The sequence below is a fragment of the Bacillus sp. FSL R5-0603 genome (assembly GCF_038050295.1).
Taxonomy (GTDB): domain Bacteria; phylum Bacillota; class Bacilli; order Bacillales; family Bacillaceae; genus Bacillus; species Bacillus subtilis.
On sequence record NZ_JBBOYP010000001.1, the window covers coordinates 1364195 to 1479537 of the forward strand.

General features: G+C 42.4%; 123 protein-coding genes (2 of these 123 running past the window's edge). 89 read left to right on the forward strand and 34 right to left on the reverse strand.

The window, feature by feature from the left end; translation table 11 throughout:
* Nucleotides 1–776: the 3' portion of a spore photoproduct lyase gene (gene splB, locus NYE56_RS07100; RefSeq protein ID WP_003232425.1), read on the forward strand. 253 nt of this gene lie to the left of the window's left edge; 776 of the gene's 1029 nt are visible here — the last part of the coding sequence; the start codon falls outside the window, past its left edge; it ends in the stop codon at nucleotides 774–776.
* Here the strand turns inward: splB and NYE56_RS07105 are convergent.
* Complete coding sequence (locus NYE56_RS07105) at nucleotides 769–1470, reverse strand: GNAT family N-acetyltransferase (RefSeq protein WP_341283662.1); 702 nt, start codon at nucleotides 1468–1470, stop codon at nucleotides 769–771. The two genes, splB and NYE56_RS07105, sit on opposite strands and share 8 nt — an antisense overlap.
* Before the next feature lie 134 nt (nucleotides 1471–1604).
* Between NYE56_RS07105 and mcpC the strand changes: the two genes are divergently transcribed.
* The 3 genes from mcpC (at nucleotide 1605) to NYE56_RS07120 (ending at nucleotide 5871) form a co-directional block, all read left to right on the forward strand.
* Complete coding sequence (gene mcpC / locus NYE56_RS07110; RefSeq protein WP_335449213.1) at nucleotides 1605–3572, forward strand: methyl-accepting chemotaxis protein McpC; 1968 nt, start codon at nucleotides 1605–1607, stop codon at nucleotides 3570–3572.
* A 148-nt stretch (nucleotides 3573–3720) separates the two neighbouring features.
* Entirely contained in the window at nucleotides 3721–4587 is an 867-nt protein-coding gene (locus NYE56_RS07115) for an NAD(P)-dependent oxidoreductase (RefSeq protein ID WP_341283663.1), read from the forward strand.
* 393 nt (nucleotides 4588–4980) lie between these two features.
* Nucleotides 4981–5871 (forward strand): Vgb family protein, encoded by an 891-nt coding sequence (locus NYE56_RS07120; protein ID WP_341283664.1) that lies wholly within the window; start codon nucleotides 4981–4983, stop codon nucleotides 5869–5871.
* Between the two features lie 331 nt (nucleotides 5872–6202).
* Here NYE56_RS07120 and NYE56_RS07125 read toward each other — a convergent pair whose 3' ends face one another.
* Nucleotides 6203–6976, reverse strand: coding sequence for a CAP domain-containing protein (locus NYE56_RS07125; RefSeq protein ID WP_003232419.1), 774 nt, complete (start codon nucleotides 6974–6976; stop codon nucleotides 6203–6205).
* A 336-nt stretch (nucleotides 6977–7312) separates the two neighbouring features.
* On the opposite strand from NYE56_RS07125, the gene NYE56_RS07130 reads away from it, so the two are divergent.
* Both NYE56_RS07130 and kinA read left to right on the forward strand, forming a co-directional pair.
* Entirely contained in the window at nucleotides 7313–9433 is a 2121-nt protein-coding gene (locus tag NYE56_RS07130; protein ID WP_341283665.1) for a peptidoglycan D,D-transpeptidase FtsI family protein, read from the forward strand.
* A gap of 163 nt (nucleotides 9434–9596) precedes the next feature.
* On the forward strand, nucleotides 9597–11417 hold the full coding sequence (gene kinA / locus NYE56_RS07135; RefSeq protein ID WP_015252197.1) for a sporulation histidine kinase KinA: 1821 nt from the start codon (nucleotides 9597–9599) through the stop codon (nucleotides 11415–11417).
* Between the two features lie 9 nt (nucleotides 11418–11426).
* Here kinA and NYE56_RS07140 read toward each other — a convergent pair whose 3' ends face one another.
* Nucleotides 11427–12608 carry an aminotransferase A gene (locus NYE56_RS07140; RefSeq protein WP_014476653.1) on the reverse strand — a complete coding sequence of 394 codons (1182 nt, stop codon included), beginning with the start codon at nucleotides 12606–12608 and terminating at the stop codon, nucleotides 11427–11429.
* 201 nt (nucleotides 12609–12809) lie between these two features.
* Nucleotides 12810–12971: a hypothetical protein gene (locus NYE56_RS07145; RefSeq protein WP_003245246.1), complete on the reverse strand. Its 162-nt coding sequence runs from the start codon at nucleotides 12969–12971 to the stop codon at nucleotides 12810–12812.
* Between the two features lie 203 nt (nucleotides 12972–13174).
* Here NYE56_RS07145 and cheV point away from each other — a divergent pair, with 203 nt between their 5' ends.
* Nucleotides 13175–14086, forward strand: a complete 912-nt coding sequence (gene cheV / locus NYE56_RS07150) for a chemotaxis protein CheV (RefSeq protein WP_014476655.1) — start codon at nucleotides 13175–13177, stop codon at nucleotides 14084–14086.
* Between the two features lie 43 nt (nucleotides 14087–14129).
* Here the strand turns inward: cheV and NYE56_RS07155 are convergent, their stop codons facing one another.
* The 4 genes from NYE56_RS07155 to NYE56_RS07170 form a co-directional block, all read right to left on the reverse strand.
* A complete protein-coding gene (locus NYE56_RS07155) occupies nucleotides 14130–14594 on the reverse strand; it encodes a YkyB family protein (protein WP_003232406.1) in 465 nt (154 codons plus the stop codon).
* 125 nt (nucleotides 14595–14719) lie between these two features.
* Nucleotides 14720–16012 (reverse strand): MFS transporter, encoded by a 1293-nt coding sequence (locus tag NYE56_RS07160; protein ID WP_014479656.1) that lies wholly within the window; start codon nucleotides 16010–16012, stop codon nucleotides 14720–14722.
* Between the two features lie 75 nt (nucleotides 16013–16087).
* Nucleotides 16088–16582 (reverse strand): L,D-transpeptidase family protein, encoded by a 495-nt coding sequence (locus NYE56_RS07165; protein WP_123373645.1) that lies wholly within the window; start codon nucleotides 16580–16582, stop codon nucleotides 16088–16090.
* A gap of 55 nt (nucleotides 16583–16637) precedes the next feature.
* Nucleotides 16638–17498, reverse strand: coding sequence for a metallophosphoesterase (locus NYE56_RS07170; RefSeq protein ID WP_003232400.1), 861 nt, complete (start codon nucleotides 17496–17498; stop codon nucleotides 16638–16640).
* A 142-nt stretch (nucleotides 17499–17640) separates the two neighbouring features.
* Between NYE56_RS07170 and fadH the strand changes: the two genes are divergently transcribed.
* The 13 genes from fadH to NYE56_RS07235 all read left to right on the forward strand — a co-directional run bounded on the left by fadH (nucleotide 17641) and on the right by NYE56_RS07235 (nucleotide 27405).
* Complete coding sequence (gene fadH / locus NYE56_RS07175) at nucleotides 17641–18405, forward strand: 2,4-dienoyl-CoA reductase (RefSeq protein WP_341283666.1); 765 nt, start codon at nucleotides 17641–17643, stop codon at nucleotides 18403–18405.
* 63 nt (nucleotides 18406–18468) lie between these two features.
* Nucleotides 18469–19692, forward strand: coding sequence for an EAL domain-containing protein (locus NYE56_RS07180; protein WP_021479390.1), 1224 nt, complete (start codon nucleotides 18469–18471; stop codon nucleotides 19690–19692).
* Nucleotides 19693–20337: 645 nt separating this feature from the next.
* Nucleotides 20338–20577 (forward strand): YkuJ family protein, encoded by a 240-nt coding sequence (locus NYE56_RS07185; RefSeq protein ID WP_003218671.1) that lies wholly within the window; start codon nucleotides 20338–20340, stop codon nucleotides 20575–20577.
* Nucleotides 20578–20687: 110 nt separating this feature from the next.
* Complete coding sequence (locus NYE56_RS07190; protein WP_003232389.1) at nucleotides 20688–21206, forward strand: ribonuclease H-like YkuK family protein; 519 nt, start codon at nucleotides 20688–20690, stop codon at nucleotides 21204–21206.
* A 133-nt stretch (nucleotides 21207–21339) separates the two neighbouring features.
* The gene (abbA, locus tag NYE56_RS07195; RefSeq protein WP_010886502.1) at nucleotides 21340–21537 is read left to right on the forward strand and encodes an AbrB antirepressor AbbA; all 198 of its coding nucleotides are present in this window, start codon (nucleotides 21340–21342) and stop codon (nucleotides 21535–21537) included.
* Between the two features lie 137 nt (nucleotides 21538–21674).
* A complete protein-coding gene (cbpB, locus tag NYE56_RS07200) occupies nucleotides 21675–22118 on the forward strand; it encodes a cyclic-di-AMP-binding protein CbpB (RefSeq protein ID WP_003218674.1) in 444 nt (147 codons plus the stop codon).
* Between the two features lie 147 nt (nucleotides 22119–22265).
* Nucleotides 22266–23147: a transcriptional regulator CcpC gene (gene ccpC / locus NYE56_RS07205; RefSeq protein WP_003232387.1), complete on the forward strand. Its 882-nt coding sequence runs from the start codon at nucleotides 22266–22268 to the stop codon at nucleotides 23145–23147.
* 111 nt (nucleotides 23148–23258) lie between these two features.
* On the forward strand, nucleotides 23259–23735 hold the full coding sequence (locus tag NYE56_RS07210) for a flavodoxin (protein WP_046160340.1): 477 nt from the start codon (nucleotides 23259–23261) through the stop codon (nucleotides 23733–23735).
* The gene (locus NYE56_RS07215) at nucleotides 23725–24618 is read left to right on the forward strand and encodes a WD40/YVTN/BNR-like repeat-containing protein (protein WP_088325781.1); all 894 of its coding nucleotides are present in this window, start codon (nucleotides 23725–23727) and stop codon (nucleotides 24616–24618) included. The genes NYE56_RS07210 and NYE56_RS07215 overlap by 11 nt, the downstream gene beginning before the upstream one ends.
* Nucleotides 24619–24633: 15 nt before the next feature.
* Nucleotides 24634–25089, forward strand: coding sequence for a flavodoxin (locus NYE56_RS07220; protein ID WP_032721472.1), 456 nt, complete (start codon nucleotides 24634–24636; stop codon nucleotides 25087–25089).
* 104 nt (nucleotides 25090–25193) lie between these two features.
* The gene (gene dapD, locus NYE56_RS07225; RefSeq protein ID WP_003218680.1) at nucleotides 25194–25904 is read left to right on the forward strand and encodes a 2,3,4,5-tetrahydropyridine-2,6-dicarboxylate N-acetyltransferase; all 711 of its coding nucleotides are present in this window, start codon (nucleotides 25194–25196) and stop codon (nucleotides 25902–25904) included.
* A 69-nt stretch (nucleotides 25905–25973) separates the two neighbouring features.
* Nucleotides 25974–27098: an N-acetyldiaminopimelate deacetylase gene (locus NYE56_RS07230; RefSeq protein WP_341283667.1), complete on the forward strand. Its 1125-nt coding sequence runs from the start codon at nucleotides 25974–25976 to the stop codon at nucleotides 27096–27098.
* Nucleotides 27099–27159: 61 nt separating this feature from the next.
* Nucleotides 27160–27405 carry a YkuS family protein gene (locus NYE56_RS07235; protein WP_003232382.1) on the forward strand — a complete coding sequence of 82 codons (246 nt, stop codon included), beginning with the start codon at nucleotides 27160–27162 and terminating at the stop codon, nucleotides 27403–27405.
* Nucleotides 27406–27441: 36 nt separating this feature from the next.
* Here the strand turns inward: NYE56_RS07235 and mscT are convergent, their stop codons facing one another.
* The gene (gene mscT / locus NYE56_RS07240) at nucleotides 27442–28245 is read right to left on the reverse strand and encodes a small-conductance mechanosensitive channel protein MscT (RefSeq protein WP_003244994.1); all 804 of its coding nucleotides are present in this window, start codon (nucleotides 28243–28245) and stop codon (nucleotides 27442–27444) included.
* Between the two features lie 233 nt (nucleotides 28246–28478).
* Here mscT and ahpA point away from each other — a divergent pair, with 233 nt between their 5' ends.
* From ahpA to rok, 3 genes are all read left to right on the forward strand, one after another.
* Complete coding sequence (gene ahpA, locus NYE56_RS07245; protein WP_003245371.1) at nucleotides 28479–29021, forward strand: biofilm-specific peroxidase AhpA; 543 nt, start codon at nucleotides 28479–28481, stop codon at nucleotides 29019–29021.
* Between the two features lie 71 nt (nucleotides 29022–29092).
* The gene (ykuV, locus tag NYE56_RS07250; RefSeq protein ID WP_015252187.1) at nucleotides 29093–29539 is read left to right on the forward strand and encodes a thiol-disulfide oxidoreductase YkuV; all 447 of its coding nucleotides are present in this window, start codon (nucleotides 29093–29095) and stop codon (nucleotides 29537–29539) included.
* A 465-nt stretch (nucleotides 29540–30004) separates the two neighbouring features.
* Complete coding sequence (rok, locus tag NYE56_RS07255) at nucleotides 30005–30589, forward strand: transcriptional regulator Rok (RefSeq protein WP_014113628.1); 585 nt, start codon at nucleotides 30005–30007, stop codon at nucleotides 30587–30589.
* Between the two features lie 40 nt (nucleotides 30590–30629).
* Here rok and cse15 read toward each other — a convergent pair whose 3' ends face one another.
* Nucleotides 30630–31595 (reverse strand): spore protein Cse15, encoded by a 966-nt coding sequence (gene cse15 / locus NYE56_RS07260; protein WP_160243960.1) that lies wholly within the window; start codon nucleotides 31593–31595, stop codon nucleotides 30630–30632.
* 136 nt (nucleotides 31596–31731) lie between these two features.
* Here cse15 and NYE56_RS07265 point away from each other — a divergent pair, with 136 nt between their 5' ends.
* From NYE56_RS07265 to sipT, 16 genes are all read left to right on the forward strand, one after another.
* On the forward strand, nucleotides 31732–32331 hold the full coding sequence (locus tag NYE56_RS07265) for a molybdenum cofactor guanylyltransferase (RefSeq protein WP_123373511.1): 600 nt from the start codon (nucleotides 31732–31734) through the stop codon (nucleotides 32329–32331).
* A 49-nt stretch (nucleotides 32332–32380) separates the two neighbouring features.
* The gene (locus tag NYE56_RS07270; RefSeq protein ID WP_341283668.1) at nucleotides 32381–33400 is read left to right on the forward strand and encodes a molybdopterin-synthase adenylyltransferase MoeB; all 1020 of its coding nucleotides are present in this window, start codon (nucleotides 32381–32383) and stop codon (nucleotides 33398–33400) included.
* 17 nt (nucleotides 33401–33417) lie between these two features.
* Nucleotides 33418–34710, forward strand: coding sequence for a molybdopterin molybdotransferase MoeA (locus NYE56_RS07275; protein WP_341283669.1), 1293 nt, complete (start codon nucleotides 33418–33420; stop codon nucleotides 34708–34710).
* A complete protein-coding gene (gene mobB / locus NYE56_RS07280) occupies nucleotides 34671–35192 on the forward strand; it encodes a molybdopterin-guanine dinucleotide biosynthesis protein B (RefSeq protein WP_003232370.1) in 522 nt (173 codons plus the stop codon). Before NYE56_RS07275 ends, mobB begins: the two co-directional genes overlap by 40 nt.
* The gene (locus tag NYE56_RS07285; RefSeq protein WP_015715811.1) at nucleotides 35192–35665 is read left to right on the forward strand and encodes a molybdenum cofactor biosynthesis protein MoaE; all 474 of its coding nucleotides are present in this window, start codon (nucleotides 35192–35194) and stop codon (nucleotides 35663–35665) included. Before mobB ends, NYE56_RS07285 begins: the two co-directional genes overlap by 1 nt.
* A complete protein-coding gene (moaD, locus tag NYE56_RS07290) occupies nucleotides 35658–35891 on the forward strand; it encodes a molybdopterin converting factor subunit 1 (RefSeq protein ID WP_341283670.1) in 234 nt (77 codons plus the stop codon). Before NYE56_RS07285 ends, moaD begins: the two co-directional genes overlap by 8 nt.
* Before the next feature lie 223 nt (nucleotides 35892–36114).
* Nucleotides 36115–37872, forward strand: a complete 1758-nt coding sequence (locus tag NYE56_RS07295; protein WP_341283671.1) for an ABC transporter ATP-binding protein — start codon at nucleotides 36115–36117, stop codon at nucleotides 37870–37872.
* An 11-nt stretch (nucleotides 37873–37883) separates the two neighbouring features.
* The gene (locus NYE56_RS07300) at nucleotides 37884–39698 is read left to right on the forward strand and encodes an ABC transporter ATP-binding protein (protein WP_341283672.1); all 1815 of its coding nucleotides are present in this window, start codon (nucleotides 37884–37886) and stop codon (nucleotides 39696–39698) included.
* A gap of 109 nt (nucleotides 39699–39807) precedes the next feature.
* Complete coding sequence (gene yknW / locus NYE56_RS07305; protein WP_014479677.1) at nucleotides 39808–40503, forward strand: toxin SDP protection protein YknW; 696 nt, start codon at nucleotides 39808–39810, stop codon at nucleotides 40501–40503.
* 4 nt (nucleotides 40504–40507) lie between these two features.
* Nucleotides 40508–41641, forward strand: a complete 1134-nt coding sequence (locus NYE56_RS07310) for an efflux RND transporter periplasmic adaptor subunit (protein ID WP_015715815.1) — start codon at nucleotides 40508–40510, stop codon at nucleotides 41639–41641.
* A complete protein-coding gene (gene yknY, locus NYE56_RS07315; RefSeq protein WP_160243952.1) occupies nucleotides 41642–42334 on the forward strand; it encodes an ABC transporter ATP-binding protein YknY in 693 nt (230 codons plus the stop codon).
* On the forward strand, nucleotides 42331–43524 hold the full coding sequence (gene skiZ / locus NYE56_RS07320) for a sporulation-delaying-protein transporter subunit SkiZ (protein ID WP_268555274.1): 1194 nt from the start codon (nucleotides 42331–42333) through the stop codon (nucleotides 43522–43524). Before yknY ends, skiZ begins: the two co-directional genes overlap by 4 nt.
* Before the next feature lie 279 nt (nucleotides 43525–43803).
* Nucleotides 43804–44559, forward strand: coding sequence for a DeoR/GlpR family DNA-binding transcription regulator (locus NYE56_RS07325; RefSeq protein WP_014476685.1), 756 nt, complete (start codon nucleotides 43804–43806; stop codon nucleotides 44557–44559).
* On the forward strand, nucleotides 44556–45467 hold the full coding sequence (gene pfkB / locus NYE56_RS07330) for a 1-phosphofructokinase (protein ID WP_032725621.1): 912 nt from the start codon (nucleotides 44556–44558) through the stop codon (nucleotides 45465–45467). Before NYE56_RS07325 ends, pfkB begins: the two co-directional genes overlap by 4 nt.
* 14 nt (nucleotides 45468–45481) lie before the next feature.
* Nucleotides 45482–47392, forward strand: coding sequence for a PTS fructose transporter subunit IIABC (locus NYE56_RS07335; protein ID WP_341283673.1), 1911 nt, complete (start codon nucleotides 45482–45484; stop codon nucleotides 47390–47392).
* A gap of 144 nt (nucleotides 47393–47536) precedes the next feature.
* The gene (gene sipT, locus NYE56_RS07340; RefSeq protein WP_003232348.1) at nucleotides 47537–48118 is read left to right on the forward strand and encodes a signal peptidase I sipT; all 582 of its coding nucleotides are present in this window, start codon (nucleotides 47537–47539) and stop codon (nucleotides 48116–48118) included.
* Between the two features lie 33 nt (nucleotides 48119–48151).
* Here sipT and NYE56_RS07345 read toward each other — a convergent pair whose 3' ends face one another.
* A complete protein-coding gene (locus tag NYE56_RS07345) occupies nucleotides 48152–48421 on the reverse strand; it encodes a hypothetical protein (protein ID WP_003232345.1) in 270 nt (89 codons plus the stop codon).
* Between the two features lie 180 nt (nucleotides 48422–48601).
* Between NYE56_RS07345 and NYE56_RS07350 the strand changes: the two genes are divergently transcribed.
* Nucleotides 48602–50224, forward strand: a complete 1623-nt coding sequence (locus tag NYE56_RS07350; protein WP_003232344.1) for an ABC-F family ATP-binding cassette domain-containing protein — start codon at nucleotides 48602–48604, stop codon at nucleotides 50222–50224.
* 55 nt (nucleotides 50225–50279) lie between these two features.
* A complete protein-coding gene (locus tag NYE56_RS07355; RefSeq protein WP_123373519.1) occupies nucleotides 50280–51191 on the forward strand; it encodes a ketopantoate reductase family protein in 912 nt (303 codons plus the stop codon).
* Nucleotides 51192–51224: 33 nt separating this feature from the next.
* Here the strand turns inward: NYE56_RS07355 and NYE56_RS07360 are convergent, their stop codons facing one another.
* From NYE56_RS07360 to mreBH, 3 genes are all read right to left on the reverse strand, one after another.
* Nucleotides 51225–52457, reverse strand: a complete 1233-nt coding sequence (locus NYE56_RS07360; protein ID WP_341283674.1) for an aminopeptidase — start codon at nucleotides 52455–52457, stop codon at nucleotides 51225–51227.
* 108 nt (nucleotides 52458–52565) lie between these two features.
* The gene (locus NYE56_RS07365) at nucleotides 52566–52700 is read right to left on the reverse strand and encodes a protein YkpC (RefSeq protein ID WP_003238865.1); all 135 of its coding nucleotides are present in this window, start codon (nucleotides 52698–52700) and stop codon (nucleotides 52566–52568) included.
* 100 nt (nucleotides 52701–52800) lie between these two features.
* Entirely contained in the window at nucleotides 52801–53808 is a 1008-nt protein-coding gene (gene mreBH / locus NYE56_RS07370) for a cell shape-determining protein MreBH (protein ID WP_003245743.1), read from the reverse strand.
* Between the two features lie 283 nt (nucleotides 53809–54091).
* Here mreBH and abhA point away from each other — a divergent pair, with 283 nt between their 5' ends.
* From abhA to ade, 5 genes are all read left to right on the forward strand, one after another.
* Complete coding sequence (gene abhA, locus NYE56_RS07375; RefSeq protein ID WP_003244728.1) at nucleotides 54092–54370, forward strand: transcriptional regulator AbhA; 279 nt, start codon at nucleotides 54092–54094, stop codon at nucleotides 54368–54370.
* Between the two features lie 189 nt (nucleotides 54371–54559).
* The gene (gene kinC, locus NYE56_RS07380) at nucleotides 54560–55846 is read left to right on the forward strand and encodes a two-component sensor histidine kinase KinC (protein WP_341283675.1); all 1287 of its coding nucleotides are present in this window, start codon (nucleotides 54560–54562) and stop codon (nucleotides 55844–55846) included.
* A gap of 15 nt (nucleotides 55847–55861) precedes the next feature.
* Entirely contained in the window at nucleotides 55862–56689 is an 828-nt protein-coding gene (locus NYE56_RS07385; RefSeq protein WP_268555272.1) for a gamma-glutamylcyclotransferase, read from the forward strand.
* Nucleotides 56690–56751: 62 nt separating this feature from the next.
* The gene (ktrC, locus tag NYE56_RS07390; protein ID WP_003222311.1) at nucleotides 56752–57417 is read left to right on the forward strand and encodes a Ktr system potassium transporter KtrC; all 666 of its coding nucleotides are present in this window, start codon (nucleotides 56752–56754) and stop codon (nucleotides 57415–57417) included.
* A gap of 155 nt (nucleotides 57418–57572) precedes the next feature.
* Nucleotides 57573–59306: an adenine deaminase gene (gene ade / locus NYE56_RS07395; protein ID WP_341283676.1), complete on the forward strand. Its 1734-nt coding sequence runs from the start codon at nucleotides 57573–57575 to the stop codon at nucleotides 59304–59306.
* Between the two features lie 33 nt (nucleotides 59307–59339).
* On the opposite strand, the gene rnjA is transcribed toward ade, so the two are convergent.
* Complete coding sequence (gene rnjA, locus NYE56_RS07400; protein ID WP_003245660.1) at nucleotides 59340–61007, reverse strand: ribonuclease J1; 1668 nt, start codon at nucleotides 61005–61007, stop codon at nucleotides 59340–59342.
* A 5-nt stretch (nucleotides 61008–61012) separates the two neighbouring features.
* A complete protein-coding gene (gene rnpZA / locus NYE56_RS07405; RefSeq protein ID WP_003222303.1) occupies nucleotides 61013–61222 on the reverse strand; it encodes an RNA polymerase subunit omega 1 in 210 nt (69 codons plus the stop codon).
* Nucleotides 61223–61607: 385 nt separating this feature from the next.
* Here rnpZA and NYE56_RS07410 point away from each other — a divergent pair, with 385 nt between their 5' ends.
* Entirely contained in the window at nucleotides 61608–62381 is a 774-nt protein-coding gene (locus tag NYE56_RS07410; RefSeq protein WP_341283677.1) for a Cof-type HAD-IIB family hydrolase, read from the forward strand.
* 35 nt (nucleotides 62382–62416) lie between these two features.
* Here the strand turns inward: NYE56_RS07410 and def are convergent, their stop codons facing one another.
* Together def and NYE56_RS07420 are read right to left on the reverse strand one after the other, a co-directional pair.
* Nucleotides 62417–62971, reverse strand: a complete 555-nt coding sequence (def, locus tag NYE56_RS07415; RefSeq protein ID WP_341283678.1) for a peptide deformylase — start codon at nucleotides 62969–62971, stop codon at nucleotides 62417–62419.
* A 109-nt stretch (nucleotides 62972–63080) separates the two neighbouring features.
* Nucleotides 63081–63239 (reverse strand): YjcZ family sporulation protein, encoded by a 159-nt coding sequence (locus NYE56_RS07420; protein ID WP_014476697.1) that lies wholly within the window; start codon nucleotides 63237–63239, stop codon nucleotides 63081–63083.
* Between the two features lie 213 nt (nucleotides 63240–63452).
* On the opposite strand from NYE56_RS07420, the gene NYE56_RS07425 reads away from it, so the two are divergent.
* The 5 genes from NYE56_RS07425 to lpdA all read left to right on the forward strand — a co-directional run bounded on the left by NYE56_RS07425 (nucleotide 63453) and on the right by lpdA (nucleotide 69504).
* Nucleotides 63453–64124 (forward strand): YkyA family protein, encoded by a 672-nt coding sequence (locus NYE56_RS07425; RefSeq protein WP_268555268.1) that lies wholly within the window; start codon nucleotides 63453–63455, stop codon nucleotides 64122–64124.
* A gap of 423 nt (nucleotides 64125–64547) precedes the next feature.
* Nucleotides 64548–65663, forward strand: coding sequence for a pyruvate dehydrogenase (acetyl-transferring) E1 component subunit alpha (gene pdhA, locus NYE56_RS07430; RefSeq protein ID WP_003222294.1), 1116 nt, complete (start codon nucleotides 64548–64550; stop codon nucleotides 65661–65663).
* Between the two features lie 3 nt (nucleotides 65664–65666).
* Entirely contained in the window at nucleotides 65667–66644 is a 978-nt protein-coding gene (gene pdhB / locus NYE56_RS07435; RefSeq protein ID WP_014113660.1) for a pyruvate dehydrogenase complex E1 component subunit beta, read from the forward strand.
* A 114-nt stretch (nucleotides 66645–66758) separates the two neighbouring features.
* Complete coding sequence (gene pdhC, locus NYE56_RS07440; protein ID WP_003232311.1) at nucleotides 66759–68087, forward strand: pyruvate dehydrogenase complex dihydrolipoyllysine-residue acetyltransferase; 1329 nt, start codon at nucleotides 66759–66761, stop codon at nucleotides 68085–68087.
* A 4-nt stretch (nucleotides 68088–68091) separates the two neighbouring features.
* On the forward strand, nucleotides 68092–69504 hold the full coding sequence (lpdA, locus tag NYE56_RS07445; RefSeq protein WP_003232309.1) for a dihydrolipoyl dehydrogenase: 1413 nt from the start codon (nucleotides 68092–68094) through the stop codon (nucleotides 69502–69504).
* A 44-nt stretch (nucleotides 69505–69548) separates the two neighbouring features.
* Here lpdA and slp read toward each other — a convergent pair whose 3' ends face one another.
* On the reverse strand, nucleotides 69549–69923 hold the full coding sequence (gene slp / locus NYE56_RS07450) for a peptidoglycan-associated lipoprotein Slp (protein ID WP_003245672.1): 375 nt from the start codon (nucleotides 69921–69923) through the stop codon (nucleotides 69549–69551).
* A 418-nt stretch (nucleotides 69924–70341) separates the two neighbouring features.
* Between slp and NYE56_RS07455 the strand changes: the two genes are divergently transcribed.
* The gene (locus tag NYE56_RS07455) at nucleotides 70342–70461 is read left to right on the forward strand and encodes a GapA-binding peptide SR1P (protein WP_003232305.1); all 120 of its coding nucleotides are present in this window, start codon (nucleotides 70342–70344) and stop codon (nucleotides 70459–70461) included.
* Nucleotides 70462–70499: 38 nt separating this feature from the next.
* Here NYE56_RS07455 and speA read toward each other — a convergent pair whose 3' ends face one another.
* Nucleotides 70500–71972, reverse strand: a complete 1473-nt coding sequence (speA, locus tag NYE56_RS07460; RefSeq protein ID WP_268555267.1) for an arginine decarboxylase — start codon at nucleotides 71970–71972, stop codon at nucleotides 70500–70502.
* A gap of 184 nt (nucleotides 71973–72156) precedes the next feature.
* Here speA and NYE56_RS07465 point away from each other — a divergent pair, with 184 nt between their 5' ends.
* A complete protein-coding gene (locus NYE56_RS07465) occupies nucleotides 72157–72423 on the forward strand; it encodes a UPF0223 family protein (protein WP_341283679.1) in 267 nt (88 codons plus the stop codon).
* A gap of 32 nt (nucleotides 72424–72455) precedes the next feature.
* Here the strand turns inward: NYE56_RS07465 and NYE56_RS07470 are convergent, their stop codons facing one another.
* Nucleotides 72456–73094, reverse strand: a complete 639-nt coding sequence (locus NYE56_RS07470; protein WP_015252167.1) for a YktB family protein — start codon at nucleotides 73092–73094, stop codon at nucleotides 72456–72458.
* Between the two features lie 239 nt (nucleotides 73095–73333).
* On the opposite strand from NYE56_RS07470, the gene NYE56_RS07475 reads away from it, so the two are divergent.
* The 3 genes from NYE56_RS07475 (at nucleotide 73334) to NYE56_RS07485 (ending at nucleotide 74913) form a co-directional block, all read left to right on the forward strand.
* Nucleotides 73334–73522: a hypothetical protein gene (locus NYE56_RS07475; protein ID WP_009967148.1), complete on the forward strand. Its 189-nt coding sequence runs from the start codon at nucleotides 73334–73336 to the stop codon at nucleotides 73520–73522.
* A 139-nt stretch (nucleotides 73523–73661) separates the two neighbouring features.
* On the forward strand, nucleotides 73662–74459 hold the full coding sequence (gene suhB / locus NYE56_RS07480) for an inositol-1-monophosphatase (RefSeq protein WP_014476703.1): 798 nt from the start codon (nucleotides 73662–73664) through the stop codon (nucleotides 74457–74459).
* Between the two features lie 25 nt (nucleotides 74460–74484).
* The gene (locus NYE56_RS07485) at nucleotides 74485–74913 is read left to right on the forward strand and encodes a GNAT family N-acetyltransferase (protein WP_076457950.1); all 429 of its coding nucleotides are present in this window, start codon (nucleotides 74485–74487) and stop codon (nucleotides 74911–74913) included.
* A gap of 77 nt (nucleotides 74914–74990) precedes the next feature.
* On the opposite strand, the gene NYE56_RS07490 is transcribed toward NYE56_RS07485, so the two are convergent.
* Both NYE56_RS07490 and nprE read right to left on the reverse strand, forming a co-directional pair.
* Complete coding sequence (locus NYE56_RS07490) at nucleotides 74991–75905, reverse strand: class I SAM-dependent methyltransferase (protein ID WP_268555266.1); 915 nt, start codon at nucleotides 75903–75905, stop codon at nucleotides 74991–74993.
* A gap of 351 nt (nucleotides 75906–76256) precedes the next feature.
* Nucleotides 76257–77822, reverse strand: coding sequence for a neutral metalloprotease NprE (gene nprE / locus NYE56_RS07495; protein ID WP_003245026.1), 1566 nt, complete (start codon nucleotides 77820–77822; stop codon nucleotides 76257–76259).
* A 284-nt stretch (nucleotides 77823–78106) separates the two neighbouring features.
* Between nprE and NYE56_RS07500 the strand changes: the two genes are divergently transcribed.
* Genes NYE56_RS07500 through sigQ form a run of 4 tightly spaced genes read left to right on the forward strand, consistent with a single transcriptional unit; the run spans nucleotide 78107 to nucleotide 81117 of the window.
* Complete coding sequence (locus tag NYE56_RS07500) at nucleotides 78107–80047, forward strand: hypothetical protein (protein ID WP_341283680.1); 1941 nt, start codon at nucleotides 78107–78109, stop codon at nucleotides 80045–80047.
* Complete coding sequence (locus NYE56_RS07505) at nucleotides 80037–80306, forward strand: hypothetical protein (RefSeq protein ID WP_123373530.1); 270 nt, start codon at nucleotides 80037–80039, stop codon at nucleotides 80304–80306. Before NYE56_RS07500 ends, NYE56_RS07505 begins: the two co-directional genes overlap by 11 nt.
* Nucleotides 80306–80827, forward strand: a complete 522-nt coding sequence (gene ylaC, locus NYE56_RS07510; protein ID WP_335449234.1) for an RNA polymerase sigma factor YlaC — start codon at nucleotides 80306–80308, stop codon at nucleotides 80825–80827. The genes NYE56_RS07505 and ylaC overlap by 1 nt, the downstream gene beginning before the upstream one ends.
* Nucleotides 80824–81117, forward strand: a complete 294-nt coding sequence (sigQ, locus tag NYE56_RS07515; protein WP_341283681.1) for an anti-SigP sigma factor SigQ — start codon at nucleotides 80824–80826, stop codon at nucleotides 81115–81117. Before ylaC ends, sigQ begins: the two co-directional genes overlap by 4 nt.
* 39 nt (nucleotides 81118–81156) lie before the next feature.
* On the opposite strand, the gene NYE56_RS07520 is transcribed toward sigQ, so the two are convergent.
* Both NYE56_RS07520 and NYE56_RS07525 read right to left on the reverse strand, forming a co-directional pair.
* The gene (locus NYE56_RS07520; RefSeq protein WP_021479358.1) at nucleotides 81157–81768 is read right to left on the reverse strand and encodes a hypothetical protein; all 612 of its coding nucleotides are present in this window, start codon (nucleotides 81766–81768) and stop codon (nucleotides 81157–81159) included.
* A 272-nt stretch (nucleotides 81769–82040) separates the two neighbouring features.
* Nucleotides 82041–82229 carry a YlaF family protein gene (locus tag NYE56_RS07525; protein WP_133954360.1) on the reverse strand — a complete coding sequence of 63 codons (189 nt, stop codon included), beginning with the start codon at nucleotides 82227–82229 and terminating at the stop codon, nucleotides 82041–82043.
* Between the two features lie 112 nt (nucleotides 82230–82341).
* Between NYE56_RS07525 and typA the strand changes: the two genes are divergently transcribed.
* Both typA and NYE56_RS07535 read left to right on the forward strand, forming a co-directional pair.
* Nucleotides 82342–84180, forward strand: a complete 1839-nt coding sequence (gene typA / locus NYE56_RS07530) for a translational GTPase TypA (RefSeq protein ID WP_003232278.1) — start codon at nucleotides 82342–82344, stop codon at nucleotides 84178–84180.
* 56 nt (nucleotides 84181–84236) lie between these two features.
* A complete protein-coding gene (locus tag NYE56_RS07535; protein ID WP_003232274.1) occupies nucleotides 84237–84554 on the forward strand; it encodes a YlaH-like family protein in 318 nt (105 codons plus the stop codon).
* A 55-nt stretch (nucleotides 84555–84609) separates the two neighbouring features.
* On the opposite strand, the gene NYE56_RS07540 is transcribed toward NYE56_RS07535, so the two are convergent.
* On the reverse strand, nucleotides 84610–84819 hold the full coding sequence (locus NYE56_RS07540) for a YlaI family protein (RefSeq protein WP_003232271.1): 210 nt from the start codon (nucleotides 84817–84819) through the stop codon (nucleotides 84610–84612).
* 82 nt (nucleotides 84820–84901) lie between these two features.
* Nucleotides 84902–85531, reverse strand: coding sequence for a YhcN/YlaJ family sporulation lipoprotein (locus NYE56_RS07545; RefSeq protein ID WP_003232269.1), 630 nt, complete (start codon nucleotides 85529–85531; stop codon nucleotides 84902–84904).
* Between the two features lie 154 nt (nucleotides 85532–85685).
* On the opposite strand from NYE56_RS07545, the gene NYE56_RS07550 reads away from it, so the two are divergent.
* On the forward strand, nucleotides 85686–87014 hold the full coding sequence (locus tag NYE56_RS07550) for a PhoH family protein (protein ID WP_003245272.1): 1329 nt from the start codon (nucleotides 85686–85688) through the stop codon (nucleotides 87012–87014).
* A gap of 2 nt (nucleotides 87015–87016) precedes the next feature.
* On the opposite strand, the gene NYE56_RS07555 is transcribed toward NYE56_RS07550, so the two are convergent.
* A complete protein-coding gene (locus NYE56_RS07555; protein WP_003245279.1) occupies nucleotides 87017–87502 on the reverse strand; it encodes a hypothetical protein in 486 nt (161 codons plus the stop codon).
* A gap of 102 nt (nucleotides 87503–87604) precedes the next feature.
* On the opposite strand from NYE56_RS07555, the gene glsA reads away from it, so the two are divergent.
* The 4 genes from glsA to pyc all read left to right on the forward strand — a co-directional run bounded on the left by glsA (nucleotide 87605) and on the right by pyc (nucleotide 93851).
* Nucleotides 87605–88534: a glutaminase A gene (glsA, locus tag NYE56_RS07560; protein ID WP_003232263.1), complete on the forward strand. Its 930-nt coding sequence runs from the start codon at nucleotides 87605–87607 to the stop codon at nucleotides 88532–88534.
* Nucleotides 88535–88631: 97 nt separating this feature from the next.
* The gene (locus NYE56_RS07565; RefSeq protein ID WP_003245286.1) at nucleotides 88632–88913 is read left to right on the forward strand and encodes a YlaN family protein; all 282 of its coding nucleotides are present in this window, start codon (nucleotides 88632–88634) and stop codon (nucleotides 88911–88913) included.
* Between the two features lie 205 nt (nucleotides 88914–89118).
* Nucleotides 89119–90330: a cell division protein FtsW gene (ftsW, locus tag NYE56_RS07570; RefSeq protein WP_024573207.1), complete on the forward strand. Its 1212-nt coding sequence runs from the start codon at nucleotides 89119–89121 to the stop codon at nucleotides 90328–90330.
* Nucleotides 90331–90404: 74 nt separating this feature from the next.
* A complete protein-coding gene (gene pyc / locus NYE56_RS07575) occupies nucleotides 90405–93851 on the forward strand; it encodes a pyruvate carboxylase (RefSeq protein WP_019712514.1) in 3447 nt (1148 codons plus the stop codon).
* Nucleotides 93852–94265: 414 nt separating this feature from the next.
* Here pyc and ctaA read toward each other — a convergent pair whose 3' ends face one another.
* On the reverse strand, nucleotides 94266–95186 hold the full coding sequence (ctaA, locus tag NYE56_RS07580) for a heme A synthase CtaA (protein WP_015483190.1): 921 nt from the start codon (nucleotides 95184–95186) through the stop codon (nucleotides 94266–94268).
* A gap of 354 nt (nucleotides 95187–95540) precedes the next feature.
* Between ctaA and cyoE the strand changes: the two genes are divergently transcribed.
* From cyoE to ctaG, 6 genes are all read left to right on the forward strand, one after another.
* Nucleotides 95541–96458 carry a heme o synthase gene (cyoE, locus tag NYE56_RS07585; protein WP_003232250.1) on the forward strand — a complete coding sequence of 306 codons (918 nt, stop codon included), beginning with the start codon at nucleotides 95541–95543 and terminating at the stop codon, nucleotides 96456–96458.
* A gap of 239 nt (nucleotides 96459–96697) precedes the next feature.
* The gene (gene coxB, locus NYE56_RS07590; protein ID WP_014663859.1) at nucleotides 96698–97768 is read left to right on the forward strand and encodes a cytochrome c oxidase subunit II; all 1071 of its coding nucleotides are present in this window, start codon (nucleotides 96698–96700) and stop codon (nucleotides 97766–97768) included.
* A 32-nt stretch (nucleotides 97769–97800) separates the two neighbouring features.
* A complete protein-coding gene (ctaD, locus tag NYE56_RS07595) occupies nucleotides 97801–99669 on the forward strand; it encodes a cytochrome c oxidase subunit I (RefSeq protein WP_341283682.1) in 1869 nt (622 codons plus the stop codon).
* A complete protein-coding gene (gene ctaE, locus NYE56_RS07600) occupies nucleotides 99669–100292 on the forward strand; it encodes a cytochrome c oxidase subunit III (RefSeq protein ID WP_003232244.1) in 624 nt (207 codons plus the stop codon). Before ctaD ends, ctaE begins: the two co-directional genes overlap by 1 nt.
* Before the next feature lie 2 nt (nucleotides 100293–100294).
* On the forward strand, nucleotides 100295–100627 hold the full coding sequence (gene ctaF, locus NYE56_RS07605) for a cytochrome c oxidase subunit IVB (protein WP_003232242.1): 333 nt from the start codon (nucleotides 100295–100297) through the stop codon (nucleotides 100625–100627).
* A 26-nt stretch (nucleotides 100628–100653) separates the two neighbouring features.
* Complete coding sequence (gene ctaG / locus NYE56_RS07610; RefSeq protein ID WP_046664162.1) at nucleotides 100654–101547, forward strand: cytochrome c oxidase assembly factor CtaG; 894 nt, start codon at nucleotides 100654–100656, stop codon at nucleotides 101545–101547.
* A 31-nt stretch (nucleotides 101548–101578) separates the two neighbouring features.
* Here the strand turns inward: ctaG and NYE56_RS07615 are convergent, their stop codons facing one another.
* On the reverse strand, nucleotides 101579–101941 hold the full coding sequence (locus NYE56_RS07615; protein ID WP_124059824.1) for a YugN family protein: 363 nt from the start codon (nucleotides 101939–101941) through the stop codon (nucleotides 101579–101581).
* A 139-nt stretch (nucleotides 101942–102080) separates the two neighbouring features.
* On the opposite strand from NYE56_RS07615, the gene NYE56_RS07620 reads away from it, so the two are divergent.
* The 8 genes from NYE56_RS07620 to coaD all read left to right on the forward strand — a co-directional run bounded on the left by NYE56_RS07620 (nucleotide 102081) and on the right by coaD (nucleotide 106795).
* Nucleotides 102081–102527, forward strand: coding sequence for a CBS domain-containing protein (locus tag NYE56_RS07620; protein ID WP_003221362.1), 447 nt, complete (start codon nucleotides 102081–102083; stop codon nucleotides 102525–102527).
* Nucleotides 102528–102610: 83 nt separating this feature from the next.
* Nucleotides 102611–103651, forward strand: a complete 1041-nt coding sequence (locus NYE56_RS07625; protein ID WP_014479713.1) for a CAP domain-containing protein — start codon at nucleotides 102611–102613, stop codon at nucleotides 103649–103651.
* Nucleotides 103652–103882: 231 nt separating this feature from the next.
* Nucleotides 103883–104281, forward strand: a complete 399-nt coding sequence (locus NYE56_RS07630) for a YlbD family protein (RefSeq protein WP_341283683.1) — start codon at nucleotides 103883–103885, stop codon at nucleotides 104279–104281.
* Between the two features lie 15 nt (nucleotides 104282–104296).
* Nucleotides 104297–104536: a YlbE-like family protein gene (locus NYE56_RS07635; RefSeq protein ID WP_003232231.1), complete on the forward strand. Its 240-nt coding sequence runs from the start codon at nucleotides 104297–104299 to the stop codon at nucleotides 104534–104536.
* Between the two features lie 115 nt (nucleotides 104537–104651).
* The gene (gene ricF / locus NYE56_RS07640) at nucleotides 104652–105101 is read left to right on the forward strand and encodes a regulatory iron-sulfur-containing complex subunit RicF (protein ID WP_003221370.1); all 450 of its coding nucleotides are present in this window, start codon (nucleotides 104652–104654) and stop codon (nucleotides 105099–105101) included.
* 54 nt (nucleotides 105102–105155) lie between these two features.
* Entirely contained in the window at nucleotides 105156–105428 is a 273-nt protein-coding gene (locus NYE56_RS07645) for a YlbG family protein (RefSeq protein WP_015715839.1), read from the forward strand.
* Nucleotides 105429–105750: 322 nt separating this feature from the next.
* Complete coding sequence (rsmD, locus tag NYE56_RS07650; RefSeq protein ID WP_015483196.1) at nucleotides 105751–106305, forward strand: 16S rRNA (guanine(966)-N(2))-methyltransferase RsmD; 555 nt, start codon at nucleotides 105751–105753, stop codon at nucleotides 106303–106305.
* Between the two features lie 4 nt (nucleotides 106306–106309).
* Nucleotides 106310–106795 (forward strand): pantetheine-phosphate adenylyltransferase, encoded by a 486-nt coding sequence (gene coaD, locus NYE56_RS07655; protein ID WP_003245283.1) that lies wholly within the window; start codon nucleotides 106310–106312, stop codon nucleotides 106793–106795.
* 10 nt (nucleotides 106796–106805) lie between these two features.
* Here the strand turns inward: coaD and spoVV are convergent, their stop codons facing one another.
* A complete protein-coding gene (gene spoVV / locus NYE56_RS07660; protein WP_003245492.1) occupies nucleotides 106806–108032 on the reverse strand; it encodes a dipicolinic acid transporter SpoVV in 1227 nt (408 codons plus the stop codon).
* A gap of 180 nt (nucleotides 108033–108212) precedes the next feature.
* Here spoVV and NYE56_RS07665 point away from each other — a divergent pair, with 180 nt between their 5' ends.
* Together NYE56_RS07665 and ddcP are read left to right on the forward strand one after the other, a co-directional pair.
* Complete coding sequence (locus NYE56_RS07665) at nucleotides 108213–108995, forward strand: patatin family protein (protein WP_003232221.1); 783 nt, start codon at nucleotides 108213–108215, stop codon at nucleotides 108993–108995.
* 1 nt (nucleotide 108996) lies between these two features.
* Nucleotides 108997–110022 (forward strand): protease DdcP, encoded by a 1026-nt coding sequence (gene ddcP / locus NYE56_RS07670; protein ID WP_014476730.1) that lies wholly within the window; start codon nucleotides 108997–108999, stop codon nucleotides 110020–110022.
* Between the two features lie 16 nt (nucleotides 110023–110038).
* On the opposite strand, the gene NYE56_RS07675 is transcribed toward ddcP, so the two are convergent.
* Nucleotides 110039–111286 (reverse strand): nucleotidyltransferase, encoded by a 1248-nt coding sequence (locus NYE56_RS07675; protein WP_268555254.1) that lies wholly within the window; start codon nucleotides 111284–111286, stop codon nucleotides 110039–110041.
* The gene (locus NYE56_RS07680; protein ID WP_003232215.1) at nucleotides 111283–111468 is read right to left on the reverse strand and encodes a hypothetical protein; all 186 of its coding nucleotides are present in this window, start codon (nucleotides 111466–111468) and stop codon (nucleotides 111283–111285) included. Before NYE56_RS07680 ends, NYE56_RS07675 begins: the two co-directional genes overlap by 4 nt.
* A 27-nt stretch (nucleotides 111469–111495) precedes the next feature.
* On the opposite strand from NYE56_RS07680, the gene NYE56_RS07685 reads away from it, so the two are divergent.
* The 3 genes from NYE56_RS07685 to gerR all read left to right on the forward strand — a co-directional run bounded on the left by NYE56_RS07685 (nucleotide 111496) and on the right by gerR (nucleotide 112942).
* Nucleotides 111496–112014 carry a YceD family protein gene (locus NYE56_RS07685; RefSeq protein ID WP_014479718.1) on the forward strand — a complete coding sequence of 173 codons (519 nt, stop codon included), beginning with the start codon at nucleotides 111496–111498 and terminating at the stop codon, nucleotides 112012–112014.
* 21 nt (nucleotides 112015–112035) lie between these two features.
* Nucleotides 112036–112215 carry a 50S ribosomal protein L32 gene (gene rpmF / locus NYE56_RS07690; RefSeq protein ID WP_003154457.1) on the forward strand — a complete coding sequence of 60 codons (180 nt, stop codon included), beginning with the start codon at nucleotides 112036–112038 and terminating at the stop codon, nucleotides 112213–112215.
* Between the two features lie 145 nt (nucleotides 112216–112360).
* On the forward strand, nucleotides 112361–112942 hold the full coding sequence (gerR, locus tag NYE56_RS07695) for a sporulation specific transcriptional regulator GerR (RefSeq protein WP_015383592.1): 582 nt from the start codon (nucleotides 112361–112363) through the stop codon (nucleotides 112940–112942).
* Between the two features lie 56 nt (nucleotides 112943–112998).
* Here gerR and NYE56_RS07700 read toward each other — a convergent pair whose 3' ends face one another.
* Entirely contained in the window at nucleotides 112999–113481 is a 483-nt protein-coding gene (locus NYE56_RS07700) for an N-acetyltransferase (protein ID WP_014476736.1), read from the reverse strand.
* Nucleotides 113482–113640: 159 nt separating this feature from the next.
* On the opposite strand from NYE56_RS07700, the gene NYE56_RS07705 reads away from it, so the two are divergent.
* Both NYE56_RS07705 and bshC read left to right on the forward strand, forming a co-directional pair.
* On the forward strand, nucleotides 113641–114537 hold the full coding sequence (locus NYE56_RS07705; protein ID WP_268555253.1) for a 2-dehydropantoate 2-reductase: 897 nt from the start codon (nucleotides 113641–113643) through the stop codon (nucleotides 114535–114537).
* Nucleotides 114538–114607: 70 nt separating this feature from the next.
* Nucleotides 114608–115343 carry the start of a bacillithiol biosynthesis cysteine-adding enzyme BshC gene (bshC, locus tag NYE56_RS07710; protein WP_268555252.1) on the forward strand. It continues 884 nt past the right edge of the window, so the window shows 736 of its 1620 coding nt (coding positions 1–736); it begins with the start codon at nucleotides 114608–114610; its stop codon lies off the right edge, out of view.

Sequence of the window (115343 nt, forward strand, 5' to 3'; positions counted from 1 at the left end):
TTCCGTTTGCAACAGGCTGCATGGGGCATTGTCATTACTGCTACCTGCAAACAACCATGGGATCAAAGCCGTATATCAGAACGTATGTAAACGTCGAAGAGATTTTGGATCAGGCAGATAAGTATATGAAGGAGCGCGCACCAGAGTTCACAAGGTTCGAAGCATCATGTACGTCAGACATTGTAGGAATTGATCATCTGACACACACGCTGAAGCGCGCCATTGAACATTTTGGCCAAAGTGATCTCGGAAAGCTCCGATTTGTAACGAAATTTCATCATGTCGATCACCTATTAGACGCAAAGCATAACGGGAAAACGAGATTCAGATTCAGTATTAATGCCGACTATGTGATTAAAAACTTTGAGCCGGGAACTTCACCTCTTGATAAGCGGATAGAAGCGGCAGTAAAAGTTGCAAAAGCAGGCTACCCGCTAGGCTTTATTGTTGCTCCGATTTATATTCATGAAGGCTGGGAAGAAGGATACAGACATCTGTTTGAAAAGCTTGATGCTGCTTTGCCGCAGGACGTTAGACATGACATAACGTTTGAATTAATTCAACACCGTTTTACAAAACCGGCCAAACGAGTGATAGAGAAAAATTATCCGAAGACGAAGCTCGAATTAGATGAAGAAAAGCGCCGTTATAAATGGGGCCGTTACGGGATCGGAAAATATATTTATCAGAAAGATGAAGAGCATGCACTTCGAGAAGCACTTGAATCCTATATTGATACCTTTTTCCCTAACGCGAAAATTGAATATTTCACTTAAACGGGCTGTTGTGATCAACAGCTCTCTTTTTATAAAAAGGATTTTTCCATTCCATCAAAACGCCGTAATTCAATGATTCTTTATCCTCTATATAATTGCTGACTACACGAATAGGTGAACGCCCGCAACGGAGGAGAAAGGACAGCACAGGGTCGTTTTTCCTGCCTTCCATCACATCTTCAACGTACTGAACAGCGCTGATCTCGTGTGCGTATTTATGATATAAAGGAATGCGGCCGCCGCCGAGAAGGCGCTCCAGTCTCTTATCAACAGTCAGCTCATACATCGTATTCATCAGCCATTTTCCAATTCCAAGCTTTCGATAATGAGGAGAAACAGAAATATCCACTACATATGAAGTATTTCCATGAGGTTCATGATTTTTAATCGATCCGTTGTCTGTTGCTTGCGCCCATGTATGGTCAGGAGATTCAGGCTCAAATTGTACAATAAGAGCAGTCATGGAACCGATAATTCTGCCATTGATGAGCGCGCATAAAGCGCCTTCCGGAAAGGTTTTGATATGGCTGACCAGCTGGTCCTCTGACCACAGCAATTCCTGGGGAAACGGAGGAGGGAAACATTCTCTTTGAAGAGAAATCAGCCTCTCGATGTCAGTCTCAGTGTAGTTTCTGATGGTCAGAGCCTCAAATTTTCTGCCGTCGTGCACATACATTTGTTTTAGTATGGTCATCACTCTCCTTATGTTGTTTCATTATAACGAAGATTGAATTTTCAGTAAATATATTCCGATTTTCTTATAATTTATTTTTTGATTATTCATTTTTCAAACGAAAAGGCCGATATAGAAATTAGGAGGGGATTGGTTTGTTTAAAAAACTTCACATGAAGATTGCTGTTTTTGTTTCGATTATGTTAATCGTCACAGTTGTTCTTTTAATGCTGTCTTCTTATTTGACGCTAAAACCGATGATTACAGAGGATGGGAAAAATACAACTCAAAACGTGACGCAGTCACTTGAACAAAATATTGAATTGCAATTAAAGAGTTATGCCATTTCGTTATCAAGATTGGCTAATGGGGAATTAACGCATACATTTGTAACGAAACCAAATAAAGAAGCTGCTCGGCTGTTTCACGATGACATTAAGCAAATCAAAGACAACGATGATTATGTTGCGATGGCTTACATAGGCACCGCAAAAAAAGAAATGTTTACATATCCAAAAGCGGATTTCGCTGAGGATTACGATCCAACATCAAGACCATGGTATAAGCTTGCAGCTGAAACCCCGGATCAAGTTGTTTGGACGGAACCTTATAAAGATGTCGTGACAGGAGACATGATTGTTACTGCATCGAAAGCGATCTTAGACGGGCAAAAAGTGATAGGGGTTGCCAGCTATGACTTGAAACTCTCTGCTATCCAGAGTATGGTCAATAAACAAAAGGTGCCTTACAAAGGATTTGCCTTTTTAGCTGATGCGAGCGGCAATCTTTTAGCCCATCCGTCAAATCAAGGAAAAAATATATCAAAGGATCAAACACTGCAAACCATCGAATCCGAGAAAAAAGGGATACAAGATGTGAATGGGAAAATGGTTGTGTACCAAACGATTGGCGAGACAGGCTGGAAGGTCGGAACGCAATTTGATACCGATCAATTAATGTGGATTTCAGATAAAATGAATCGGGCAAATCTTTGGATATCATTGATTGCGCTTATCATAACAATTATTCTCAGCTACTTCCTGGCCAAAACGATAACCGGTCCGATACAGCAGCTGATCGTAAAAACGAAAGCTGTTTCCGCAGGCGATTTAACAGTGCGCGCGGAATCAAAATCTAAGGATGAAGTCGGTATTTTAACAAGAGATTTCAATCTGATGGTTGAAAATATGAAGGAAATGGTTGAGCAAGTGAGACTCTCTTCAGGGAAAGTATCTGACACCTCTGAACAATTAACGGCTGTCTCTGCCGAAACAAATGAAACAAGCGGACAAATTGCAAAAGCGATTGAAGAAGTAGCCGCAGGGGCATCGGAACAGGCTTCTGAAGTTGAAACCATTAATGAAAAATCGGAAAGCCTGTCAACGAAAATCAGGCAAATCGCTGAGGAGGCAGGCGGAATTAAAGAACGCTCAAAATCGTCCGAGGATGCAAGCTATAAAGGACTTGACGCGCTCGGCCAGCTGCTGATGAAATCAAACGAAGCCAATATGGAAACGAAAAAGGTTGAAACGATGCTGCTGGATTTGGAAAATCAAACTAAGAATATTGAAGAAGTCGTTACAGCGATTTCAAACATATCTGATCAAACCAACTTGCTTGCCTTAAATGCCAGTATTGAGGCAGCCAGAGCCGGAGAAAGCGGGCGCGGTTTTGCCGTCGTAGCCGATGAAGTGCGGAAGTTAGCTGAGCAATCAGCCCTTTCTACAAAGCATATCAGCGAGACTGTGAAGCTTATCCAGCTTGAGACAAAAGAGGCCTCTCACGCAATGGTTGAGGCAAGCAGAATGAATGATGAACAAAACAGTGCCATTCACGAAACTGGAGAGGTATTAAATACGATAACTGCAGAAATGCAGTCACTGGTACAAGGTATTGATCACATTTACGCGGAAATTCAAAGAATGAGTGAAGAACAGCTTGCGATTTCTGAAGCTATTCAAAGCATTTCAGCCATATCACAGGAATCAGCTGCCGCAGCAGAGGAAGTGAACGCATCAACCGATGAACAGCTTGTCACCCTTGATAAGGTCAAACACTCAACGGAAACACTAAAACTTGCAAGCCAAGAGCTTATGAACACAATTGCAAAATTCACATTGTAATCCAATTACATCCCCAAACATCATTTGTTTTGGGGATTTTTTATTTTAAGAGTCTATTCTATGATGTATGGTTATGGTAGTCTAGAAAATGAAGGAAAAATGATAAATTTTAACTAAAATCAAAACGAAACATCTGGGAGGAATGACCTTGAAAAAAACAATTGGTTTTATCGGTCTTGGAGTGATGGGAAAGAGCATGGCATCACATATTCTGAATGACGGCCACCCTGTTTTGGTGTACACCCGGACAAAAGAAAAAGCAGAAAGCATACTTCAAAAAGGCGCGATCTGGAAAGATACGGTCAAAGATCTTTCGAAAGAAGCGGATGTCATCATTACAATGGTCGGCTATCCCAGTGATGTTGAAGAAGTGTATTTCGGAAGCAATGGAATTATTGAAAACGCAAAAGAAGGCGCATATCTTATTGATATGACGACATCTAAGCCTTCGCTTGCGAAGAAGATTGCTGAAGCGGCCAAAGAAAAAGCATTGTTCGCTTTAGACGCTCCTGTTTCCGGTGGAGACGTCGGTGCACAAAACGGAACACTCGCGATTATGGTCGGTGGAGAAAAAGAAGCTTTTGAAGTCTGCATGCCGATTTTCTCTTTAATGGGAGAGAATATTCAGTATCAAGGACCAGCTGGAAGCGGACAGCATACCAAGATGTGCAATCAGATTGCAATTGCAGCCGGTATGATCGGTGTTGCTGAAGCGATGGCTTATGCCCAAAAATCAGGCCTAAAGCCGGAAAATGTTCTGAAAAGCATCACAACGGGCGCAGCCGGAAGCTGGTCATTGTCAAATCTTGCTCCCCGTATGCTGCAAGGCAACTTTGAACCGGGATTTTATGTGAAGCATTTTATTAAGGATATGGGAATTGCACTAGAGGAAGCAGAATTAATGGGGGAAGAAATGCCAGGCTTGTCGCTCGCAAAATCCTTATATGACAAGCTAGCTGCTCAAGGTGAAGAAAACAGCGGAACACAGAGTATATATAAGCTTTGGGTGAAATAAAAGGACTGCTTGTATCCTGCAGGCAACCATCAGGCTGTCGTGAAAATCTCGACAGCCTTTTTTTGGACTATAAGTGCGTAAAAGAGAAAAATACCACTTGTTTTAATTAATTGACAAAACGGAAGGGTGAAAATAAGAACATGATTCTATAATTCTAGCTTTAAGAAAGAATCAATAGCTTAACCTATACATTCAACATCAGTGACTATTTTTCTGATGATCTAAATGCTTATTTGTTTTGTTTATTGATTTATTCTCTGAGATAGGATTATGGGGTAATGTTCTTATTACTAAAGCGGCTTTGGAGTGAAGTCGATTTAGCATTGCCTCCTATCTCAGAAAAGTGAGTATAGGAGGCTTTTTTTGTAGATTATTATTGATGGGGGTATTGATATGAGGCTTGAACAGCAAGAAATAAATATTTTACATTCTGATTCTGGTCCATACGGGATAGCCATTTCACCCGAAGGAAAGGTATGGTTTACTCAACATAAAGCTAACAAGATCAGCTGTCTTGATAAGACGGGCCAAATTCAAGAGTATATTGTTCCGACACCTGATGCTGGAGTCATGTGTTTAACAGTGTCTTCAGAAGGTGATATTTGGTTTACAGAAAATAGGGCTAATAAGATAGGGAAACTGACAGCAAAACGGCAATTTATAGAATATCCATTGCCGCATCAACATTCAGCCCCATATGGGATTACGGAAGGTCCAGACGGAGATATCTGGTTTACTGAGATGAATGGAAATCGTATAGGTAAATTGACATCAGAGGGCAAAATTCATGAATACGAACTGCCTAATGAAGGATCGTACCCTTCTTTTATTACGTTGGGTTCAGATCACTCACTTTGGTTCACTGAAAACCAGAATAATGCTATCGGCAAAATAACTGAATCAGGTGAGTTAACGGAGTTTCCAATTCCTACACCAGCAGCAGGACCAGTAGGCATTACAAAAGGGCATGATGATGCACTTTGGTTTGTAGAGATAATGGGTAATAAGATAGGTAAGATTACGGTTTCCGGTGACATAACTGAATATGATATCCCTACACCAAATGCACGGCCTCACGCTATCGCTGCAGGTGTAAAATCAGATTTATGGTTTACCGAATGGGGGGGAAATAAAATCGGAAGGCTGACAAGTGATCAAACAATTGAAGAATATACAATCAACACACCTCATGCTGAGCCTCATGGAATAGGATGCGATAATGATGGCACAGTTTGGTTTGCATTAGAATGTAACAAAATAGGGAAATTAAAATCAACTAAATAATGGGAAATTAGCCCCTTTGCACCTCATGCGAAACCTATGTTGCTCAACCTGAAGAACACTTGGTTTTTAAAAAAATTCTTCTTTATTATAAAAAGTTAAATCTATCAATGGCATAAATCTGTTGCAGCAGCTTTGCTATTGAAGGTGAAAGAAAAACGGATTTAGTGAACAAGTTCCCCTCGCAGCCGGGTGAAGAAGACTGCCGTAACTTAACCTTGCTTGGCTGGGGGTCTGGCAGCTTTTTTCTGTTTCTTTTAGATGAATACAAAAAAAGCTTGTAGAAAAAACATGGTTTTCTCTACAAGCTGAAGATTACCTGTATCGTACAGGATTATTTTCCGATGAATTGTTGTGTCCAGATGCTTCCAGACTCAACGTAGCCAACACCGATGTGAGTAAAGTTAGGGTTTAGAATGTTTTTTCTGTGTCCTTCACTGTTCATCCAAGCTTTTACTACTTCTTCTGGTGTCTTTTGGCCCTTCGCAATGTTTTCACCTGCTGTTTTGTAGCTGATTCCGAAAGATTTCATCATATCAAACGGTGAGCCGTATGTTGGGCTTTGGTGATCAAAGTAGTTTTTGTCTTTCATATCCTGAGATTTTGCGCGTGCGGATTTGCTTAACGTTTCATCAATTTGAAGCGGTTTTAAGCCTTGTTTTTGTCTTTCTGCATTTGTAAGTTCAACAACTTTTTTCTCATATGCACTTACAGATGAAGGTGCAGATGTTGTTGTGTTTGTTTTTTCAGCAGTTGCAGGTGCTTTAGAAGCAGTGTTTTGATCAGCAGCTGCTTTTTCAGTAGTCTTTTGTGCAGGTTTTGCCGTTTCTGTCTTTTGAACATCCTGAACTTTCACATTAGATTGCTTCGCATGTTTTTGAAGAAACTGCTTAATCTCTTTTTCGTTTGCAGCGTTTAACGTTTTGATATTTGTGTTAATATGCAGTTTTTTCACTGCATCGTTAAGTGACATGTTTTGTACTGTGTTCCCCGTTTTTACTGTAACCACAGGCTGGCAGGAGAGTTCTTTCGCTGATGCTTGCTGTACGCCCCCGAATGTGAATAATCCAACCGCAGCGGCAGCAGATAAAATAAATGCTTTCTTCATTAGTTCGTAACCTCCTAGAGTTGTTTGTTTCTACAGAAAAATCATAACATAGCTTTTTTGTCATAAAGATTCCAGCACTTTCCTTTGACAAATAGAGATTGTCATTTTCGTAAAGTAAATCCGTTGAATCACTAAGAATAAGGGAATCAGCGGTATATATGATTTTATCGTACCGTTACATAGCTTCCTTTTTTTTGAACCGTTAGTTATATTTTAATGTGTTTTTATATTGACAGCTTTTTTTACTCCTTTTCGCTGTAACAACTATTACAAAGGTGTTACAATTAATCTCAGTATATGTAAATATATTGAATGATTTGAGAGGGGTAACCAGAAGTGACTGAAATAGGACGTGAACCAAAGAAAAAGAGCAAAGGAAACAGAGCAATCAGAATGAACCTTTTTTTCCTAGCTGTCTTTGTTCTATTCACTGCATTAATTTTTAAGCTCGGGGTTGTTCAAATTGTTGAAGGCGAACAGCATGAAGAAGACGCTGAGAAATCAAATGCAAAAACAGCTTACTATCCTGCGCCTCGCGGGAAGATGTACGACAGAAATCAGAAAGTTGCTGTCGACAACCAGAGCGTTCCAGAAATTGTGTATGTATCAACATCTAGCACAAAAACAGAAGATAAAATCAAAACAGCGAAGCGGCTTGCTTCTTTCATTCATATTGATACCGAATTTTTGAAGGAAAGGGATCTTCGTGATTACTGGATCGCAGCTCATCCGAAAAAAGCCGCCGCTCTGCTTAAGGAATCAGAAAGCAATCTAAAAGGAGACCAGGCTTACAAGCTTCAAATAGAGCGTGTTCCGGATCAAGAATTAAAGGCTATTCAGCAAGATGACGAAGAAATGGAAACTGCTGCGATATATACAAGGTTTTCAAGCGGAAATGCTTACGAACCTCAAATCGTAAAGGCAATGAATCCAAATAAGAGCAATAGCAATGGAAAAAACGGAGCGCTGCTTGATGAGAAGAAAAACTCCTCGCAAAGACCAAAAAATGACTTAACATATGATGAAATTTCCATTGTTTCTGAGCATTTAGAAGAGCTTCCGGGAATCGATATCGTAAACGATTGGACACGAAAATATCCTTATGACAAAACCCTTTATTCTGTTTTCGGGGGCGTCACGACACCAGATCAGGGCCTGCTGAGCGACCGGAAAGATTTCTACTTAACAAGAGGCTATGCGAATAATGACAGGGTGGGAAAAAGTTATTTAGAGTATCAATATGAAGAATATTTAAATTCGCATAAAGAAAAAGTGGAATACGTAGAAGATAATAAAGGAAATGTCGTCAGCCAAAAAACCATTGATAAAGGCAGCAGGGGATACGATCTTCAGCTTTCTTTTGACATGGAGCTTCAGGCAAAGGTAGAAAAGATCATTGAAGAAGAAGTAAGAAACAGCCGTGCACGCGGAAATTACATGCTTGACAGAGCCTTTGTCGTGATGATGGACCCGAATAACGGCGATATTTTATCGATGGCAGGGAAAAAGATAGATTTAAAAACCAACAAAATTGAAGATTATGCGATAGGGGCATTTACCACCCAATATGAAATGGGATCAGCAGTAAAGGGGGCCACCGTGCTAGCCGGCTATCAGGACGGGATCCCGCATTATAAATATTTTGTTGATACACCTCTTTATTTAGCAGGATACGGTAACAAACCGAAGAAATCCTACATGAACATGGGAACCATCAATGAATTAACCGCTCTGCAAAAAAGTTCAAACGTATATATGTTTAATGTTGCCATGCACATTGCCGGTGTCACATACAAGCCGTATGGACCTCTTCCTGCTGACCAGAAGGATTTAAACAAAATGAGAAATTACTACAGCCAATTTGGCCTGGGAGTAAAGACAGGTATTGATCTTCCGCAGGAATCAGCCGGAATGCAAACTACACCTGATGCGGTAGGGGGGTTAATTTTAGACTTGGCCATTGGACAATACGATACATATACACCGCTTCAAATGGCACAGTACATCTCATCAATTGCCAATGGGGGCTACCGTGTTCAGCCAAGAATTGTTACAAGTATCCATGAGCCCAGCAAAAAAGAAGGCCTTGGGAAGACCATTGAACAAAGAAAGCCAAACATTCTCAACAAAATTAACAACTCAGAAAGTGACATTCAGCAGGTGAAGACCGGATTGAAGCTAGTTACCACTTCAGGGACAGCAAAAAATACGTTTACAGAAGATGTATCAGGGAAAACGGGAACAGCGGAAACATTTTACTACGGCACGAATCGCAACTGGTGGGGGAAAAAAACATACAATCTGACTTTTGTCGGCTATTACCCATCGAAAAATCCAAAAGTGGCTTTTAGTGTTGTTGTTCCATCAGTAAATGATGATGATAAGATCAATAAAATTATTGCCAAAAGAGCTATCCACGCCTACGCAGAGCTCGAAAAAAAACACAGTAAAAAATAAAAAACAGGGTGCACAACTAAAAGATTGTGTGCCCTTTCTTTTATTCAAAAATTGACGTTCACCATAAGAATAGAAGGAGAATACTCATTTTCTAGCGAATCATACTAGGTAAAAGTCAATCTGTATATATCGAAACACGATAATCATGCAAAGGAGGGATTCTGTGGAACAGGATACGCAGCATGTTAAACCACTTCAAACAAAAACCGATATTCATGCAGTCTTGGCCTCTAATGGACGCATCATTTATATATCTGCCAACTCCAAACTGCATTTGGGCTATCTCCAAGGAGAGATGATCGGATCATTCCTCAAAACGTTTCTGCATGAGGAAGATCAATTTTTGGTTGAAAGCTATTTTTATAATGAACATCATCTGATGCCGTGCACCTTTCGTTTTATTAAAAAAGATCATACGATTGTGTGGGTGGAGGCTGCGGTAGAAATTGTTACGACAAGAGCTGAGCGGACAGAACGGGAAATCATTTTGAAAATGAAGGTTCTTGAAGAAGAAACAGGCCATCAATCCCTAAACTGCGAAAAACATGAAATCGAACCTGCAAGCCCGGAATCGACTACATATATAACGGATGATTATGAACGGTTGGTTGAAAATCTCCCGAGTCCGCTATGCATCAGTGTCAAAGGCAAGATCGTCTATGTAAACAGCGCGATGCTTTCAATGCTGGGAGCAAAAAGCAAGGATGCTATTATTGGAAAATGGTCCTATGAATTTATTGAAGAAGAATATCATGATATCGTGAAAAACAGGATTATACGAATGCAAAAAGGAATGGAAGTCGGAATGATTGAACAGACGTGGAAAAGGCTTGATGGCACACCTGTTCATTTAGAAGTGAAAGCATCCCCGACCGTCTACAAAAACCAGCAGGCTGAGCTGCTGCTGCTGATCGATATCTCTTCAAGGAAAAAATTCCAAACCATCCTGCAAAAAAGCCGTGAACGATATCAGCTGCTGATTCAAAATTCCATTGATACCATTGCGGTGATTCACAATGGAAAATGGGTGTTTATGAATGAATCGGGAATTTCCCTGTTTGAAGCGGCTACCTATGAGGACTTAATTGGCAAAAACATATACGATCAGCTGCATCCTTGCGATCACGAGGATGTAAAAGAGAGAATCCAAAACATCGCCGAGCAAAAAACAGAATCTGAAATTGTCAAGCAATCCTGGTTCACCTTTCAGAACAGGGTCATTTATACGGAGATGGTCTGCATTCCGACGACCTTTTTTGGTGAAGCGGCCGTCCAGGTCATTCTTCGGGACATTTCAGAGAGAAAACAAACAGAAGAATTGATGCTGAAATCGGAAAAATTATCAATCGCAGGGCAGCTCGCGGCGGGAATCGCCCATGAGATCCGCAACCCTCTTACAGCGATCAAAGGATTTTTACAGCTGATGAAACCGACAATGGAAGGCAACGAACATTACTTTGATATTGTGTTTTCTGAACTCAGCCGTATCGAATTAATACTCAGTGAACTGCTCATGTTGGCGAAACCTCAGCAAAATGCTGTCAAAGAATATTTGAACTTGAAAAAATTAATTGGTGAGGTTTCAGCCCTGTTAGAAACGCAGGCGAATTTAAATGGCATTTTTATCAGAACAAGTTATGAAAAAGACAGCATTTATATAAACGGGGATCAAAACCAATTAAAGCAGGTATTCATTAATTTAATCAAAAATGCAGTTGAATCAATGCCTGATGGGGGAACAGTAGACATTATCATAACCGAAGATGAGCATTCTGTTCATGTTACTGTCAAAGACGAAGGGGAAGGTATACCTGAAAAGGTACTAAACCGGATTGGAGAGCCATTTTTAACAACAAAAGAAAAAGGTACGGGGCTTGGATTAATGGTGACATTTAATATCATTGAAAACCATCAGGGAGTTATACATGTGGACAGCCATCCTGAAAAAGGCACAGCGTTTAAAATTTCATTTCCAAAAAAATAAAACAACGGCTTAAACGCCGTTGTTTATCGTCTGCATTGCTTCACGTTTTTTTAATACAAATAATTCTAAACGGTCCAGGCCTTCTCTCAGTGTGTCCAGCGAGTACGCAAAAGACAATCTTACATATCCTTCACCATATGTTGAGAACGAGCTGCCCGGCACGAGTGCCACACCAGCGTCTTCCAAAAGAGCCATACTAAAATCAAATGAAGTCATTCCAAATGATTTAATAGAAGGGAAGATATAAAACGCACCGGACGGTTTAACTACGTCAAGTCCCATGGAAACAAGACGGTCATAAACATAGTCGAGACGTTTTTTGTATTGTTCTCTCATAATCAATGCGTCGTCAAAGCCGTTTGTGACAGCTTCAAGCGCGGCTTTTTGAGAAATGGATGAGGCGCACGACACATTGTATTGATGAACCTTTAAAATGTGCTTTGCAATGTCTTTCGGTGCGAATAAAAATCCAATTCTCCAACCGGTCATGCTGTGTGATTTTGACAACCCGTTAATGACAATTGTTTGATCCCGCAAATGGTTTGCGATGGAGTAATGCGGTCTGTCATATGTTAATTCACTGTATATTTCATCGGACAATACGAAGACATTTCTGCCTTTTAAAAGGGCTGCGATGCTTTTCAGTTCTTCTTCAGATAAAGTCACGCCGGTAGGATTTGACGGATAAGGAAGCACGACACACTTGGTGTTGGGTGTCAGAGCATCTTCAATCAGCCGGGCGGTAAGCTTAAAGCCGTGTGACGTAGTATCAACAATGACAGGCTTGGCCCCGCACAAATTGATAATAGGTTCATAGCCCGGATAAATAGGTCCTGGCATAATGACTTCATCACCGGGAGATAAAATCGTCCGGAATGCAGCATCAATGGCTTGGCTTGCGCCTGTTGTGATGATAATTTCAGATTCAGCATCATAGTTGAAATCCGCTTTTTTCTTCATATAAAGCTGCACAGCTTGTCTCAGCTCCAGGTAGCCGGCATTCGGAGTATATGACGTCACATTTTCATCAATGGCTTTTTTTGCGGCAGCTTTCACATGATGCGGTGTGAAAAAATCAGGCTGGCCGATTGTAAGTGAAATGACGTCTTCGTGTTGGGCTACAAGATTCGAGAATTTGCGTATTCCTGAAATTTCGATCTCTCTTGCTTTCGGATTCAGCAAATGTTCCATAATTCATCACCTTAACAAATATAATGAGTTTATCCTATTTTACCACTAGCTGATCATTTGTCACCTTTTTAACTGATATATTTCGATTGTATGCGCCTTTTTTCTAAACATACCTTTCTTTTCAGAAAAAAAGAAGACAACCAGCGATTTGATTGTCTTTATTGTATCATGTTCTATTATTGTTTATATGTGCCAATTTCATTAATAGCCATAATCAAAATGAAGGTCTTCGTGCCAAATCAGATACGGAGGATGCTCTTCTTGAAGGTCAGCTGATTCTTTCTTCATATTCAGGTAAGTTTCTTCACTGATATCCTCTAAAACAGTCATTTCGTTTTCTTTAAATATTACTAAGGTACCCATTATTTACACCCTTCTTTGGAAAAATCCTTGACTATTTTATCACTGTTAGTTGGAAAGTCAATGGTTATTAGGAAAAAAGTTTCTTTTTTGAGGAACGCGGCTTGTTGCCTTCGGAATTCGATTTTGAAGAGCTGCCATTCACTTTTTACAAATTACGCCGATATATACAGTACAATACTGAATGCGAATAGCGAGGGATTGAATTGTCGTTACAACAATACGAAATTTTATTGGATTCTGGTACAAATGAATTAGAAATTGTGAAGTTTGGCGTGGGTGAAAATGCTTTCGGAATTAACGTTATGAAGGTAAGAGAAATTATTCAGCCTGTCGAGGTGACATCAGTGCCTCACTCCCATCAGCATGTAGAAGGAATGATTAAACTCAGAGGAGAAATCCTCCCTGTGATCAGTCTCTTCTCATTTTTTGGAGTAGAGCCTGAAGGATCAAAAGATGAGAAATATATCGTGACTGAATTTAATAAACGGAAAATTGTTTTTCATGTCGGCTCTGTTTCTCAAATTCACAGAGTATCCTGGGAAGCGATTGAAAAGCCGACATCGTTAAATCAAGGAATGGAGCGGCACCTTACCGGGATTATTAAGCTCGAAGACCTGATGATTTTTTTGCCTGACTATGAAAAAATTATTTATGACATTGAATCAGATTCAGGTGTTGACACGTATAATATGCATACCGAGGGCTTCGATGAAAGAAGAACTGATAAAAAGCTTATCATTGTAGAGGACTCACCGCTTTTGATGCGCCTCTTGCAGGATGAATTAAAAGAAGCAGGGTACAACAATATCGCTTCGTTTGAAAATGGAAAAGAGGCATATGAATACATTATGAACCTTGCTGAAAACGAAACTGATTTATCAGAACAGATTGATATGATCATCACTGATATTGAAATGCCAAAAATGGACGGACACAGGCTCACAAAGCTGCTGAAGGAAAATCCGAAAAGCTCAGATGTGCCGGTTATGATTTTCTCATCGTTAATTACGGATGATCTGCGTCACCGCGGCGAAGTTGTAGGCGCAGATGAGCAAATCAGCAAGCCTGAGATCAGTGATTTGATTAAAAAAGTGGATACGTATGTTATTGAATAAATAAAAACAGCCGTTGCCAGAAAGAGGCACGGCTGTTTTTATTTTAAAAGTAACTCTCGCCAAGTTTTTTAAAGACCGGTTTATGGTAAGCTGGCTGCTGGCGATTTGGCACTAGCGGTTTTTCTTTCATGCCGACATATTCTTGCAATAGGTGTTTCGCTTTTGTTAAAGACATTTGAGCTTTAGGATTTCGGTACGATTGATTAAGTGTACCTAAATGCGGAAGATGTTCGAAGTCTTCTTTAGTTGGAGGCATGTGAAAATAGTAGTCTCCGATTGAGATAAGCACGTCCGATTGCTGTTGGCTGAACCTTGGATTTTTTGAAAAATGAAGCCCTATTTTCTTTCCTTTACCTTCTTTGACAAGCTTTTGCAAAGCCCGTTTTTTCAGCAGATATAGGTATTTAGGGTTGGGGGCGGTTTTTGCATGGCGGTTCACAGTGTAAACTGCTTTTGAAAGATTTTCTACGGTTGGCTGCAGATCTTTCGTATATGCATGGTCGTCCATTATTTCTCTCCTTTGCTCTTATCAATTTCTATATGTTTAGATTATACTTTTTTAAAGTTGAAATGCAAATATTGAATGTAAAAATGCGCTTTTTTCTAAGAAAAAAAGCGCATTTTTAACCTGCATTATACAGATCTTGCCTTCTTTTTCGGCTGTTCTTGAAATGCTTCCTGAACATTCACTTCCACAGCCTGAGCACTGTATTTTGGCAGTGCAATAAAATAAAAAATAAAAACGAGCAGGATAATAACACCCATGCCGTAATAAAGATAATCAATGTTTGAAACAAACTTAGGGAATAACAGTGCGACTAAGCCAAGTGTCAAAGACTGTGCAAACATCATAAAAGGGTCCTGCATGCCGCTTACACGTCCCATCAGTTTTGGATGAACAATTTTGGGCATCCACCCTCCGATTGCAATGTTGATCGGTCCGATGCACATTCCCAGTGCAAAAGCTGCCGCGTAATACACCCATAAAATATTGGTGTAGCCGAGAACGAAGATCAGCAAACCTGCAATGAAAATCGGTATCGACATTAAAAAGTGAGGCTTCACTTTTTTAGAGATGATCGTGCCGATTACGCTTCCTGCCAGAAGCCCAAACCCGAGTGCGATCGTAAATACAGACGTATGCCACTCATAACGGTCAGGCGCCAATCCATATTTCATTGTAAACATCGGCAATACGGCGAATCCTCCGTTGACAAATCCAAAAATGAAGAAGCCGAAAATAAGAGATGCCAGCAATTTGTTTTTTAAAATATAGAGGATGCCTTCTCTAAAGTCATTTATTGAATCCTTAACAGAAGTCTTTCTCCAGCTGAATGCACCGTTTGGCTGTCGGGCTTCTTTTGGAATCCGGCAGCTGCGGATCAGCAGCCCGGAAATGATAAAGCTGACAAAATCAAGAATAATGGCGCCTTCAATACCGATGGTGTTGTACATAAACGCGCCTATACCGACTCCAAACACCATAAAAATGCTAAAAAGCATCTGATTAAGCCCTGCCGCTTTCGCATAATGCTCCTTCGGCAGAATGGCTTGTACCAAACTGTTTTCTGCCGGAAAGAAAAACTTTGTTACAGCGCTTCTGATAAATAAGATACAAAAAACAAGAGGAATATTGCCGGTAAATAAAGTGAAAAAAAGAACGACAGTCAGGCCTGCTCTGATCCAATCACAATTTTCTGCCACCTTTTTTCTGTCAAACCGGTCAGCGACGACTCCCACGATCAGAAATACAAATATGGTCGGAAGAGAATACATCAGCTCCGCCAAGGTCGTGTATGAAGGCTGGCTGCTGAATCGATCCAGCAAAAAAAAAGCAAAGGCCATGTTGCCTACTGTCGTGCCCATTTGAGAAGCGAGTGCTGCGAAAAATAGACGAACAAAATTACGATTTTTAAATATATCCATAAAAACGCTCCTTACCCTAAAGGTCCCACTTTATCATATTATAAACCGCCTGTTTTTGAAACAAATAAGAAAACATTACCGGTTAATCGTGACTCTTGTTCCGTTTGGCACAATTGATGCAAGTTCAATCACGTCTTTGTTATGCATGCGAATGCAGCCTTTAGAAACAGCCTTACCAATCGAAGCGGGATTATTCGTCCCGTGTATTCCGTAGTGCTGCTTTGAAAGGCTCATCCAATAAGCGCCAAATGGGCCGCCGGGATTGCGCTGGCGGTTAATAATGTAAAACTCGCCAGTAGGCGTTTGCGTTAGTATTTTACCAACGGCGATGGGATAGGTTTTCATTACCCGATTATTTAGGAACAGCGTAAGGGTCTTCGCTCCGATTGAGACTGCGATATGATACGGAATTGTATAAGGGTCCGGCAGCCCGGGGATGACTATGGACTGTCCCGCTGTGAGCCCTGCCTGCAGTGACGGATTAGCCTGGAGTAATGCAGCCGTGCTGATTCTGAAATCAGCCGCGATGCTGTTCAGTGTATCACCTTGTTTCACCTGGTACGTAAGCAGTTTCCTCATCTCCTTTTTTACTTATAAGTATTGATGAGGAGCCCATCCTGCTACATTAATTTGTGCTTTTTAAGGTGAAGACAGTGATTTCAGGCTTGGCCAGAAACCGCAAAGGCAGCCTGGTCATCCCGAGGCCTCGGTTTACGTAAATATGAGTGCTGCCCGTTTGATACATTCCCTCTGTGTAGACTTTTCCATATGGAGGCGTAATAATCGGTCCGTAAAAAGGCAGCTGAATCTGACCGCCGTGTGTATGGCCGGAAAGCTGAAGGTTCACGGGATAGTCTGTTGTTTTCAAGGCCGCATCAGGTTCATGGACGAGAAGAATGGAAAAAAGTCTGTCGCTCAGCCTTGAAAGGGTGCCTTCATAATCTGGGTTTCCCAGCATTAAGTCATCAAGCGAAGCAATTTCGATTTTGCTGCCATCTGCCAGTGACAATGTTTGATAGCCATTGCGATATACCGTGAAACCGCCGGCCGTCATCAGGCTTTTGTAAACGGCAGTTCCATAGCCTCCGTGATCATGATTGCCGTAAATACAAAGCTTGCCGAAGGGAGCATTAAGCTTTCTCAATAATGGAATGACTGCCTGGTGGTGCTGGTACGTATCAGGATTATCGATAATATCACCTGTAAAAACAATGAGATCAGGTTTAGATTCATTAATTGTAAGAATGACAGTTTTTAAGTCTTCGAGAGTAAAGTAATCACTCAAGTGTGCATCGCTGAACTGCACGATTTTAAAACCGTCAAATCCGTGCGGGATGAGAGAGCTTTTTATTGTGTGTTCGGTTGTCTCGATCATATGCGGCTCGAGATACCTGGCATAGCCATATCCCCCGCCGGCCGTTAAAGCCCCGGCAGCAAGAGCGCCGAACATTCCTTTTAGAAATTGTCTTCTGGACATCTTTTTCATTTCAAACCAACCTTTAATAGAGTTTTTCTATTATATCATCTGTATCTGATAAAAATCTCATATGAGCATGTGCTGACAGAGGCAGGGATATAATGATAGAATATTATTGAATGAATACTCATTCACAATTGGAGGGATAAACATGGAAAAAAAGGCGGTAATTATTACCGGCGGGTCAAGCGGCATGGGAAAAGCGATGGCAAAAAAACAGGCTGAATTAGGGTGGCACGTTATGGTGACAGGGAGGAACCATGAAGCACTTGAGGAAACAAAAAAAGAAATTGAGACCTTTGAGGGACAGGTCGCTTGTTTTCAAATGGATGTCCGTTCCGATTCCGCCGCTTCAGACATGATTAAAGAAGCGATAAAAGCCTTTGGCCGGCTTGACGCGCTGATTAACAACGCGGCCGGAAACTTTATTTGTCCGGCAGAAAAGCTGACGCCCAATGGATGGAAAGCCGTTATTGAGATTGTTTTAAACGGCACATTTTTTTGCAGCCAAGCAGCGGCAAGGCATTGGATTGACCAGAAGCAGCAGGGTGTCATTTTAAATATGGCAGCCACGTACGCTTGGGGAGCGGGAGCGGGGGTCGTTCATTCCGCTGCAGCCAAAGCAGGGGTATTGTCATTGACAAGAACGCTGGCCGTTGAATGGGGGAGCAAATACGGCATTCGCACAAACGCTATAGCCCCCGGACCGATTGAACGAACAGGCGGTGCGGAGAAGCTATTTGAATCGGAAAAAGCGATGGCCCGTACGATGAACAGTGTGCCGCTCGGCCGATTGGGCACACCGGAGGAAATCGCCGCTTTGGCAGCGTTTTTGCTTTCTGATGAAGCATCCTATCTAAACGGGGATTGTATCACAATGGACGGAGGGCAATGGCTGAATCCTTATCCGTTTTAAAGAATATTAATCTTTGGATTCAATGTGGTATAATCAGACAAAGATAGAGAAGCAGGTGATAACATGTTGGATCCACTTGATATTTTAACGAACATTGATGATGTCCTTCCATATTACCAGGCGATTTTCAGTGCCGAGGAACAGAAGGTTGTCGGATATGAGGTGCTTGGACGAATTTTGGCAGATTCAGAAATCCAAAGTCTCGGGCCCTTCTTTTTAGATGCGGGGATACCCGAAGAATATAAATTAGAGGTTGATAACAGAATTATCCGCCAGGCTCTTGACCGCTTTTTAGAGGCGGATTCTGATCTGCTGATTTTTATGAATCAGGATGCTAATCTGCTGATGCTGGATCATGGTGAAAGCTTTCTGGAGCTTCTGAAAGAATATGAAGCGAAGGGAATCGAACTCCACCGTTTTGTGCTTGAAATTACAGAGCACAATTTTGAAGGGGATATTGAGCAGCTCTACCATATGCTTGCATACTATCGTACATACGGAATTAAAATCGCAGTTGACAACATCGGAAAAGAAAGCAGCAACTTGGACAGAATCGCGCTGCTCTCACCAGATCTGTTAAAAATCGATTTGCAGGCGCTGAAAGTGTCACAGCCGTCACCGTCATATGAGCATGTGCTGTACAGCATCTCTTTATTAGCAAGAAAAATCGGTGCGGCGCTGCTGTATGAAGACATTGAGGCGAACTTCCAGCTTCAGTACGCCTGGAGAAACGGAGGCCGCTATTTTCAGGGCTATTACTTGGTGTCTCCATCTGAAACGTTTCTAGAGAGAGATGTATTGAAACATAGACTAAAAACTGAATTTCACCAATTTATCACACATGAGAAAAAGAAACTGGAAACCGTCTATGAGCACTCTGAACAGTTTTACAAACGAGTGCATCAGGCTGTGACCTCTTTGAGAAAAAACAATCTGTCTTCTGATGATGACTTTATTAAAAAGCTGGCGGAAGAGCTGACAGATTGCAGCTTCAGGATTTACATGTGTGATGAAGAAGGCGATCAGCTGACGGGAAATGTGTTTAAGCAGGACGGAGAATGGATTTATCAGCCGGAATATGCGGAAAAGAACTGGAGCTGGCGCCCTTATTTTCTGGAGAACATTATGAGAATGAGAAATCTCAGAAAAGGTTTTTTCAGTGATCTGTACAGTGATTTGGAAACAGGTGAAATGATCAGAACGTTTTCGTATCCGATGGATGATCAGATGTATTTATTTATAGACTTGCCTTATTCTTATTTATATGAGCAGGACGGACTGATTTAACGGCTGAAAGGCCGTTTTTTTTATGAATTGAAAAAAATATCAAAAAAACGATTGACATTGATACTGAGAATCATTATCATTTAATTATAGAGAGAAGCTACTCTCTGTTCCCCAACCCCTCTATCAGATCAAGATCCGAAAAAACTTGGCGCTACCCCCGCCAAGTTTTTTATTTGTCAAAGCATAGGACAATCCAATGAAACAATAAACCTAACTAGTGGTAAACGTTTAACACGGGGAGAAACATTCAGTGCCGAACACCCCTGACACTGCTGCACGGGTGAGGAGGAAAATTCGTTCTAAATGTTTATTTCAGTTCCGTTGTGTACCTCTATCCAGCATGACTCCCATTGATTATGGCCACGCGGGACTTCACCAGAAAATTCAAAAGAAGGTTTTGACAAAGTTGCAAAAAGGCATTCTTAATGCTGCCAAAGATTCGAAAAAAATTATAATTGTGTGCATGACATTCAAAAAAAGCCTCAAACTAAAGAAAAATAGTTTTTTTCACTTTTTTTCTTTGCTTAAATTCAGCAGTGAAAATGCCATCCTGTCCGACTTTATGGTATGATGCTCAATAGAACTTGTATTATAATAAATACTTGTTGATTTGAAGTTGCTTTTTGAAAGGAGTCTTTTTTTAGAATGTCACAATTAATGGGTATCATCACACGGCTGCAAAGTCTGCAAGAAACAGCGGAAGCGGCTAACGAGCCAATGCAGCGCTATTTCGAAGTGAATGGTGAGAAAATATGCAGTGTTAAATATTTCGAAAAAAATCAAACGTTTGAACTGACGGTTTTCCAAAAAGGTGAAAAACCTAACACATATCCGTTTGATAATATCGACATGGTTTCCATCGAAATCTTTGAACTTCTTCAGTAAGATTCCTGAAATAGGGGGGAACAAGCTTCCGCCTTTGCAAAAGTAATCGAAATAAACGGTAAGGAACATACTTGTTTCATGGTTGTAAATCCTTGAAAAGGAGTGTCGTGATGGCTGATTCTTTTCTGTTTTATAATCTTTCAGAAGCACAGATGACCTTTCAAGATGTGATGGAACGGCTTAAAGCCTTTGTTCAAAAGGACCCCCGTTCTTCTTATGTGTTATCGATCGGAACCGATTCACAGGTTTACCGCGATTACACAAAGTTTATTACCGCATTGCATTTGCATCGTACAGGCAAGGGAGCTTGGGGCTGCTTGAAAAATCATACAGTCGACAGACCCATACATAGCCTTCGGGAGAAGATTTCGTTAGAAACGGCGTACAGCCAAGAAACGGCCGCTCATATTCTTGATGGACACTTAATGGATATTACCGATCTGCTCCTGCCCTTTACCGGTGAGGGGGCGGATCTTACCTTTGAAGTTCACTTGGATATTGGGAAAAAAGGGCTTACAAAAGATCTGATCCAAGAAATGACTGGACGTATTACCTCCATGGGGATTGAGGCCAAAATAAAGCCGGATTCATACACTGCCTTCAGCTATGCAAATCGTTTCACAAAATAATTTGGCTGAAAAAGCCAAGGTAAATGTCGAATTATGCGGTTGACGTTTGTTATCTGATTACTTATTCTAGCGGTAGAGCTGAAAGTAAGTTGTCTTGCTTTCAGAGGTATTCAGTATAAAACAGGGGGCCTGATTGCGAATGAGTCTTATCGGTGAACGATTTACAGAAGAAGAACAAAAACTTCTGCTGAATATCCTGATCAACCATGAGTATGCCATCGAGCTATTAAGCAGTGAGATCAACGATATAGAGACAGGGACCAAAAACGTTGACGGAACCACCTACAAAAAACTTGTAACGCTATACGACCGATTTCGATTTGAAAATTAATGGGACACCCTATAATTGATACTCCACAAAGAGTATCTTTTTTATTGAAAGGAAACTTTTCGACAAATACTGATAAAGTTTATATTATTGCAATATAGGGAATGTATTGATGATGAAAATGAAAAGGGGTCGAAAACATGATAAGCTTACAATCAGATCAACTTCTTGAGGCAACAGTCGGACAATTTATGATTGAGGCGGACAAAGTAGCGCACGTGCAAGTCGGAAATAACCTTGAGCACGCATTATTAGTATTGACAAAAACCGGATACACAGCCATCCCGGTTCTGGATCCTTCCTATCGTTTACATGGCTTAATCGGGACAAATATGATCATGAACAGTATTTTTGGACTTGAGCGAATTGAGTTTGAAAAGCTTGACCAAATCACTGTTGAGGAAGTCATGCTGACCGATATTCCGCGCCTTCATATCAATGACCCGATTATGAAGGGATTCGGCATGGTCATTAATAACGGATTTGTCTGTGTTGAAAATGACGAGCAGGTTTTTGAAGGGATTTTTACGAGAAGAGTCGTTTTAAAGGAATTGAATAAGCATATACGCTCATTGAATAAGTAGGCTGTACGGCCTATTTTTATTATATAGGCAGAGTGAAAAAAGAAAGCGCATACATAATTTAAACGAGAATAGGGCTTGAATAAGAAACTAAGATTTTATTAGAATGGGAGATAAGAAAAACTTATTGATAACAAAAAGGAGGACGACATGCAGCTTCAAGAGCTTCATATGCTCGTAGTTTTAGCTGAGGAATTAAATATGAGAAAGGCGGCAGAACGGCTTTTTGTATCTCAGCCGGCTTTATCTCAGCGCTTACAAACCATTGAAAAGGCGTGGGGAACAAAAATCTTTTTAAGATCCCAAAAAGGATTAACGGTAACGCCCGCCGGTGAGAAAATCATTCAGTTTGCGAATGATGTGACATTAGAGCAGGAAAGAATAAGAGAAAATATTGACGAGCTTGAAGGTGAAATTCACGGCACATTGAAGCTTGCCGTCGCCTCCATAATCGGTCAGCATTGGCTCCCTAAAGTCCTGAAGACGTATGTGGAAAAGTATCCGAATGCAAAGATCTCGCTCATAACCGGGTGGAGCAGCGAAATGCTGAAAAGCTTGTATGAGGATCAGGTTCATATCGGCATTATAAGAGGCAACCCTGAGTGGAAGGGGCGCAAAGATTACTTAATGACAGATCATCTGTATTTAGTAGATACTGAAATTTCCTGCATCGAAGATATTGCCCATACAGAACGGCCGTTTATCCAGTTTAAAAGTGACAGCACTTATTTTCAGGAAATTCAGCACTGGTGGCATCAAAAATTTAAAACGTCGCCGAAACAGACGATATTGGTTGATCAGATTGAAACGTGCAAACAGATGGCGCTGCACGGAATCGGTTATGCCATTTTGCCGTCTGTTACCCTTCAAAATGAAGATAAAGTGAATAAAATGCCTCTTTTAGACATGAAAGGGCATCCGATCGGTCGGGATACATGGTTATTAGGCTATGAGCCTGCCTTTGAACTGAAACAAGTTCAAGCTTTTGTACAAGTGATAAAGGATATGCTGGATCAGGAAAATCCATTTTAAAGACAGCGAGGTGCTGTCTTTTTTTTATTTATCTGTTGACAATGAAAATCATTATCATTTAAAGTGATACATATGATATTGAAAATCATTATCAATTAACGGGGTGATAACATGGCTAAAGCCTTGATTACATATGCCAGCATGTCAGGAAATACAGAAGACATTGCCTTCATAATAAAAGATACACTTCAGGAATATGAGTTGGATATCGATTGTGTCGAGATAGATGATGTGGATGCGTCTTGTTTAACCTCCTATGATTATGTACTGATTGGCACCTATACATGGGGGGACGGCGATTTGCCCTACGAAGCGGAGGATTTTTTCGAAGAGGTCAAACAGCTTCAGCTTAATGGTTTAAAAACAGCCTGCTTCGGGTCTGGCGATTATTCTTATCCAAAGTTTTGCGAAGCGGTGAATTTGTTCAATGTCATGCTGCAAGAGGCGGGAGCTGCTGTTTACCAGGAAACACTAAAAATTGAATTAGCGCCTGAAACAGATGAAGATGTGGAAAGCTGCCGAGCGTTTGCGAGAGGTTTTCTTGCATGGGCAGATTATATGAACAAGGAAAAAAGCCATGTTTCATAAAGGAGCAACTGCTGTTACGGCATCGGCGTTTTCTGGATATTTTGTGGCGGTACAAAGAGAAGGCATTTTTCATTATTCTTTGGAGCAGGGCTGGAGAAAGCTTTTTCGTTTGAAAAGTAAGATACACTGTATCAGCTACATAGGGCCTTACTTATTTGGCGTTGGTGAAAAGGGAACAGTCATTCGTTCGGCTGATGAAGGGAAAACCTGGACGATGTCGAGCTTTCCGACAAATGCAACAGTGTGGGCGATTACCGGCAGAAACAACGGGTTTGTCTGCGCCCACGGTAAGCATTGTATTTATGTATCGGATGATTTTGGTGTCTCATGGCGCGTAGCCAAACCTTTTGCCGAATTTCATAATCCCCCTGTTATCCGGTCTCTATGCCTTCACGGGGGCAATCTTTTTATCGGCACGCAAATACACGCATATTTTGGCGGCATTTGGGCTTACGACATTAAGCGTGACACTGTCCAAGTTGTCAAAAAAGAAAAAAACCGGATGACGGCATCCATGCTCGTGTTCAATGAAAATTGGCTGGTGGCGGCGATGGGTTCTGTGAAAGGAAAGCACGGTGCTGTCACTGTACGGAATCTTTTGAATGGTGAAGAATTTATCATTCAATCCAGTATGATCAGAAAAGAAGAGTCATTTCTTGATCTTTCAGAGGATGATGGCATTATATATGTCACTACAACACAAGATGAAAACGGTTTTTCGAGAATTTACCAGGCTGATCTCGAAGCCCGGTCGTTAAAATGGTTCGATACCATTAAGGGACATGGATGGAGAGTGGCCAATCAGAAAGAGAATTTCTTTTGCGCAGGCTTGTATGAATGTAAATTTGTCCAGCCGTACGAAGTTTCAGCAATGATTCATTAGAGGAGGAACAAGGAATTGGCGAAGATTTTGCTCGTTTATGCAACAATGTCAGGCAACACTGAAGCTATGGCAGATTTGATTGAAAAGGGGCTTCAGGAGGCGGAAGCAGAAGTAGACCGTTTCGAAGCAATGGATATTGATGATGCCCAGCTGTTTACCGATTATGACCATATCATAATGGGAACCTATACGTGGGGAGACGGAGATCTGCCTGATGAATTTTTAGATCTGGCTGAAGACATGGATGAGATTGATTTTTCCGGCAAAACATGCGCTGTATTCGGTTCCGGTGATACAGCATATGAATTTTTCTGCGGAGCGGTTGATACGCTAGAGGCAAAAATAAAAGAACGCGGTGGAGACATTGTGCTGCCTTCGGTAAAAATCGAAAATAATCCTGAAGGTGAAGAAGAGGAAGAATTAATAAACTTTGGGAGACAATTCGCAAAGAAAAGCGGGTGCGCTGTCTGATCACTCACTGGGAACTGCTAAAACGGCTGTTCCTTTTTTTCTTGTCTTTGTATCTTTCCTTTGATACAGTAATGAGGTAGAAAATCAGGAGGAGGACTATACATATGAAAATGATGGACGCAAATGAAATTATTTCATTTATTCAAAATAGTACAAAATCAACACCTGTAAAGGTTTACGTGAAAGGTGAGCTGGAAGGAATCAATTTCGGCGAATCTGCGAAAGCTTTTATCAACGGAAACACTGGTGTCGTTTTCGGTGAGTGGAGCGAAATCCAAACAGCAATCGAAGAAAACCAAAGCAAAATCGAAGACTATGTGGTTGAAAATGACCGCCGCAATTCTGCGATCCCAATGCTTGATCTTAAAAACATTAAAGCGCGTATCGAGCCGGGCGCGATCATCCGCGACCAAGTTGAAATCGGCGATAACGCAGTCATCATGATGGGTGCTTCTATTAATATCGGTTCAGTCATCGGCGAAGGCACAATGATTGATATGAACGTTGTGCTTGGCGGACGAGCTACTGTCGGAAAAAACTGCCATATCGGCGCGGGTTCTGTACTTGCGGGCGTTATTGAGCCGCCATCCGCTAAACCGGTTGTGATTGAAGACGACGTCGTAATCGGCGCAAATGCTGTTGTGCTTGAAGGTGTAACAGTAGGTAAAGGAGCTGTTGTTGCTGCGGGAGCGATCGTGGTAAACGACGTTGAGCCATACACTGTCGTTGCAGGCACACCAGCTAAAAAAATCAAAGACATTGATGAAAAAACAAAAGGCAAAACTGAAATCAAGCAGGAATTACGCCAGCTGTAAGGAAAAGTTTGATAAAAAAGGCGTGGATAATATATCCACGCCTTATTCGTATAGGCAGGAGGAATAGAAATGAAGAAAGAGGAGCTCATCGCAATTCGCAGAGATCTGCATCGTATACCGGAGCTTGGATTTCAGGAGATCAAAACCCAGCAGTATTTATTAAATGTCTTGGAACAATATCCGCAAGACAGAATTGAAATTGAGAAATGGCGAACAGGGCTTTTTGTAAAAGTGAACGGGACGGCGCCGGAAAAAATGCTGGCGTACAGAGCGGATATCGATGCGCTTTCTATAGAAGAGCAAACTGGTCTTCCATTCGCATCAGAGCATCACGGCAACATGCACGCCTGCGGTCACGATTTGCATATGACGATTGCACTCGGCATTATTGATTATTTTGTTCACCACCCAGTCAAACATGATTTGCTTTTTCTGTTTCAGCCGGCAGAGGAAGGGCCTGGCGGTGCGGAACCAATGCTTGAGAGCGATGTATTAAAAAAGTGGCAGCCTGATTTCATCACTGCGCTTCATATTGCTCCAGAGCTTCCGGTAGGCACCATTGCGACAAAAAGCGGCCTTCTATTTGCGAATACATCAGAGCTAGTCATCGATCTGGAAGGCAGAGGGGGACATGCGGCATATCCGCATTTGGCTGAGGATATGGTTGTAGCGGCAAGTACACTTGTCACCCAGCTGCAAACGATTATCTCTAGAAACACAGATCCGCTAGACAGTGCTGTTATTACAGTTGGTACCATTACCGGAGGCTCGGCACAAAATATCATTGCGGAAACGGCCCACCTGGAAGGCACGATCCGCACGCTTTCTGAAGAATCGATGAAACAGGTAAAGGAACGGATTGAAGATGTAGTGAAAGGAATCGAAATCGGATTCCGCTGCAAAGGAAAAGTGACATATCCGTCTGTATATCACCAAGTTTACAATACGAGCGGATTAACAGAAGAATTTATGTCTTTTGTTGCTGAACATCAACTGGCGACAGTAATTGAAGCAAAAGAAGCAATGACTGGGGAGGATTTTGGCTATATGCTGAAAAAATATCCCGGCTTCATGTTCTGGCTCGGCGCTGATTCTGAACATGGGCTTCATCACGCTAAGCTGAATCCCGATGAAAATGCGATAGAAACAGCGATTAATGTCATGACAGGTTATTTTTCTGTTTATGCCAATTAAGTACAAATGAAAGAATAAAATTCCATAAAATGAGCACTCTAGTAAACGGAGGTGTTCAAAAATGGCTAAAAAAATTGGAATTGAACAATCGTTATCAGATGTAGAAGCTGCTTTAAAAGAAAAAGGATATGACGTTGTAATGATGAAAAGCCCTGCTGATGCTCAAGGCTGTGACTGCTGTGTCGTAACAGGTCTTGATAATAATGTGCAAGGGATAGCCGATACGGTAACACAAGCACCTGTCATTACAGCTTCCGGGATGACGGCTGAAGAAATTTGCAGCGAAGTTGAAAGCAGAATTCAGTAACATAAAAACCGAAGCAAAAAGCTTCGGTTCTTTTATTTATTCTGTTTCTTTAGGGAAAGCGCGGTCGAACGCGTTCTTTATTTCTTTTCTCAACACTCGTTCGACTCGCCACTGTTCCATATTTTCTGTTTTGGCAATGACCCTGATCACAATTTCAGAAGTCCCCAGTTCTTGAATCCCGATGACATTTGGGCCTTCTTTTATTTGTGGAAGAGCCGCTGCCGTTTCATCACAAACCTGCTGTAAAATATGAATCATTTCATCAATATTTCTTTCAGCCGGCACTTTAATATCAACAAGAGCCTGCATGGTACCACGAGAATGATTGCTCACGTTTGTGATGTTTCTGTTGGGGATGTAATGCAGTGTTCCGTCAAAGCTGCGGATTTGAGTTGTTCTTAAGCCAACCTGCTCGACAATTCCGTCAAAGGTGGAAACGGTAATATAATCTCCGACATCCAATTGTTTCTCAAGCAAAATAAAAAAACCTGTCACGATATCACTGACAAGCCCTTGGGCGCCAAATCCGACAGCCAGGCCGACGATTCCTGCCCCCGCTAAAAGAGCGCTTGGATCGTAATGAAACAAATCTAGAACCATGACGAAGAATATAAAAATCAAAGTATAAGCAAATATGTTAAGAGTCAGGCTTCGGAGCGTATGTGCACGTCCGATAGACAAGCTATTCTGCTCCTCGAATTTTGCAAACAGATGTTTAATGATTTTCATGCCTAATGATCGAACGATAAAATAGAGCAATATCATAATGGCGAGTTTAATGAGCAGAACACCGGCATTTGTAATCAGTCCCGCCCAATCATATTGTTTAATAAAGTCCATGTTGAGCTCCTTTTCTAATTGATTGCTGCACATTGAGGCTAGTTACCCTGTATATGACCATGTTAAACGTTTTATTCAAAAATGTCGAAGCCAAAGACATACATGATTTGTTAAAAATTGACTCAGGAAATCTGCTTTTATATAATGGCATTGCAATATAACTGAAAATGGTTAATCACCCTTTATTTTCATGCGATTTTGACTAAGCCAAACAATAAATTGGAGGGATACATATGGCAGAACGTATGGTAGGTAAACAAGCTCCTCGTTTTGAAATGGAAGCAGTCCTTGCAAGCAAAGAATTCGGCAAAGTAAGTCTTGAGGAAAACATGAAAAACGACAAATGGACAGTGCTGTTCTTCTATCCAATGGATTTCACTTTTGTTTGTCCGACAGAAATTACAGCAATGTCTGACCGCTATGACGAGTTCGAAGATCTTGATGCAGAAGTCATCGGGGTTTCAACTGATACCATCCATACTCATTTAGCTTGGATCAATACAGACCGCAAAGAAAACGGTCTTGGCCAGCTGAAATACCCGCTTGCTGCTGATACAAACCATGAGGTATCCCGGGAATATGGCGTTTTAATCGAAGAAGAAGGTGTGGCTTTGCGCGGATTGTTTATTATTAATCCTGAAGGGGAGCTTCAATATCAAACTGTTTTCCATAACAACATTGGGCGTGATGTTGATGAAACGCTTCGTGTTCTTCAGGCGCTGCAAACTGGCGGACTCTGTCCGGCTAACTGGAAACCAGGCCAAAAAACACTTTAATTCTTTCCAAGAACGAAAAGCGGTCTAGCATATTCGTTAGGCCTTTCTGTTAAATAGGAGGGAAAAAAGCAATGAAATTACGTCAGCCCATGCCGGAATTGACGGGAGAAAAAGCTTGGTTAAATGGTGAAGTGACGAGAGAGCAATTGATTGGGGAAAAGCCGACGCTTATTCATTTCTGGTCCATCAGCTGCCACTTGTGCAAAGAAGCGATGCCGCAAGTGAATGAATTTCGTGATAAATATCAAGATCAGCTGAATGTTGTAGCTGTACACATGCCCCGTTCCGAAGATGATCTTGATCTTGGTAAAATTAAAGAAACAGCTGCTGAACACGATATCACTCAGCCGATTTTTGTTGACAGTGACCATGCTTTAACCGATGCATTTGAAAATGAATATGTACCTGCATATTATGTGTTTGATAAAACAGGACAGCTCCGTCACTTCCAAGCCGGCGGGAGCGGTATGAAAATGCTTGAAAAACGTGTGAACCGCGTTCTGGCTGAAACGGAATAGGTATCTGACTAAATAGTATTTCCTAAAAACCTGATCACATCAGGTTTTTTATTTGTGCAAAAAGCAATGGAAGAAGAGTAAGAAGCTTATTTTTCCAAATTTGGGTATAGGAATTGATGATTTGTTTGATTGATACGCTAAAAAACACTGCTAATTTTTGATGTTTTTCCTCAATTTTAGATAAATCTCATATCTCATAACTCGAAAATTGTAGATATTACACTAAATTTCTTTAAAGAAGTAAGTAAAATATATATTTTCAACATTATACCAAATAAACTAGAAAGACCCTTGACCCCTTGAGAATAAAGGACTCTTTTGAAAAATAAAACTTTTTCAGAAAATAAGGAATTTTTCATAGAGTAAATATAATAGTAAAATGCTAAAATAATAGTTGATAAAATTACTTTTGTAATCTAATATCTTAATTAAAGATGTTAATTTTGATAGGGGGTACATTGAGGAATGTTTAATGAAAGAGAAGCTTTGCGCTTGCGGTTAGAACAATTAAATGAAGCTGAAGTGAAAGTCATTCGTGAATATCAAATTGAACGTGATAAAATATACGCAAAATTAAGAGAGCTGGACAGAAATGGAAGCCCTTCCGAAATCAAAAAGGATTTCCGTTCTGAAAAAAAACCTGACTCTCTGCCGGTTCTCGCTGAGCTTGCGGCTCAGGAAATCAGAAGCTATCAGCCGCAATCACAGCAGCAGTCTGTTCAGCCTCAGCTTCAATCTATTTCCTCTCTTCCTGCCGGTATACCAGACGGAACAACACGAAGAAGAAGAGGAACGGCAAGACCGGGATCAAAAGCAGCTAAGCTGCGTGAAGCTGCTATTAAAACATTAAAACGCCACAACGCGGCGATTAAGAGCTCGGAGCTTCAAAAAGAGATTGAAAAAGAAAGCGGTCTTGAAATCCCTAATATGACAACGTTTATGCAAAGCTTAATTAAAATGTACCCGGAAGTGAAAAAGCCATATCGCGGGCAGTACATTTTAGAGGGTGAAATCGAATCTGCAGAATCAGCTGAATCAGCTAATGAATAAATATAAAGAAAAACTGCTTGGCATCGCTCAAGCAGTTTTTTTATTGAGGTTTTTTCTGTGAAGGTTTGTTTTCTTTTTCAAGATTAAGCTTATACACCCACTTTTGATAAGGCTTTTCTTCAGCGGCTCTGTTTTTCAGCTCTTCGATTGTATGGCTCTTGGCCTGGTCTGATGATTGGGCGCGGGCAAGCTGTTTTTGGAGCACATGTATCTGTTTGGTGACATCTTCAAGGATGGTCTCTACATGATATGGCTGCGCGTAGGCCGCTGGAGCTTCTTCTTCCGTTTTTTCTTTTTGTTTCGTGCCGCCATCAATATCGGCAAAATGAGAAGCAATCCAGGCATCGCTTTCATCAAGCTGCCGTTTATACGATATAATAGTTTCGTGAAATAATTTTTCTTTCGTTTTTTCTATGTCTAGCAGTCTTTCTTTCGTTTCTATGATTCGATCTTTCATATGATCAACTTCTATTTTAATATGTTTTAGCTGATATTCTTTTTCTACCATTTGCTCTTTTAGACGCCCATTTTCGGCTTTTATCAATTCGGCTTGCTGTTTTGCCATAAGCAGTGCATTTTGTTCTTGCTCAATCGAGGCTTGAAGTTCGCTGATCTGTTTATGAAGATTTTTATTTTCTTCTTCGATTTTGACTTTAGCAATATGAAGTTTATGTTTTTCTTCGATTTCGGCTCTGCGTTTATAGGTTTCAGCAGATAGAAGCTCCTGCAAAACAACGATTTTATCAAGCAGTTCAGCTCTTATTTGGTGCAGGGTTTGGCTGGTGTGGGAGGCATGTTTTTCTTTTGTTGACATATGTGTTAATTCGGCAGACAGCTGCTGGAGTTTTTCTTTCATATCGGTATTTTCTTTGAGCAGTTTGTTATTTTTCTGATGAAAGTAGCTTGCTTCAAGTTCAGAAATCAGCTTATGGCACCTTGAAAGCTCGGATTTTAAATAAAGGTTCTCCTGAGACACGTCGTGGAAAAAAGGACCTGATCTTTTCATTCGAACCATCTCCCTCATGATGTTAACACTACAATATGCAAATACTGAACAGCTATTCCTCTTTAATAAACAGACAAGCAGTAGCGTTGAGCCTTTGCTTTTGCTATGCTTTTAACGAAACTAGAGGTGAGATGATATGAAGCATGTAAACGTACTGCTGGCAGGGGGAGCCTCGCGGCGATTTGGAGAACCGAAGGCGTTTGTCAAATGGAAGGGCAGGATGCTTTACGAATGCGCTAAAGAGGCACTTGGAGAACAAACGGTTATCATCAGCCGTCCCGAATTTATTGATAGATTTCAAGAAAACGGTGAAAATGAAGTGTATCAAGATGCTGAGCCATTTCAAGGCATGGGGCCATTGGCTGGTATATATACCGCTTTTAAAAAGACAGACGGTGATCTTTATACTGTTCTTTCCTGTGACACACCGCTGATACAAAGAAGGACGATGCTGGAGCTCAAACGTCTGATGACTGCCGGTGCGGACGCGGTAGTCCCAATTTCAGACGGACAAGTGCAGCCATTGATTGCGATTTACCACAAACGTATCATGCCAGTTCTATACGATCAGCTTTCTGAGAAGAGGTTGAGAATATCAGATTTATTAGGCAGAATTTCGGTTTGTTACGTACAGGCTGATAGTATCGGAGCAAACCCGGCAGAGTTTATCAACATTAATACACGTGATGATTTTAGCTGTTTGGAAGAAAAATCGAACCCCCTCAAGCGGGACTGACGGGGCAATAACATGATAAGATGACATAAAAGATAAGGAGAACAGTTTGATGGAGGAACGTTATTCACGGCAAATCAGATTTAAGCAAATTGGGGAAAAGGGCCAGAAAAGACTGGCAGACAGCCATGTGCTGATAGTCGGAGCGGGAGCGCTCGGCACTGCAGGAGCTGAAGGGCTTTCGAGAGCGGGAGTCGGTACTATTACCATTATTGACCGTGACTATGTGGAGTGGAGCAATCTTCAAAGGCAGCAGCTTTATACAGAAAGCGATGCCAAACTCCGCATGCCGAAAGCCATGGCTGCCAAAGAGCATCTATCAGCGATTAACAGCGAGATACATATTGAGGCGTATGTTACCGAAGGAACAGCCGAAACGCTTGAGCCGCTGATTGAAAAAGCAGATGTCGTGATCGACGCGACAGATAATTTTGAAACCCGCATGCTGATAAACGATCTTGCCCAGAAAACAAAGACACCTTGGGTCTATGGCGCCTGTGTAAGCAGCCAGGGAATGTTCATGACTGTCATTCCCGGAGAAACCCCTTGTCTGTCTTGTTTGTTTGAGCAAATTCCTGTCGGCGGGGCGACGTGTGATACTGCCGGCATTATTCCGCCTGCTGTGCATATCGTTTCAGCATATCAGCAGGCTGAGGCATTAAAGCTGTTAACCGGCCAAAAAGAAGCAATACAGCGGGGTTTTGTGACATTTGATGTCTGGAACAATTCGCATATGAAGATTAACGTTAATCATGTACGCCCTGAGGAATGCCCATCTTGCGGAGCTAATGCGGTATATCCTTATCTTCAGGATTGGAACACACCAAAAGCTGCTGTACTATGCGGCCGTGATACAGTACAGGTAAGGTCAGAATCATTAAAAAGAATACCGAAACAGGAGCTCATTAAGCGGCTGAAAACAATCGGCAAGGTCGAGGCTAATGCGTTTTTGCTGCATATTTTTTACGAGGATTTCAGAATTGTTATTTTCAATGACGGACGGGCACTGGTGCATGGAACAAATGATGTGAAAGAAGCCAACTCCGTGTTGGCAAGAGTGATTGGACTGTAACAACAGGAGGGGTCAGAATGCTGGAGAAAAGAACACCGATACCGGTAGACGAGGCAGTTCGGCGTGTCTGCCATTTTCAAAAACAAGGTGAAACAGAATGGGTGGCGCTTGAAGACAGCCTTCATCGGTTTTTAGCCGAAGATATAACTGCGGATCACCACGTACCTGCGTTTGACCGTTCGCCATACGATGGTTTTGCTGTCAGAGCGTGCGATACGGCAGAAGCTTCACGTGAAAACCCAGTTCGGTTTGAAGTTATTGACCACATTGGAGCGGGAGCAGTATCTGAGAAAGAACTTGGCCCGTTTCAGGCCGTGCGGATTATGACTGGCGCGCAAATCCCTGAAGGGGCAGATGCAGTCGTCATGATTGAACTGACTCAAGCCTTTGAGGAGAATGGGAAGTCATTTATGTCTTTAAAACGCCGCTTTCAGACGGGGGATAATATTTCAAAAACAGGTGAGGACGCTCAAAAAGGGAGTGTTTTACTGACAAAGGGCACCCGGGTGACACCAGGAGTGACGGCTCTTTTGGCAACATTCGGATACGCATCTGTGCCTGTCGTGAGAAAGCCTGTAGTCGGGATTATCGCAACCGGTACCGAATTGCTGAATGTCAGTGATCCGCTGGAACCGGGAAAAATCCGCAACAGCAATGCGAGTATGGTATATGCGCAAGCGATAGAAGCAGGCGCAACACCGCTTTATTTAGGGAAAATCTCTGATGAACTGGATAAAAGCTTTGATGCAATTAAAGAAGCGATGAAAAAGGTGGATTTCCTGATCACAACTGGAGGAGTGTCTGTCGGTGACTTTGACTTTTTGCCTGCGATCTATGAAAAACTCGGAGCGGACGTGCTGTTTAATAAAGTTGCCATGCGCCCGGGCAGCGTGACAACGGTGGCGCATGCAAACGATATGCTGCTGTTTGGCCTTTCAGGTAATCCGTCGGCATGCTATGTCGGTTTTGAACTGTTTGTCAAACCGATAATCCAGACATGGCTGCTCAATGAAACACCGCATTCAATTTGTACGGAAGCTGTTTTGACCAAGGATTTTCCGAAGCCGAACCCATTTACCCGATTTGTTCGTGCGCTCGTGCACCATCAGGAAGGGAAGCTGTTGGCGACACCCGTTGGCTTAGATAAGTCGAGCTCTGTCACATCACTTGCAGATGCCAATGCATTTATTATCCTGCCGGGCGGCACGCGAGGCTACGAATCTGGCAGAACGGTTCAAGTACTGCTCATCAGAGAAGAGAATGGAAGTGAATGGCCTTGGTCCGTCCTTTCCCGATCGTCCAAGTTGTAGGATTTCAAAACAGCGGGAAAACAACGTTTATTGAGCGCATTCTTGAAAAAGCCTCTGAACAGGGAGTCCATTTGGGCTGCCTGAAGCATCATGGTCACGGCGGTGAACCGCAAACGCTCACGGAAGGAAAAGACACGGACCGTTACAAGGCGGCAGGTGCTGATGTAACAGCGGTAGAAGGTGCTGGTGTGTTACAGCTGACTGCCCGCCGCAATTGGGATTTGGCACGGCTGATCGAGTTATACCAATTTCTCGAAACAGATTGTCTTCTGATTGAAGGCTTTAAAAAAGCCCCTTATCCTAAAGTGGTTATCCTAAGTGAAAAGGAAGATCTGGAAGCGCTGCAAGCAGTAAATATAATCGCCATCATCTATAGAAAAAAAGAGCATATGACAGAGCATCAGGGATTACCCGTTTTTCATGCGGATGATCCGGTTGCCGTGGATTTTGTGCTTTCACAGCTGAAGGGGGAATCTGCATAATGGAACGGTTTGAGATTACGAAAACACCCATTAATACTGAAGACATCATCAAAAAAGTGGAGAAACGGGAAGCAGGAGCCATTACGACATTTATTGGTACGGTTCGGGAATGGACAAACGGAAAAAGAACGGTTCGGCTTGAATATGAGGCATATGAACCGATGGCCGTGCAAATGCTTGCTCAAATCGGCGCTGAAATCGAAGAAAAATGGGAAGGTGCCTCAGCTGCGATCACGCACCGTATAGGTGTGCTTGATATCGGTGAAGCAGCGGTAGTGATTGCTGTATCTTCTCCCCATCGAAAAGCCGCATATGAAGCCAATGAGTATGCGATTGAACGCATTAAACAGATTGTGCCAATTTGGAAAAAAGAAATTTGGGAAGACGGTGAGCAATGGATCGGCGACCAGCTAGAAACAACAGCTTATCCGAACGGAAAACCAGACCTAAGCGAGGGAGAGCAGCATGATTAAAATTTTTTTATTTGCAGGGCTTGCTGAACAGGCCGGTACACAAGCAATAGAAGTAGATATGGAACAAGCAACCACAGATGAAATAAAAGCGAGTCTAAAAGAACAATACGGTCTTGAATCTATTGATACGGCTATGATTGCCGTTAACGAAAGCTATGTAAAAGAAAATACCTCTGTATCTTCGGGTGACACAGTAGCCATCATACCGCCGGTCAGCGGGGGATGAAAACCGGACGGCATTTCAGCCGTCCGGTTTTTCTGTATTTCATTGGCATATCCCCAAGTATCCTCAGCATACAATGATTTTCTGTAAGCGTTTATTCTACATATGTTACTCCCTATAAAGTAAGAGACTCACCCCATAATTAGACTGAAATTTCGAAAAATAATAGAAATTTATTTCGGGTATCGATATAGTAAAGATGATAAATGTTGGAAAGGTGCTGGATATGGAGACATTTAAAAGATTAAAAATGTATTATTGGCCGTACAGAAAAGTGTTTATGTGGTCGCTTCTAGCCATGCTTTTGATGACTGCAATTACTGTCGTTTATCCGATTATCCTGCAAATTACGATTGATGAGATCGTGTTGGGACGGCAGTATCAGCTTGCGGCGTGGGTCAGCTTAGGATTTATTGCGGTAATGGTTTTGAAAGGAACGGCTACCTTTTTTCATCAGTATTTAGGTGATATGTTCGGGATCAAATCCGTTTATCGGCTGAGAAATGGTCTGTATGAAAAACTGCAGCGGCTTTCTTTTTCTTACTATGATAATGCGAAAACAGGAGATTTGATGTCCAGGCTGACTGCTGATGTTGAAGGGCTTCGTTTTTTCTTATCATACGGTCTCGCTGAGCTCATTCGCTTCGGCCTGCTGGTAGCCATCAGCCTGTCGGTTATGTTTTACTATTCTGTTCCTCTCACGCTTGTGACAATAGCTGTTCTGCCATTTCTCGCAGTTGCGGTATACCGGTTTGACAAAAGAGTCCATCCCGCCTTCAGAGGCATCCGCAAATCGTTTGCGAAACTCAATACAAAAGTCCAGGAAAATATCAGTGGCATTAATACGGTTAAATCTCTTTCCAGGGAAGATTTTCAGATCAGCACTTTCAATAAAGCCAATGCAGAATACAGGGCGCAGTATTTACAAACATCATCCATCTGGTCTGCGTATTTCCCTTTAATGGAGTTCATTGGTAACATTTGTATTGTAGCTCTCCTCTCATACGGCGGTTACTTGGTTATGCAAAATCAGCTCAAACCTGGCGAGCTTGTTGCTTTCTTCAGCCTTGTCAATTATATGATGTGGCCCATTATGAACTTAGGTTTTGTCATCAATATGTTCTCTCAAGCAAAAGCGTCAGGGGAACGCCTGCTCGACATTCTGGAAAAAGAAGAAGACATTACAGATCATCCTCATGCTTTGCATAAACAAAAATTAACCGGAGATGTCCATTTCAAAAATGTTTCTCTTGCATACGGGAAAGAACAAACAAACGCGCTGTGCAATGTAAGCTTTGAGGCAAACAGCGGGAAGGTAATCGGACTGTTGGGCCCGACAGGTTCAGGCAAAAGCTCAGTGACACAGCTTCTCACCAGATTTTACAGTCCTGTTGGCGGAATGATTACCATTGATCACAAACCAATCACGGATTATTCGTTAAAAACCCTTCGCTCCAATATCGGGGTCGTACTTCAAGAATCCTTCCTGTTTTCATCTACGATTAGATCAAATATTTCGTATGGGCGGCCGGATGCCTCAATGGACGACGTCATCGAAGCGGCAAAAAGGGCACAGGCTCATAACTTTATTATGGAGCTTCCTGATGGGTATGACACCATGCTGGGAGAGAGGGGAATGGGGCTTTCCGGCGGGCAGAAACAGCGTATTGCCATTGCGAGAGCCATCTGCTTGAACCCGAGCATTTTAATATTGGATGATGCCACAAGCGCAGTAGATATGCAAACGGAGCACAGCATACAGCTTGCCTTAAAAGAAGTCATGAAAAACCGCACAACCTTTATCGTCGCTCACCGCATTTCTTCACTGAAACACGCCGATGAAATTCTCGTTTTTAATAAAGGACGCGTTCGTGAAAGGGGAACACATCACGAGCTTCTTGAAAAAGGCGGCTACTATAAAAAGATTTACGATTTGCAATACCGTGATGTCAAAATGATTAATGAGCCGCATGAGGTCGGATAGGGAGGGGCCAAATGAAACAAACGAAAAAACACGGGATTTTAGAGCGTTTCTATTACTCTTCAGATGAAATCATTGAAAAGCCGTTTAACTGGGCTCAAATGTGGCGGCTGCTGAGCTATGTCAAACCATATCGAAAAACAATTTTGCCGCTTTCTTTTCTCACCGTATTGATTGGCACTGCTGTGAAGCTTGTGATCCCCATTCTGATCGGCGTTTATGTTCTTGATCAAGCGATTACAGGGAGAAATTCGGAGCTGCTGATTCAGCTCATTTTTATTATTAGCGGTTTATATGTCCTCAATTACGCCGCCAATGTGTTAAGAATCAGGTGGATGAATCAGCTTGGCCAGCATGTCATTTACGATTTACGACAGCATTTATTTACCCATGTGCAGCGCTTATCCCATCGATTTTTTGATCAGCGGTCGGCGGGATCGATCTTAGTCAGGATCATGAATGATATTAACTCTCTTCAGGAGCTCTTTACAAGCGGAGTCATCAATTTGTTGACCGACTTGCTGCTTCTGGCCGGCGTGATTATCATTTTGTTTACGCTGAGCCCTGACCTGACTATAGCCATCATGGTGACATTGCCGATTATGTTTTTTATTTCAACAAGTCTCAGAAAAAAAATACGCCGATCCTGGCAAACGGTACGGCTAAAGCAATCGAAGCTCAACTCTCATCTAAACGAAAGCATTCAGGGCATCCGGGTCACACAGGCATTTACGCAGGAAGAAGAAAACATGGCGTATTTTGACGGTGTCAATCAGGAGAACTACGAATCATGGCGGGAAGCAACTAGAAAAAATGCCATGTTCCGTCCGCTGGTAGAAATGACGAATGCGATTGGGACGGCTGTCTTGATTTGGTATGGAGCCACACTCATCATGAATGAAACCATTACGATTGGCGTCTTCGTTTCTTTTGCTTTCTATCTGGGAATGTTTTGGGAACCTATTTCGAGACTGGGTCAGGTCTATAATCAGCTGTTAATGGGGATGGCATCATCAGAACGGATTTTTGAGTTTCTGGACGAACAGCCAAATGTCAAGGAGAAGCCCAATGCCATTCATAATGAAAAGATAAATGGGGAGATCAGTTTTGAAGAGGTTGAATTTTCGTATGATGAAAAACGAAAAGCCCTTTACGCCGTTTCTTTCTCTATTCCGGCGGGTTCGACGCTTGCGCTTGTCGGGCATACAGGGAGCGGGAAGACGACGATTGCCAATTTAATCAGCCGTTTTTATGATGCGACCGGAGGCACCATTAAAATAGACGGTATACCGATTAAGGATCTTTCCCTTGCCAGTCTGCGCTCTCAAATCAGCATTGTCCTGCAAGATACATTTATTTTCTCTGGGACCATCATGGAAAATATTCGTTTTGGAAGGCCAAATGCTTCGGATGAAGAGGTGATGAAAGCGTCCCAAGCGGTCGGAGCGGATGAGTTTATTTCCGATTTAGCGGAAGGATACGCAACAGAGGTGGAGGAAAGAGGCAGCGTACTGTCTGCCGGTCAGCGTCAGCTCATTTCATTTGCAAGAGCATTGCTCGCCGATCCGGCTATTATCATCCTTGACGAAGCAACGGCAAGCATTGATACAGAGACAGAAGTAAAAATTCAGCAAGCGTTAAAAACGCTTCTGAAAGGGCGTACAGCAGTGATGATCGCTCACAGATTGTCTACGATCCGCGACGCCGACCGCATCATTGTTCTTGATCACGGCAGGAAAATAGAAGAAGGGAACCATGATCAGCTGCTCGCTAAAGGAGGCATTTATGCCGGGCTTGTGAAAGCGCAATACAGCACAGCGATAGAATAATATGAAAAGCCTTCAATATTGAAGGCTTTTGGAAATTTATTAGAAAAACATGAAACTTTTTGATATCCTTCCCGTACTATTTGTTAGATATTCTCAAGGAGGTTTTGAAATGGAAACGAATGTAGAAAAAAACAGCGGAACGGCGACTGAAAAGCCTTCACTTTTCGGAGTAATCACAAGTCCGTCCGTTCAATTTGAAAGAATAAGAGAAAGGCCGGCTGTATGGGGACCGCTTTTGATTGTTGCAGCAATTATCATCGTCGGTGCCGTGCTCCAATCACTCGGTACGGATTATAGTGAGCTTTTGAAAAGCCAGGATACGCAAGGGCTATCTGCTGAACAAATGGAAACTGTCGCAACAATAACCAAATTTGGCGGAATGGCAGGCGCTATTATCGGCGGTATCGCAGCATTATTTATTGCCCCTCTTATTTATTGGCTCTGTGTAAAAATATCAGGCGGAGTTACGACATATAAAAAAATGCTTTCTCTCGGTCTGTTTGTCTCTTTGATTAGCAGTCTCGGATTATTGGTTAATGGAATCGTTGCTTTTACGACTGACGTGAATCCTCTTTACAGCACGACGTCACTGGCAGGGATTATCCCATCTGACGGGGCTCTTGCCAGCGTGTTAAATACCTTTGAAATTTTCAGCATCTGGAGCTTTGTATTATTAGCAATCGGACTTCACAAAACGGGAGGCATCTCCAAAAAAGCCGGGTGGATTTCAGCAATCATTCTATTCGGAATTTTAGTTGTATTTTCGCTTTTTTCAGGTTTAATCAATTCTGTGGCGGGTGCATAAGCTCATGAAAAAAGTCTGGATCGGAATTGGAATCGCAGTTATAGTCGCTCTTTTTGTTGGAATCAATATATACCGGTCTGCCGCTCCAACAAGCGGCAGCGCCGGCAAGGAGATACAGACGGGGAGCGTTGAAGAAAATGAAATCTCATCAACGGTTATGGTTCCTGGCACGCTAAAATTTTCAAATGAACAGTATGTCTTTTATGAAGCGGATAAAGGGACATTAGAAGACATTAAAGTTAAGGAAGGCGATAAAGTTAAAAAGGGCACGCCTTTAGTCACCTATACAAATGAGCAGCTGAGCCTGGAAAAAGAACAGAACCAGTTAACGTCTGAATCCAATCGGCTTCAAATTGACCAAATTCAAGAAAAGTTAAAAGCCTTGGACAGCAAAGAAAGAGAACTGGAAAAACAGGTAGGAAAGAAAGAAGCAGAAAAACAAATCGAATCTGAACGGACAGAGCTTCAAATGCAGAAAAAAACAGCGGAGATCGAATTAAAACAAACCGAGCTTCAGCGACAGTCACTTGCCAACCGGGTATCAGATCTTGAAGTGAAAAGCGAAATTGAAGGCACCGTTATTTCTGTCAACCAAGAAGCGGCATCCAAAAAGTCAGATATTCAAGAGCCTGTCATACATATCGGCAACCCAAAAGACCTTGTCGTCTCGGGGAAATTGTCTGAATACGATACATTGAAAGTCAAAAAAGGCCAGAAGGTCACACTCACTTCAGATGTAATACAGGGTAAAACATGGAAAGGCACGGTTTCCGCAGTCGGGCTTGTTCCGGATCAGCAGGAGAGCGCTGCGGCACAAGGAACAGAACAGGCGGTCCAATACCCGCTTCAAGTGAAAATAAAAGGAAATCTTCCAGAAGGAAAGCCAGGCTTTAAATTTATCATGAATATTGAAACAGATAAACGGAAAGCAAATACGCTTCCTTCAAAGGCAGTCAAAAAAGAAGATGACCAATATTATGTGTATACAGTAAAAGACGGAAAAGCAAAGCGAGTTGATGTCAAAATCGGCGAAGTGACAGATGACCTGACAGAAATTAAAGAGGGGCTTTCCCAAGATGATCAAGTCATTTTGAATCCATCTGATCAGGTGACTGACGGAATGGAAGTGAAATCCTAAATGATTCAGCTTTCTAATGTGCGAAAAAGCTACCAGATCGGAAAGGAAACGTTTGATGTTCTCCATTCTATTGATTTGGACATTCATCAAGGTGAATATGTCTCGATTATGGGGCCGTCAGGATCAGGAAAATCGACGATCATGAATATTATCGGCTGTCTTGATCGGCCGACTTCCGGTACATATCAATTGGACGGCGAAGACATTTCTTCATATAAAGATAAAGAACTGGCGGCAGTCCGTAACCGGTCCATCGGTTTTGTATTTCAGCAATTTCAGCTTCTTCCGCGGCTGAACGCAAAAAAAAATGTCGAGCTGCCGATGATTTATTCCGGGATAGGCAAAAAGGAACGTCAAGAGCGGGCTGAGAGAGCCTTGGAAAAGGTCGGGTTAGCCGATCGAATGCTCCACATGCCCAACGAGCTGTCGGGCGGGCAGAAGCAGCGGGTGGCGATTGCGAGGGCGATCGTGAATGAGCCGAAATTGATTTTAGCTGATGAACCGACCGGCGCGCTGGATACGAAAACAAGCGAGGCGATTATGGATCAGTTTACAGCATTAAATGCCGAGGGAACGACAATCGTTCTGGTTACTCACGAGTCTGAAGTAGCAGATTGCACGAATCGGATCGTCATGGTGCGTGACGGAAACATTGTTCCTGCCAGCTCCGGACAAAGGAGTGTGGGAGAATGAGCCTGTTAGAAAACATCAGAATGGCTCTAAGCTCTGTCCTTGCCCATAAAATGCGTTCGATCTTAACGATGCTCGGCATTATCATTGGTGTAGGCTCTGTCATTGTTGTCGTTGCGGTAGGACAGGGCGGCGAGCAAATGCTGAAGCAGTCGATCAGCGGCCCGGGAAATACTGTGGAGCTGTACTATATGCCTAGCGACGAGGAGCTGGCAAAGAACCCGAACGCCGCAGCTGAATCTACGTTTACAGAAAACGATATTAAAGGTTTAAAAGGAATAGAAGGCATTAAACAAGTCGTTGCTTCGACTTCTGAAAGTATGAAAGCGCGTTATCACGAAGAAGAAACCGATGCTACGGTTAACGGAATAAATGATGGATACATGAATGTCAATTCTTTAGAAATCGAAAGCGGCAGAACATTTACCGACAATGACTTTCTCGCGGGGAATAGAGCCGGAATCATCTCTCAAAAGATGGCTGAAGAACTGTTCGATAAAACCTCCCCTTTAGGTGAAGTTGTCTGGATAAACGGACAGCCCGTTGAAATTATCGGCGTGCTGAAAAAAGAAACAGGCTTGCTTTCTTTCGATTTAAGTGAAATGTATGTGCCATTTAATATGATGAAATCCTCTTTTGGCACAAGTGATTTCAGTAACGTATCATTGCAGGTCGAATCAGCAGACGACATAAAATCGGCTGGAAAAGAAGCGGCACAGCTGGTAAATGACAATCATGGCACAGAGGATTCGTATCAAGTGATGAACATGGAAGAGATTGCGGCCGGAATTGGCAAAGTAACGGCAATTATGACGACGATTATCGGCTCAATTGCAGGTATTTCCCTTTTGGTCGGCGGAATCGGTGTCATGAATATCATGCTCGTATCAGTCACAGAACGGACACGGGAAATTGGAATCAGAAAATCCCTCGGTGCGACGAGAGGACAGATTCTGACTCAGTTTTTAATTGAATCAGTCGTATTGACGCTGATTGGCGGACTGATCGGGATTGGTATTGGATACGGAGGGGCCGCGCTTGTTTCAGCCATTGCGGGCTGGCCGTCACTCATATCCTGGCAGGTTGTATGCGGGGGCGTGCTGTTCAGTATGCTCATTGGTGTTATTTTCGGCATGCTTCCTGCAAATAAAGCTGCAAAGCTTGATCCCATTGAAGCACTGCGTTATGAGTAGCCTCATGCAACATGCATGAGGTTTTTTTATGTTTAGTGATTTCTACTATGAATATAAAAGACTTTTTTCATTAAAATAAGAAGAAAATGTCGTACAATTGTCCTTATTTTTGTCGAATTTACAGTTTACAAACCCTATAGACATACGTTAATATGGAGAAACGTGAAAGATTTTGATAGTTATTGAATGAATTTGAATGATTTTAGTTGCCTAAACCGAAAATAGCGTTTACAATGAAATTGTATTCAAAATGAATACGTTTTCATTAGGAGGTGAAGCATGCTAACTCCTGAACGGCATCAATTGATTATTGATCAAATAGAAAAGCATGATGTGGTAAAGATTCAAGAGCTTATAAATCTGACTAATGCTTCTGAATCAACAATCAGAAGAGATTTATCGACACTTGAAGAACGCGGTTTTTTAAAGCGCGTTCATGGTGGAGCGGCCAAGCTTTCCGATATCAGACTTGAACCCGATATGCTTGAAAAATCATCCAAAAACCTTCACGATAAACTGAAGATTGCTGAAAAAGCAGCTTCTCTTTTAGAAGAAGGGGATTGCATTTACCTTGATGCAGGCACGACGACATTGCACATGATTGATTTTATGGATAAAACCAAAGATATTGTCGTTGTCACAAACGGGGTAATGCATATCGATGCATTAATAAGGAAAGAAATTTCTTTTTATCTGCTTGGAGGATACGTAAAGCACAGAACGGGCGCGATTATTGGAGGCGCTTCACTGATTGCCATGGACCAGTACAGATTTGACAAGAGTTTTCTGGGGACAAACGGTGTCCATACAGAGGCTGGATTCACAACGCCGGACCCTGATGAGGCCCTTTTAAAACAGAAAGCGATCAAACAGGCAAAACACGCTTACGTCTTAGCAGACCCTTCGAAGTTCGGAGAAATTTCATTTTCGGCATTCGCCGGAATAGGCGACGCAACAATCATTACGACTGACGCTGAAGAGCTTACATTCGATAATTACCAAGAAAAAACTGTCGTAAAGGTAGTGAAACCATGATTTACACTGTAACACTTAATCCATCTGTCGATTATATTGTTCACGTTGAAGATTTTACTGTAGGAGGCCTGAACCGTTCTTCGTATGATACCAAGTATCCAGGGGGCAAAGGCATCAACGTATCGAGACTGCTGAAAAGACACCATGTGGCGTCTAAAGCGCTCGGATTCGTCGGCGGATTTACCGGAGAATATATCAAAACATTTTTACGGGAAGAAAACCTGGAAACAGCTTTTTCTGAAGTAAAAGGGGATACCCGTATCAATGTAAAGCTGAAAACTGGTGATGAAACTGAAATTAACGGGCAGGGACCGACAATTTCGGATGAAGATTTCAAAGCCTTTTTAGAACAGTTCCAATCTTTGCAAGAGGGAGATATCGTCGTTCTTGCAGGAAGCATTCCATCTTCACTCCCTCACGATACTTATGAAAAAATCGCAGAGGCCTGCAAACAGCAGAATGCACGAGTTGTTCTGGATATCTCAGGCGAGGCTCTTTTGAAAGCAACAGAAATGAAACCATTTTTGATGAAGCCAAATCATCATGAGCTTGGAGAAATGTTCGGCACGACCATTACATCTGTTGAGGAAGCCGTTCCTTATGGGAAAAAGCTTGTAGAACAAGGCGCTGAACATGTAATCGTATCAATGGCCGGAGACGGAGCGCTTCTGTTTACGAACGAAGCTGTTTATTTTGCTAACGTGCCAAAGGGGAAATTGGTAAACTCAGTCGGAGCAGGGGATTCCGTTGTTGCAGGTTTCCTTGCCGGAATTTCCAAACAGCTGCCGCTTGAAGAAGCATTCCGCTTAGGAGTTACTTCAGGCAGTGCTACCGCGTTCTCTGAAGAACTTGGAACAGAAGAATTTGTCCAGCAGCTTCTTCCTGAAGTTAAGGTCACACGTCTATAGAGGAGGAAACACAAGTGAAAATAACTGAGCTTTTAACGAAGCATACGATAAAGCTTAATATTGAGAGCAAAGAAAAAGAAAATGTTATTGACGAAATGGTCACTGTTCTTGATAAGGCTGGAAAGTTAAATGACCGACAAGCCTATAAAGAAGCCATTTTAAATCGCGAAAGCCAAAGCTCCACGGGTATCGGTGAAGGAATCGCTATCCCCCATGCGAAAACGGCAAGCGTTATCAACCCGGCGATCGCGTTCGGACGTTCAAAAGACGGCGTCGATTATGAATCATTAGACGGCCAGCCGGCTCACTTAGTGTTCATGATCGCGGCGACTGAAGGCGCAAACAACACTCACCTTGAAGCATTGTCAAGACTTTCAACGCTGTTAATGCGTGAAGAAATCCGTAAGCAGCTCCTTGAAGCTGAGTCTGAAGATGCCATCATCGACATTATTAATCAGCACGATAAAGATGATGACGAAGAGGAAGAGGAAGAAGAAGAAGCGGCACCAGCACCTGCCGGAAAAGGAAAAATTTTAGCGGTTACTGCATGTCCGACAGGTATTGCCCATACATTCATGGCTGCGGATGCCCTTAAAGAAAAAGCGAAAGAGCTTGGTGTGGAAATTAAGGTCGAAACAAATGGGTCAAGCGGCATTAAGCACAAGCTCACTGCCCAAGAAATCGAAGATGCACCTGCAATCATTGTCGCAGCGGACAAGCAGGTTGAAATGGAACGTTTTAAAGGCAAGCGCGTACTTCAAGTTCCTGTAACGGCGGGTATCAGACGTCCGCAAGAGCTTATCGAAAAAGCGATGAATCAAGATGCGCCGATTTATCAAGGCAGCGGCGGCGGTTCAGCAGCTTCAAACGATGATGAAGTAGCGAGAGGCAAGTCTGGAAGCGGTATCGGAAACGCGTTTTATAAGCACCTGATGAGCGGTGTCAGCAACATGCTTCCGTTCGTAGTCGGCGGCGGTATTCTCGTTGCGATTTCATTCTTCTGGGGAATTCACTCTGCTGATCCGAATGATCCTAGCTACAACACGTTTGCAGCAGCATTAAACTTTATCGGCGGCGACAATGCATTAAAACTGATTGTTGCAGTTCTGGCCGGTTTCATTGCGATGAGTATTGCAGATCGTCCTGGTTTTGCGCCTGGTATGGTCGGAGGATTTATGGCTACTCAAGCGAATGCTGGATTCTTAGGCGGCTTAATTGCCGGATTCCTTGCCGGTTATGTTGTGATTTTACTGAAAAAAGTATTTACGTTTATCCCTCAGTCACTTGATGGATTAAAACCTGTTTTGATTTACCCGCTGTTCGGTATTTTTATCACTGGCGTATTAATGCAATTTGTCGTCAATACACCTGTAGCGGCATTTATGAATTTCTTAACAAACTGGCTTGAAAGCCTTGGTACTGGAAACCTTGTGTTAATGGGTATTATCTTGGGCGGTATGATGGCGATCGATATGGGTGGCCCGCTTAATAAAGCAGCCTTTACGTTCGGTATCGCCATGATCGATGCAGGCAACTATGCACCTCATGCAGCAATCATGGCCGGCGGTATGGTTCCTCCGCTTGGTATCGCACTTGCAACAACCATTTTCCGAAACAAATTCACTCAGCGTGACCGTGAAGCCGGTATTACATGCTATTTCATGGGAGCTGCTTTCGTAACAGAGGGAGCGATCCCATTTGCTGCGGCTGATCCGCTTCGCGTCATACCAGCTGCTGTAGTCGGTGCAGCTGTTGCCGGCGGATTAACTGAATTCTTCCGAGTAACGCTTCCGGCGCCTCATGGAGGAGTATTCGTAGCTTTCATTACAAACCATCCGATGCTTTACCTTTTAAGTATCGTGATCGGTGCTGTCGTGATGGCAATTATCCTCGGTATCGTCAAAAAACCTGTTACAGAAAAATAAGAAAAAAAGCGTCCTTGGTTCGAAAGGACGCTTTTTCTTATCCGGCCGGCAGGGAGCGCGGTTAAGTTATGTATTTTATTCTTTTTTATGATAAAGTAAAAGAAGAGAAACAACTGACATAGCAATTGTCTAGGAGGAAACACTTTGACCGAGGAAAAAAATACGAATACTGAGAAAACGGCGAAGAAAAAAACCAATACGTACCTGGAATGGGGTAAAGCGATTGTCATCGCTGTTCTGCTGGCTCTCCTGATCCGTCACTTTTTGTTTGAACCGTATTTAGTTGAAGGTTCATCTATGTATCCCACATTACATGACGGAGAAAGGCTGTTTGTGAATAAAACAGTCAACTATATCGGAGAGCTGAAGCGCGGAGATATCGTTATTATCAACGGTGAAACTTCTAAAATCCATTATGTAAAAAGATTGATCGGAAAGCCTGGAGAAACCGTTCAAATGAAGGATGACACGCTTTATATAAACGGTAAAAAAGTAGCCGAGCCTTACTTGTCTAAAAACAAGAAGGAAGCAGAAAAACTTGGTGTCAGTCTGACAGGAGACTTTGGACCGGTTAAGGTTCCGAAAGGCAAATACTTTGTCATGGGAGATAACCGGCTGAATTCTATGGACAGCCGAAACGGGCTGGGACTGATCGCGGAAGATCGAATTGTCGGCACATCGAAGTTTGTCTTTTTCCCGTTTAACGAAATGCGTCAAACAAAATAAAAACGCCTTGCTGGCCTAGGACAGCAGGCGTTTTTATTTTGAAAAAGAAGCGACCAATGCAATGCATAAAACCGTGATGAACACTGAACCGATAATAGCTAGCACACTGAAGAAAAGGTGAACCTGTTTGTTCTCTTTTCCGCGCTTTTCTAAAAGCCGTTTAGAAAAAATGTGCGAAAATATGTAAATAAGGGCTATGCCTATATATAAGCCGATGTCCTTGGCGGTAAAGCCTGTTACGGCAAGGTAAAAGCCCGTAAAAAAGATCAGTAAGCAATATTCAGTAAGTGTTAAAAGCCTCAACGTGTTCCTCCATGAGAGTGTGTAATTTTCCAGGCGGATGCATTCTCTCTCTTTAATTGTAACACAGCTGGCTGGTTTGGGTGTATAAGTGTTTTCTCGCTGTTTTATCAGGGAATCATTTCTCTTACCCTGCATTCATGGTATACTTTTATTGATGATAGACATGATGGAGGATAATAAATGATTGCTGTAAATAATGTAAGCTTGCGGTTTGCGGATCGCAAGTTATTTGAAGATGTTAATATTAAATTTACCCCAGGCAACTGCTATGGGTTAATTGGTGCAAATGGTGCCGGTAAATCAACGTTCCTGAAAGTGCTATCAGGCGAAATCGAGCCTCAAACAGGCGACGTTCATATGAGTCCCGGCGAGCGTCTTGCTGTCTTGAAACAGAACCATTTTGAGTACGAAGAGTATGAAGTGCTGAAAGTGGTGATTATGGGCCACAAACGCCTGTATGAAGTCATGCAGGAGAAAGACGCCATTTACATGAAGCCTGATTTCTCAGATGAGGATGGCATTCGTGCTGCTGAGCTCGAAGGTGAATTTGCGGAGCTGAACGGATGGGAAGCGGAAAGTGAAGCTGCGATCCTGTTAAAAGGTCTTGGTATCTCAGAAGATCTGCACACAAAAAAGATGGCAGACCTCGGCGGTTCGGAGAAGGTAAAAGTACTCTTGGCACAGGCATTATTTGGCAAGCCGGATGTTCTGCTGCTCGATGAGCCGACGAACCACTTGGACCTTCAGGCAATCCAGTGGCTTGAAGAGTTTCTGATTAACTTTGAAAACACAGTTATTGTCGTATCCCATGACCGTCACTTCTTAAATAAAGTATGTACGCACATTGCCGACCTTGATTTTAACAAAATTCAAATCTATGTCGGAAACTATGATTTCTGGTACGAGTCAAGCCAGCTGGCGTTAAAGCTTTCTCAAGAAGCGAACAAGAAAAAAGAAGAGCAGATTAAACAGCTTCAAGAGTTTGTCGCTAGATTCAGCGCCAATGCGTCTAAATCTAAGCAGGCTACATCAAGAAAGAAACTTCTCGAAAAAATCACGCTGGATGATATTAAACCGTCTTCCCGCCGCTATCCTTATGTTAACTTCACGCCGGAACGGGAAATCGGAAATGATGTTCTTCGCGTGGAGGGCTTAACAAAAACAATCGATGGCGTAAAGGTGCTTGACAATGTCAGCTTTATTATGAATCGAGAAGATAAAATTGCTTTCACTGGCCGAAACGAACTTGCTGTTACTACGCTGTTTAAAATCATTTCCGGGGAAATGGAAGCTGACAGCGGAACGTTTAAATGGGGTGTTACCACATCTCAAGCGTATTTTCCAAAAGACAACAGCGAATATTTCGAAGGCAGTGATCTGAACCTTGTAGACTGGCTTCGCCAATATTCTCCGCACGACCAAAGTGAGAGCTTTTTACGCGGTTTTTTAGGACGCATGCTGTTCTCTGGAGAGGAAGTCCACAAAAAAGCAAACGTACTCTCCGGGGGAGAAAAGGTCCGCTGTATGCTGTCGAAAGCGATGCTTTCTGGCGCCAATATTTTAATTTTGGATGAGCCGACCAACCATTTAGACCTAGAGTCTATTACAGCGCTCAATAACGGCTTAATCAGCTTTAAAGGCGCTATGCTGTTTACTTCCCATGACCATCAGTTTGTGCAGACCATTGCTAACAGAATTATAGAAATTACACCTAACGGCATCGTCGATAAGCAAATGAGCTATGACGAGTTCCTTGAAAATGCTGATGTGCAGAAAAAACTGACTGAACTATACGCGGAATAAAAAAGCAGAGATTTCTCTGCTTTTTTTGTACCTAAATATGAAAGGAGATCACAACATGAAATTTTTAGTTGTCGGAGCAGGTGGAGTAGGCGGGTATATTGGCGCACGGCTTTCGGAGAAAGGAAATGATGTGACATTTCTTGTGCGTCAAAAACGAGCTAAGCAGCTTAAAGAAACCGGGCTTGTCATCCATAGTGAAAAAGGGAATGTATCATTTCAGCCCGAACTAATCAGTGCCGGAGAAACAGGGCAATTTGATGTCGTTATCATTGCTTCTAAAGCATACTCGCTTGGTCAAGTGATAGAGGATGTCAAACCATTTATCCATCAGGAATCTGTCATGATCCCTTTCTTAAATGGGTACCGCCACTATGAGCAGCTATTTGCGGCATTTTCAAAAGAACAGGTGCTGGGCGGCCTGTGTTTTATAGAAAGTGCTTTAGACAACAAAGGAGAAATTCATCATACGAGCGCATCGCATCGTTTTGTATTTGGAGAATGGAATGGCGAGCGTACGGAGCGAATAAGAGCGCTTGAAGAGGCATTTTCAGGTGTGAAGGCTGAAGTCATCATTAGCGGGCATATCGAGAAGGACATTTGGAAAAAGTATCTCTTTATTGCAGCGCAAGCGGGGATCACAACGTTATTTCAACGACCGCTTGGCCCAATCCTCGCCACAGAAGCCGGACGTCACACGGCCCAAACTCTTATTGGGGAAATTTGCGCTGTTTTACGAAAAGAAGGTGTTCCGGCTGATCCGGATCTTGAGGAAGAGAGCTTTCGTACGATGACCAGCATGTCTTACCATATGAAGTCATCCATGCTTCGGGATATGGAAAACGGCCAAACGACTGAAGGAGACCACCTGCATGGATTTTTGCTTGAAAAAGCAAAACGTTTATCTCTCGCAGCACCAGTATTAGAAACCGTTTATGCGAATCTGCAAATGTATGAAGCAGAAAAATAAAAAAAGGAGGCGGAAAAGCCTCCTTTTATTTACTTAAAAAGCCCAATTTCCGTTTCTGAAGATAGGCTCTCTTTTTCCGTCTGCCGTAATTCCGTCAATATTCATATCCTTAGAACCGATCATAAAGTCCACGTGTGTAATGCTTTCATTTAGGCCTTCTTTGACAAGCTCTTCACGAGACATCTGCTTTCCGCCTTCAATATTAAAGGCATAGGCACTTCCAATTGCCAAATGATTTGACGCGTTTTCATCAAACAGCGTGTTATAGAAAAGAATGTTTGATTGTGATATAGGCGAATCATAAGGAACAAGTGCCACTTCACCTAAATAGTGAGAACCTTCATCTGTTTCCACCAGTTCTTTTAAAATATCCTCACCTTTTTCAGCTTTAATGTCGACTATACGGCCATTTTCAAACGTCAGGGTGAAATTTTCAATAATATTTCCGCCGTAGCTTAATGGTTTTGTGCTTGATACCACTCCGTCAACCCCGTCTTTTTGCGGCAGCGTGAACACTTCTTCTGTCGGCATATTGGCCATAAATTCATGGCCGCTTTCATTTACGCTTCCCGCACCTGCCCAAACATGCTTCCTAGGCAGCTTAATTGTTAAATCAGTTCCTTCAGCTTGATAATGTAAGGCAGCGTAATGTCTCTCGTTCAAATGGTCAACTTTTTCATGAAGATTTTGGTCATGATTGATCCACGCCTGAACCGGGTTGTCTTCATTTACCCGCGTCGCTTTAAAAATTTCTTCCCACAGAAGGTGGATCGCTTCCTCCTCTGATTTGCCAGGAAACACCTTGTGAGCCCAGCCTGCTGATGCCGCACCTACGACAGTCCAGCTGACTTTGTCTGATTGAATATATTGTTTGTATGTATGTAATGCTTTGCCTGCTGCTTTTTGGAATGCCGCAATCCGTTTGGAATCTATACCTTTTAGCAAGTCTGGGTTTGACGACACAACAGAAATGAAAGCAGCTCCATTTTTGGCAAGCTCTTCTCTGCCTTTTGCTTCCCATTCAGGATATTCTTCAAATGCTTCAAACGGCGCAAGTTCGTATTTTAATTTGGCGACTTCGTCATCCTGCCAATTCACGGTGACGTTTTTTGCGCCCTTTTCATATGCGTGTTTTACAATTAAACGGACAAAATCCCGGACGTCTGTTGAAGCATTTACGACTACATACTGGCCTTTTTGGACATTAACGCCGACTTCTACCGCCAGCTGTGCATATGTATTTAATTTCTGTGAAAATAGATCCATGAATCATTCCTCCAAGCTTTTTTCTCATCATATCAAATATGATCCTATAAAGGAAAGAAGGAGCCCAAAGTGAAAAACCCAAAACGACACGTCTTGGGTTTTTCAATATTATGGATGATTCAGTTTTACAGTGCCGCCTGCAGGCGAATGAGGCATATTTGCCAAAGAAATGCTCATGCCTCCAAGAATAATTCCGCTTAAAATGGCTGCGATCGCTACTCTTCTTCCTAAATCTCTTAGCATCTGTTTCCTCCTTAACGTTTCTCCATTTCCCACAATATGAAGGAAGTGAGGAAAAAAGAAGCAAGAAATTTGCCGCGTGTGAGAATTTTGCGGGTAAAGACTATTTAATTGCCTTTTGCAGCTTATCAATCACTTCTAAAGAACGGCCTGTGCCGATTGCTACAGATTCAAGCGGGTTTTGCGCCACGTGTACAGGCACGACAATCTCTTCTGTGAGCCATTCTTTAATTCCATTAAGGAGCGCGCCGCCGCCTGTTAAAATAACACCGCGATCAACAATATCTCCGCTCAATTCAGGCGGACAGTCCTCAAGTGTCGCTCTGATGGCTTCAAGAATATGCAGGAGGGATTCACGCATTGCATCTTGAATTTCGTTGGATTGAAGCATAATGGTTTTTGGAAGACCTGTCACGAGGTCGCGTCCCCGAATTTCCATTGCCTCTGGTATATGTTCAATCAGAGCATGGCCAATTTCCATTTTTACCTGCTCAGCTGTGCGTTCGCCGATCAGCAAATTGTATTTTTTACGGACGAAAGAAACGATATCCTCATCAAGCTGGTCTCCGCCGATCCTGATAGAATGGCAGGAAACAACGCCACCGAAGGAAATAATAGCGACCTCTGTCGTCCCTCCGCCGATATCTACTACCACATTGGCAACCGGCTCATCAACCGGTAAATCCGCTCCGATGGCGGCTGCAACTGGCTCTTCGATTAAATGAACGTTTTTCGCGCCGCAATTTTTCACCGCATCACTGATGGCGCGGCGTTCTACTGCTGTTGAGCCTGAAGGTGTGCAAACGACTACGTTCGGTTTTCTGAACGACATGCCGATGCTTTTTGCGGCTTTTTTCATAATGTGCTTTAGCAGATCAGTTGTCATATCATAGTCTGCGATCACGCCATCTTTCATCGGTCTGACAGCGACAATTTTTCCCGGTGTTTTACCGATCATGTTTTTCGCGTCAGCTCCGATTGCAAGCACTGCTTTTGTCGTCGTATCCACTGCGACAACAGATGGTTCATTTAGGATAATCCCTTTATTTTTGCTGTAAACAAGTATATTAGCTGTTCCTAAGTCAATCCCGATTTCAGTTGATTGAAACATGTTTTCACCCAATCTCTATCCTAATTTAATATGATTCTACATTTAAAGTTTCTCAGAAATACTGCGATTTTTGGGGGTGTGCGTCGGTAAAGAAATGTTTTTGTAAAAAATCAAGGAACTGTGTAACAGAAGTAATACATTTTTCGGTTTTATGGAAAAAATATCTTGTAATTCTTATAGAAAGCGGGAAACTTTTTCAAAGTTTCATTCGTCTACGATATATTGAGGTACATCCTTAAAACATTACATGAGAAAAGAAACATTTAAAGGAAGAAGGGTTTTTATGAAATCAATAGGTGTTGTGAGAAAAGTAGATGAATTAGGCCGCATTGTCATGCCGATTGAGTTGAGACGGGCATTGGATATTGCCATAAAAGACAGCATTGAGTTTTTTGTTGACGGAGATAAAATTATCTTGAAAAAGTACAAACCTCATGGCGTTTGTTTAATGACTGGAGAAATCACTTCAGAAAATAAAGAATACGGCAACGGTAAAATTACGCTAAGCCCTGAGGGTGCACAGCTGCTTCTCGAAGAAATTCAAGCCGCTTTAAAAGAATAAAATTATGCTAAAAAAGGCGGAGCGATATCATCTCCGCCTTTTTTGCGTACCAATTTTTGATTACCGCCGCCTAAGATAAGACATCAAGATATTTGGTAATGAATGATTTGGGATACTTTACATATTTTACTCAATTATTTGTCGAAGAATGGTACAATAAGTAGAGAAACACAAGCGGCAGGTGGTCATATGAGAAAATATCAAGCTCGTATCATTTCCATCATTTTGGCAATGATTTTTATAATGTTTTGGGATTATTTATTTTATTTAATAGGCAAAAACCCGATTAATTGGCCTGTTGATATTGTGTATACTGCAGTCACGCTGGTAAGTGTCTGGATGTTGGCTTATTATATTGATGAGAAACAGCAGCTGGTTAAGAAAATGAAGGATAACGAATGGAAGTATAAACAGCTTTCTGAAGAAAAAAACCGTATCATGGATAATTTGCAGGAAATCGTATTTCAAACGAATGCAAAAGGCGAAATTACATATTTAAACCAAGCGTGGGCATCAATAACCGGCTTTTCAATCAGTGAATGTATGGGAACAATGTATAACGATTACTTCATAAAAGAAAAGCACGTAGCCGACCACATTAACACCCAAATCCAAAACAAAGCGTCTTCTGGCATGTTTACGGCAAAATACGTGACAAAAAACGGCACGATTTTTTGGGGAGAAGTTCATTATAAACTTTACTATGACCGGGATGACCAATTTACAGGCAGCCTGGGTACAATGTCAGATATCACTGAGCGGAAAGAGGCTGAAGATGAGCTCATTGAGATTAATGAACGGCTGGCGAGGGAATCCCAGAAACTATCAATCACAAGTGAACTTGCCGCAGGTATTGCTCATGAGGTCAGAAACCCTTTAACATCTGTCAGCGGTTTCCTCCAGATTATGAAAACACAATATCCGGACAGAAAAGACTATTTTGACATCATCTTTTCAGAGATTAAAAGAATCGATTTAGTGCTCAGCGAGCTGCTGCTGCTTGCAAAACCGCAGGCAATCACATTTAAAACACACCAGCTTAATGAGATCTTGAAACAAGTCACGACATTGCTTGATACCAATGCAATTCTGTCCAATATCGTCATAGAGAAAAATTTCAAAGAGACAGATGGCTGTATGATTAATGGAGACGAAAATCAGCTGAAGCAGGTCTTTATCAACATCATTAAAAACGGAATTGAGGCAATGCCAAAGGGCGGTGTCGTAACCATTTCAACTGCTAAAACCGCCTCTCATGCAGTGATAAGCGTAAAGGATGAAGGAAACGGCATGCCGCAGGAAAAGCTGAAGCAGATTGGCAAACCTTTTTATTCAACAAAAGAAAAGGGCACTGGACTGGGACTCCCCATTTGTTTGAGAATCCTGAAGGAACATGACGGGGAATTGAAAATCGAAAGTGAAGCTGGAAAAGGCAGCGTCTTTCAAGTGGTTTTGCCTTTAAAATCAGACAGCTGAGAGGAGAAAAATAAAATGAACTCGCTTCTGTTTGTATACGGGACATTAAGAAAGCGTGAAAAAAACCATCATTTGCTGGCACAATCGGCATGTATCAATGAGCAGGCGAGAACAAAGGGAAGTTTGTTTGCTGCAAAAGAGGGGCCCACAGCTGTTTTAAATGGTGAAGGCTATATATACGGCGAAGTATATGAAGCAGATGAATTGTGTATACATAAGCTCGATCAATTTTTTCAAGGATATCATAAACAAACGGTGTTTGTAGAAACGGATGTCGGGATTAAAAATGCGCTTATTTATTTTATGAACAAAGACGGGTGTGCCGGTTTTACGAAAATAAGCAGCGGCGACTGGAAAGAACATCAGATGATCAGCAAATCGAAAAATCCCATTTATTATTTTGCCTATGGATCATGCATGGATAATGCCCGCTTTCAAAAAGCGGGAGTCGATCACCATTTTCAAGATCCAGTAGGAAGAGCTGTTTTAAAAGGATACACAACCCGCTTCACGCTAAAAAGGGAAGACGGTTCAAGAGCGGACATGTTGGAAGACGGAGGAACAACAGAAGGCGTTTTATACCGTATCCCTTATTCTGCTCTCTCCTATCTATATAAAAGGGAGGGCGTCGAATCTCTTACGTATCGGCCGGCATTTGTAGACGTTGAAGCTGGCGGTAGGCACTACAAAGACTGCTTAACCTTTCTCGTCCTCCAAAAAGAAGCGGAAATTGCCCCGCCTCAGCACTATCAGATTGAAATCGAACGCGGAGCGGAGCTGTATTTGTCGCCTGAGTTTACTGGAAAGCTCAAGCGGCATATGAATTCGCTGCCAAAAGGATAACACTGTAACAAAAGAATATGATAAAATTTGATCAATATCATGTCATATAAAGGAGCACCACGATGAAAAAAGAATTTGCGGTAATTGGGCTGGGCCGTTTTGGTGGCAGTATTTGCAAAGCATTAAGCGAAGAAGGCGTCGAGGTTATGGCAATGGATATCGATGAAGATAAAGTCAACGAGTATGCCAAGATTGCATCTCACGCAGTTATCGGTGATTCGACAGACGAATCTGTCCTGAAAAATTTAGGCCTGCGAAATTTTGACCACGTTATTGTAGCAATCGGGGAAAATATTCAAGCGAGTATTTTAACGACACTCATTCTGAAAGAACTTGGCGTCCATACAATTACAGTTAAAGCCCAGAACGATTATCACGAAAAAGTGCTGTCTAAAATTGGCGCGGATCACATCGTCCACCCAGAACGCGATATGGCAAAACGAATTGCGCATAATATCGTGTCCAACAATGTACTTGACTATTTGGAGCTGTCTGAAGAGCATAGTCTTGTTGAAATCGTAGCTAACAGCCGCCTGGCTGGAAATACACTTCTCGATTTAGATATTCGCGCAAAATACGGTATTAATATCGTAGCCATAAAAAGGGGCAAGGAAGTCATCGTATCACCGCTTGCAACCGAAGTCATCCACCAAGAAGATATACTCATTGTTATTGGATCAGTTACAGACATCTCCCGTTTTGAAAAAAGAGTTCTTCATACTAAATAGCAGTCAAATAAGCCGTCCTCAAAGGGCGGTTTTTCGTATTATCAGAATATAACAACATTAATGAACTGAGCGCCAATTTCTTAAAATTTCATTGACTAAGCACAGGCGTTCCGATAGCATATTGTACCATATAATAAAAAAGAGGAGGGGCCTATTTGAATAAAGAAGCGTTAGTCAATAGGCTGAATGCTTCAGCCAAAAGACAAAAAGCTGATATCGTCATTAGGAACGGAAAAATCATGGACGTATATAATCAAGAATGGATATATGAAGATATTGCGATTACAGATGGAGTTATTGTAGGCCTCGGTGAGTATGAAGGCGAAAATATCATTAATGCAGAAGGACAAATGATTGTTCCGGGTTTTATTGATGGACATGTACATATTGAGTCGTCAATGGTTACACCGATTGAGTTTGCTAAAGCAGTGTTGCCTCATGGCGTGACGACGGTTGTTACAGATCCGCATGAGATCGCAAATGTGTCTGGTGAAAGAGGGATTGTGTTTATGCTTGAACAAGCTCGGCATACACCTTTGAATATCCATTTTATGCTTCCTTCCAGTGTGCCTGCCGCAAGTTTTGAGCGATCAGGCGCAATTCTCAAAGCTGCCGATCTCAAGCCATTTTATGAAGAAGAAGAAGTATTAGGGCTGGCTGAAGTTATGGATTATGTGTCGGTTCAGCAGGCTGAAAAAGACATGGTTCAGAAACTGCTCGATGCCCGTGTTGCAGGAAAACGGATAGACGGTCATTTAGCTGGTTTATCAACAGACCTCATTAACATTTACAGAACCGCATTTGTCTTAAATGACCATGAAGTAACATCGAAGGAAGAAGCCCTTGATCGTATCAGAAGGGGCATGTATGTCATGATGCGTGAAGGATCAGTCGCCAAAAACACGCTCAATGTGCTGCCGGCGGTGAATGAAAAGAACGCACGCCGGTTCTTTTTTTGTACGGATGATAAGCATGTGGATGATTTATTGTCAGAGGGAAGTGTAAACCATCAGGTGAAAATGGCGATTCAAGCTGGACTTGATCCGTTTTTAGCCTATCAATTAGGAAGCCTCAATGCGGCCGAATGCTACGGATTAGATACAAAGGGAGCGATTGCCCCGGGTTTTGACGCTGATTTGCTCTTTGTATCTGATCTGGAAAATGTCACTGTCACAATGACGATGGTAAAAGGGCAGACTGTTGCTGAAGACAGCAAAGCGGTCTATCAGGATCATGCTTCAACTGCAGCACCAGATCAGGCACTGCTTGATTCTGTTAAGCTTGCTGCTCCTCTTAACAAACAGGATTTTCATATGCCAATCGATTCAGAGCAGCAGATCAATGTCATTCAAATCATACCAAATCAGCTTGAAACAAGATTAGTACAAGTTCCGGCTCCTGTTGCCCGCGAATTTGAGCCTGACACTGAGCTTGATTTGTTAAAGATTGCAGTTGTTGAGCGGCATAAAGGATTAAAAGAAACCGGACTTGGTGTTGTGAAAGGTTTTGGATTCAAGAGCGGAGCGATTGCCACAACCATTTCACACGACTCCCATAATATTATTGCTGTCGGAACGAATGATGAGGATATCGCGGCGGCAGTTAATAAGCTGCAGGAAATTGGCGGAGGATTAACGATTATAAAAAATGGGGAAGAGCTCCATTCAGTACCGCTGCCGATTGCAGGGTTATTATCCGACCAATCTGCAGAGCAAGTGAATCAAAGCTTGCTGACGCTTCATGATAAATTGCCGTTAATCGGTTTCACAGGCGGATTTAATCCATTTTTGACATTGTCGTTTTTAGCGTTGCCTGTCATTCCTGATATTAAAATGACGACTACGGGCTTATTCGATGTAAAATCATTTCAACACATATCACTGCAATAAAAAGAGGCACTCCCTTAGGGAGTGCCTCTTTTTTTAAACCTCCATAATGATCGGCAGGATCATTGGACGGCGCTTTGTTTTTTCGTACAAGAAAGGTGCAAGCGTGTCTGTAATCTCGTTTTTGATTTCAGACCATTGAGTCGTTTTTCGTTCCATTACTTTTTGTAAGTGATTTGAAATGAGCTCTTGAGCGTCGTTGATCAAGTCGCCAGATTCTCTCATGTACACAAATCCTCTGGAAATCAAATCTGGGCCCGCTGAAATCTTGAAGTCGTCCATGTCAATGCTGACAACAACGATGACAAGTCCTTCTTCAGAGAGAATTCTGCGATCACGAAGTACGATATTGCCAATATCACCGATACCACTTCCGTCAATGTACACTGAACCGGACGGGATTTTTCCTGCAACTGAAGCCTCGTCGCCTTTAAGCGCTAATACTTCACCATTATCCATGATAAAGCAGTTTTCCTCTGGGATGCCACAATCTGTTGCAAGTTTGACATGCATCTTTTGCATTCTGTACTCACCGTGAATCGGCATGAAGAATTTAGGTTTGATTAAACGAAGCATCAGCTTCTGTTCTTCCTGTCCGCCGTGACCGGATGTATGGATATCGTTAAGAGGGCCATGAATAACCTCAGCACCCGCACGATACAGCTGGTTGATTGTTCGACTCACGCTGATTGTGTTGCCTGGGATAGGGGATGAAGAAAATACGACTGTATCCCCAGGATTGATTGAAATTTGGCGGTGTGTGCCGTTTGCAATTCTTGATAACGCCGCCATTGGTTCCCCTTGGCTTCCTGTACATAAAATTGTTACTTTATTAGCAGGCATACGATTGATTTCGTTATGCTCAATAAACGTATTTTTAGGACAGTTAATATAACCGAGTGTCTGTCCAATTTCGATAGCCGATTCCATACTGCGTCCAAATACGGCAACTTTTCTTCCATTTTGTACAGCAGCTTCAATTACCTGCTGCAAGCGGTGAATATTCGACGCAAATGTAGCGAAGATAATTCGGCCGTCCACCTTGCGGAAAATGTCATGAATGCTTTCTCCTACACGGCGCTCAGACATGGTAAACTCCGGATTTTCACTGTTTGTGCTGTCTGAAAGAAGGCACAAAACGCCTTCTTTACCGATTTCGGCCATTTTCGTTAAGTTTGCCGGCTCGCCGACTGGAGTAAAGTCGAATTTGAAATCCCCAGTATGTACGATGTTTCCGGGCGGCGTTTTTACAACAATGCCGTAGGAATCCGGAATACTGTGTGTTGTTCTGAAGAATGATACAGCCGTTTTGCGGAACTTTACAATATCATCCTCGCCGATAATGTTCAGTTTCGTCTGTCTTAATAATCCATGCTCTTCAAGTTTATTCCGAAGTAAGCCGATCGCGAGTTTTCCGCCGTATACAGGAATATTGACTTGTCTGAGCAGGTATGGAATACCGCCGATGTGGTCTTCGTGCCCGTGGGTGATAAAAAGCCCTTTAATTTTATCTTCGTTTTTGACTAAATACGTATAATCAGGGATGACGTAGTCAATTCCGAGCAGTTCGTCCTCGGGAAACTTGATCCCCGCATCAATCAGTACAATTTCATCCTGGAATTGCACCGCGTACGTATTTTTACCGATTTCGCCCAAACCTCCGAGGGCGAAAACAGCAGTCTGATCATTTTTTACAAATTTCATACCGCTCATAACTCCAATACTTTAAAATTTTCGCTCTGTTGTTCATATTCTAAGAATGCACCATCAACAGGTGTAATAAACTCAATATTAAATTTCTTTTCTTTCAGCTTTGTTCTGACGTCACGCTCAGATACGCCTTCAATATAAAGTGAATCTGTCTTTTCCCGAACAGGTACTTCGTCAGCCTTCTCTTGATAAAATACCTTATAAATCATTCCAAATCTCTCCTTAAATGCCGTATGTTAGACTCGCTCATTCTATTATATTCGAAAACGGAATATAAGGAAAGCCTTGAGCAAAATAAGGATCTCTCAAAAAGTGAAAGATCCCTTGTCAGGCAATTGCTTTCTTGCGGAGCATTCCGTTCCATTGTCTTCTGAGTTTCTTTCTTAATTTACGCAGCATTAGCCAGTCCCTCCTTTATTAAGATATTTGTCCCAGAGTTCTTTTATACAAATAGTATACGGAGATTGAGGAAGACTTTTCGTGGTTATTAATGGAATTTAATATGATTTTTGAACGAAATTGTTTGCTGAATGACAATCTTTTTGTATGATGAGGGTGGGAATTGCAGACCAAGACGATAAAGGGGAAGTTGCGATGGATTCTAAATTAATCTTTTTTGATATTGACGGCACAATATATGATCATGATAAGAATATACCGGAAAGTACGAGAAAAACCGTGGCGGAGCTGCAGCGCCAAGGGCATCATGTGTTTATTGCCAGCGGCCGGTCTCCATTTTTGGTTAAGCCGATTTTGGAGGAGCTGGGCATCCACTCATTTATTTCCTACAATGGACAGTTTGTTGTCTTTGAAAATCAAGTGATTTATAAAAATCCGCTGCCTGAAGATGCAATCAGGCGATTATTAAAGCAGGCGGATGAAGGCAAGCATCCTGTTGTGTTTATGGCTGAGGACACGATGAAAGCGACTGTTGCGGATCACCCTCATGTTCTCGAGGGAATCGGCAGCCTTAAAACCGATTACCCAGAGACCGATGACCTTTTTTATGAAGGAAAAGAAATTTTTCAGCTTCTTTTATTTTGTCAGGATGAAGAAGAAAAAGCTTATGCCACTTTTCCTGAGTTTGATCTAGTTCGCTGGCATGAGCTATCGACTGATGTTCTGCCGCACGGAGGTTCGAAGGCAGAAGGAATCAAAAAAGTGATTGAGCGTCTTCCGTTTGATATCGGCGATACATATGCTTTCGGCGACGGATTAAATGATCTGCAAATGATTGAATATGTAGGGACAGGCGTTGCTATGGGAAATGCTGTTCCCGAACTGAAAGAAATCGCGGACTTTGTAACAAAGCCGGTGGATGAAGATGGAATTGCATACGCTGTCAAAGAATTGGGCCTTTTAAAATAAAGAAACGGCTGGCATTGTGCCAGCCGTTTTTTCTTTTAGCGCTCAATTGCGATTGCATTTTCAGGTTCTTTGAAAGGATTTTCCTTATCAATATGATCATAGAACATAACGCCGTTCAAATGATCGATCTCATGCTGAAACACAATAGCCGGAAATCCTTTTAAACGAATATCAATATTTTCGCCTTCTAGTGTTGTTCCTTTTACTCTGATGCGAGCATAGCGGGGAACATAACCGGGAATCGCTTCATCCACAGAGAGGCAGCCCTCGCCGCTTGTTAAGTAGCTTTTTTCAACTGAATGGCTGACGATCTTAGGATTAAACAGAGCATAGCTGTATAATTTACCGGAAGCATCTTCCGCATGAACGGCGATCATTCGTTTTTTGATATTAATTTGAGGAGCTGCGAGCCCTACGCCAGGGCGCAGCTTGTATTTTTCGGCTAATTCCGGATTTTGGCTGTTTTTAACAAATTCGATCATGTCGGCCAGCTGCTGTTTTTCTGCATCAGTTGGAGGCAGCTCAACAGGTTCGGCAGTCTCTCTGAGGGCTGGATTGCCGTCACGTACGATGTTTTCCATAGTAATCAAGAAACTTCACTCCTAAAGCTTAATATGTAAATTATATCGGATTTCTTCACAAAGGTGCAACGAAACGAATGACCAGCCGTATATGGCTGGTCAATTTCATGCTGTGTGGTTAGCAACAGCCTCCGCCTAAATAAGCAGCTCCGACAATGATTAACAGAATGAATAAAACAACGATTAGCGCAAAGGTGCGGCCGTAGCCATATCCGTAGCCACCATATCCGTAACCACCATAACTGCAGCAGCCTCCGCCGTAACCATATCCATACATATTACATAACCTCCTCTTTTAATTACGCCAGAGCCTTTATAAGTAGGCATAGCGTCTAATATAACCTATGTAAAAACAAAAAAGTTGTATGGTCATCTGTCCTGATTTTTCACTTTTTTGATTTAATTTCAGTATTGCATTAATACAGCACGACTATTGCCAAATGTCCCCATGGATTCTATAGTAGAAATTGTCAAGATTGGGGGATTTAACGTGAAAGACGCAATAAAACGGCGGCCTGGAATGAAGATCGGAGCTTTTTGTGCCATGGCACTGATATTAACAGGATGCATGGGACAGGACCCGGTTGATTCACTTCATCATTCATTAGAAAAAGCCGCGGAATCGGAAAAGCCGTTTCAAGAAGAACAAAAAACACTCAAAGAATTAGAGGCCAAAGAAAATCAGCTTTACGATAGTGTTATGAAGCTCAATATGGATGATTATAAAAAAATTGTTGCTTTATCTGATAAGGCGCTTGAAAATGTCAGCAAGCGCGAAGAACACCTAAAGCTTGAAAATGACAGCATGAAAAAATCGGAAACGGAATTTGAGGAAGCAAAAACGTCAGCGGAACATATTAAGGAAAAAGACATAAAAGAAAGGGCCGATGCCGCAGCAAACCATATGGAGAAAAGATATACATCATATGGCACTATGTATAAAGAGTATAAAAAAGCGCTTGAGCTTAATAAAAAGCTGTATATGCAGCTGAAAGACAAAGATTTGACAAGAGATGATCTGGATCAGCAGATCGATAAAGTCAATGCTTCTTATGAAAAGATCCTTAAATATAGCGGAGAATTTAATGAACAAACCGAAAAATATAATAAAGCCCGGGAAGATTTATATGATGCTGCAGGCTATCGTGTGAAAAAGAGCTGACTAGATCAGCTCTTTTTTTGAATGAAATGCGATTCGGATTTCGTTCAAAATTTTCATTTCTATTGTAGTACAGCATAGTAAGGTATACTAGTACAGTTTTGGGTGCGGTTGGCATCTGTTTTTTTGTTGAAAATGTAAAGCGAATACATTTATTGAAAATCAGCGATGAAAACGATTGACGGTTCTTCTTTATTTGGTGTAAACTAATCCATGTTAAGCGGTGTTGTATTAGTTTTTTACAACTTCGAAATAATACAGTTCAAAGCAGAGTGTAACTATCCTACATAAAAGGTTTTGGCAAACTGGGGATCGGCTAAAATATAATACGACTTACTGCTGATACTTTAGGGTACCCTAAGTTTGTATGTATAAAAGGAATGCACGTCTAATGACTGTTTAAAAGAAAGGAAGAGGTGACTTAGTATGGCTGCAAAAACGAAAAAAGCTATCGTTGACAGTAAGAAGCAATTTGATGCCATTAAAAAGCAGTTCGAAACGTTCCAAATTTTAAATGAAAAGGGAGAAGTCGTGAATGAAGCGGCGATGCCTGATTTAACTGATGATCAATTAAAAGAGCTAATGCGCCGCATGGTATTTACGCGTGTGCTTGACCAACGCTCTATCTCATTAAACCGTCAAGGACGTCTCGGATTTTACGCTCCTACTGCGGGTCAAGAAGCTTCTCAGATTGCAACGCATTTCGCGCTTGAAAAAGAAGACTTTGTTCTTCCTGGATACCGTGATGTGCCTCAGTTAATTTGGCACGGCCTTCCATTATATCAAGCGTTTCTTTTCTCTCGCGGACATTTCAGAGGAAACCAAATGCCTGATGATGTGAATGCCCTTTCTCCACAAATCATTATCGGTGCTCAATACATTCAAACTGCCGGTGTTGCGCTAGGTCTTAAAAAACGCGGTAAGAAAGCTGTCGCAATCACTTACACTGGTGACGGCGGAGCTTCTCAAGGGGACTTCTACGAAGGAATTAACTTTGCCGGAGCTTATAAAGCACCTGCAATCTTCGTGGTGCAAAACAACCGTTACGCGATTTCAACTCCTGTTGAAAAACAATCTGCAGCTGAAACAATTGCACAAAAAGCTGTAGCTGCCGGTATTGTCGGCGTACAAGTAGACGGAATGGATCCGCTTGCTGTATACGCAGCAACTGCTGAAGCACGCGAGCGCGCAATCAACGGCGAAGGTCCAACACTAATTGAAACACTTACATTCCGTTATGGCCCGCACACAATGGCTGGTGACGATCCTACTAAATATCGTACAAAAGAAATCGAAAATGAGTGGGAACAAAAAGATCCGCTTGTACGTTTCCGTGCGTTCCTTGAAAACAAAGGCTTATGGTCTGAAGAAGAAGAAGCAAAAGTAATTGAGGATGCGAAAGAAGAAATTAAGCAAGCGATCAAAAAAGCTGATGCTGAACCGAAGCAAAAAGTAACTGATTTAATGAAAATCATGTACGAAAAAATGCCTCACAACCTTGAGGAGCAATTTGAAATTTATACACAGAAGGAGTCGAAGTAAGCCATGGCGCAAATGACAATGATTCAAGCAATCACGGATGCGTTACGCACAGAACTGAAAAATGACGAAAATGTCTTAGTTTTCGGAGAAGACGTTGGTGTAAACGGCGGCGTATTCCGTGCGACAGAAGGATTGCAAAAAGAATTCGGTGAAGACCGTGTGTTTGACACGCCACTTGCTGAATCTGGTATCGGCGGTCTTGCCCTTGGTTTAGGCTTAAACGGCTTCCGTCCGGTAATGGAAATCCAATTCTTCGGATTTGTTTATGAAGTAATGGATTCAGTTTCTGGCCAAATGGCTCGTATGCGCTACCGTTCTGGCGGACGCTGGACTTCACCTGTAACAATTCGTTCTCCATTCGGCGGCGGTGTTCATACTCCTGAACTTCACGCTGACAGCTTGGAAGGTCTTGTTGCACAACAGCCTGGTATCAAAGTTGTTATTCCATCAACTCCTTACGATGCCAAAGGACTTTTAATTTCTGCGATCAGAGACAATGATCCTGTTGTCTTCTTAGAGCATATGAAGCTTTACCGTTCTTTCCGTCAGGAAGTTCCTGAAGAAGAATACACAATTGAGCTTGGAAAAGCTGACGTGAAACGTGAAGGTACTGATCTTTCAATCATCACTTACGGCGCAATGGTTCATGAATCATTAAAAGCTGCTGAGGAGCTTGAAAAAGACGGCATTTCTGCTGAAGTTGTCGACCTTCGTACAGTAAGCCCACTTGATATCGATACAATTATCGCTTCTGTAGAAAAAACAGGACGCGCGATTGTCGTTCAGGAGGCACAAAAACAAGCCGGTATTGCTGCAAACGTAGTAGCAGAAATTAATGACCGTGCGATCCTGAGCTTGGAAGCACCTGTACTTCGCGTGGCTGCGCCAGATACAGTATTTCCTTTCTCTCAAGCGGAGAGCGTATGGCTTCCAAACCATAAAGACGTTCTTGAAACAGCAAGAAAAGTGCTTGAATTTTAATCAAACTGCATAATCGAGAGGGAAGATGAACGTTTTCCCTCTATTATATATCTGTTTTCAATGCTTACGATGTAAACTTTAAAATTGCTTAATCAAACTAGGAGGTCGAGAACTGTGGCATTTGAATTTAAACTTCCAGATATCGGGGAAGGTATCCACGAAGGCGAAATCGTAAAATGGTTTGTCAAGCCTAACGACGAGGTAGACGAAGATGATGTACTGGCTGAAGTCCAAAATGATAAAGCAGTAGTAGAAATTCCTTCACCTGTTAAAGGAAAAGTATTAGAATTAAAAGTTGAAGAGGGAACGGTTGCAACTGTTGGACAAACGATTATTACGTTTGATGCACCTGGTTACGAAGATCTTCAATTTAAAGGCAGCGATGAGTCTGACGATGCGAAAACTGAAGCACAAGTTCAGTCAACTGCAGAAGCTGGACAAGACGTTGCGAAAGAAGAGCAAGCTCAAGAGCCTGCAAAAGCTACTGGCGCAGGACAGCAGGATCAAGCTGAAGTTGACCCGAACAAACGCGTGATCGCTATGCCTTCCGTACGTAAATATGCTCGTGAAAAAGGTGTAGACATCCGTAAGGTTACTGGTTCAGGCAACAACGGACGTGTTGTAAAAGAAGATATCGACAGCTTTGTAAATGGAGGAGCACAAGAAGCTGCACCGCAAGAAACAGCTGCACCACAAGAAACAGCTGCTAAACCGGCTGCTGCACCAGCTCCAGAGGGCGAATTCCCAGAAACACGCGAAAAAATGAGCGGTATCCGTAAAGCAATTGCAAAAGCGATGGTTAACTCTAAACACACTGCTCCTCACGTAACGTTAATGGACGAAGTGGACGTAACAAACCTTGTTGCACATCGTAAACAGTTCAAACAGGTTGCTGCTGATCAAGGAATCAAGCTGACTTACTTGCCTTACGTTGTAAAAGCTCTTACATCTGCACTGAAAAAATTCCCTGTTTTAAACACGTCAATTGACGATAAAACAGATGAAGTCATCCAAAAACATTACTTCAACATCGGTATCGCTGCTGACACTGAAAAAGGCTTGCTTGTACCGGTTGTGAAAAATGCAGATCGTAAATCTGTCTTTGAAATTTCTGATGAGATCAATGGCCTTGCAACAAAAGCTCGTGAAGGCAAGCTTGCTCCAGCTGAAATGAAAGGCGCATCTTGCACAATTACAAACATCGGTTCTGCCGGTGGACAATGGTTCACTCCGGTTATCAACCATCCAGAAGTTGCGATTCTTGGTATCGGACGCATTGCAGAAAAAGCGATTGTTCGTGATGGCGAAATCGTAGCAGCTCCAGTCTTAGCTCTTTCTCTCAGCTTCGACCACCGTATGATCGACGGAGCAACTGCGCAAAATGCATTAAATCACATCAAGCGTTTACTGAACGATCCACAATTAATTTTAATGGAGGCGTAATGTTATGGTAGTAGGAGATTTCCCTATTGAAACAGATACTCTTGTAATTGGTGCGGGACCTGGCGGCTATGTAGCTGCCATCCGCGCTGCACAGCTTGGACAAAAAGTAACAGTCGTTGAAAAAGCAACTCTTGGAGGCGTTTGTCTGAACGTTGGATGTATCCCTTCAAAAGCGCTGATCAATGCAGGTCACCGTTATGAGAATGCAAAACATTCTGATGACATGGGAATCACTGCTGAGAATGTAACAGTTGATTTCACAAAAGTTCAAGAATGGAAAGCTTCTGTTGTCAACAAGCTTACTGGCGGTGTAGCAGGTCTTCTTAAAGGCAACAAAGTAGATGTTGTAAAAGGTGAAGCTTACTTTGTAGACAGCAATTCAGTTCGTGTTATGGATGAGAACTCTGCTCAAACATACACGTTCAAAAATGCAATCATCGCTACTGGATCTCGTCCTATCGAATTGCCAAACTTCAAATATAGTGAACGTGTCCTGAATTCAACTGGCGCTTTGGCTCTTAAAGAAATTCCTAAAAAGCTCGTTGTTATCGGCGGCGGATACATCGGAACTGAACTTGGAACTGCGTATGCTAACTTCGGTACTGAACTTGTTATTCTTGAAGGCGGAGATGAAATTCTTCCTGGCTTCGAAAAACAAATGAGTTCTCTTGTTACACGCAGACTGAAGAAAAAAGGCAACGTTGAAATCCATACAAATGCGATGGCTAAAGGCGTTGAAGAAAGACCAGACGGCGTAACAGTTACTTTCGAAGTAAAAGGCGAAGAAAAAACTGTTGATGCTGATTACGTATTGATTACAGTAGGACGCCGTCCAAACACTGATGAGCTTGGTCTTGAGCAAGTCGGTATCGAAATGACGGACCGCGGTATCGTGAAAACTGACAAACAGTGCCGCACAAACGTACCTAACATTTATGCAATCGGTGATATCATCGAAGGACCGCCGCTTGCTCATAAAGCATCTTACGAAGGTAAAATCGCTGCAGAAGCTATCGCTGGAGAGCCTGCAGAAATCGATTACCTTGGTATTCCTGCGGTTGTTTTCTCTGAGCCTGAACTTGCATCAGTTGGTTACACTGAAGCACAGGCGAAAGAAGAAGGTCTTGACATTGTTGCTGCTAAATTCCCATTTGCAGCAAACGGCCGCGCGCTTTCTCTTAACGAAACAGACGGCTTCATGAAGCTGATCACTCGTAAAGAGGACGGTCTTGTGATCGGTGCGCAAATCGCCGGAGCAAGTGCTTCTGATATGATTTCTGAATTAAGCCTAGCGATTGAAGGCGGCATGACTGCTGAAGATATCGCGATGACAATTCACGCTCACCCAACATTGGGCGAAATCACAATGGAAGCTGCTGAAGTGGCAATCGGAAGTCCGATTCACATCGTAAAATAATTTTCATATCAAAAACAGCCCTCGCTCAAAGCGGGGCTGTTTTTTTATTTTGACAGCACATGCTGTAATGGTTTAATGATGTCTTCTTTCTTTTTCACACATCCCTCGATTTTCACCACGACATGGCGCTGATCAACAACCATAAGAGTAGGGACAGTTTCAATCTCATCTTCCCAGCCTTCTTTTTTATCATAGACCTTCATTTTATCTATTTGCTCGGGATAATCTTTTTCTAAATCAAGCAGTGCATCGTAATAAGGCGCTTCCTGGTCTATTTGGTTCTCATCAGAAAAAAACAGGATTTGTGTATGATGAATGTTGTCAATCCGGCTTTTTTTCATCGGATTGATGGTGGAAAGCGTACAGCCCGATAAAGCAAATACTATTATCAGCATGGGGAATACCGCGCGATATCGCATCTATCTTCTCCTCTGTATAAACAGTAGTTAACTAGCTTTAGTTTATCACGAGAGGCGGCTTAATCTGCTTCTTGTTACCTAATTGTTATATAATTGAAACCGTTTTTAAAGTGAGATTACATATTATATCAATCGTTTAAAATAGCAACCTGAGGTATATTGAATTTTTTGCTGCATTCTTGGATGAAAGTTCAAGAAAACGTGAAATTACATTATGTGCTGTGGCATATATATCGAGTAAAGCTTCTGTATGAAGAAGATATTGTATGATGGAAAATGGAAAAACAAGGTGAATATGATGAGATGAAATAAAATGTGTTATACAGTTTGTTGTTGACATTTTAAATGTGACATATTAATATAATAACAACAAAAGAAATTAAGCGTTTTCAAATTTCAAAGAAATGGGGAATAAGAGATGGGTACGATTGTTTGCCAAGATTGCAACGAAGCCATTCATTACTTTGAAGATGAGAAAGTGACAACATTATACGGAACATGCTGCGGACAATGTCAATGTCCTGTTGATGAAGAGTAAAAAAAGCATGCGGCTTAAAGCCGCATGCTTTTTATTTTTTATTGAATTGCTTTTTGTTCTTTGATGACTCGGATCATATGTAAAGTCGAGTCCTCAGGTCCTTGAACAGGGAGGCCTGCGTCAAGGTTTTTAAAAATGTAGCTGATGTTTTCTTCTGTAATAATTTCTCCTGGGATGAAGATTGGAATACCAGGCGGATATACCATGACAAATTCAGCAATAATCCGTCCGGATGCTTCTTTTAATGGGATGACTTCCGTGTTTGCATAGAAAGCATCACGCGGAGTCATTGCCAATAAAGGTATTTCTGGAAGCAGAACCTCAGTTTGCTGATGTGTTACATCTTGTTCTGACATTTGCTGTGCGATCTCAGTTAAAGCTTCTACAAGCCGGTCTGCATCATTTTGGCTGTCACCAGGAGTGAAAATACACAAAATATTGTACAGATCAGAAAGCTCAACCTCAATATTAAAGGATTCACGAAGCCATTTTTCCACGTCATGTCCTGTCAGGCCAAGACTTTTCACAGAGATAATCAATTTTGTCGGATCATAGCTGTAAGCTGCTTTCGACCCAAGAATCTCAGAACCGACACAATAAATGCCTTCAATCTGGTTGAGGCGATCTCTCGTCTGATTGGCAAGCTTGATTGTTTCCTCAGCAAGCTGGTGGCCTTCTGTTGCAAGGCGTTTTCTGGCAACATCCAAAGAAGCGAGAAGCAAGTAAGAAGTTGACGTAGTTGTCAGCATGCTCAGGATGGATTGCACTCTGTCTTTTGATACAAGGCCCTCTCTCATGTTTAAAATCGAACTTTGCGTGAGTGATCCGCCCAGCTTGTGTACACTTGTCGCTGCTATGTCCGCTCCTGCCTGCATGGCCGATAGCGGCAATTCGTCGTGAAAATGAATGTGAACGCCGTGTGCTTCATCCACAAGCACTGGCACATCAAACGAATGAGCGAGTTCTACGATGCTTTTTAAGTCGGCTGCAACACCGAAATATGTCGGGTTGATGACGAGAAGCCCTTTTGCATCCGGATGTTCGGTAAGCGCCCGTTTAGCAGATTCAAGTGTAATGCCGTGGGAGATGCCCAATTCATTGTCAATTTCAGGATGAATAAAAATTGGAACCGCTCCGGAAAATACAATAGCTGTCATAATTGATTTATGAACATTTCTTGGAATAATAATTTTATCACCAGGTCCGCAAACAGCCATTACCATTGTCATAATGGCGCCGCTTGTTCCTTGAACAGAAAAAAATGTATGATCCGCTCCAAATGCTTCAGCAGCCAGATCTTGTGCTTGTTTAATAATGCCTTTTGGCGCGTGCAGATCGTCTAATGGTTCAATATTAATCAAATCTATGCTTAACGCGTTTTCACCGATAAATTGTCTGAATTCTGGGTCCATTCCTGCCCCTTTTTTATGGCCGGGAATGTGGAATTGAACAGGCTGTCTGCTTGCATGCTTTTTCAGTCCTGTGTATAAGGGTGTTTCATGTTGCGACAATTGTTTTCCCACCTTTGTAATCATACCTATGCATAATAGTGTGTATTAAAATCAGTTTCTCAACCGTTTTTTAGACGTAAAACAAATGAATTATATTATGAACTTGAAAGAATGTAAAGAACAATTTATGATCAAATGAAGATGCTTTCTCTTAAGGGAAGTAAATCTACAAGGAGTGAAGAAAATGGAGTATCAATATCCGATGAATGAAGATTGGACAACCGAAGAAGCAGTGGATGTGATTGCATTTTTCCAGCAGGTTGAGCTTGCATATGAAAAAGGAGCGGATCGTGAAGAACTGCTTAAAGCTTACCGCCGTTTCAAGGAAATTGTACCGGGGAAGGCCGAAGAAAAAAAGCTATGCGGCGAGTTTGAGGAACAAAGTACATATTCTTCTTATCGCACGGTCAAACAGGCGAGAGAATCTGATCACGCGAAGATTAAGATGTAAGAAAAAGAGCCGGGGGATATCCCGGCTCTTTTTTATGCTTGTGATACTTTTTGGGTGAGACGGTACAGAAAAGCAAGCTGCTTAAAGGCATCGTCGATACGCTGAAGGAATTCCTGGTTATTCATATTCAGCACTTCTTCTTTTTGGAGCTGGATGCCGCATAACAGCTCAGCTTTCTTTACAGTCTGCAAACGCTCAAACAGTGTCTTCAGCTGTTCCTTGTCCATTTCAGACTGTTTATGTACTCCCGGTTTTGTGTGATCTGCAGACCAAACGAAGCTGTCAGGGATATTTTTCGTAATGGTTTCTTGGTTCACTTCAAGCAATTTGCCGTATTCTTCTTTAATAGGGGATTCATAAATAATCGCGAACCACACAAAAACGTGGCTTTCCCATAAACCAATTTGGAAATGCGGCAGTTTTTTATAGCCTCTTTTGCTGTTTGCGAACGCCACCCAGCTGTCAGCAGGGGGATTGACGGATCTTCTTGCATGCTTTGCCACATGCGGAAACATTTCATCTCCGGTTAAAGCTGATAAAGTTGGGGCAAAATGTTCGCCTAGAGCTGTAAGCTTCGGACGGACCGTCTCTTTTAATACTTCCATGCGCGCGTCTAAGCCTTCTATTGTAAATGTGTTAAAGTCTTCTTCAGTGAAACGCATTTGTGTCATGATTTTCCTCCTTCATGCTAAGTATACATATTTTATCACAGTTCATACGAGCTTCAAAAAGATTGAGTGCGTTTGAAGTAAGGGGAAATGTGGTAATAAACGAATAGGTAAACACACAATTTTCAGAATCATGTTGCGCGTAAATAGAACAATCATACGATATAAGAAGTAATCATTGTTGAATGGCAAAATGGGATGCTTTTTTACAAACAAATGATCTCTGGAAGGGGCGAAAGACAATGAGGCAAGTTGTAAAAGAGGGATTTAAGGAAGAGAAAAACAATCGTGTTGCTGTCTGGAGACTAGAGGTTGATTATGAATTGGCAACCCTATATGAAGCAATGCAGAAAGAAAATGAAGAGCAGATTGAACAAAGCAAAAACAAACTTGAGCGACTTAGAAAAGAATGGATTCGTCTTAACGGGTAAAAAAGCGATAGTGAAAACGAACCGCATGAATGGTTCGTTTTTACGTGAGAAGGGATATTTTTCATTTTCCTTGCTTTTTCATTGCCGTTATCAGTATCCTATAAAATAAAAGGTCTACATAGAAGAGAGGTACGAACGAATGACAAATTGGACGGAAATTGATGAGATTGCAAAGAAATGGATAAGAGAAGCAGGCGCGAGAATTAAACAATCCATGCATGAAAGCCTGACAATTGAAACGAAATCAAATCCGAATGATTTAGTCACCAATATTGACAAAGAAACCGAAAAGTTTTTCATTGATCGAATTCAAGAAACATTTCCGGGACATCGGATACTCGGTGAAGAGGGGCAAGGAGACAAAATCCACTCACTTGAGGGAGTCGTATGGATTATTGATCCAATTGATGGGACGATGAATTTTGTGCACCAGCAAAGAAATTTTGCGATTTCCATTGGGATTTTTGAAAACGGTGAAGGGAAAATCGGTTTAATTTATGATGTGGTGCACGATGAGCTGTATCACGCATTTAGCGGCAGAGGGGCTTATATGAATGAAACGAAGCTGGCTCCTTTAAAAGAAACCGTCATTGAAGAAGCGATTCTTGCCATTAATGCAACATGGGTAACGGAAAACAGAAGAATTGATCAAAGTGTGTTAGCGCCACTTGTGAAAAGAGTCAGAGGCACACGCTCATACGGTTCTGCCGCTTTAGAGCTGGCAAATGTCGCGGCAGGAAGAATAGATGCTTACATCACGATGCGTCTTGCGCCATGGGACTACGCAGCCGGCTGTGTGCTGTTAAATGAAGTAGGAGGCATCTATACGACCATTGAAGGAGAGCCGTTTACCTTTTTAGAAAACCACAGTGTGCTAGCCGGAAACCCATCTATACATAAAACGATATTTGAAGAGTATCTTCATGCTGGGAAGTAGGCCATTTGAGCAGGATGATCTCAGCTTGTTAGAAAAGCTCGCGGAGGCTCATCCTGTATGGAAAGAGGAGGAGTTTGGAGATAAAGATGCACAAGACTATATCATCTCCTATTCCATGTACAACGGGGCATGGCTTGTATGGGAAAAAGACGGTCTGCCTGTTGCCGTCAGCTACCATCTCGAGTGGTCTCCTTCAAACGGTAAGCCGTGGCTCGGAACGGTCCTGATTGACCCGGCTGAAGAAAAAAAGGGACATGCGAAGATGATCATTGAACAGATCAGCAAATTGCTTAGAGCCAAACACAAAGCGATGTTTGCGGGAGTTCCCATTGAGCGCAGTGAATGGATACTGTTTTTAAGCCAATGCGGCTTTGAACAGCTGAAAACGGAAAAAGATGAGAAAGGCAAATCATTTATGATCTTGGTGAAGCCTTTAGCAGAAGCTGCCGTATGATAACGGCAGCTTATTTGCTGCATGCGGGTTCAATAAAAAGCCTCTCAAACATTGAGAGGCTTCTGATGATTTGAAAATTATTTTTTTACCGCATGAATATAATGAATCGTTTCAAACGCTGACAAATTGTCTTTTCGATTACTAAAGAAAAGGTCATTGATGTTGTCTGGTGATAGATGTTCATAGATCAGTAAACCAGATGACTCTAACAGATGTTCAATCTCTTGATAAGTGAAACATGATTTCATCGGTTCCCCGCTTGCGGCAGCCATCTTCACCATATGTTCAACTCGATTCGACGTCCCTTTTGCTGTAAAAAGTGTTTCGTCCGCATAATCAAAAACAATAGAGCTTCCAGGCGGGACATGAGAAAATAAATTGCTGATCAAGCTTGCATTTTCTTCCTGTGTTACATAATAAGACACTCCGAGAAGGCTGAAGAATGTTTTTGTGTTCTTAAATCCTTCATCTAAAAGAGGATCATACGAAAACGTTTTGGTGAAATCCATAGGAACAAAATGAAGATGACCCGGAATTGTCAGATTTGCATCCTTCAGCTTATTTTTTTTGAATTGCTGTGTAGCCGGATGGTCAACCTCGAAAACCTGTAAGCTGTTTTCTAATTCTGGATGCCGAAAGCAGAAAGTATCCAGCCCCGCTCCAAGAATGACATACTGTTTTGCTCCCAGCATTAATTCGTTGTGCAAGACTTTTTCACAATAAGAAGCACGTGCTAGGGGCGTGGGAGACAGCTGGATTTGTGCAACCCATTTTAATATTTTTTCAGGATCATTTTGAAGACGTTCGGCGATCTCTTTGTTGAAAAACGATATTCCTTGAATCATATTTTTACTGATATCGATAAACTCTTTTTCGTTAATGAGATCTTTTGCGATAAAATCATCAAAAATAAGAGGTGTGTCATATCGGCTGTGATATGCACGGGCAAAAGCTGAAATTAGAGACGTTAAGCTGGACTCATTTTTCCTCATGAAATGATCCTCCACAAAAAATAAGATTCCCCTGGCCAGGAGAATCTTATTATACATACAAATATATCGATAGTAAATTTTAGCATAAATAAATTTTTTTGTCAATGTTTTTGCTCTTAACTGTACGCGTGATCCTTCACATAGCCACCTGACCTGTAGCAGAATTCATCTATCAATTATGTGGACTGAATCATTAGCTTTTATAAAATGCGCACTTGCGGCTGCATCCCTCTTTTTGCAAATCAGAAGCCGATCTGTCTCATGGCAGCATCTTTTCGTCATTGCTGCTGAAGAGAGTAATCAAGATATGTAACGAAAAAAAGCCTGAGAAATCTCAGGCTTTTCCTAATATTACAATCCAACAGCATTCCAGGCTGCTTCAACTTTAGCCGCATCAGTTGAGCCGTAGAGGTCACGGGCAGACTGAATGAGAGCTGCCTTGGCATCTTTGAACGTGGAAGAAGGCGTGAGGTACGTTGTTAACGCACGGTAATAGATTTGCTGTGATTTAGATACACCAAGTTTTGTGATGGTATTGTAAGCGGCTTTGTTTGGAATTCCGCTGTTTGTGTGTACACCGCCATAATCGCCTTCATCTGTGTTTGGAAGGTTTCTGTAATTGGCGTAATTGTCAGGCTGGTTGTATTTTGTAGGGTTGGACAGGCTGCGAAGAGCAGGCTGGCTGACCGTAATGTCTTCACCGATGTCCCAGTCTTCTGTATCGTTAAAATACCCGAATACGTCAGAGAAAGACTCGTTTAATGCACCTGGCTGATTTTCATAAATCAAGTTGGCTGTTTCTTGGGTGACGCCATGTGTCATTTCATGCGCTGTCACATCTAATGAGCCGGAAAGCGGAGAGAAGAATGAACCGTCGCCATCACCGTAAATCATCTGGTCTCCTGTCCATGCAGCGTTATTGTATTGAGTGCCGTAGTGAACGGAAGAAACGATTTTACTGCCTTTGTTATCATAGCTGTTTCGTTTAAAGTTTGAATAAAAATAATCGTACACTTTACCGAGGTTATAGTGTGCGTCAACGGCTGCCCGCTGTGATGAAGATGTAAATGTTTTCGTTGTGCTTGAGACAAGCGTGCCCGGAAGGCGGCTTTGTCTGTTTTGCAAATCATATGTGATGATTTGGGTGCCTGTTGGTTTTGAAAGATCTCTTAGAACATATTTTCCGCCTTCATAAGAGATGTTCAAAGGAACAGTTGCGCCCTTTAGAGTTGTTCCGCTTCCAGTGGCGGCGGCATGTTCTACTTTATTTTGCTGTTTTAAAATGCTGCCTGTTTCGGCGTCAACTAAGACTTCCCAGTTTGCAGGTTCAGGCTCGACATAGCGAATCGTCACGTCGTAAGCAAGACGATAGCTGCCGTCTTTTGTTTCTATCGCTTTCAATTCGGCTTTATTGCTGTTTTTGGCCGCTCCGTTAGAAACAGCGTCTGGTGATTTGCCGATAGCTTTGAAAGCGAGTGCCAGCGCTTTTTCAGAAGAGACTTTTTGGCTGTTATCTGTTTTTGCAGCAGATTGATTGTGTAATTCACCATTGACCGCATAGACATTATCGGATTTATCGACGTGAACGATCACTTGCGAATCTTTAATTGGCACTCCGTTAACGACAGGCGCATATCGAAAGTGCTTGTATCCAAGGGCATCAGTCGTGCTTTCAACAAGCTTCAGCCTTTTGGAAGGGTCACCTTTAAAAATGTTGCTGTTCTTTTTCAAAAACTGCTTGACAGCCTTGTCATTTGGTGCAGAGAGTTCTGATTGCGCAATCGCGTTTTTGGAGAGGAAATTTGTTTGATTCTCTTTAAGCTGATGACCTTCAGCAGCCTGAACACCAGGAAGGCTGATTGATAAACTCATAAACGAAGCAGCGACAGCAACAGACAATTTCTTACCTAAACCCACAATAAATCCCCCTTTTTGAAAATACTGAAAACTTTATATTGTTATATTAAACTAGCATTCTGGAATACTCAACAAAAACTAACATAACTAGACAAAATTGATAGTATTGTCCTGTGTTTGTTTTTGTTGAATAATATCAAGATGAGTCAAGTGTCATGTGATGGTTCATTCAAGAGTTATGTTTTTTACATATCAAGGGGAAGATGAGATATTTTTGTTTTATCTTGAAACTTTTTGAAAAGTCCGCTGTCTAACCGAATGAGGCCTTAATAAGAAGTAAAGGATTGTTGTTCGTGTTGGAGTTATTCAGTCATTATGTATTGCATTTCGAACGTTATTTTATATTAAGCAGACAAAGCACCCTGCTGATTCAATGGTCAATTGTTGTTCTGGCGGGCTTATATCTTTTGGTGCATCATCCCAAAATAAACCGGCAGCGCACAATGTTCTTGGCGGGTGTTATGTTGCGGATTGTGCTGCTGGCGGGAGTGTCTGTTGAACTTATTCACCAGGTGCAATCAACAAACTTCACCAGCGCTTACTTAAGAGAGGACGGAAAAGAACTGCTGCCGCTGCTGCATTTTTTGTTATACGGATATGTGCTGCTGACGGCTTTTCACTATATGTTGATGCCGCGTGATCATGGTGGAAAGGGTAAGTTTTATACGTTCGACCTTGCCGTTGTCAGTTTGCCAATCGTACAAATGATATTCAGTTTCTTTACGTATTGGAAGGAAAATCCGGATGGAGTCGAGCCAATTGCATTCGTGTTTCTGTTTTTCATTATTACTCTTTCTATTGTGTTGAATGTTGTGTTTTTCAAGCTGTATTGGAGAACAAATAAGATTTTACTAGGCTTATTTTATACGCTGATTATCGGACTGCTTGTCTTGCTGCTTGCGCCATATCCCAATCAAATCTCAAAAGATTATGGTGCAGTAATGCCATATACGATTTATTTGGCAATGGCGGGATTTTTGATGAACTATCATCTGTTCCAAAAGTCAGGAAAGGTTTATGTGCGTGTGAATAAGTGGGTGACGATGGCTGTCATGGTGTTTTTTGTCCTGCTGTTAAATCCGATATATAACATAGGAACGGCTGCTTTCGCTGTATCAAAGCCAGCAAATGTCCATGATTCATTCAATTTTGTCGGGGAGCACATTTCATCAGAAAAAGCGGAACAGATACTAAAGTCATTTTTTCCTACGGATGAAACACTTTATTTGCACGATACAAACATGGATGTGCATTATTTCTACTCATTTGAAAGCAAGAGTTATAAAGCTGAGGTAGATGAAGTATCGCAGCTGATTCGTAATTATGAATACTTACAAAAAGCGCATGGGAAAAAGCTAACGAATCAGGAGTACAAGCGAAAGTCCATCGCTTTCCTTGAGCGACACGGACGTGTGTTACATAAGGATCATATCGAAACAAAGGTATCAAATGAGGACGGCCAGACAGTCGTACGCATATACCTGAAAAACCAGCTTCATAAAAAAGATCATGCTGATGATGGCGCGGTATTTTATTGGGAAAAGGAAACCTTAATGGGTTTTAGTGAAGATCCATCGATTTACCAGCTTGACTCTCTATTGCATGTTCATATAACAGAACAAGACATTCAAGACAAAGTGGAACAAATGTTTAGAGCACTGAACATCTCAAAACAGCCTTATCAGATCACTGATATTGAAAGCAATAGCCTGCTCGGAAGCATGGTGAGAGTTGAAACAAAAGGTGGAATTGTTTTGGAATTTGAGGGCGAATCCGGTTGTTTACATAGTCTTTCGCTTCCGATGAAAAAGAATATTTCAATGGCTAACAGCCGGATGCAGCATCAGATATTATCGATCTTCGATGCTCGTGGATCAGAAAAGAAGAAAAAAAGCAGTCAGAGTGACATGGTGATGTATACTGATTCTTCTAAAACATATGAGTTTTTTGAAGATCAAGGTCAGCTAAACGTTTATGTATACAGCGATACACCTGATCAGTCATTCCCCTATACATATCGTAATGGAACATTGGCTTACGAAAAGGTAGCTTCTCTATATCAGGATGTTATTTACAAAAAGCGTATGCGTCCGATTATCGTTCAAAGAGAGGGTGAACGGCATTATGCATGGCTGATCATTATTCAGCCGTTTGGTTCAAATCGCCATGATGCCTATGTAGTGGATGGAGAAACACAAGAGGTGAAAAGTCTTTATGAATCATAAAGAAAAAGAGTCTGTTTTTTTAGACTTATACGACCTGTATAAAGAAGGAGAGCTAGAGGATGAATCAATGGAATGGATGAAACAGCATGAATCCCAATTTCAAAAGAATGCGGAAGACTTAAAGAGTAAAACTTGTTTAAAGAGAAGTCCCGGTGCTGAAGAAGAAAGCCAAATCAGATATATGAAAGTATACCTGTCTTCCATGTATATCTGTTTCATTTTATTGGCCATTTGGATGACGGTGTGGTTTTACTTTTAATGAAGCATAGGAATTCCATTGAGGACTTGTATCGGCAGTATTATCAAGAAATTTTAAATTATTTATTCAGAAGGACTCATCATCTTGAAACAGCCAAGGACTTAGCGCAGGACACGTTTGTGAAAGCTCTTAACGGTCTGGCTTCGTTTAGGGGGCATTCTTCCATCAGAACATGGCTCTACACCATTGCGCATCATACCTTTATCAATTGGTACCGAAGGGATGTCAAATACCAATTTACTGATATCAGCAAAAATGAAGGGTTAACGCAAACAACTTATGAGCAGCCTGAACAGTATCTGTCACGGACTGTAAAAAGTGAAACACTGCGGCAGGAGCTCCTGAAGTTAAAAGATCAGCATCAATCCGTTTTGATTTTAAGAGAATTCCAAGAGCTTTCTTATGAAGAAATCGCTGAGATATTAGGATGGAGTCTTTCTAAGGTGAAAACCACATTGCACCGGGCTAGATTAGAGCTAAAGAAAAACATGACGAAAAGTAGAGAGGAGGAGCGGATATGACCTGCTTTCTAGTAAGAGACCTGCTTCCTCTGTATCTTGAAGGTGATTGTAAAAGAGAAACGGAACACGTTATAGAAGAGCATTTAAAAATGTGCAGCAGCTGCAGAGACATGTATAACACGATGGCTGAGCCATTTGAATTGGAAAGCGAACAGGCCGTTGAGGAGGCTTTTCTGCCGGATGAAGAACTGCGATTTAAACAGAGGTACTATGGATTACTGATCATGAAAGCTGCCTGCTGGTTTGGAGCGGCGGTTGCCATGATGCTGATCATCAAACTGCTGATATAAAAAAAGCGCTTGTCCGATTCCGGCAAGCGCTTTTTTACATTAAGCCTGGGGATGAATCATATCGTAAATAGCGGCAAGCTGTTCTTGTGACATGGCACTGAAGAGTTTTTCATAAACGTCAGCTTGCAGTGGCGTTGCACCTGCTTGTAGCGCTGCGTCTTTATCATAGCTGTACACATCATCTTGTAGCACAATGGCTGCTTGAAGAATGTGAATCTTGAGAGAAACAGCGGAGAAAAATTGTTCAAGTGCAAGTGCTTCTTTTTCTGTGAAGCCAAGTTCAACTGCTTTTTCTGTATCAAATTTGTAATTTCCATCCTCGAGATACACACATTGTGAAACAATGCTGAAAAATTCTGATGTCGATTCCCAGAGTGTAGCAATTACCTGAGCCTCTTCTTTTGTCATTCCTAACTCGACAGCTTTTTCGCTGTCAAAATAATATACACCGTCTTGTTCGTATATACATTGATTTAATATATCAATGAATGTATTGAGATCTTCGTTAGTGCTCGCCTGATGCTGGAGTTGAACAGCAGTGTTATCAACCAGTGTTTTTGCGCTGGCTGCATCAGGACCGAACGTTAATAGAGCAGCTGAGGTCATTGCGGCAGTCGTTAACATAGCTTTTTTTACAAATGTTTTCTTCATGTTTCTTCTCTCCCTTTTATGAATTGTGCAACAAATTCCATTATAGGGAGTAGTCTCCGGTGGAGGAATAGGCGCTATGGTATTTTATGTGTATCGTTGCCGAACTACTTTTTGAAGGCTGCACATGTGATCGTTAGAACGATTGTCTATGTATGAAGGCTGTTTTGCATCTTCCTGACTAAGAAACAGGGGAGATAAGGCTTAAAGAAATGAAAAACACCGCTTTCTTTGCGGTGTTTTTTGATTACAATGTCGCCGGCGGGGCAATGCTTTTAATCAAGCAAGCCTTGTTCGCGCATTTTCTTTTTTAATGTAAATCCGCCGCCCATGACAGCGCAAACAAGTACAATGCTGGCGATAATGCCTGCAGGGCTTTTTTCAGCGATAAAGACGCCGATCAGCATAATGCTGAAAACCGCTGCAAATGCAAATAATAGTAAGAGCCAATTCGTTTTTTTCATAATTTCCATCCCCTTTTACGTCTTATATTAAGTTTACAGAAAAACGTGACGCTTTTAAAGAGGATGTGTGATATAATATGAAAGTTATCTAATTTTTTTAGGAGATGAAAAAGTGAAACTTCGAAATGATCTTCGCAACATCGCGATTATTGCCCACGTTGACCATGGGAAAACGACTCTAGTCGATCAGCTTTTACATCAGGCTGGTACGTTCCGTGCCAACGAACAGGTTGCTGAACGCGCAATGGACTCTAATGATCTTGAACGCGAACGCGGCATTACAATATTGGCGAAAAATACTGCGATTAACTATAAAGATACACGTATCAATATTTTGGACACCCCTGGACACGCAGACTTTGGGGGAGAAGTAGAACGGATTATGAAAATGGTTGACGGCGTAGTGCTTGTCGTTGACGCATATGAAGGCTGTATGCCTCAAACTCGTTTTGTTCTGAAAAAAGCTCTTGAGCAAAACCTGAACCCTGTTGTTGTTGTAAACAAAATTGACCGTGACTTTGCTCGTCCAGAGGAAGTTATCGATGAAGTTCTGGATCTGTTCATTGAGCTTGATGCTAATGAAGAGCAGCTCGAGTTCCCAGTGGTATATGCTTCCGCGATTAATGGAACAGCGAGTCTTGATCCGAAACAACAGGATGAAAACATGGAAGCTTTATATGAAACCATTATTAAGCATGTTCCGGCACCTGTTGATAATGCAGAGGAGCCGCTTCAATTCCAAGTTGCCCTTCTTGACTACAACGACTATGTAGGCCGTATCGGAATCGGACGCGTATTCCGCGGCACAATGAAAGTCGGACAGCAGGTTTCTCTTATGAAGCTTGACGGAACGGCAAAGTCATTCCGTGTTACAAAGATTTTTGGTTTCCAAGGCTTAAAGCGTGTGGAAATTGAAGAAGCAAAAGCGGGAGACCTCGTTGCGGTTTCCGGGATGGAAGATATCAACGTTGGTGAAACGGTATGTCCTGTAGACCATCAAGATCCGCTTCCGGTGCTTCGCATTGATGAGCCGACACTTCAAATGACATTTGTCGTGAATAACAGTCCGTTTGCAGGCCGTGAAGGCAAATATGTAACGGCCCGCAAAATCGAAGAGCGTCTTCAATCACAGCTTCAGACGGATGTGAGCTTGCGTGTTGAGCCAACAGCTTCTCCTGATGCTTGGGTTGTTTCAGGACGCGGTGAGCTGCACTTGTCAATTTTGATTGAAAATATGCGTCGTGAGGGCTATGAGCTTCAAGTGTCAAAACCTGAAGTTATTATCAAAGAAATCGACGGCGTACGCTGTGAGCCTGTTGAACGTGTGCAAATTGATGTTCCTGAAGAGCATACTGGCTCTGTCATGGAATCAATGGGTGCCCGCAAAGGCGAAATGGTTGATATGATCAACAACGGAAACGGCCAAGTCCGTCTCATCTTTACAGTTCCTTCCCGCGGATTGATCGGTTACTCTACAGAATTCCTATCATTAACACGCGGATTCGGTATTTTGAACCATACGTTTGACAGCTACCAGCCGATGCAGGCGGGCCAAGTCGGCGGACGCCGTCAAGGTGTACTTGTGTCAATGGAAAATGGAAAAGCAACATCATACGGTATTCAAGGAATTGAAGACCGCGGTGTCATCTTCGTTGAGCCGGGTACTGAAGTATACGAAGGAATGATCGTTGGAGAGCATAACCGTGACAATGACCTTGTTGTTAACGTCAGCAAAATGAAACAGCAAACAAACGTCCGTTCTGCGACAAAGGATCAGACAACTACAATTAAAAAAGCGCGCATCATGTCTCTTGAGGAGTCTCTAGAGTACTTAAACGAAGATGAATATTGTGAAGTAACACCTGAATCCATCCGTTTAAGAAAGAAGATTCTCAATAAGAACGAACGTGAAAAAGCAGCTAAAAAGAAAAAAACAGCAGGATTGTCTTAATCTCGTGCAGAATTTGAAAAGATAGAACCCGTACGTTTACAGGGGAGGGAATCTTTTTGAATGACGTAAGCGAACGTCTGTCGTTCTTCGCCGCTCTATATCAAGTAGACCGGCAGCCTGCGGCAGGCATGTGGCTGCTGTACGGCACGATTTTTGTGTTGGCCGTTATTGTATTTAAACTTGGATTTGCTAAACGGCTTCCTGTATTAAAATCTGCAGTGGTGTATGTATTTTTGGCGTTGGGCTGCACTGTTTTGACTTTTTTAGGGGTGTTTTTGCCCGTGGCAGAAGGATTGGTCGTCGCTGCGCTGATTTTAATCATTTACAAAATCCGGCTGTATCAGTCGAAAAAAGGACAGTCTGCAAAATCATAAAAGACTCAGCTGAAAGCTGAGTCTTTTTTGTGTTCTGTATGGTTAAGCGGCCGCTTTATTTTTTGACTTTTTCTTTTTTCTGCTGTCCCGGGTGAAAAGTAAATTTTCCCGTTTTCAGCCGTTCCTCTGTTTTTTTGGCAATCCGATCGTGGCATTCCTGGCACATATATGTATGGATCGGGCGGTTTCGAAGCCGTTTCGCGATCAGGGTATCATCATCAATTGTTTCAATTTTATCGCAAATAGAACATTTGACCCTCATCATATCACCTCTTTCACTAACATGTATTATAGCACGGATCAGAAGCTGTCCAAAATAAGAAAAAGCTAAAGCGCAAGGCTATAGCTTAGTCATTGTTGTTCTTTTTCATATGATGATCAGATTGATCGTTTTGCTCCTTCTCCATTTCCTGCTGCTGTTTTCTATTTAATTGGTCATTTTGCTGCTTTGTTTGCGGTTCGTCTTCATTGTCAATCACGTCGTTAGGCACTTCGGGAAGCACTCGGCCGACAATTGCAGCTAATTCATCCAGTATGCCTGTTACCGGATGGCCCTCGCTGATTTCTCTGCTCATTTCACGAAGGCGGCTGACCGTATCGGGATCAGCAATGACCACTGCGTTAGCGCCATATCGATCATTCTTTAGCGCCTGAGCTACAGAATATTTAATGGTTTCCACTTTACTTCTGTCCAAAGTATCATCGACATCAATCCCAACAACAGCATAACCCCCCAGCACAACGGCTGTTGCATCCTTGACGTCGGGGTTTTTTTCAGCAACGCTGACAAGATGCTTGGCAATATCCGTTCTTGTTCCATTGTCTTTTGTTTCTTGAGTTGTGTCCTTTACGTGAATCGGTTTAGTCTCCTGCTGTCTTGTTGATTCTTTTTCAACATTCTGGCCCTGTTTTCCTTGTTGATAGGCACAAGCGGACAGGATAAGTGTCAGCTGTATGATAATGAAAAGAATTCGCACTTGCGGGTTCCCTCCTTAAAATGCTTTCATTAATTTTATTGTTGAATTAACCTTCTATCTTTATGCACAAAAACATATATTTTAGCAGGCATTCACCTTTTTCATCAAAAGAGAAGCAGGAAGAACTTTGACCCTTATATCAGGAGGCTGAGACTTGAGTAAAATTTATGTGTTAGATACGAATGTGTTATTACAGGATCCTAACGCGATATTTTCTTTTGAAGAAAATGAGGTTGTCATCCCTGCTGTCGTTTTAGAAGAGGTTGATTCAAAAAAACGGTATATGGACGAAGTTGGGAGGAATGCAAGGCACGTATCTAAGCTAATCGATGCGCTAAGACAAAAGGGCAGGCTGCATGAGCATGTACCGCTTGACACCGGCGGCACACTGAGAATTGAACTGAATCATCGTTCGTTTCACCAGCTGCAAGAGATCTTTATTGAAAAGACGAACGATAATCGCATATTAGCCGTTGCGAAAAACTTGAGCCTCGAGGAAGAAACCAAGGAAAATGGCAGGCCGGTTATCCTTGTCAGTAAGGATGTACTGGTCAGGGTTAAAGCCGACGCAATCGGACTGCTTGCTGAAGATTTCTTGAATGACCGTGTTGTGGACAATGATGAAATGTACAGCGGCTATAAAGATTTATATATCAGCCAGCAGCTGTTCAGCTCTTTTTACGGGAAAAATCAAATTTCAGTAAACGATGTGAAACAGCATGCGTTTTATCCGAATCAGTTTGCTTTAATGAAGGATGAGCTAGGAGGGTCCTCCTCGGCAGTCGGAATTGCAGACAAAACCGGAACGGTATTAAAAAGACTCGTATTTGATGATGAACATATATGGGGAATCAGGCCGAAAAATGTACAGCAGACAATGGCATTAGAGCTTTTGCTGCGGGAAGATATTCCGCTTGTCACCCTAATCGGCAAAGCGGGAACCGGCAAAACGCTCTTAGCTTTGGCGGCAGGGCTATTACAGACAGAAGACTTGGGAATATACAAAAAGCTGGTCGTCGCAAGGCCGATTGTTCCTGTTGGCAAGGACATCGGGTATTTGCCAGGCGAAAAAGAGGAAAAGCTAAAGCCTTGGATGCAGCCGATTTTTGACAACTTAGAGTTTCTGTTTAATGCGAAAAAACCAGGGGAGCTTGATGCTATTTTGGCGGGAATTGGCTCAATCCAGGTAGAGGCGCTGACTTATATCAGAGGGAGAAGCATTCCAGATCAATTTATTATCATTGATGAAGCGCAAAATTTGACCAGGCATGAGGTGAAAACTTTGCTGACGAGAGTCGGTGAAGGCAGTAAAATTGTCTTAATGGGTGACCCTGAACAAATTGATCACCCATATTTAGACAGTCTGAACAATGGTTTGGCCTATGTGGTTGAGCGGTTTAAAGGACAACCCATCTCAGGCAGCGTGAAGCTGTTAAAAGGTGAGAGATCAGGTCTCGCCCAGCTCGCAGCTGATTTGCTGTAACATTAAATGATTTCGATCTCTTTTACATCGGTAATCGGCTGTTTGTGATGAACCGGGTCCTCAAAGTAAATATGCACGGGGCCGCCTTCTTGAATCGGCTTGCCTGCCTCACTGAAATGGACAATACTGTTCAGAGCGGTTTCCAGAGAAACGGCGGCCTTTCCCGAACTTGTGACAAATACACATTGTGTCGCAGAGCTGTTCGGCTCAGCATTTTTCAGGACAGTCCCAAGTCTCATAGCGAAACTGCCGTTCATCAGTTTTTGCTTCTCATATTGCTTTTCCGTCTTTAATGTAGGCGGCGCGATTCGCCCCTCTCTGATGACGCGTTCCGGATCAAGGTCTGATTCATCCCCGGCTGATTGTAAATATGTGTCTTGACTGTCCCCTTTGCGGTCAAACGAAAATTTGCGATCATCAAAAATCCATACGCTTGGATCAATGGTAATTGGATATGTAACATTGCCTTTTACTTGGATAACGCTCATGATATGACCCCCTTCTCTCAAAATTATAAAAGTTTTCGCATGAATTGTCACTTTGTGTACAAATTATGTGTATTGAAATGCTGAGGGAACGAGGGTGTTTGCATGGTATGCCGGCATAATGATGAGCTTGAAGCCTTAGTGAAAAAGGCGAAAAAAGTAACGGACAAGGGGGAGGTAGCCAGCTATATTCCCGCCTTGGCAAAAGCTGATAAACACGACTTGTCAGTGGCGATTTATTATTCCAATAATGTTTGTCTGTCAGCAGGTGACGTAGAAAAAACATTTACGCTTCAAAGTATATCGAAAGTCCTTTCCCTTGCTTTGGTGTTAATGGAATACGGCAAAGATAAGGTCTTCAGTTATGTTGGACAGGAGCCGACCGGTGATCCGTTTAATTCAATTATAAAGCTCGAAACAGTGAATCCGAGCAAGCCGTTAAACCCTATGATTAATGCCGGGGCATTGGTAGTGACAAGTCTGATAAGAGGAAGAACGGTGAAAGAGAGACTTGATTATTTGCTTTCTTTTATCAGAAGGCTGACAAACAACCAAGAGATTACATACTGCCGGGAAGTGGCTGAATCTGAATACAGCACTTCAATGATTAATCGGGCGATGTGTTATTATATGAAGCAGTACGGCATTTTTGAAGATGATGTAGAAGCAGTAATGGATTTATACACGAAACAATGCGCGATTGAGATGAACAGTCTGGATTTAGCGAAAATCGGATCTGTATTTGCATTGAACGGCAGACATCCAGAGACTGGGGAGCAAGTCATCTCAAAAGATGTCGCTAGAATTTGCAAAACGTTTATGGTGACGTGCGGAATGTACAATGCAAGCGGGGAATTCGCAATTAAGGTCGGAATTCCTGCGAAAAGCGGCGTATCCGGCGGGATTATGGGCATTTCGCCTTACGATTTCGGGATCGGCATATTCGGCCCCGCATTAGACGAAAAAGGGAACAGCATTGCAGGTGTAAAGCTTTTGGAAATAATGTCTGAGATGTACAGGCTGAGTATTTTTTAATTTATGTCATATGCTTAAATCCTCTTGCATTTTCTGTTGATACCCTTTATGATAAATAGAAGAATTAGGTACTCGCCTGGGGAACGGAGGGATACTTTTGGCTTCAGAGATGATAGTTGACCATCGGCAAAAAGCTTTTGAACTCTTAAAAGTGGACGCTGAGAAGATTTTGAAGCTGATCCGAGTACAAATGGATAACTTAACGATGCCTCAATGTCCTCTATATGAAGAGGTTTTAGATACTCAAATGTTCGGGCTTTCGAGGGAAATCGATTTTGCTGTCCGCCTGGGATTGGTTGATGAAAAAGACGGTAAAGACCTTTTATACACATTGGAACGCGAATTGTCTGCTTTACATGACGCGTTTACAGCTAAATAAATGATAAAACTCAAACTTATTAACAGTTTGGGTTTTTTTATAACTGCTATTTTTCTCTCATCTCATAAAAGACGGTCTTTTTTTACACATTCCTTCCGAATCGTATAGAGATTCTTCGTCTCGTTTGATAAATTGTAGTAAAATAAAAAAGATAAATACATAAAAACCATAGATAATGGAAGTTAGAAGCAGGGAAGAGGATGTTATGTTAAAAAAAATGCTAAAATCTTATGATTACTCACTGATATTCGCAATCGTTTTATTATGCGGATTCGGTTTAGTGATGGTATACAGCTCAAGTATGATTACGGCTGTCTCCCGGTATGGAGTAAGCAGTAATTTTTTCTTCATGCGGCAGCTGTTTGCTTTAATTGCGGGTGGCGCTCTATTTATTCTCATGGCGTTGTTTCCTTACAAGGCACTGGCCCATCAAAAGTTTCAGAAGGGGATACTGCTTGTATCTGTTCTTGCGCTTATCTCACTGTTTGTTTTCGGGCATGTTGCCGGAAACGCGCAGAGCTGGTTTAAAATCGGCGGAATGAGTATTCAGCCGGGGGAGTTTGTGAAACTGGTCGTGATTTTATACCTCGCAGCCGTATATGCCAAAAAACAAAGCTATATTGACCATCTATTAACTGGTGTAGCTCCTCCGGTAGTCATGACGCTTGTGATTTGCGGGTTAATTGCCATGCAGCCAGATTTCGGTACAGCCATGATTATAGGGTTAATTGCGACGTGCATGATCTTGTGCTCCGGATTCAGCGGAAAGACGCTGGTGAGGCTGCTTTTGCTCGGCGGAATTGTTTTAATTTTAGTCAGCCCGATTCTCTATTTAAATCAGGATCAAATTTTAACTAAAGGCCGTTTGGCGCGTTTTGAGAGTCTTGAAGACCCATTTAAGTATGCAAATTCATCAGGTTTGCAAGTGATCAATTCTTATTATGCGATCAGCTCAGGCGGCATTTTCGGCCTAGGGCTCGGTGAAAGTATCCAAAAATACGGATATCTGCCTGAATCACACACTGACTTTATTATGGCTGTCATTGCTGAAGAGCTCGGCATTTTTGGGGTATTGTTTGTGATTTTCTTATTGGGTTTTGTCGTCATAAAAGGTTTTTATATTGCCAGAAAATGCGAGGACCCGTTTGGAAGTCTTCTAGCGATCGGCATTTCAAGCATGATTGCCATCCAGTCGTTTATTAACCTTGGCGGTGTCAGCGGATTAATTCCGATTACAGGGGTTACGCTGCCATTTATCAGTTACGGGGGCTCTTCTTTGGTGCTGCTGCTGGGGAGTATGGGGATATTAGCGAATATCAGCATGTTTGTGAAATATTCAGAGAATAAGAAAAAGAAAGAGCCCTTGGCGCCGAAGGGAATGAAAAAGAAACAGCTCAAAAAAACTGTTTATCAGTAAAAAACAAGTGTGTACAGGGGAAGGATATTCCGCTATGATAGATTATATTCCATTCGGGTAAGGGGGAGAAAAGTTTGTCTCAGCAATCGATACAAAAAGTATTAGTAGCAAACAGGGGAGAAATTGCAATCCGAATATTCCGGGCGTGTACCGAGTTGAATATTCGAACAGTTGCGGTCTATTCAAAAGAAGATTCCGGTTCCTACCATCGGTACAAAGCGGATGAAGCATACTTGGTCGGTGAAGGGAAAAAACCGATTGATGCTTACCTGGATATTGAAGGTATCATTGATATTGCGAAAAGAAACAAAGTCGATGCAATTCATCCGGGATACGGTTTCTTATCTGAAAATATTCATTTTGCGAGACGATGTGAAGAAGAAGGCATCGTATTCATTGGTCCAAAATCCGAGCATCTCGATATGTTTGGTGACAAGGTAAAAGCGCGTGAGCAGGCAGAAAAAGCCGGAATCCCTGTGATTCCCGGAAGCGACGGTCCTGCCGAAACGCTTGAAGCCGTCGAACAATTTGGACAAGCTAACGGTTATCCGATCATCATTAAAGCCTCGCTTGGCGGCGGCGGCCGCGGTATGCGGATTGTCAGATCTGAAAGTGAAGTTAAAGAAGCATATGAGCGTGCTAAATCAGAGGCGAAAGCAGCCTTTGGCAATGATGAAGTTTATGTAGAAAAATTAATTGAGAATCCGAAACATATTGAGGTTCAGGTCATTGGAGACAAGCAGGGAAATGTCGTCCATCTTTTTGAGAGGGATTGCTCCGTTCAAAGACGCCACCAAAAGGTCATTGAAGTGGCGCCGAGTGTCTCGCTGTCACCTGAATTAAGGGACCAAATTTGTGAGGCGGCAGTTGCGCTTGCCAAAAATGTAAACTATATAAATGCGGGGACGGTCGAATTCCTTGTTGCAAACAACGAGTTCTACTTTATTGAAGTAAACCCTCGCGTACAAGTTGAACACACGATAACAGAAATGATTACTGGTGTCGATATTGTTCAAACTCAGATCCTTGTTGCCCAAGGGCACAGCCTTCACAGCAAAAAAGTAAATATTCCTGAGCAAAAGGACATTTTTACAATCGGCTATGCCATTCAGTCACGGGTTACGACTGAGGATCCGCAAAATGATTTCATGCCTGATACAGGAAAAATCATGGCTTACCGCTCAGGCGGCGGTTTTGGTGTCCGTCTTGATACCGGAAACAGCTTCCAGGGCGCCGTGATCACACCATACTATGATTCGCTTCTCGTTAAGCTTTCAACTTGGGCTTTAACGTTTGAACAGGCAGCTGCCAAAATGGTGCGAAACCTTCAGGAGTTTAGAATCAGAGGCATAAAAACGAACATTCCGTTCCTTGAGAACGTTGCAAAGCATGAGAAGTTCCTGACAGGGCAATATGATACGTCTTTCATTGATACAACGCCTGAATTATTTAATTTCCCTAAACAAAAAGACCGCGGAACGAAAATGCTCACTTACATCGGCAATGTGACAGTAAACGGCTTCCCCGGAATCGGGAAAAAAGAAAAACCGGCGTTTGACAAACCGTTAAGCGTAAAGGTAGACGTTGATCAGCAGCCTGCCAGAGGAACAAAGCAAATTCTCGATGAAAAAGGTGCTGAAGGGCTTGCAAATTGGGTTAAGGAGCAGAAATCTGTCCTTTTAACTGATACGACATTCAGGGATGCCCACCAATCGTTATTGGCAACTAGAATCAGATCGCATGATTTGAAAAAAATCGCAAATCCGACGGCTGCGTTATGGCCTGAACTATTCAGTATGGAAATGTGGGGAGGCGCGACCTTCGATGTAGCCTACCGATTCCTGAAAGAAGATCCGTGGAAGCGTTTGGAAGATCTTCGCAAAGAAGTGCCGAATACCTTATTCCAGATGCTGCTTCGCTCATCAAATGCGGTCGGCTATACGAATTATCCGGACAATGTGATTAAAGAATTTGTGAAGCAATCAGCTCAATCCGGTATTGATGTGTTTCGTATTTTCGACAGCTTAAACTGGGTAAAAGGGATGACGTTAGCCATTGATGCCGTTCGGGATACCGGAAAAGTGGCAGAAGCTGCGATTTGTTATACGGGAGATATCCTTGACAAGAACCGGACGAAGTACGATCTTGCTTATTATACATCGATGGCGAAGGAGCTTGAGGCGGCCGGAGCCCATATTCTCGGGATTAAAGATATGGCAGGGCTGTTAAAACCGCAGGCTGCATATGAACTTGTTTCTGCGTTGAAAGAAACGATCGACATTCCGGTTCACCTTCATACACATGATACGAGCGGAAACGGTATTTATATGTATGCAAAAGCTGTTGAAGCCGGCGTTGATATCATAGACGTGGCGGTCAGCTCAATGGCGGGATTAACGTCACAGCCTAGCGCGAGCGGATTTTATCATGCGATGGAAGGCAACGACCGCCGTCCGGAAATGAATGTCCAAGGCGTTGAATTGCTGTCCCAATATTGGGAGTCGGTGCGTAAATATTATAGTGAATTTGAAAGCGGAATGAAGTCTCCGCATACTGAAATATATGAGCACGAGATGCCAGGGGGCCAATATAGCAACCTGCAGCAGCAAGCCAAGGGAGTAGGCCTTGGCGACCGCTGGAACGAAGTCAAGGAAATGTACAGACGCGTGAACGATATGTTCGGTGACATCGTCAAGGTAACGCCTTCCTCAAAAGTAGTCGGAGATATGGCACTCTACATGGTGCAAAACAATCTCACTGAAAAAGACGTTTACGAAAAAGGTGAATCTTTAGATTTCCCTGATTCTGTCGTGGAGCTTTTTAAAGGAAATATCGGCCAGCCTCATGGCGGATTCCCGGAAAAACTGCAAAAGCTGATCTTAAAAGGACAGGAGCCGATTACAGTCAGACCGGGCGAACTGCTTGAGCCGGTGTCATTTGAAGCGATCAAACAGGAATTTAAAGAGCAGCATAACTTGGAAATTTCAGATCAGGATGCTGTGGCATATGCCCTTTATCCTAAAGTCTTCACTGATTATGTGAAAACGACAGAAAGCTATGGAGACATCTCGGTATTAGATACACCGACATTCTTCTACGGTATGACATTAGGTGAAGAGATAGAAGTTGAAATTGAGCGCGGCAAAACGCTGATCGTTAAGCTGATTTCAATCGGTGAGCCTCAGCCTGACGCCACTCGCGTCGTTTATTTCGAACTCAACGGGCAGCCGCGTGAAGTAGTCATTAAAGATGAAAGCATTAAGTCTTCCGTTCAGGAAAGGCTGAAAGCAGACCGGACAAATCCAAGCCACATCGCAGCTTCCATGCCTGGAACCGTTATTAAGGTATTGGCTGAAGCAGGCACAAAAGTCAATAAAGGTGATCATTTGATGATTAATGAAGCGATGAAAATGGAAACAACGGTTCAGGCGCCTTTCTCAGGAACAATCAAGCAGGTTCATGTGAAAAATGGCGAGCCGATCCAAACGGGAGATCTGCTTCTCGAAATTGAAAAAGCATAAAAAAAAACAAGAGTGTATATCAATGATATACACTCTTGTTTTTTATATAGAAAATGTGGAGTGAAACAGATGGTTAAAAGAGATATAAGGGGACTTCAGAGATTATAGAGTACTGTCACAAGCACAAAATAAAAAGAGGCTTATATACCACCAATTTTTTAGATGCTTTGTAGTAGTCCATGCATATTTCTTTAAACACTATCTGATTTTCCAATGGCCAAAAGGCTTTAATATTTATGTTCGCGGACTATAGATCCATATGAAATTTCTATAATAACGATGAGAAAGGGGACAGACCGAAGTGAGCCGCTCACTGATCATCAAGTTCAGCGAAGGCTGGCCATTGAAACAATAAAGCGCCAAAACAAGACATGAAAAAAGACCAAAGCCGCCTAAGGCTTTGGTCTTGAGTCCTTATGATTGCCTGGATTCATAACGGAAACGAGCAATCAATAATAAGAAGTAGCATAAAACGCCAAACAGACAGGCAATAAAGAACGAGTGGGCAAGTGCAAAGCCCAGAGCCAGTTCAGAGTATACGATCATAATACCGGACAGTGCCTGTAATGTAATGAAAATAAGACATGAGATCCATCCCCAAAAGATCTGTTTTTGATCTTTATAGGAAGTAATAGCATGAACAGCGGCAACAATAATCCATACAAATAACAGTAAGGCTGCTGCTCTGTGGCCCATTTGCACCCATTCATGGAATTGGGTCGGAAGTCCATTGTTCAGCGGGCTGCACAGCGGCACATCAGGACATGCCAGACTTGATTCAGTGTGTCTTACATATGCGCCTGTATACACAACGATATAGGAATATATCAAAATTCCTATCATGTGAAATTGCATCTTTTTGCCGATTTGAAGCGGCTTAACCAGTGTTCTGACTGATTTATCAGCTTCAAATATGAGCAATGTCAAAATAAGCACTGAAGCAAAAGAAATTAATGAGATGCCGAAGTGAAGCGCCATAATCAGCGCGTTCGAACCGAATACGACAGCCAATGCGCCAAGCAATGCCTGAAGAAATAAAAAGATAATTGACATGATCGCGAGAAACGTTGTTTCACGGAAAATCGGCGTGATTTTTCTCCATGACCAAAACGCAAGGCTTAGCACAAGGATAATAGAGATTCCGCTTGCGAATCGGTGGCTCCATTCAATAATTGAGGCCGGATTCAGTTCAGGGAAAAAACGGCCGTGACACAGCGGCCACTGTCTGCCGCATCCTTGGCCGGAACCTGTTTTTGTAACGAGGGCACCCCCGATTAAAACAATTAGCATGACAAATGTCGTCAGAACACCGAGAGCTTTTAATGCTTTATTCATACAATATTCACCTTCTCAACATACTGCTGCAATTTTATATACGTTCCAAGTGTAAGCGAATATGTGTTTTGTGGCAATTCCCAGAGCCTTTTGTTCACAAAAATATAATAGAATGACGGCTTCTGGAAAATGTACACTTGATTATTCATGCCGGGTCTGATAGAAATAAGGTAAACGCAATGCCGATTTGGAGATTGCCTTCACCTTTGGTAAAATTCATAAAAAGTTCACAAATAAATTCCTGTTTGTCGTTTAATATTTAATAGGATGTTTTTTTACAAGATGTTATCTTGTATGATAGAGTTGCAGGTTATTTTATTCTCCTGCGTTAGGTCTGTAAGGGAGGTTTACGTTATGGCTAACTCCAGAATCTTAAATGATACAGCTATAGACGGACAAATTGAAGAAACAACGGCATGGAAAGATTTTCTGTCCCTTATTAAAATAGGGATCGTCAATTCTAACCTCATCACGACTTTCACTGGAATGTGGCTTGCACTGCATATTTCCGGTTTAAGTTTTTTAGGCAATATAAACACCGTTCTTCTTACGTTAATCGGGTCTTCACTGATTATTGCGGGCTCCTGCGCGATCAATAACTGGTATGACCGGGACATTGACCATCTTATGGAGCGTACGAAAGTAAGACCGACGGTTACGGGTAAAATTCAGCCGAGTCAGGCGTTATGGTCTGGAATTTTGCTGGTTGCTTTAGGGTTGATTATGCTGCTGATGACAACTGTCATGGCTGCTGTTATCGGTTTTATCGGAGTCTTTACGTATGTTGTATTGTACACAATGTGGACGAAACGCCGCTATACGATTAACACAGTAGTAGGAAGCGTTTCCGGTGCAGTGCCGCCGCTTATTGGATGGACGGCAGTGGAAGGGAATATCGGTGTCGTAGCATGGGTGTTATTCATGATTTTATTTATTTGGCAGATTCCTCACTTCTTAGCATTGGCTATTAAGAAAACTGAGGATTACAGAGCTGCAAATATTCCGATGCTTCCTGTCGTATACGGATTTGAAGTGACAAAAAGACAAATTATTGTGTGGGTTGCGTGCCTGATGCCGCTTCCGTTTTTCCTTGGTAGTCTGGGTCTTCCGATTGTCATTCTCGGCTTGCTGTTAAATATCGGCTGGCTGATTCTTGGCTTAATGGGATTCCGCTCCAAGAATATCATGAAGTGGGCAACGCAGATGTTCGTTTACTCGCTTAACTACATGACAATCTATTTCGTTGCCATGGTTGTCTTGACGCTTTTCTAAAAAATAGATATGATGCTTGTTTTATCGCTTCAAAATAAACGATGACAACTAGTAAATGCCGCCTTGACCTCTTGTTTAATCAGGCGGCTTTACTTTTATACATAGATGGCATTTTGAGTAAAAAAACTCATAATTTAAGAGAAGAGGAAATGTAAGTGTTTTATTGGTGATAGGTTGGATGGCGATAGATTTCGATCCGCTTTCCGCCTTTGTATTGACCAGAAAAGGGGTTGGGTGAAATGGTAAAGCATTGGCGTCTTATTTTATTATTAGCCTTAGTGCCGCTTCTATTAAGCGGATGTGGAAAACCTTTTTTATCCACGCTCAAGCCTGCTGGCGAGGTGGCTGATAAACAGTATGACCTGACAGTGCTCAGCACATTGATTATGGTGGTTGTTGTTGCAGTAGTATCTGTTATCTTCTTTTATGTGATTGTGAGATTCAGAAGATCACGGGTCGGTGAGAACACGATACCGAAACAGGTAGAGGGGAATAAATTTTTAGAAATCACATGGACCGTGATCCCGATTTTGCTGCTCATTATTCTTGTGATTCCTGTTGTATTATATACGCTGGAGCTAGCGGACACATCACCAATGGATAAAAAAGGCCGCAAAGCTGAGGATGCTCTTGTAGTCAATGTTAGGGCAAATTTATACTGGTGGGAGTTTGAGTACCCTGATTACGGCATTATCACAAGCCAGGAGCTGATTGTACCAACAGATCAGCGTGTATATTTTAATTTAAAAGCCTCTGATGTAAAACATTCCTTCTGGATTCCTTCAGTTGGAGGAAAACTTGATACGAATACGGATAATGAAAATAAGTTCTTCCTGACATTTGATTCAAAACGAAGCAAAGAGGCAGGAGATATGTTTTTTGGGAAGTGTGCAGAGCTTTGCGGCCCTTCACATGCCCTGATGGATTTTAAGGTGAAGACGATGTCTGCAAAGGAATTTCAGGGCTGGACAAAAGAAATGAAAAACTATAAATCTACAGCAGAGAGCGATTTGGCTAAGCAAGGTGAAGAACTGTTTAAAGAGAAAAACTGCCTGAGCTGCCATGCGGTAGAGCCGAATGATAAGCGTGCAGAAGCCGCTAGAACGGCACCCAACTTGGCGACCTTCGGTGAAAGGACAAAAGTGGCAGGGGTGAAAGAGGCCAACAAAGAAAATGTGAAGGCTTGGCTGAAGGACCCTGACAGCATAAAGCCGGGGAACAAAATGACAGGCACATATCCAAAGCTCTCAGACAGCGAAACAGATGCGCTTTATGAATACTTAAAAGGCTTAAAAGCGGAAAGCAAGTAGGGAAGAAAGGGAGATATTGGGGGAGGTCACATATGTTGAATGCGCTTACAGAAAAGCGGACGCGCGGATCTATGCTTTGGGATTATTTGACGACGGTGGACCATAAAAAAATCGCGATTCTTTATTTAGTGGCAGGGGGATTCTTCTTTCTTGTCGGGGGAATTGAAGCGATGTTTATCAGAATTCAGCTTGCAAAGCCGGAAAATGCGTTTCTCAGTGCTCAAGCATACAATGAAGTAATGACTATGCACGGAACGACGATGATCTTTCTGGCTGCGATGCCGCTCTTATTTGCCTTGATGAATGCGGTTGTGCCTTTGCAGATCGGGGCTCGGGACGTTTCGTTTCCATTTTTAAACGCGCTTGGTTTTTGGCTCTTCTTTTTCGGGGGCATTTTCTTAAATCTAAGCTGGTTTTTGGGCGGAGCGCCAGATGCGGGCTGGACGTCATATGCCTCACTTTCGCTTCATTCTAAAGGGCACGGCATAGACTTTTTCGTCCTCGGACTCCAAATATCGGGGCTGGGGACGCTGATAGCCGGGATTAACTTTTTGGCCACGATTATCAACATGAGGGCTCCGGGCATGACGTATATGAGGCTGCCTTTGTTTACATGGACGACATTTGTGGCCTCGGCATTGATTTTGTTCGCGTTTCCGCCCCTTACGGTTGGATTGGCTCTCATGATGCTGGATCGGCTGTTCGGAACCAATTTCTTTAATCCGGAGCTTGGCGGAAATACGGTCATTTGGGAACATTTATTTTGGATCTTCGGCCACCCGGAGGTTTATATCCTAATTTTGCCTGCGTTCGGTATTTTTTCTGAGGTCATCCCTGTGTTCGCCAGAAAGCGTTTGTTTGGCTATTCTTCAATGGTTTTTGCAATCGTGCTCATTGGCTTTCTGGGCTTTATGGTTTGGGTGCACCACATGTTCACGACTGGTCTTGGCCCGATTGCAAATGCGATTTTTGCGGTTGCAACAATGGCTATCGCGATTCCGACCGGGATTAAGATTTTTAACTGGCTGTTGACGATTTGGGGAGGAAATGTGAAGTATACAACCGCTATGCTATATGCTGTCTCATTTATCCCATCCTTTGTGCTCGGTGGTGTGACGGGAGTCATGCTGGCAGCAGCTGCTGCTGATTATCAGTTCCATGATACGTATTTTGTGGTTGCGCACTTCCACTACGTCATTATTGGCGGTGTTGTATTCGGCCTTTTAGCCGGTGTTCATTTCTGGTGGCCGAAAATGTTCGGTAAAATTCTGCATGAAACGATGGGGAAAATTTCATTTGTATTGTTTTTTATCGGCTTTCACCTCACGTTTTTCATTCAGCATTTTGTCGGCTTAATGGGGATGCCGCGCCGGGTTTATACGTTTTTGCCAGGACAGGGTCTGGAAACCGGCAACTTGATCAGTACAATCGGGGCGTTTTTTATGGCGGCAGCTGTTATTCTTCTGCTGGTCAATGTCATATGGACATCGGTAAAAGGTGAATATGTAGGTGCTGATCCATGGCATGACGGACGTACGCTGGAATGGACCGTTTCTTCACCGCCGCCGGAGTATAACTTTAAACAGCTTCCTTTTGTCAGAGGACTTGATCCGTTTTGGATTGAGAAGCAGGCAGGGCACAAATCAATGACGCCGGCGGAACCGGTTGATGATATTCATATGCCAAACGGCTCAATCCTACCGCTCATCATTTCCTTCGGCCTTTTTGTCGCAGCGTTCGGGCTGATGTACAGAAGTGATTATGCTTGGGGCCTGCCAGTGATCTTTATCGGGCTTGGCATCACATTTATTACGATGCTGCTTCGTTCAGTAATTGATGATCACGGCTATCATATTCATAAAGAGGAACTGCCGAACGATGATAAAGGGGTGAAGGCATAATGCAAGTTCAAGAAAAATTCACCGCAGAAACCTTTCCAGCTTCTCCCGAAAAAGTAACCCTGGAAGGGAAAAATAAATTTTTAGGCTTTTGGCTTTTTCTTGGCGGAGAGACTGTTCTGTTTGCGTCTCTCTTCGCCACGTTTCTTGCGCTTCGGAATTCAAATGCCGGTGATCCGCCTACGACGGAAATGTTCGATGTGACACTTGTATTCATAGCCACAATGCTTCTATTAACGAGCAGTTTAACGAGTGTGTACGCGATGTACCACATGAAGAACTTTTCCTTCGGCAAGATGCAGCTTTGGCTGGGAATTACGATTTTATTGGGGGCAGGCTTTTTAGGACTGGAAATCTATGAGTTCAAGCATTACACCCATGAATTTGGCTTTACCATCACAAGCTCTGCCCTTGGTTCTGCGTTTTACACGCTTGTCGGTACACACGGCGCCCACGTGGCATTTGGGCTTATGTGGATCAGCACGCTTATGATCCGCAATGCCAAGAGAGGGCTGAACCTGTATACGGCGCCTAAGTTTTACGTTGCCAGCCTTTATTGGCACTTTATTGATGTCGTGTGGGTCTTCATCTTTACCGTTGTATATTTAATGGGGATGGTGGGATAAACATGGTCGATAAAAAAAGCAGAGGGCATATCAATAGCGACCTTGAATTTAAGAAAAAAAAGCATGCCAGGGAGATGAAATATCAAGTCCTGTCTTTTGGTTTAATGATCGGTCTTACGATTGTTGCATTTCTGACTGTGGCCACGGACGGTGTCGGCAGCTGGTTTACGATTCCTTTCATTATTTTGCTAGCTGCAATTCAAGTCATCTTTCAGCTGTATTATTTCATGCATATGAATCAGAAAGGGCATGAGGCGCCGGCACTGTTTTTGTATTCAGGGGTGTTTGTCGCGTTTATCACTGTGCTTGCGTTTGTGACAATTATATGGTGGTAATTTGAACAGCCGCCGGAGGTGAAGAAATGAATCAGTTGGAGATATTTGGGTTTCGCGCGATGTGGAGCCCTTATCTTTTTTGTATCCTGTTAGGCATTACGGCGCTTTATCTCTATTTTTACAGGCGAATGTCTTCAAAGCCGAATCGAATAACTGGTAAAGAGATGGTGTGCTTTCTGTCGGCGATGCTGTTTTTATATGCAGCCGAGGGAAGCCCGGTTGATCTGCTTGGACATATTATGTTCAGTGCGCATATGGTGCAGATGGCTGTTCTGTATTTGGTTGTCCCGCCGCTTTTGATCGCGGGAATTCCTGCATGGCTCTGGGAAAAAATCATTTTTAGGCCTTCAATCAAACCGGTTTTTTCCTTTTTTACGACGCCTTTAATTGCTTTGCTTTTGTTTAACGGCATTTTTTCTTTATATCATGTACCGCTTATATTTGATACTGTCAAAACCGATCCGTTTTATCATACATTAATCACTTGGCTTATCTTTGTGCTTGCGTTCTTCATGTGGTGGCCGCTTGTTCATAAGGTTGAGCGTCTACGGCAGCTCAGCGGCTTGATGAAGCTGGGTTATATTATGGCGGACGGTATGCTGCTCACACCTGCTTGCGCCTTGATCATGTTCAGCGGTGCACCGTTATATGCCACCTATACAGATCCGGCTGTATGGGCTGAGGCAATGAGGCTTTGTGTCCCAGCGGATATGATGGGGCAGGTCCCATTAACAGGTCCAGAGATGTTGAATACGCTGCCTTTGTTAGAGGATCAGCAGCTCGGAGCAGTCATGATGAAAATCATTCAGGAAATTGTGTACGGTACTTTTTTGGCCATTATTTTTTTCCAATGGGTGAAGAAAGAAAGGGAAAAGGACGGGCAGGAGGAGCCGCCGTATATTCAGCAGACGATATCATAAAAGGTACAGCGAAATATGCTGTACCTTTTCGTTACATTTGAACTGTTTTTAACATGTTGGCTATGTCCTGAATCAGTGCCTTGCTTTTTGTCACAACCTGTACGGGAAACTCTTCCGTTTCTCCATATTCTACTCCATGAGGGTAGTAATGCTTTCCTAGGAGAGGGGACATTAATTGAATCACGGCGCGCCCGCTTCCGACATCGCCTTCTGTCGCAATACCTTGTATCCGCAGGTAAAACGTACCCTCAATCGTCGAAAACTTCTTGTCATAGGTGACTCTCTCGTAATCCCATTGACCCGCTCTGATAAGACCTTTGCTTTCCATTAAGTCGTCTAGCCAGCTGAGCTCAGCCTTAACCCCTTCAAGTCCGCTTTCAGTAAACTTCAACACTGACCCCTCCTTATAAAAATTACCTTTCCTGACAATCATAGTATGAAAGCGTTAAACTTGCAATGAATCTTCTTCTTTTGAAAGTATGCAAAAATTAAATTTTGACGACAATAGCACTAGACTAAAGGAGGTTAAACGGATGACAAAAATAAAAGATCTGATGACAGCCGACTTGCAATATTGCACGGTATTAGATAATGTATATGAAGCTGCAGTAAAGATGAAGGACGCAAATGTAGGAGCGATTCCGGTAGTTGATGAGGACGGGGAAACATTGGTCGGCATCGTAACCGACCGCGATCTCGTATTAAGAGGAATCGCCATCAAAAAACCGAACTCGCAAAAAATCACTGACGCGATGACTGAAAAACCTGTCAGTGTGGAGGAAGATGCTTCAGTCGATGAGGTTCTTCATTTGATGGCATCGCATCAGCTCAGAAGGATACCAGTTACAAAAAATAAAAAACTGACTGGAATTGTCACGCTTGGTGATCTTTCTTTATCTGAGCAAACGAATGAACGTGCCGGCAGCGCCTTATCGGATATTTCCGAAGGTGATAATAGAGAAGAAGGCTTTTTTCATTAACACATAAATCTTTGACATGTTAAATAGGCTGTATTGTAATGGGATGTAAACAAGAGATTGTGAATCGCCACGGGGGTGATAGATTGAAAAATATATTGAGAGCAATGGTTATCCTTTTGATTATCTGCGGAACTTATGTTCTGTTTATTCAATATGGATCTGTTCCTGAAAAGAAATCAAATGACAGCGAGCCTCAGGTGTCGAATGAGGAAGCGCAAAGCGGCAAACGAATACATATGCCGACTTCAGGGTTATTGTCCTTCATGGGCAAGCCCGCCGATGAAGTAACGAAAAAGCTTGGGGAACCTGAACGTATTGACCCTTCGGCTTATGATTACGATTGGTGGGTATACAATCAAGGTAAGGATCAATATATCCAAATCGGGGTATTAAACAATAAAGTTGTCACATTATTCGCGTCGGGTAATGATATTAACGCCAAGCCTTTCAAAATTGGAGAATCAACCGGCGAAGTATTCAAGACCACCCAGGTGGCACCATTTGTGAATGTAGAGTATAAAGGAAATTCCTATCGGTTTGAATTTTCTGAAGAAGATATCAATACAAGACCGACTGTAAAGGTAGGAAAGATGTATGTCCAGCTGTATATGGACAAATTTGAGGGGAAGCTATCCAGCATCAGGGCGTTTGATGCGCAAACCTTTGTAAAGCAAAGACCTTATGAGGTAGTGTACCGCGGGGAATTAATTAAACCGAAAGCCGTTTCAGATGAGAAATGGAAAAAGATCCAAACAACGAGCGAAAAGCAAATCCTTGATTTGACGAATGTCATACGCGTTAAACATGGACTTGCGAAGCTTGAGTGGGATCAGCCGACGGCGGAGGTGGCGTTTGGACATAGTGAGGATATGAAGGAAAATAATTATTTCTCCCATGTCTCTAAAAAATACGGCTCGCTGAAAGACCGCCTAGAAGAAGGGCATGTTGACTTTCAGCAAGCGGGAGAAAATATCGCATACAATTATGTGGACGGTCCGGCTGCTGTAGAAGGCTGGCTGAATAGCGAAGGCCATCGAAAAGCGCTTCTGAATTCAGATTATACGCATCTTGGTGTCGGAGTAGACCGGAAATATTACACCCAAAATTTTATTAAGCGATGGTAATGAAAGCTGCGGACGAATGGTTCCCGGCTTTTTCTATTTCCATACAAGCTGGTCTGAATGAATGTGCTGATAGCTTACAGATAAGGCCGTTTCCCATCCCTTCAGTCAGGCTTTTTCACCAGTGTATAGGGATATCGCTAAAAATTCATTTGGGAATGAATATAGGCGAACACAATGCCCGACAAAACGATACATTGTAGTAGGTAACGATTTTCGGAGGGGGTGAGGATTGTGGCGAATCAACATGCCAATCATTCAATCAATGACTTTAAACAATTCGTCAAAAAGCATCCCAAGCTGATAAAAGAAGTACGCAAAGAACAAAGAAGCTGGCAGGACGTATATGAAAATTGGGTCCTCTTCGGGGAGAGCGACCCGATTTGGGATCCGTATCGGGAACCGGAAGCAGCTGCTGAAGCTGTGCCTGAAACACCGCAAAAAAATGATTTTGTCTCGAAAATGGTGACAGCGGTGAAAAAGATGGATGTCAATCAAATGAACGAACAAATCAATAAAATGAGCCAGTCGATCTCATCGTTGCAAAGCCTTCTTAATACATTTTCCGGAAGCGGACAGAAGCATACTCAGCCAGGCTCTGGACAGCATCCTTTTTCTTTTCGAAAGGATTAAAAAAGGGGAGCTCATATGCGCAAAGAGGTTCAGGAATATATTTTAGCAAACGAAGAACGGAAACGATTCATCAGAGAACAGCCGATATGGTACCGCAGGCTTTCAAGAAAACCGGATGATCTGTCCTCCTTTCAGCTTGAAATGATGAATTTTTATGAAAAAACCATTCCGCATCGGGTGAATCAGTTTACGAACGGGATTCAAATGGCGCAAATGATGATGCAAATGTTTCAAGCGATGCGGACAAAAGATTAAAAGGCCCCGAAAAAGGGTCTTTTTTCATGCGGACATAAGGTTTTGTATATGGCTGCGGTTAAGCATTTTCCAATTGGCTGGTTTCATGGTAAACTAACAACTGGAGGTGCATGTTATGTATGCGACGATGGAATCCGTGCGGCTTCAAAGTGAAGCTCAGCAGCTTGCCGAGATGATTCTGCAGTCGGAGACGGCTGAGAACTACCGCAATTGTTACAAGCGTCTCCAGGAAGATGAAGAGGCAGGGCGGATTATTCGTTCTTTTATCAAAATAAAAGAGCAGTATGAGGATGTACAGCGTTTTGGCAAATATCATCCTGACTATAGAGAAATATCCCGGAAAATGAGGGAGATCAAACGTGAGTTGGACCTGAACGATAAGGTGGCTGACTTCAAGAGAGCTGAAAATGAGCTCCAGTCTATTCTTGATGAGGTCAGCGTCGAGATTGGGACAGCTGTTTCGGAGCATGTGAAAGTTCCGACTGGGAACCCTTATTTTGACGGTTTGTCTTCATGCGGAGGCGGCTGCGGTTCAGGCGGAAGCTGCGGATGTAAAGTGTCCTGACGAGACTGGCCGTCTCGTCTTTTACATATAAGAGAAAACAGGCAGGTGATTGTATTGGAGAATAGGCGTCAGGGCATGGTTGTGTATCTGCACTCCCTAAAGCAGAGCAAAATGCTGAGGAAGTTCGGGAATGTGCACTATGTATCAAAACGATTAAAATATGTCGTACTATACTGTGATATGAACCAAATTGAAAAAACAATGGACAAGATTGCGTCTTACTCATTTGTGAAAAAAGTGGAGCCTTCTTATAAACCGTTTTTAAAATTGGAATTCGAGTCAAAGCTTGATAAGGCAAAAGAATACGATTATAAAATCGGCATATAGCTATAAAAAAATCCCCGCAGGCATCTGCGGGGTCCTTCTATTCCTTAATATGTTAAGGAGAAGGCAAAGGGAGAGGAGAAACCGGAGGAAGAACTTATGGGGAAACGTAAGTCTTCTCCGCGGTTGGCAACAACATCCTCTAGATGCTGTTGCTTATAGTATGGACAAGGATCATGCTGCCTATACACCTGTTTATCAAGATTAGCGTTCATTGTTTGGAAGAATGCTTTATGTTAAGATAGGATTGATTTTTTTCTATGTACATAGCGGCGTCCGGCCGAATAAAGAAACAAAATAGCTTTTAGAAAAAGTGGTGTGGAACATGAGAGTAATTTCTGGATCAAAAAAAGGCCGTTCACTAAAGGCTGTACCCGGAACATCAACAAGACCGACAACCGACAAAGTGAAGGAATCCATTTTCAATATGATCGGCCCTTATTTTGACGGGGGCAGGGGACTTGACTTATTCGCAGGGAGCGGAGGTCTTGGAATCGAAGCGCTTTCACGCGGGTTTGAGCATTGTATATTCGTTGACCGTGATTTTAAAGCGATTCAAACGGTAAAATCTAATTTGAAAACGCTGGAGCTTACAAAACATGCACAGGTATACCGCAATGATGCGGAACGTGCTTTGCACGCTGCTGCAAAGAGAGAAACCGGCTTTCGCGGAATTTTTCTCGATCCACCGTATAAGGAACAAAAGCTGAAAGCACTTTTAACTTTGATTGACGAATATCAAATGCTGGAAGAAGACGGCTTTATCGTCGCTGAGCATGACAGAGAGGTCGAGCTTCCCGAAACCGTAGGAGATCTTGTGATGACAAGAAAAGAAACCTATGGGCTTACAGGTGTGGCGATTTATAAAAAGAGGGGGTAGTGAGGTGGCGAGTATAGCTGTCTGTCCCGGCAGTTTTGATCCGGTGACCTACGGGCATCTGGACATCATCAAACGCGGGGCGCATATTTTTGAACAAGTGTATGTATGTGTGCTGAATAATTCTTCAAAAAAGCCTTTGTTCAGTGTGGAAGAACGGTGTGAGCTTCTGAGAGAAGTGACAAAAGACATTCCGAACATAACAGTTGAAACATCGCAAGGCCTGTTAATTGATTATGCAAAAAGAAAAAATGCGAAAGCGATTTTAAGAGGCTTGAGAGCTGTATCTGATTTTGAATACGAGATGCAGGGGACATCAGTAAACCGTGTGCTTGATGAATCTATTGAGACATTTTTTATGATGACAAACAATCAATATTCATTTCTAAGTTCAAGCATCGTAAAAGAAGTGGCGAGATACAACGGCTCGGTATCAGAGTTTGTACCGCCGGAAGTAGAGCTGGCGCTTCAGCAAAAATTCAGACAAGGATGAGGGTTTTGACTCATCCTTTTTTTGTTCCGTTTGTCAGTCTGTAAGAAAAAATGATAATGTACGTAAACAGCGCGCATAGTGTGACAGCAGGTCCGATCTGCACAAGCAGATTCCAGCCGTTTATAAAGGCAGTTGACATGTCACTGCTGTTAAGAGATTTAAATACATACTGATACGGATCATGCCATGCCGTATAAAGAGGTTTCCATAAAAGCATGACGAAGACAGCGGCATAAACGCCCTGCAGCAAACGTGCGATAAAGAATGGTTTAAATCTAATGTCGGTTTCCGATAAAATACCTGCCACCTGAGCTTGTACGGAAAAGCCGCTAAACCCGAGAATAAAGCTGACGATAATGGCTTTTTGCAGAAGAGAAACATCTGTCTCGCTGACAAGCTTGCTGCCTAATGTAATTTCAAACATCCCTGATAAAAGCGGAATGTCCAATTGAGTCGGAAGCTGAAACAAAGTCAGTGCTCCTTTTGTGAAAACAGACAAAACATCAGTCAGCTGGACCACTGACAACAGCCGATTGAAGACAGAAAATAAAATAATAAAGCCGCCTACCATAAGAAGCGTTTGAACAGAAGACGTCACGGCGTCGCCTAAAATTTTACCTAAGGGCCGTTTTTCTGCAAGTCTGGCGGTATGAAGAGCGTGTAAAGCATCTTTGACTGAAGGAAAAGGTATCGTTTTCTTTCTTCTGAGATGCTGCTCTTCCTTGCGGCCATAGGAGCGCATTGTTAAACCGACGGCAAGATTCCCCAAATAGTGTGCAGAAGCTAATAAAATGCCTAGTGACGCGTTTTGAAAGAAACCGACGGCAACAGCGCCGAAAATAAAGAGCGGGTTTGAAGAATTGGTAAACGACGCGAGCCGTTCTGCCTCTACTCTTGAAATCTGATTTTCCTGCCGCAGACGGGCAGTGAGTTTTGCGCCCGCTGGGTTTCCTGATGCCATTCCCATAGCAAGAACGAAGCCGCCGACACCCGGCACGCGAAAGATCGGCCGCATAAAAGGCTCAAGCAAAACACCGACAAACCGCACAATGCCAAAGCCGATTAAGAGTTCGGACAGAATAAAAAATGGCAGCAATGACGGAAACACAACCTCCCACCACATAGACAGCCCGGTTTTAGAGGCTTCGAATGAGGCCTGTGGATGTGAGATGACAGTCGCTGTTAAAAAAAGAAAAAACGAGGCAATCAAAAGTGTATTAATCTTCGACAAGTTCATTCTTACCTCCCCGATGCTAAAAATGCCCAATGACATGTATATCATGATAAAATAATGTATGATGTAAAACGGCCAAGCAGTACCTGTCCTCTTGATTCTTTGTACTAATATACGAGCATAGGGGTTCAGTTTAGACCATAGAATTCGGTATACAGGGAATTCAGGCAGGAGGTTAACGCTTTGGCCAAACCTAAAATCGGGTTAGCGTTAGGATCGGGAGGGGCCAGAGGGCTTGCTCATCTCGGTGTGCTTTCCAGTTTACATAAGCACCAAATTGAAGTGGATATGATTGCAGGAAGCAGCATGGGCGCTTTGGTGGGCAGTTTTTATGCCGCCGGACATGACGTGGCAACGATGAAAAAAGTAGCCAAAGCCTTTAAACGAAGGCTTTATGCTGATTATACGGTGCCGAAGCTCGGTTTTTTAAAAGGTGACCGCGTCAGACAGCTTGTGCATGCTTATACATTCGGAAAACCGATTGAAGAGCTCCAAATCCCGCTGGGCATTGTTGCGTGTGATCTACAGACGGGAGAAAAGATTGTGTTCCGAAAAGGATCAGTGTCAGATGCAGTGAGGGCCAGCATCAGCATCCCGGGTATCTTTATTCCGCAGCGGCTGGACGGACGCCTTCTTGTAGACGGCGCGGTCGTCGATCGAATTCCGGTTTCTGTTGTGAAAGACATGGGAGCTGATATTATCATCGCTTCGGATGTTTCCAGGGTTCGAAAAACTGAAACAGCAGTGCATATTTTTGATGTGATTATGCAAAGTATGGATATACTGCAAAATGAATTAGTGCGGCATCAAACAATTGCCGCAGATATCATGATTCGCCCTTCCCTTGAAACATACAGCTCAAGCTCGTTTGCCAATATTGAAGAAATGATATCGGCAGGCGAAGAGGCGACAAACCGAATGATCAGCAAGATAAGAAAAGAAATAGAGAATTGGGAGGGCTCATAATTTGCTACGTAAAAAACATTTTAGCTGGATGCTCGTCATCCTCATACTGATCGCCGTTTTATCATTTATAAAACTTCCATACTATATTACAAAACCGGGAGAAGCGACAGAGCTTGCTTCATTGATAAAAGTGGAGGGAGGCTACCCGGAAAAAGGAAGCCTGTCCTTAATGACTGTTAAAGTGGGACCTGCTAATCCGTTTACATATGTGTGGGCAAAGATGCACCCTTATTATGAAATTGTTCCTGATGAGAGCATTAAGGAGGAAGGCGAGTCAGATAAGGAGTATATGAAAAGACAGCTCCAAATGATGAAAAGCTCGCAAGAAAATGCGGTTATAGCCGCCTATCAAAAGGCAGGAAAAAAAGTCAGCTATTCCTTTAACGGCATATACGCAAGCTCAGTTGTAGAAAACATGCCGGCAAAAGGGAAAATAGAAGTCGGTGATAAAATCATCAGCGCAGACGGCAAAAACTATCAGTCTGCTGAAAAGCTGATTGATTATATCAGCAGCAAAAAAGCGGGAGATAAAGTCACGTTAAAGATCGAAAGAGAAGAAAAAGAAAAGCGTGTCACCCTTACGTTAAAACAATTTCCTGATGAGCCGGATCGGGCAGGAATCGGAGTTTCGCTTTATACAGACAGAAACGTGAAGGTAGAGCCTGATATTGATTTTGAAATCGAAAATATTGGCGGCCCGTCAGCAGGGTTAATGATGTCCCTTGAAATCTATAATCAGCTGACAAAACCAGACGAAACAAAAGGCTACGATATTGCGGGAACAGGTACCATTGATGTTGATGGAAAAGTAGGCCCGATCGGCGGCATTGATCAAAAAGTCGTCGCCGCAGACAAAGCCGGAAAAGACATTTTCTTCGCGCCAAATCAAAACGGCGCCAGCAATTCCGATTATAAGAACGCAGTAAAAACAGCAAAAGATATTGATTCAGATATGAAGATAGTGCCTGTTGATACCATGCAGGATGCGATTGATTATTTGAATAAGCTGAAAGCGAAAAGCACCTGATTCTCAGGTGCTTTTTCTATACATTTAAAAAGTGTTGTTCATCTTCATCATATCGAATCGGTGCATGTCCGTATTCCTGCAGGTCAAACTCAGTTCTCAGCGGCTCTTCTATCGGCAGGCTGTAAATCCTGCTTGCTTTTACGTCCAGATCGAGAGCTGGATGGGAGAAAGAGGACAGTTTGCTGACAAGCGGAACAGACAGTGCTTTTTTCTTTTCGGATAAATAAGCCTGTCCTTTTTTCGTCATGCCGAGAAGCCTGATATACGGCGCCTTATCGTTGTCAAGCAGCTTTTGCATATCCTGTTTTTTTGTTCTGGTTAAAATGTGTGTATTCATCCGCTGGAGCCTTGTCCACGTATAGCGTTTTGTTTTCAGCAGTTCCATAAATTCCTGATAGGAGCTGGATTTTCTGATCGAACGAAGAATTCTGTGCTCTAAACCTTCCTCCACCTCGTATACTTGCTGTAATTCCTGTGCCGTTACAGTTGAAAGGCTGTATTTTAAGTAAGAAAAGTAGCTCTCAGGTGTATGCCACAATCCGAAAGATTTGCGGTAAGCTGCTAATTCACGTGCAGATGCAGCAGGGAGAAAACGAAGGCAGGCTTCGAGATTCTGGCCAATCATCGCTTTTCTAATGCTTGTGGCACTTGCGATATGGTTTTCGCCTTCAGGGAGATCGGCATCATGATAGTCCGAAGAGATTCGTGCCGTAGTATAAGGTTTCATAGGATATCCCCCGGTTAGAATCGAGGTCACATACTGGCATCCCAAAATGTTATTTGGTTTTGACAAGTCAAGTGCACTTTCAGTATGCAAAATGGAGCTGAAGGCGCTAGCCGCCGCTGCTGGGTAACTGCCCCCCTTTTTTAGTTCTTCTTTAATTCGGTCATTCAATATATGTTTATGCTCATCAATAAGCTGTGCTGTTTCTAAAAAAGGCTTGATATCCCCATTTTCACTCCCGAAAAACAGCGCCTCACATTCAAGTTCGTTCAGGATGGAAACACTGCCGCGTGCAAAAATGTCTGCTTTTTGCACGGCATAAAGATAAGGCAGCTCAATGACAAGATCAACTCCGCTTTGCAGCGCCATTTTTGTTCGGGCCCATTTTGATACAACAGCGGGTTCCCCGCGCTGTAAAAAATGCCCGCTCATGACCGCGACAGTCGTGTCACACCCGGTTTGCAGCTTTGCTGTTTGGGCATGATAAAGGTGACCGTTATGAAAGGGATTATATTCAACCACCAATCCGACAGCTTTCATATTTTTTCCGCCTTTCTTGCTATGTTTAAAAACGTATGGTACATTTGCAAATGAAAACTCTTACGCCTTATTTTTGTTTTAAGTGTATGCATAGCATATTCCGCTGTCAACGATACTTCAATGGCAGCATTATGCTGTAAAGAAAAAATATTGACAAAAACAATCTTAAAAGCTATAATCATGTTTGTTGCTTTCCTGAGGTGATACAAATGAAATGGACGATTTATCAGCTGCATCAAATGCCAAAACAAAGTTTTGAGTTTGATGAAACAGTTGAGTTAAATGAGCTGACAAAGCTGAATTCTGACATTCGCCGCATTTCTCCCGTCCGGGTGAAGGGCAGAGCGGATATCAAATCCAAACAGGTTTCGTTTGATTTTACAATTTCAGGCGAAATGATTTTGCCATGCTCAAGAACACTCGTTGATGTCCCGTATCCATTTGAAATTTCAACAAAAGAACTGTTTATATTTCATCACACGGATGATATAGAAGATGATGACGTTCACATTGTTGAGGACGATACTATCGACTTAACTCCGATCGTGAAAGAAGAAATTCTTTTAGAAATCCCTATGCAAATCTTTTGTGAATCTGAACAAGAAAAAGGAGCTGCTCCTCAAGAAGGAAAGGATTGGCAAGTCATTTCGGAAGAAGACAAGAAGAATCAAGTTGATCCGAGACTTGCAGCCCTCGAAAAGCTCTTAAAACAAGATGATGAATCTTAACTCTTTAAGGAGGTGGGAATAATGGCTGTACCTTTTAGAAGAACTTCTAAAATGAAGAAAAGATTGCGCCGTACACATTTCAAACTTAATGTACCTGGTATGACAGAATGTCCGTCATGCGGAGAGATGAAGTTGTCTCACCGTGTATGCAAAGCATGCGGATCATACAACGGCAAAGACATAAATGTAAAAAGTAACTAATAAGAAAAGCGCGGGGTGAAAGCCCTGCGCTTTTTCTTTTTCTCTTCCTGTCAGCTTGCGGAAAATTTGTGAGTGCAAATAGTCTATCTAATCTATTACCGGCATATGTATGAGATAAATAAGCTGACATGGAGGGAGATTGAATTTGACCATTACAAGACAAGATGCTTGGACTCAGGATGAGGATTTGCTGCTGGCAGAAGTGGTGCTTCGTCATATTCGAGAGGGAGGAACACAGCTTTCAGCCTTTGAGGAGGTTGGAAGGGCGCTGACCAGAACCGCGGCAGCCTGTGGCTTCAGGTGGAACTCGTATGTGAGAAAACAATACCAGTCAGGTATAGAGCTTGCAAAAAAGCAAAGGAAAGAACTGAGAAAGCAAATCGGCGTTCATTCGGTCAATATGCCGAATTCCATGAAGCAGACTGCCTCGGCATCGTCGGAAGGAAAACGAGATTTGTCCATTCAGGATGTCATTCAATTTCTCGAACAATTCAAAGAAGCACCGTCTGCACAAGAATTTCAGCTTGAAAGGGAAAAATTGAAGGAGCAAATCCAATCGCTGCAAAAAGAGCTTGAGGATTTGCGGAGTGAAAATCAGACATTGCGGAATCAGCTAGAGATGACAGAAGAGGATTACAAGGCACTGATCGATATCATGGATCGGGCCAGAAAAATGGTTGTTTCGAAGGAAGACGGAAGAATGAAAAAAGCGGCTCAAGAAACGTAAAGAAACGCCTGAAATGAACCGGCCCTATAGTAAGAATAGGCCGGTTGTTTTGATTTCTATGCAGACTCTCCCGGTGTCATTTCATGATCCATATCAGGATGCCAGATGAGCGGGTTTTCCCCTTTGTCCCGCGCCATATCATACTTAACAGTTTTAAAGTTCATTTTGTTCCAAAATTCCGCTGATTTCATTCGCGGATTTGTCCGGATCGGCATTTTGAATGATTTTGCAAATTCAACCAAGGCTCTCCCGTATCCCCTGTTCTGGTAGCCCGGAAGAACCTCAAGCTTCCACAGCTCCAAATAATCCTGGCGGTTGTCAAAATAGGGATTCGATTTGCCGTTAACTTGATACAGACTCATTCGTGCTACAAGTTTATCGCCAAAATAAATCCCGTAAAAAGGCGAAGTGCTGTCATTTTCAATAATATTATCTTGAAGTTCTTCAAGCATTGAAAGCTCCTGAATGCCGTATTCTTTGAATTTCTTGAATTCTTCCAGCGTTTTATAGTTGATAAGCAGACGTTCTACCTTTGTCAAACAAATCTCCCCCTTTGTTGTTTCTACATATATTGTAAACGCTTTATTTAAAAAATCCAAATATTTAAACTTTAATTTTAGGCACATGGGATCTTTGAGAAGTAATTTCTTCTTACTTCTGCTATGATAATACGTAAATGCTAAATTGGGTGTGACATCATGAAAATTGGAATTATCGGCGGAGGCTCCGTCGGTCTTTTATGCGCCTATTATTTGTCACTTTATCACGACGTGACTGTTGTGACGAGGCGGCAAGAACAGGCTGCGGCCATTCAGTCTGAAGGAATCCGGCTTTATAAAGGCGGGGAGGAATTCAGGGCTGATTGCAGTGCGGACACGAGTATCAATTCGGACTTTGACCTGCTTGTCGTGACAGTGAAGCAGCATCAGCTTCAATCTGTTTTTTCGTCGCTTGAACGGATCGGGAAGACGAATATATTATTTTTGCAAAACGGCATGGGGCATATCCACGACCTAAAAGACTGGCACGTTGGCCATTCCATTTATGTTGGAATCGTTGAGCACGGAGCTGTAAGAAAATCGGATACAGCTGTTGATCATACAGGCCTAGGTGCGATAAAATGGAGCGCGTTCGACGATGCTGAACCAGACCGGCTGAACATCTTGTTTCAGCATAATCATTCGGATTTTCCGATTGATTATGAGACGGATTGGTACCGTCTGCTGACGGGCAAGCTGATTGTAAATGCGTGTATTAATCCTTTAACTGCTTTATTGCAGGTGAAAAATGGAGAACTGCTGACAACGCCAGCTTATCTGGCTTTTATGAAGCTGGTATTTCAGGAGGCATGCCGCATTTTAAAACTTGAAAATGAAGAAAAGGCTTGGGAGCGGGTTCAGGCCGTTTGTGGGCAAACGAAAGAGAATCGTTCATCAATGCTGGTTGACGTCATTGGAGGCCGGCAGACGGAAGCTGACGCCATTATCGGATACTTATTGAAGGAAGCAAATCTTCAAGGTCTTGATGCCGTCCACCTAGAGTTTTTATATGGCAGCATCAAAGCATTGGAGCGAAATACAAACAAAGTCTTTTGAGCTTTTTCGGTAACATGCTATACTCATTTCGGATCACTAACTATTTATTGGAGAAAGGAAGTTCTAGAAGATGCAGCTAACTGAACTTTCCATCAAAAATCAGAATGTGTTTGTACAGCACTATATAGATGGCAAAGAAGAAATGTCTTCTTTTTTTGATTACAGTATTCATCATAAGGACATGTGGCGCGAAAGACTGAAAGACTTATCTTCCCGGTTTTTCGCAAGAGAGGAATTGGCGGCGTACTTAACCTCTTACCATAATAAATTCGGTTCAAGTGCGATGCAGTCTGCTATTGAGAAGCTGAAGGACCCGTCAAGTGCCGCTGTAGTCGGCGGACAGCAGGCAGGACTTTTAACAGGACCGCTTTACACCATACATAAAATCATTTCAATCATTGTTTTAGCAAAGCAACAAGAAAAGGAACTGCAAGTGCCTGTCATACCAATCTTCTGGGTGGCTGGAGAAGACCACGATTTGGATGAGATTAATTTTGTTCACACATCTGAAGAGAATGGGCCTGTGAAAAAAAAGCTGCCTCAGTCTTATTGGAAGAAATCATCAGCAGCGAGTACATCGCTTGATCAGGAAAAGTGTGCCGCGTGGATAGATGATATTTTTGCCGCTTTTGAAGAAACAGACCATACGAATTCACTTCTCGACAATGTGAAACGATGTTTAAGGGAATCTGTTACGTTTACTGACTTCTTTGAACTGCTGATCGCGGATTTGTTCCAAGAAGAGGGCTTAGTTTTATTAAATTCTGGAGATCCGGGGATTAAAAAGCTGGAAACGACCATGTTCC

Bases quoted from the DNA above. Each gene is read 5' to 3' on its own strand.
- NYE56_RS07105 (WP_341283662.1), bottom strand. From the start codon at position 1,470: ATGACCATACTAAAACAAATGTATGTGCACGACGGCAGAAAATTTGAG.
- NYE56_RS07120 (WP_341283664.1), top strand. From the start codon at position 4,981: ATGAGGCTTGAACAGCAAGAAATAAATATTTTACATTCTGATTCTGGT.
- NYE56_RS07125 (WP_003232419.1), bottom strand. From the start codon at position 6,976: ATGAAGAAAGCATTTATTTTATCTGCTGCCGCTGCGGTTGGATTATTC.
- NYE56_RS07140 (WP_014476653.1), bottom strand. From the start codon at position 12,608: ATGGAACATTTGCTGAATCCGAAAGCAAGAGAGATCGAAATTTCAGGA.
- NYE56_RS07145 (WP_003245246.1), bottom strand. From the start codon at position 12,971: ATGGGTACCTTAGTAATATTTAAAGAAAACGAAATGACTGTTTTAGAG.
- NYE56_RS07155 (WP_003232406.1), bottom strand. From the start codon at position 14,594: ATGGACGACCATGCATATACGAAAGATCTGCAGCCAACCGTAGAAAAT.
- NYE56_RS07160 (WP_014479656.1), bottom strand. From the start codon at position 16,012: ATGGATATATTTAAAAATCGTAATTTTGTTCGTCTATTTTTCGCAGCA.
- NYE56_RS07170 (WP_003232400.1), bottom strand. From the start codon at position 17,498: ATGAAAAAGATGTCCAGAAGACAATTTCTAAAAGGAATGTTCGGCGCT.
- fadH (WP_341283666.1), top strand. From the start codon at position 17,641: ATGGAAAAAAAGGCGGTAATTATTACCGGCGGGTCAAGCGGCATGGGA.
- NYE56_RS07180 (WP_021479390.1), top strand. From the start codon at position 18,469: ATGTTGGATCCACTTGATATTTTAACGAACATTGATGATGTCCTTCCA.
- NYE56_RS07185 (WP_003218671.1), top strand. From the start codon at position 20,338: ATGTCACAATTAATGGGTATCATCACACGGCTGCAAAGTCTGCAAGAA.
- NYE56_RS07190 (WP_003232389.1), top strand. From the start codon at position 20,688: ATGGCTGATTCTTTTCTGTTTTATAATCTTTCAGAAGCACAGATGACC.
- cbpB (WP_003218674.1), top strand. From the start codon at position 21,675: ATGATAAGCTTACAATCAGATCAACTTCTTGAGGCAACAGTCGGACAA.
- ccpC (WP_003232387.1), top strand. From the start codon at position 22,266: ATGCAGCTTCAAGAGCTTCATATGCTCGTAGTTTTAGCTGAGGAATTA.
- NYE56_RS07210 (WP_046160340.1), top strand. From the start codon at position 23,259: ATGGCTAAAGCCTTGATTACATATGCCAGCATGTCAGGAAATACAGAA.
- NYE56_RS07215 (WP_088325781.1), top strand. From the start codon at position 23,725: ATGTTTCATAAAGGAGCAACTGCTGTTACGGCATCGGCGTTTTCTGGA.
- dapD (WP_003218680.1), top strand. From the start codon at position 25,194: ATGAAAATGATGGACGCAAATGAAATTATTTCATTTATTCAAAATAGT.
- NYE56_RS07230 (WP_341283667.1), top strand. From the start codon at position 25,974: ATGAAGAAAGAGGAGCTCATCGCAATTCGCAGAGATCTGCATCGTATA.
- NYE56_RS07235 (WP_003232382.1), top strand. From the start codon at position 27,160: ATGGCTAAAAAAATTGGAATTGAACAATCGTTATCAGATGTAGAAGCT.
- mscT (WP_003244994.1), bottom strand. From the start codon at position 28,245: ATGGACTTTATTAAACAATATGATTGGGCGGGACTGATTACAAATGCC.
- ahpA (WP_003245371.1), top strand. From the start codon at position 28,479: ATGGCAGAACGTATGGTAGGTAAACAAGCTCCTCGTTTTGAAATGGAA.
- ykuV (WP_015252187.1), top strand. From the start codon at position 29,093: ATGAAATTACGTCAGCCCATGCCGGAATTGACGGGAGAAAAAGCTTGG.
- rok (WP_014113628.1), top strand. From the start codon at position 30,005: ATGTTTAATGAAAGAGAAGCTTTGCGCTTGCGGTTAGAACAATTAAAT.
- cse15 (WP_160243960.1), bottom strand. From the start codon at position 31,595: ATGAAAAGATCAGGTCCTTTTTTCCACGACGTGTCTCAGGAGAACCTT.
- NYE56_RS07265 (WP_123373511.1), top strand. From the start codon at position 31,732: ATGAAGCATGTAAACGTACTGCTGGCAGGGGGAGCCTCGCGGCGATTT.
- NYE56_RS07270 (WP_341283668.1), top strand. From the start codon at position 32,381: ATGGAGGAACGTTATTCACGGCAAATCAGATTTAAGCAAATTGGGGAA.
- NYE56_RS07275 (WP_341283669.1), top strand. From the start codon at position 33,418: ATGCTGGAGAAAAGAACACCGATACCGGTAGACGAGGCAGTTCGGCGT.
- mobB (WP_003232370.1), top strand. From the start codon at position 34,671: ATGGCCTTGGTCCGTCCTTTCCCGATCGTCCAAGTTGTAGGATTTCAA.
- NYE56_RS07285 (WP_015715811.1), top strand. From the start codon at position 35,192: ATGGAACGGTTTGAGATTACGAAAACACCCATTAATACTGAAGACATC.
- moaD (WP_341283670.1), top strand. From the start codon at position 35,658: ATGATTAAAATTTTTTTATTTGCAGGGCTTGCTGAACAGGCCGGTACA.
- NYE56_RS07295 (WP_341283671.1), top strand. From the start codon at position 36,115: ATGGAGACATTTAAAAGATTAAAAATGTATTATTGGCCGTACAGAAAA.
- NYE56_RS07300 (WP_341283672.1), top strand. From the start codon at position 37,884: ATGAAACAAACGAAAAAACACGGGATTTTAGAGCGTTTCTATTACTCT.
- yknW (WP_014479677.1), top strand. From the start codon at position 39,808: ATGGAAACGAATGTAGAAAAAAACAGCGGAACGGCGACTGAAAAGCCT.
- NYE56_RS07310 (WP_015715815.1), top strand. From the start codon at position 40,508: ATGAAAAAAGTCTGGATCGGAATTGGAATCGCAGTTATAGTCGCTCTT.
- yknY (WP_160243952.1), top strand. From the start codon at position 41,642: ATGATTCAGCTTTCTAATGTGCGAAAAAGCTACCAGATCGGAAAGGAA.
- skiZ (WP_268555274.1), top strand. From the start codon at position 42,331: ATGAGCCTGTTAGAAAACATCAGAATGGCTCTAAGCTCTGTCCTTGCC.
- NYE56_RS07325 (WP_014476685.1), top strand. From the start codon at position 43,804: ATGCTAACTCCTGAACGGCATCAATTGATTATTGATCAAATAGAAAAG.
- pfkB (WP_032725621.1), top strand. From the start codon at position 44,556: ATGATTTACACTGTAACACTTAATCCATCTGTCGATTATATTGTTCAC.
- NYE56_RS07350 (WP_003232344.1), top strand. From the start codon at position 48,602: ATGATTGCTGTAAATAATGTAAGCTTGCGGTTTGCGGATCGCAAGTTA.
- NYE56_RS07355 (WP_123373519.1), top strand. From the start codon at position 50,280: ATGAAATTTTTAGTTGTCGGAGCAGGTGGAGTAGGCGGGTATATTGGC.
- NYE56_RS07360 (WP_341283674.1), bottom strand. From the start codon at position 52,457: ATGGATCTATTTTCACAGAAATTAAATACATATGCACAGCTGGCGGTA.
- NYE56_RS07365 (WP_003238865.1), bottom strand. From the start codon at position 52,700: ATGCTAAGAGATTTAGGAAGAAGAGTAGCGATCGCAGCCATTTTAAGC.
- mreBH (WP_003245743.1), bottom strand. From the start codon at position 53,808: ATGTTTCAATCAACTGAAATCGGGATTGACTTAGGAACAGCTAATATA.
- abhA (WP_003244728.1), top strand. From the start codon at position 54,092: ATGAAATCAATAGGTGTTGTGAGAAAAGTAGATGAATTAGGCCGCATT.
- kinC (WP_341283675.1), top strand. From the start codon at position 54,560: ATGAGAAAATATCAAGCTCGTATCATTTCCATCATTTTGGCAATGATT.
- NYE56_RS07385 (WP_268555272.1), top strand. From the start codon at position 55,862: ATGAACTCGCTTCTGTTTGTATACGGGACATTAAGAAAGCGTGAAAAA.
- ktrC (WP_003222311.1), top strand. From the start codon at position 56,752: ATGAAAAAAGAATTTGCGGTAATTGGGCTGGGCCGTTTTGGTGGCAGT.
- rnjA (WP_003245660.1), bottom strand. From the start codon at position 61,007: ATGAAATTTGTAAAAAATGATCAGACTGCTGTTTTCGCCCTCGGAGGT.
- rnpZA (WP_003222303.1), bottom strand. From the start codon at position 61,222: ATGATTTATAAGGTATTTTATCAAGAGAAGGCTGACGAAGTACCTGTT.
- NYE56_RS07410 (WP_341283677.1), top strand. From the start codon at position 61,608: ATGGATTCTAAATTAATCTTTTTTGATATTGACGGCACAATATATGAT.
- NYE56_RS07420 (WP_014476697.1), bottom strand. From the start codon at position 63,239: ATGTATGGATATGGTTACGGCGGAGGCTGCTGCAGTTATGGTGGTTAC.
- pdhA (WP_003222294.1), top strand. From the start codon at position 64,548: ATGGCTGCAAAAACGAAAAAAGCTATCGTTGACAGTAAGAAGCAATTT.
- pdhB (WP_014113660.1), top strand. From the start codon at position 65,667: ATGGCGCAAATGACAATGATTCAAGCAATCACGGATGCGTTACGCACA.
- lpdA (WP_003232309.1), top strand. From the start codon at position 68,092: ATGGTAGTAGGAGATTTCCCTATTGAAACAGATACTCTTGTAATTGGT.
- slp (WP_003245672.1), bottom strand. From the start codon at position 69,923: ATGCGATATCGCGCGGTATTCCCCATGCTGATAATAGTATTTGCTTTA.
- NYE56_RS07455 (WP_003232305.1), top strand. From the start codon at position 70,342: ATGGGTACGATTGTTTGCCAAGATTGCAACGAAGCCATTCATTACTTT.
- NYE56_RS07465 (WP_341283679.1), top strand. From the start codon at position 72,157: ATGGAGTATCAATATCCGATGAATGAAGATTGGACAACCGAAGAAGCA.
- NYE56_RS07470 (WP_015252167.1), bottom strand. From the start codon at position 73,094: ATGACACAAATGCGTTTCACTGAAGAAGACTTTAACACATTTACAATA.
- NYE56_RS07475 (WP_009967148.1), top strand. From the start codon at position 73,334: ATGAGGCAAGTTGTAAAAGAGGGATTTAAGGAAGAGAAAAACAATCGT.
- suhB (WP_014476703.1), top strand. From the start codon at position 73,662: ATGACAAATTGGACGGAAATTGATGAGATTGCAAAGAAATGGATAAGA.
- NYE56_RS07490 (WP_268555266.1), bottom strand. From the start codon at position 75,905: ATGAGGAAAAATGAGTCCAGCTTAACGTCTCTAATTTCAGCTTTTGCC.
- NYE56_RS07505 (WP_123373530.1), top strand. From the start codon at position 80,037: ATGAATCATAAAGAAAAAGAGTCTGTTTTTTTAGACTTATACGACCTG.
- ylaC (WP_335449234.1), top strand. From the start codon at position 80,306: ATGAAGCATAGGAATTCCATTGAGGACTTGTATCGGCAGTATTATCAA.
- sigQ (WP_341283681.1), top strand. From the start codon at position 80,824: ATGACCTGCTTTCTAGTAAGAGACCTGCTTCCTCTGTATCTTGAAGGT.
- NYE56_RS07520 (WP_021479358.1), bottom strand. From the start codon at position 81,768: ATGAAGAAAACATTTGTAAAAAAAGCTATGTTAACGACTGCCGCAATG.
- NYE56_RS07525 (WP_133954360.1), bottom strand. From the start codon at position 82,229: ATGAAAAAAACGAATTGGCTCTTACTATTATTTGCATTTGCAGCGGTT.
- NYE56_RS07540 (WP_003232271.1), bottom strand. From the start codon at position 84,819: ATGATGAGGGTCAAATGTTCTATTTGCGATAAAATTGAAACAATTGAT.
- NYE56_RS07555 (WP_003245279.1), bottom strand. From the start codon at position 87,502: ATGAGCGTTATCCAAGTAAAAGGCAATGTTACATATCCAATTACCATT.
- glsA (WP_003232263.1), top strand. From the start codon at position 87,605: ATGGTATGCCGGCATAATGATGAGCTTGAAGCCTTAGTGAAAAAGGCG.
- ftsW (WP_024573207.1), top strand. From the start codon at position 89,119: ATGTTAAAAAAAATGCTAAAATCTTATGATTACTCACTGATATTCGCA.
- ctaA (WP_015483190.1), bottom strand. From the start codon at position 95,186: ATGAATAAAGCATTAAAAGCTCTCGGTGTTCTGACGACATTTGTCATG.
- cyoE (WP_003232250.1), top strand. From the start codon at position 95,541: ATGGCTAACTCCAGAATCTTAAATGATACAGCTATAGACGGACAAATT.
- coxB (WP_014663859.1), top strand. From the start codon at position 96,698: ATGGTAAAGCATTGGCGTCTTATTTTATTATTAGCCTTAGTGCCGCTT.
- ctaD (WP_341283682.1), top strand. From the start codon at position 97,801: ATGTTGAATGCGCTTACAGAAAAGCGGACGCGCGGATCTATGCTTTGG.
- ctaE (WP_003232244.1), top strand. From the start codon at position 99,669: ATGCAAGTTCAAGAAAAATTCACCGCAGAAACCTTTCCAGCTTCTCCC.
- ctaF (WP_003232242.1), top strand. From the start codon at position 100,295: ATGGTCGATAAAAAAAGCAGAGGGCATATCAATAGCGACCTTGAATTT.
- ctaG (WP_046664162.1), top strand. From the start codon at position 100,654: ATGAATCAGTTGGAGATATTTGGGTTTCGCGCGATGTGGAGCCCTTAT.
- NYE56_RS07620 (WP_003221362.1), top strand. From the start codon at position 102,081: ATGACAAAAATAAAAGATCTGATGACAGCCGACTTGCAATATTGCACG.
- NYE56_RS07635 (WP_003232231.1), top strand. From the start codon at position 104,297: ATGCGCAAAGAGGTTCAGGAATATATTTTAGCAAACGAAGAACGGAAA.
- ricF (WP_003221370.1), top strand. From the start codon at position 104,652: ATGTATGCGACGATGGAATCCGTGCGGCTTCAAAGTGAAGCTCAGCAG.
- rsmD (WP_015483196.1), top strand. From the start codon at position 105,751: ATGAGAGTAATTTCTGGATCAAAAAAAGGCCGTTCACTAAAGGCTGTA.
- spoVV (WP_003245492.1), bottom strand. From the start codon at position 108,032: ATGAACTTGTCGAAGATTAATACACTTTTGATTGCCTCGTTTTTTCTT.
- NYE56_RS07675 (WP_268555254.1), bottom strand. From the start codon at position 111,286: ATGAAAGCTGTCGGATTGGTGGTTGAATATAATCCCTTTCATAACGGT.
- NYE56_RS07680 (WP_003232215.1), bottom strand. From the start codon at position 111,468: ATGATTATAGCTTTTAAGATTGTTTTTGTCAATATTTTTTCTTTACAG.
- NYE56_RS07685 (WP_014479718.1), top strand. From the start codon at position 111,496: ATGAAATGGACGATTTATCAGCTGCATCAAATGCCAAAACAAAGTTTT.
- rpmF (WP_003154457.1), top strand. From the start codon at position 112,036: ATGGCTGTACCTTTTAGAAGAACTTCTAAAATGAAGAAAAGATTGCGC.
- NYE56_RS07705 (WP_268555253.1), top strand. From the start codon at position 113,641: ATGAAAATTGGAATTATCGGCGGAGGCTCCGTCGGTCTTTTATGCGCC.